At 67.8% G+C, this 99,380-nt stretch carries 89 protein-coding genes and 1 pseudogene; 35 read left to right on the top strand and 55 right to left on the bottom strand.

Annotated features, from left to right (window positions below; genetic code table 11):
* Positions 1-118: 118 nt before the first annotated feature.
* The 5 genes from NM2_RS25170 to NM2_RS25150 all read right to left on the bottom strand — a co-directional run bounded on the left by NM2_RS25170 (position 119) and on the right by NM2_RS25150 (position 3,325).
* On the bottom strand, positions 119-430 hold the full coding sequence (locus NM2_RS25170; RefSeq protein WP_157121296.1) for a DUF202 domain-containing protein: 312 nt from the start codon (positions 428-430) through the stop codon (positions 119-121).
* A 16-nt stretch (positions 431-446) separates the two neighbouring features.
* Entirely contained in the window at positions 447-794 is a 348-nt protein-coding gene (locus NM2_RS25165) for a YidH family protein (protein ID WP_067673495.1), read from the bottom strand.
* Positions 795-1,047: 253 nt separating this feature from the next.
* The gene (locus NM2_RS25160; protein WP_067673493.1) at positions 1,048-1,476 is read right to left on the bottom strand and encodes a PPOX class F420-dependent oxidoreductase; all 429 of its coding nucleotides are present in this window, start codon (positions 1,474-1,476) and stop codon (positions 1,048-1,050) included.
* Between the two features lie 62 nt (positions 1,477-1,538).
* Complete coding sequence (locus NM2_RS25155) at positions 1,539-2,177, bottom strand: LuxR C-terminal-related transcriptional regulator (protein WP_067673470.1); 639 nt, start codon at positions 2,175-2,177, stop codon at positions 1,539-1,541.
* A complete protein-coding gene (locus tag NM2_RS25150; protein WP_067673468.1) occupies positions 2,177-3,325 on the bottom strand; it encodes a sensor histidine kinase in 1,149 nt (382 codons plus the stop codon). The genes NM2_RS25155 and NM2_RS25150 overlap by 1 nt, the downstream gene beginning before the upstream one ends.
* A 130-nt stretch (positions 3,326-3,455) precedes the next feature.
* On the opposite strand from NM2_RS25150, the gene NM2_RS25145 reads away from it, so the two are divergent.
* Positions 3,456-4,502 (top strand): ABC transporter permease, encoded by a 1,047-nt coding sequence (locus NM2_RS25145; protein WP_067673466.1) that lies wholly within the window; start codon positions 3,456-3,458, stop codon positions 4,500-4,502.
* Between the two features lie 16 nt (positions 4,503-4,518).
* On the top strand, positions 4,519-5,241 hold the full coding sequence (locus NM2_RS25140) for an ABC transporter ATP-binding protein (protein ID WP_067673465.1): 723 nt from the start codon (positions 4,519-4,521) through the stop codon (positions 5,239-5,241).
* A gap of 73 nt (positions 5,242-5,314) precedes the next feature.
* On the opposite strand, the gene NM2_RS25135 is transcribed toward NM2_RS25140, so the two are convergent.
* Together NM2_RS25135 and NM2_RS25130 are read right to left on the bottom strand one after the other, a co-directional pair.
* Positions 5,315-7,255 carry an acetoacetate--CoA ligase gene (locus NM2_RS25135; protein ID WP_067673464.1) on the bottom strand — a complete coding sequence of 647 codons (1,941 nt, stop codon included), beginning with the start codon at positions 7,253-7,255 and terminating at the stop codon, positions 5,315-5,317.
* A gap of 248 nt (positions 7,256-7,503) precedes the next feature.
* A complete protein-coding gene (locus NM2_RS25130) occupies positions 7,504-7,947 on the bottom strand; it encodes an SRPBCC family protein (RefSeq protein WP_067673462.1) in 444 nt (147 codons plus the stop codon).
* Between the two features lie 482 nt (positions 7,948-8,429).
* On the opposite strand from NM2_RS25130, the gene NM2_RS25125 reads away from it, so the two are divergent.
* A complete protein-coding gene (locus NM2_RS25125) occupies positions 8,430-9,680 on the top strand; it encodes a TetR/AcrR family transcriptional regulator (RefSeq protein WP_067673460.1) in 1,251 nt (416 codons plus the stop codon).
* Between the two features lie 25 nt (positions 9,681-9,705).
* Here the strand turns inward: NM2_RS25125 and NM2_RS25120 are convergent, their stop codons facing one another.
* The 4 genes from NM2_RS25120 to NM2_RS25105 form a co-directional block, all read right to left on the bottom strand.
* On the bottom strand, positions 9,706-10,356 hold the full coding sequence (locus NM2_RS25120) for a hypothetical protein (RefSeq protein WP_067673458.1): 651 nt from the start codon (positions 10,354-10,356) through the stop codon (positions 9,706-9,708).
* Between the two features lie 563 nt (positions 10,357-10,919).
* Positions 10,920-13,178 carry an ArnT family glycosyltransferase gene (locus NM2_RS51850; RefSeq protein ID WP_084531534.1) on the bottom strand — a complete coding sequence of 753 codons (2,259 nt, stop codon included), beginning with the start codon at positions 13,176-13,178 and terminating at the stop codon, positions 10,920-10,922.
* A 133-nt stretch (positions 13,179-13,311) separates the two neighbouring features.
* On the bottom strand, positions 13,312-14,028 hold the full coding sequence (locus NM2_RS25110; protein WP_067673457.1) for an NUDIX hydrolase: 717 nt from the start codon (positions 14,026-14,028) through the stop codon (positions 13,312-13,314).
* A gap of 64 nt (positions 14,029-14,092) precedes the next feature.
* On the bottom strand, positions 14,093-14,365 hold the full coding sequence (locus tag NM2_RS25105) for a hypothetical protein (protein WP_067673456.1): 273 nt from the start codon (positions 14,363-14,365) through the stop codon (positions 14,093-14,095).
* Between the two features lie 678 nt (positions 14,366-15,043).
* Between NM2_RS25105 and NM2_RS25100 the strand changes: the two genes are divergently transcribed.
* From NM2_RS25100 to NM2_RS25090, 3 genes are all read left to right on the top strand, one after another.
* Positions 15,044-15,979, top strand: a complete 936-nt coding sequence (locus NM2_RS25100) for a lipase family alpha/beta hydrolase (RefSeq protein WP_067673454.1) — start codon at positions 15,044-15,046, stop codon at positions 15,977-15,979.
* Positions 15,980-16,309: 330 nt separating this feature from the next.
* Positions 16,310-16,750 carry a MerR family transcriptional regulator gene (locus NM2_RS25095; RefSeq protein ID WP_067673451.1) on the top strand — a complete coding sequence of 147 codons (441 nt, stop codon included), beginning with the start codon at positions 16,310-16,312 and terminating at the stop codon, positions 16,748-16,750.
* Positions 16,747-17,715, top strand: a complete 969-nt coding sequence (locus NM2_RS25090) for an SDR family oxidoreductase (protein ID WP_067673449.1) — start codon at positions 16,747-16,749, stop codon at positions 17,713-17,715. The genes NM2_RS25095 and NM2_RS25090 overlap by 4 nt, the downstream gene beginning before the upstream one ends.
* Positions 17,716-17,947: 232 nt before the next feature.
* Here NM2_RS25090 and mftF read toward each other — a convergent pair whose 3' ends face one another.
* A complete protein-coding gene (mftF, locus tag NM2_RS25085; RefSeq protein WP_067673447.1) occupies positions 17,948-19,306 on the bottom strand; it encodes a mycofactocin biosynthesis glycosyltransferase MftF in 1,359 nt (452 codons plus the stop codon).
* A gap of 456 nt (positions 19,307-19,762) precedes the next feature.
* On the opposite strand from mftF, the gene mftR2 reads away from it, so the two are divergent.
* Together mftR2 and NM2_RS25075 are read left to right on the top strand one after the other, a co-directional pair.
* Positions 19,763-20,407 (top strand): mycofactocin system transcriptional regulator MftR2, encoded by a 645-nt coding sequence (gene mftR2, locus NM2_RS25080; protein WP_084531530.1) that lies wholly within the window; start codon positions 19,763-19,765, stop codon positions 20,405-20,407.
* 58 nt (positions 20,408-20,465) lie between these two features.
* Entirely contained in the window at positions 20,466-21,539 is a 1,074-nt protein-coding gene (locus NM2_RS25075) for a ferredoxin--NADP reductase (RefSeq protein WP_067673445.1), read from the top strand.
* 195 nt (positions 21,540-21,734) lie between these two features.
* Here NM2_RS25075 and NM2_RS25070 read toward each other — a convergent pair whose 3' ends face one another.
* Positions 21,735-22,511 carry a glutamate racemase gene (locus NM2_RS25070; RefSeq protein WP_067673443.1) on the bottom strand — a complete coding sequence of 259 codons (777 nt, stop codon included), beginning with the start codon at positions 22,509-22,511 and terminating at the stop codon, positions 21,735-21,737.
* A gap of 74 nt (positions 22,512-22,585) precedes the next feature.
* Positions 22,586-23,770 carry an NAD(P)/FAD-dependent oxidoreductase gene (locus NM2_RS25065; RefSeq protein ID WP_067673440.1) on the bottom strand — a complete coding sequence of 395 codons (1,185 nt, stop codon included), beginning with the start codon at positions 23,768-23,770 and terminating at the stop codon, positions 22,586-22,588.
* A 225-nt stretch (positions 23,771-23,995) separates the two neighbouring features.
* Here NM2_RS25065 and NM2_RS25060 point away from each other — a divergent pair, with 225 nt between their 5' ends.
* From NM2_RS25060 to NM2_RS25045, 4 genes are all read left to right on the top strand, one after another.
* The gene (locus tag NM2_RS25060; RefSeq protein ID WP_067673438.1) at positions 23,996-24,343 is read left to right on the top strand and encodes an SPW repeat domain-containing protein; all 348 of its coding nucleotides are present in this window, start codon (positions 23,996-23,998) and stop codon (positions 24,341-24,343) included.
* Entirely contained in the window at positions 24,343-24,972 is a 630-nt protein-coding gene (locus NM2_RS25055; protein WP_157121295.1) for a TetR/AcrR family transcriptional regulator, read from the top strand. Before NM2_RS25060 ends, NM2_RS25055 begins: the two co-directional genes overlap by 1 nt.
* 140 nt (positions 24,973-25,112) lie before the next feature.
* On the top strand, positions 25,113-26,072 hold the full coding sequence (locus NM2_RS25050) for a type IV toxin-antitoxin system AbiEi family antitoxin domain-containing protein (protein ID WP_067673436.1): 960 nt from the start codon (positions 25,113-25,115) through the stop codon (positions 26,070-26,072).
* A gap of 109 nt (positions 26,073-26,181) precedes the next feature.
* Complete coding sequence (locus tag NM2_RS25045) at positions 26,182-27,690, top strand: hypothetical protein (RefSeq protein WP_067673434.1); 1,509 nt, start codon at positions 26,182-26,184, stop codon at positions 27,688-27,690.
* A gap of 39 nt (positions 27,691-27,729) precedes the next feature.
* Here the strand turns inward: NM2_RS25045 and NM2_RS25040 are convergent, their stop codons facing one another.
* The 9 genes from NM2_RS25040 to hppD form a co-directional block, all read right to left on the bottom strand.
* Positions 27,730-28,131 (bottom strand): DUF5615 family PIN-like protein, encoded by a 402-nt coding sequence (locus NM2_RS25040; RefSeq protein WP_281182534.1) that lies wholly within the window; start codon positions 28,129-28,131, stop codon positions 27,730-27,732.
* Positions 28,061-28,300: a DUF433 domain-containing protein gene (locus NM2_RS52640; RefSeq protein ID WP_067673431.1), complete on the bottom strand. Its 240-nt coding sequence runs from the start codon at positions 28,298-28,300 to the stop codon at positions 28,061-28,063. The genes NM2_RS25040 and NM2_RS52640 overlap by 71 nt, the downstream gene beginning before the upstream one ends.
* 133 nt (positions 28,301-28,433) lie before the next feature.
* Positions 28,434-29,624, bottom strand: a complete 1,191-nt coding sequence (gene tuf / locus NM2_RS25030; protein WP_067673430.1) for an elongation factor Tu — start codon at positions 29,622-29,624, stop codon at positions 28,434-28,436.
* Between the two features lie 133 nt (positions 29,625-29,757).
* Entirely contained in the window at positions 29,758-31,860 is a 2,103-nt protein-coding gene (gene fusA / locus NM2_RS25025) for an elongation factor G (RefSeq protein WP_067673429.1), read from the bottom strand.
* Between the two features lie 188 nt (positions 31,861-32,048).
* The gene (rpsG, locus tag NM2_RS25020; RefSeq protein ID WP_067673427.1) at positions 32,049-32,519 is read right to left on the bottom strand and encodes a 30S ribosomal protein S7; all 471 of its coding nucleotides are present in this window, start codon (positions 32,517-32,519) and stop codon (positions 32,049-32,051) included.
* A gap of 1 nt (position 32,520) precedes the next feature.
* Positions 32,521-32,895, bottom strand: a complete 375-nt coding sequence (rpsL, locus tag NM2_RS25015) for a 30S ribosomal protein S12 (protein WP_014353064.1) — start codon at positions 32,893-32,895, stop codon at positions 32,521-32,523.
* A gap of 286 nt (positions 32,896-33,181) precedes the next feature.
* Positions 33,182-33,718: a DUF3558 domain-containing protein gene (locus tag NM2_RS25010; RefSeq protein ID WP_067673426.1), complete on the bottom strand. Its 537-nt coding sequence runs from the start codon at positions 33,716-33,718 to the stop codon at positions 33,182-33,184.
* 8 nt (positions 33,719-33,726) lie between these two features.
* Positions 33,727-34,260, bottom strand: a complete 534-nt coding sequence (locus tag NM2_RS25005; RefSeq protein WP_067673424.1) for a DUF3558 domain-containing protein — start codon at positions 34,258-34,260, stop codon at positions 33,727-33,729.
* A 39-nt stretch (positions 34,261-34,299) separates the two neighbouring features.
* Positions 34,300-35,490: a 4-hydroxyphenylpyruvate dioxygenase gene (hppD, locus tag NM2_RS25000; protein ID WP_067673422.1), complete on the bottom strand. Its 1,191-nt coding sequence runs from the start codon at positions 35,488-35,490 to the stop codon at positions 34,300-34,302.
* Positions 35,491-35,627: 137 nt separating this feature from the next.
* Here hppD and NM2_RS24995 point away from each other — a divergent pair, with 137 nt between their 5' ends.
* The gene (locus tag NM2_RS24995) at positions 35,628-36,143 is read left to right on the top strand and encodes an Lrp/AsnC family transcriptional regulator (RefSeq protein WP_067673420.1); all 516 of its coding nucleotides are present in this window, start codon (positions 35,628-35,630) and stop codon (positions 36,141-36,143) included.
* A 39-nt stretch (positions 36,144-36,182) separates the two neighbouring features.
* Here NM2_RS24995 and NM2_RS24990 read toward each other — a convergent pair whose 3' ends face one another.
* Positions 36,183-37,298 carry a winged helix DNA-binding domain-containing protein gene (locus NM2_RS24990; protein WP_067673418.1) on the bottom strand — a complete coding sequence of 372 codons (1,116 nt, stop codon included), beginning with the start codon at positions 37,296-37,298 and terminating at the stop codon, positions 36,183-36,185.
* Positions 37,299-37,391: 93 nt separating this feature from the next.
* On the bottom strand, positions 37,392-38,366 hold the full coding sequence (locus NM2_RS24985; protein ID WP_067673416.1) for an NADPH:quinone oxidoreductase family protein: 975 nt from the start codon (positions 38,364-38,366) through the stop codon (positions 37,392-37,394).
* A 139-nt stretch (positions 38,367-38,505) separates the two neighbouring features.
* On the opposite strand from NM2_RS24985, the gene NM2_RS24980 reads away from it, so the two are divergent.
* Positions 38,506-38,793, top strand: a complete 288-nt coding sequence (locus NM2_RS24980; RefSeq protein ID WP_067673415.1) for a hypothetical protein — start codon at positions 38,506-38,508, stop codon at positions 38,791-38,793.
* Positions 38,790-39,941 carry a lytic transglycosylase domain-containing protein gene (locus NM2_RS24975; protein WP_067673414.1) on the top strand — a complete coding sequence of 384 codons (1,152 nt, stop codon included), beginning with the start codon at positions 38,790-38,792 and terminating at the stop codon, positions 39,939-39,941. Before NM2_RS24980 ends, NM2_RS24975 begins: the two co-directional genes overlap by 4 nt.
* Positions 39,942-39,945: 4 nt before the next feature.
* Here NM2_RS24975 and NM2_RS24970 read toward each other — a convergent pair whose 3' ends face one another.
* The 3 genes from NM2_RS24970 to NM2_RS24960 are packed head-to-tail and all read right to left on the bottom strand — an operon-like array spanning position 39,946 to position 45,001.
* A complete protein-coding gene (locus NM2_RS24970) occupies positions 39,946-41,175 on the bottom strand; it encodes a DUF7373 family lipoprotein (protein ID WP_157121294.1) in 1,230 nt (409 codons plus the stop codon).
* Positions 41,172-43,118: a serine/threonine-protein kinase gene (locus NM2_RS24965; RefSeq protein WP_067673410.1), complete on the bottom strand. Its 1,947-nt coding sequence runs from the start codon at positions 43,116-43,118 to the stop codon at positions 41,172-41,174. Before NM2_RS24965 ends, NM2_RS24970 begins: the two co-directional genes overlap by 4 nt.
* Complete coding sequence (locus tag NM2_RS24960; protein WP_084531528.1) at positions 43,118-45,001, bottom strand: serine/threonine-protein kinase; 1,884 nt, start codon at positions 44,999-45,001, stop codon at positions 43,118-43,120. The genes NM2_RS24965 and NM2_RS24960 overlap by 1 nt, the downstream gene beginning before the upstream one ends.
* A 178-nt stretch (positions 45,002-45,179) precedes the next feature.
* Here NM2_RS24960 and NM2_RS24955 point away from each other — a divergent pair, with 178 nt between their 5' ends.
* A complete protein-coding gene (locus tag NM2_RS24955) occupies positions 45,180-45,953 on the top strand; it encodes an acyl-[acyl-carrier-protein] thioesterase (protein ID WP_067673405.1) in 774 nt (257 codons plus the stop codon).
* Between the two features lie 197 nt (positions 45,954-46,150).
* Here the strand turns inward: NM2_RS24955 and NM2_RS24950 are convergent, their stop codons facing one another.
* Positions 46,151-47,818 (bottom strand): FAD-dependent oxidoreductase, encoded by a 1,668-nt coding sequence (locus NM2_RS24950; protein ID WP_067673403.1) that lies wholly within the window; start codon positions 47,816-47,818, stop codon positions 46,151-46,153.
* A gap of 234 nt (positions 47,819-48,052) precedes the next feature.
* Here NM2_RS24950 and NM2_RS24945 point away from each other — a divergent pair, with 234 nt between their 5' ends.
* A complete protein-coding gene (locus NM2_RS24945) occupies positions 48,053-48,544 on the top strand; it encodes a SixA phosphatase family protein (protein ID WP_067673401.1) in 492 nt (163 codons plus the stop codon).
* Positions 48,545-48,561: 17 nt separating this feature from the next.
* Here NM2_RS24945 and NM2_RS24940 read toward each other — a convergent pair whose 3' ends face one another.
* Positions 48,562-48,762, bottom strand: coding sequence for a hypothetical protein (locus NM2_RS24940; protein WP_067673399.1), 201 nt, complete (start codon positions 48,760-48,762; stop codon positions 48,562-48,564).
* 127 nt (positions 48,763-48,889) lie between these two features.
* Between NM2_RS24940 and NM2_RS24935 the strand changes: the two genes are divergently transcribed.
* From NM2_RS24935 to NM2_RS24925, 3 genes are all read left to right on the top strand, one after another.
* A complete protein-coding gene (locus NM2_RS24935) occupies positions 48,890-49,258 on the top strand; it encodes a VOC family protein (protein ID WP_067673397.1) in 369 nt (122 codons plus the stop codon).
* Between the two features lie 234 nt (positions 49,259-49,492).
* Positions 49,493-49,996: a MerR family transcriptional regulator gene (locus tag NM2_RS24930; RefSeq protein ID WP_084531527.1), complete on the top strand. Its 504-nt coding sequence runs from the start codon at positions 49,493-49,495 to the stop codon at positions 49,994-49,996.
* 162 nt (positions 49,997-50,158) lie between these two features.
* Complete coding sequence (locus tag NM2_RS24925; RefSeq protein ID WP_067673394.1) at positions 50,159-51,433, top strand: amidohydrolase; 1,275 nt, start codon at positions 50,159-50,161, stop codon at positions 51,431-51,433.
* A gap of 8 nt (positions 51,434-51,441) precedes the next feature.
* Here NM2_RS24925 and NM2_RS53435 read toward each other — a convergent pair whose 3' ends face one another.
* From NM2_RS53435 to NM2_RS24910, 3 genes are all read right to left on the bottom strand, one after another.
* Positions 51,442-52,695, bottom strand: coding sequence for a C40 family peptidase (locus NM2_RS53435; RefSeq protein WP_439956915.1), 1,254 nt, complete (start codon positions 52,693-52,695; stop codon positions 51,442-51,444).
* 287 nt (positions 52,696-52,982) lie between these two features.
* Positions 52,983-53,831: a hypothetical protein gene (locus NM2_RS24915; RefSeq protein WP_157121293.1), complete on the bottom strand. Its 849-nt coding sequence runs from the start codon at positions 53,829-53,831 to the stop codon at positions 52,983-52,985.
* Complete coding sequence (locus NM2_RS24910; protein ID WP_067673389.1) at positions 53,831-54,556, bottom strand: ParA family protein; 726 nt, start codon at positions 54,554-54,556, stop codon at positions 53,831-53,833. Before NM2_RS24910 ends, NM2_RS24915 begins: the two co-directional genes overlap by 1 nt.
* A 343-nt stretch (positions 54,557-54,899) precedes the next feature.
* Between NM2_RS24910 and NM2_RS24905 the strand changes: the two genes are divergently transcribed.
* Positions 54,900-55,796, top strand: a complete 897-nt coding sequence (locus NM2_RS24905) for a DMT family transporter (protein ID WP_067673387.1) — start codon at positions 54,900-54,902, stop codon at positions 55,794-55,796.
* Between the two features lie 407 nt (positions 55,797-56,203).
* Here NM2_RS24905 and NM2_RS24895 read toward each other — a convergent pair whose 3' ends face one another.
* Entirely contained in the window at positions 56,204-56,746 is a 543-nt protein-coding gene (locus NM2_RS24895; protein ID WP_067673377.1) for a DUF1097 domain-containing protein, read from the bottom strand.
* The gene (locus tag NM2_RS24890; protein WP_245718205.1) at positions 56,739-58,061 is read right to left on the bottom strand and encodes an amidohydrolase family protein; all 1,323 of its coding nucleotides are present in this window, start codon (positions 58,059-58,061) and stop codon (positions 56,739-56,741) included. The genes NM2_RS24895 and NM2_RS24890 overlap by 8 nt, the downstream gene beginning before the upstream one ends.
* 294 nt (positions 58,062-58,355) lie before the next feature.
* Between NM2_RS24890 and NM2_RS24885 the strand changes: the two genes are divergently transcribed.
* Together NM2_RS24885 and NM2_RS24880 are read left to right on the top strand one after the other, a co-directional pair.
* Positions 58,356-59,438, top strand: a complete 1,083-nt coding sequence (locus NM2_RS24885; RefSeq protein WP_174575674.1) for an acetamidase/formamidase family protein — start codon at positions 58,356-58,358, stop codon at positions 59,436-59,438.
* Entirely contained in the window at positions 59,435-60,553 is a 1,119-nt protein-coding gene (locus NM2_RS24880) for an amidase family protein (RefSeq protein WP_067673375.1), read from the top strand. Before NM2_RS24885 ends, NM2_RS24880 begins: the two co-directional genes overlap by 4 nt.
* Positions 60,554-60,836: 283 nt before the next feature.
* Here NM2_RS24880 and NM2_RS24875 read toward each other — a convergent pair whose 3' ends face one another.
* A complete protein-coding gene (locus NM2_RS24875) occupies positions 60,837-62,273 on the bottom strand; it encodes an amino acid permease (protein WP_067673373.1) in 1,437 nt (478 codons plus the stop codon).
* 154 nt (positions 62,274-62,427) lie between these two features.
* Positions 62,428-62,877: an FHA domain-containing protein gene (locus NM2_RS24870; protein WP_245718204.1), complete on the bottom strand. Its 450-nt coding sequence runs from the start codon at positions 62,875-62,877 to the stop codon at positions 62,428-62,430.
* Positions 62,878-62,902: 25 nt separating this feature from the next.
* On the opposite strand from NM2_RS24870, the gene NM2_RS51840 reads away from it, so the two are divergent.
* Positions 62,903-63,097, top strand: coding sequence for a hypothetical protein (locus NM2_RS51840; RefSeq protein ID WP_245718203.1), 195 nt, complete (start codon positions 62,903-62,905; stop codon positions 63,095-63,097).
* A 40-nt stretch (positions 63,098-63,137) separates the two neighbouring features.
* Here NM2_RS51840 and NM2_RS24865 read toward each other — a convergent pair whose 3' ends face one another.
* From NM2_RS24865 to NM2_RS24840, 6 genes are all read right to left on the bottom strand, one after another.
* The gene (locus NM2_RS24865) at positions 63,138-64,424 is read right to left on the bottom strand and encodes a vWA domain-containing protein (RefSeq protein ID WP_067673371.1); all 1,287 of its coding nucleotides are present in this window, start codon (positions 64,422-64,424) and stop codon (positions 63,138-63,140) included.
* Complete coding sequence (locus NM2_RS24860) at positions 64,421-65,458, bottom strand: PP2C family protein-serine/threonine phosphatase (protein WP_067673370.1); 1,038 nt, start codon at positions 65,456-65,458, stop codon at positions 64,421-64,423. Before NM2_RS24860 ends, NM2_RS24865 begins: the two co-directional genes overlap by 4 nt.
* A complete protein-coding gene (locus tag NM2_RS24855) occupies positions 65,455-67,761 on the bottom strand; it encodes a serine/threonine-protein kinase (RefSeq protein ID WP_245718202.1) in 2,307 nt (768 codons plus the stop codon). Before NM2_RS24855 ends, NM2_RS24860 begins: the two co-directional genes overlap by 4 nt.
* A gap of 368 nt (positions 67,762-68,129) precedes the next feature.
* Positions 68,130-69,308 (bottom strand): hypothetical protein, encoded by a 1,179-nt coding sequence (locus NM2_RS24850; protein ID WP_067673367.1) that lies wholly within the window; start codon positions 69,306-69,308, stop codon positions 68,130-68,132.
* A gap of 8 nt (positions 69,309-69,316) precedes the next feature.
* The gene (locus NM2_RS24845; RefSeq protein ID WP_084531525.1) at positions 69,317-70,285 is read right to left on the bottom strand and encodes a glutamate ABC transporter substrate-binding protein; all 969 of its coding nucleotides are present in this window, start codon (positions 70,283-70,285) and stop codon (positions 69,317-69,319) included.
* The gene (locus NM2_RS24840; protein ID WP_245718201.1) at positions 70,282-71,553 is read right to left on the bottom strand and encodes a GlnX family signal transduction membrane protein; all 1,272 of its coding nucleotides are present in this window, start codon (positions 71,551-71,553) and stop codon (positions 70,282-70,284) included. The genes NM2_RS24845 and NM2_RS24840 overlap by 4 nt, the downstream gene beginning before the upstream one ends.
* Positions 71,554-71,830: 277 nt before the next feature.
* On the opposite strand from NM2_RS24840, the gene NM2_RS24835 reads away from it, so the two are divergent.
* From NM2_RS24835 to NM2_RS24810, 6 genes are all read left to right on the top strand, one after another.
* Entirely contained in the window at positions 71,831-73,066 is a 1,236-nt protein-coding gene (locus NM2_RS24835; RefSeq protein WP_067673364.1) for a cytochrome P450, read from the top strand.
* A 169-nt stretch (positions 73,067-73,235) separates the two neighbouring features.
* Entirely contained in the window at positions 73,236-73,796 is a 561-nt protein-coding gene (locus tag NM2_RS24830; protein ID WP_084531524.1) for a TetR/AcrR family transcriptional regulator, read from the top strand.
* 249 nt (positions 73,797-74,045) lie between these two features.
* Entirely contained in the window at positions 74,046-75,839 is a 1,794-nt protein-coding gene (locus NM2_RS24825; RefSeq protein WP_067673483.1) for an acyl-CoA dehydrogenase, read from the top strand.
* Between the two features lie 104 nt (positions 75,840-75,943).
* Positions 75,944-77,293 (top strand): WS/DGAT/MGAT family O-acyltransferase, encoded by a 1,350-nt coding sequence (locus NM2_RS24820; RefSeq protein ID WP_067673362.1) that lies wholly within the window; start codon positions 75,944-75,946, stop codon positions 77,291-77,293.
* A 411-nt stretch (positions 77,294-77,704) separates the two neighbouring features.
* Positions 77,705-78,475: an RluA family pseudouridine synthase gene (locus NM2_RS24815; RefSeq protein ID WP_067673359.1), complete on the top strand. Its 771-nt coding sequence runs from the start codon at positions 77,705-77,707 to the stop codon at positions 78,473-78,475.
* 155 nt (positions 78,476-78,630) lie between these two features.
* Positions 78,631-79,407, top strand: coding sequence for a metallophosphoesterase (locus NM2_RS24810; protein WP_084531523.1), 777 nt, complete (start codon positions 78,631-78,633; stop codon positions 79,405-79,407).
* Between the two features lie 176 nt (positions 79,408-79,583).
* On the opposite strand, the gene NM2_RS24805 is transcribed toward NM2_RS24810, so the two are convergent.
* Positions 79,584-80,645, bottom strand: a complete 1,062-nt coding sequence (locus NM2_RS24805) for an AraC family transcriptional regulator (protein WP_067673357.1) — start codon at positions 80,643-80,645, stop codon at positions 79,584-79,586.
* A gap of 86 nt (positions 80,646-80,731) precedes the next feature.
* Here NM2_RS24805 and NM2_RS24800 point away from each other — a divergent pair, with 86 nt between their 5' ends.
* The 4 genes from NM2_RS24800 (at position 80,732) to NM2_RS24785 (ending at position 86,155) form a co-directional block, all read left to right on the top strand.
* A complete protein-coding gene (locus NM2_RS24800) occupies positions 80,732-82,195 on the top strand; it encodes a flavin-containing monooxygenase (protein ID WP_067673355.1) in 1,464 nt (487 codons plus the stop codon).
* A 120-nt stretch (positions 82,196-82,315) separates the two neighbouring features.
* A complete protein-coding gene (locus NM2_RS24795; RefSeq protein ID WP_084531522.1) occupies positions 82,316-84,445 on the top strand; it encodes an ATP-binding cassette domain-containing protein in 2,130 nt (709 codons plus the stop codon).
* Positions 84,446-84,494: 49 nt separating this feature from the next.
* Positions 84,495-85,232 (top strand): CbiQ family ECF transporter T component, encoded by a 738-nt coding sequence (locus NM2_RS24790; RefSeq protein WP_067673354.1) that lies wholly within the window; start codon positions 84,495-84,497, stop codon positions 85,230-85,232.
* A gap of 290 nt (positions 85,233-85,522) precedes the next feature.
* A complete protein-coding gene (locus NM2_RS24785) occupies positions 85,523-86,155 on the top strand; it encodes a DUF8020 domain-containing protein (RefSeq protein WP_067673479.1) in 633 nt (210 codons plus the stop codon).
* An 8-nt stretch (positions 86,156-86,163) separates the two neighbouring features.
* On the opposite strand, the gene NM2_RS24780 is transcribed toward NM2_RS24785, so the two are convergent.
* The 5 genes from NM2_RS24780 to NM2_RS24760 form a co-directional block, all read right to left on the bottom strand.
* Positions 86,164-87,408, bottom strand: coding sequence for a lipase family protein (locus tag NM2_RS24780; RefSeq protein WP_084531521.1), 1,245 nt, complete (start codon positions 87,406-87,408; stop codon positions 86,164-86,166).
* 182 nt (positions 87,409-87,590) lie between these two features.
* Positions 87,591-89,849: an ATP-dependent DNA ligase gene (locus tag NM2_RS24775; protein WP_067673353.1), complete on the bottom strand. Its 2,259-nt coding sequence runs from the start codon at positions 89,847-89,849 to the stop codon at positions 87,591-87,593.
* A 113-nt stretch (positions 89,850-89,962) separates the two neighbouring features.
* Positions 89,963-90,370, bottom strand: a complete 408-nt coding sequence (locus NM2_RS53430; protein ID WP_067673352.1) for an antitoxin — start codon at positions 90,368-90,370, stop codon at positions 89,963-89,965.
* A gap of 36 nt (positions 90,371-90,406) precedes the next feature.
* A complete protein-coding gene (locus NM2_RS24765; RefSeq protein WP_084531520.1) occupies positions 90,407-91,564 on the bottom strand; it encodes an MBL fold metallo-hydrolase in 1,158 nt (385 codons plus the stop codon).
* A complete protein-coding gene (locus NM2_RS24760) occupies positions 91,564-92,289 on the bottom strand; it encodes an enoyl-CoA hydratase (protein ID WP_067673350.1) in 726 nt (241 codons plus the stop codon). The genes NM2_RS24765 and NM2_RS24760 overlap by 1 nt, the downstream gene beginning before the upstream one ends.
* A gap of 124 nt (positions 92,290-92,413) precedes the next feature.
* Between NM2_RS24760 and NM2_RS51830 the strand changes: the two genes are divergently transcribed.
* Positions 92,414-93,865 carry an NAD(P)-binding protein gene (locus NM2_RS51830; RefSeq protein WP_245718200.1) on the top strand — a complete coding sequence of 484 codons (1,452 nt, stop codon included), beginning with the start codon at positions 92,414-92,416 and terminating at the stop codon, positions 93,863-93,865.
* An 18-nt stretch (positions 93,866-93,883) separates the two neighbouring features.
* Here NM2_RS51830 and NM2_RS24745 read toward each other — a convergent pair whose 3' ends face one another.
* The 6 genes and pseudogenes from NM2_RS24745 to NM2_RS50310 all read right to left on the bottom strand — a co-directional run.
* Positions 93,884-94,741, bottom strand: coding sequence for an aldo/keto reductase (locus tag NM2_RS24745; protein ID WP_067673348.1), 858 nt, complete (start codon positions 94,739-94,741; stop codon positions 93,884-93,886).
* 72 nt (positions 94,742-94,813) lie between these two features.
* Entirely contained in the window at positions 94,814-96,295 is a 1,482-nt protein-coding gene (locus NM2_RS24740) for an acetyl-coenzyme A carboxylase carboxyl transferase subunits beta/alpha (RefSeq protein WP_169816237.1), read from the bottom strand.
* Positions 96,296-96,739: 444 nt separating this feature from the next.
* Positions 96,740-97,342, bottom strand: a complete 603-nt coding sequence (locus NM2_RS24735; protein ID WP_174435003.1) for a GTP-binding protein — start codon at positions 97,340-97,342, stop codon at positions 96,740-96,742.
* Entirely contained in the window at positions 97,323-97,697 is a 375-nt protein-coding gene (locus NM2_RS24730) for a DUF742 domain-containing protein (protein ID WP_040818858.1), read from the bottom strand. Before NM2_RS24730 ends, NM2_RS24735 begins: the two co-directional genes overlap by 20 nt.
* A gap of 7 nt (positions 97,698-97,704) precedes the next feature.
* Positions 97,705-98,118 carry a roadblock/LC7 domain-containing protein gene (locus NM2_RS24725; RefSeq protein ID WP_011207200.1) on the bottom strand — a complete coding sequence of 138 codons (414 nt, stop codon included), beginning with the start codon at positions 98,116-98,118 and terminating at the stop codon, positions 97,705-97,707.
* Positions 98,115-99,380, bottom strand: a pseudogene (locus tag NM2_RS50310) (sensor histidine kinase); the annotation flags it as partial. The pseudogene NM2_RS50310 and the gene NM2_RS24725, both read right to left, overlap by 4 nt.

The following is a 99,380-nucleotide window of genomic DNA, read 5'->3' as shown; positions in this document are numbered from 1 at the left end:
AGCGGGCTGGAAGCGGTGTAGGCGAGAGTTGGCCGGGATCGCCGACTTTGCCTGTGCGACAGTGGAATAGAGCGCTTCCGCAGGAAGCCTGGGGAGATCGGCTGCGCGGCCGGACCAGTTAGCGTTGGGGATTTCCCAGGCTGATGAGCAGGGCGACGGCGCAGACCAGGACTACCACCGTCGCGGTCAGAGCGACTTCGATGCGGGAGCGGCCGAGTTCACCGCGGTGCAGAGCACGACTTCGCTGATAGCTCATGGCCGCGAGAACGACCAGCATGACGGCGGCGGCCAGGGGGGCAGCGACCGAATGCCGCCAACCGCTGACCACCGCGTGGTTGACGAACAGTGCGGCGGTGGCCATCGAAGCGATCGCGGTACGGCGCCACGACAACGCCGTCCGCTCGCGGGCCATGCCGGTGTCGGCGGTCACCGGCCCGTTGCCCACATCATTCGAACAGCACCGCGAGGGCCGCCAGTATCGACACCACCGCGATACCCACCGCCAACAGCGAGACCATGATCGTGCCGGTGAGCGGTTCGCCGCGACGCATCGCGTCCTCGACGTTGCGCCAGTGCCGGTAGGCGCCGACGGCCACGATCACGGCGAGCACGATGCAGCTGACCGCGATGAGTCGCCGCAATCCGGAATGGTGGAACGGCTGCACGAGAGTGTGCACCGCCACGCCGCCGGCCAGCAGGCCCAGCGAGGTCCGGATCCAGGCCAGGAAGGTGCGCTCGTTGGCGAGGGTGAATCGATAGTCGAGCCGGTCGCCGGGATCGGCACCGGAAGACATCAGCCCTCCCCACCGGACGACGCACCATCGACGCCCTGCCGCACACAGCCCGGGAACACTCGCCTCATCTCGGTTGCCGCCGAGCGACATCGGTCGGTCGAGTTCATAGTCACCGCCCAAGTGTCGATTCGCGGGAAATTCGCTGCCGTATCGAAGATCGGCGTTCACATGGCGCGAGTATCCCGCCGGTCATGTCCGCGAGAACAGGGTATCGGCGCGACAACAGCAACGAGGACCCGGGCGAATCTCGGCGCTACCCGGTCATATCGAAGCCGCCGAGCACCTTGGTCGGGCGCAGGCGAACCACCAGCTCACCGGGTACGCCGTTGCGCGCGCCGAATTCCGCGGCCCGGTCCGCGCCCATGTAGCGACCGGCGATGGCGGTCGCGGTGCGCAACAGCTCGCCCGGATCCTCGGACACCTCGGCCACGCCCTGCACCTGCACGTATCCGAAGGGCGGTTCCTCCAGATCGACGCACAGCGAGAGCCGGCGATCACGGGCGATCGCCCGTCCCTTGGCCGTGTCCTTGCCGGTGTTGAAGATCAGTTCCTCACCTTCGACGATGAACCACACCGGGTTGATCACCGGGCGGCCGTCGGCGGTCACGAATGCGAGCTTGCCGGTGCGTGTGCCGTGGGAGAGGAATTCACGCACCTGTGGATCGGAAAGTGTGAGGGCCATCCGCACAGCGTAGGGGCGTGCGGTGACAATCCGCGGCAACCGGGTGCGGATCGGCCCGATCGTCAGATCGCCCCGCGCTCACGGGCGCGCGCCACCGCGGAGGTGCGGGACTTCACCCCGAGCTTGGCATAGATGTGCACCAGATGGGATTTCACGGTGGTCTCACTCAGGAACAGACTGCGCCCGATCTCCCGGTTGGAATGCCCCTCCGCGACCAGCCGCAACACCTCGATCTCCCGGTGGCTCAACGTCGTATCCGGTTTGCGCACGCGGGTCATCAGCCGCGAGGCCACCGACGGCGACAGCACGCTCTCCCCCGCCGCGGCCGCGCGCACCGCGGCCAGCAGATCGCCCGGCGGTGTGTCCTTGAGAATGTAACCGCAGGCCCCAGCCTCGATGGCACCGAGGATGTCGGCATCGGTGTCGTAATTGGTGACCACCAGAACATTCGGCGGATCCGGCAGCGCGCGCAAGGCCAGCGTGGCATCCACACCGGATTTCCCCGGACCGAACCGAAGGTCCATCAGCACCAGATCCACAGGCATTGCGGCACAGGCGGATACGGCCTCCTCGGCGGTCGCCGCCTCACCGGCCACCTCGACGTCCCGCGCCGCGTCGAGCAGGGCGCGCAAGCCGGCCCGCACGATCGCGTGATCGTCGGCGAGCAGCAGCCGGATCCGTTCTTCATCAACGGAATTCATCACGCCGCCGAGGAGGGGAACGAGACGGTGACCGCGGTGTGCCCGGATTCGGACTCCACATCCATACTGCCGCCCTGCTGTTCGACGCGGCTTCGCATCGCGTTCAGGCCGAACGTCCCCTGCGCGAAAACCTCTGGAGCTATACCGATTCCGTCGTCGACCACATCCAGGTGCACACCGTCCTCGCCGTAGGTGAGGGTGATCCTCATGCGTTGCGCCCGCGCATGACGCACCACATTGGATACCGCCCCCTGCGCCACCCGCACCAGCGCCGCCTCGATGGGCATGGGCAACCGTTCCGGCTCCCCCTCCACCAGAACGTGTGCGTCTAGCCCGGGCGCGCTGGCCCGCTGGGCGATTCGCTCGAGCGCACTCGCCAGGGACTGCCCCTCCAGAGCCGCCGGGGTGAGATCGCCGATCAACTGACGCGTCTCGGCGAGATTGTCCGCGGCGGTCTCGCGGGCCAGCCGGATCTTCTGCAACGCAGGATGATCCGGCGCGACCCCCTCCGCCGCGTGCAGGAGCAGCTGGATACTGGACAGCCCCTGGGCCACCGTGTCGTGGATCTCCTGGGCCAGCCGCTGGCGCTCGGCCAGTTTTCCGGCGGTGCGCTCACGTTCCGCGAGTGTCGCACGGGTGGCCAGCAATTCGTCGATGAGACGCTGGCGATCGGCGGCCTCCTGATACAGCGCCCGATAACCGAATCCGATCGCGAGCGCGACGGCCGCGCCCAGCACCGGCCCGATCACCCCGCCCGCCGTCCAGCCCTCGTGCAGCGCGAAGCCGACGACCGAGACGACGGTCGCGGCCAGCACCGCGATCAGCCCCCAGAACCGCGGCAGCAGATGCAGATACAGGAAGAACAACCCGAAGACGAGATAGATGGCCTCGGGCGCCATCGCCACCAGCCCCAGCCACAGCACCGTCAGCGCACCGAGCCACACCCGCGCCGCGACGGGCCGCGAGCGCAGCATCGCACCGCCGAAATAGATGAGCAGGAACAGCACGGCCAGCACCACCACCGCGATCCGATGCTGCCCGCCCGGAACCAGCGCCCGCACCATCACGTAGACCGTCAGCGCCACCATCAGCACATGCAGGGCAGCCTGCAGCGCGGCGAAGACGGGAGTCAGCGGAGAGCGGTGCACCCTGCCAGCTTATGCGGGGTTACATCGACGGCATCCATCGAAAGATGGAATCGGACACCCATCCTCGGCTGGTCGCGGGTTCGTTCACACCGCCGATGAACCGGGCCCCGAATCCGGGCACGGTGAGAACATGTTCGTCGCACTGAGGGATCTGCGGGCCGCACGCGGCCGTTTCGCGCTCATCACGCTGGTCGTGGTCCTGGTCGCCCTGCTGGTCAGCTTCCTGAGCGGGCTCACTTCCGGACTCGCGCACCAGAACACCTCCGCCCTGCGGAAGATGTCCGGCGATACGGTCGTATTCGCGGACACCGGGACGTCGCCGTCCTTCGACTCCTCCGCGCTGACCGCGGATCAGGTGCGGGCCTGGCGGCAGGCCGCGCACGCGGATCCGGTCGGCATCAGCCACGCCCAAGCCGCCCGAGGCGGCGGTCCGCCCGCGCAGGTGGCGCTGTTCGGCACCGAGACCGCCACATTTGGCGAACATTCAGCAATCGAACCCGGATCGATCGTGCTGAGCGCGCCCGCGGCACGAGACCTGTCCGCCGCGACCGGTGACCGCATCACGCTCGGGAATGCGACGTTCGCCGTGACCGCGATCAGCGGCGACGACTGGTACGCGCACACCCCGGTCGTCTGGATGACGCTCCCGGACTGGCAGTCCCTCGAACCCCGCGGCGACGCCGCGACGATTCTCGTCACCTCGGATGTACACGATGCGGCCGCGGTGAACGCCGCCGCGCACACCGTCACGACCAGCGCCGCGAACTCACTGCAGGCGATCGGCTCCTACAAAGCGGAGAACGGCTCGCTCACCCTGATGACGATCCTGCTGTTCGCGATATCCGCGCTGGTCATCGGCGCTTTCTTCACTGTGTGGACGATTCAGCGCACTCCCGATATCGCGATATTGAAGGCTCTGGGCGCGACCACGAACTCCCTCATGGCCGACGCACTCGGCCAGGCACTGGTCGTATTGCTGATCGGCGTCGGCACAGGTTTGGCGATCACCTCGCTCGCCGGGTCCGCACTGGGCCCATCGGTGCCGTTCGTCCTCAGCGCCGCAACGACTCTCGTACCGGGCGCGGCACTGATCGGCCTGGGCGTGCTCGGCGCGGCTGTCGCCCTGCGCTTCGTGGCCACCGCCGACCCGCTCACCGCACTCAACCGAACACGCTGAACCACAGGAGTTCTCGATGACCACACTGACCGTCGACGATGTCACCCTCACCTATCCCGATGGCAGCGAACGCATCACGGCCCTGGATTCGGTGAATCTGCGAGTGGACGGTGGCCGGATCGCCGCCATCACCGGGCCGTCGGGTTCGGGCAAATCCAGCCTGCTGGCGGTGACCTCAACCCTGCTGCGTCCGGACTCCGGCCGCGTTCTGCTCGAAACATGCAGCGGCACAGTTGATCTGGCCGGTCTGAATCGCCGCGAGGCAGCGACACTGCGACGCGAGCGGATCGGCATGGTCTTCCAGCAACCCAACCTCATCCCCGCCCTCACCGCAGCCGAACAGCTCGAGGTGATGGCGCATCTGGGCGGCCGACGGTCCATCACGCGGCGGAGGAGTCATGAAATTCGTTCCAGAGCAAGGGATCTACTCGATGCCGTAGGTCTGTCGGCGCACGAACACAAACGCCCGTCGCAGCTGTCCGGCGGCCAGCGCCAACGCATCGATATCGCCCGCGCCCTGATGAACGACCCGGCCCTGCTCGTCATCGACGAGCCCACCAGCGCCCTGGACTCAGAACGCGGCGCCGCCGTCATGGACCTCATCCTGCGCATCGTCCGCGACCACGCCGCCCCCACCCTCCTGGTCACCCACGACCGCGCCCACCTCCACCGAATGGACGCGGTGTATCGCATGGTCGACGGGGTCCTCGGCACCGAGACCGGGGAACTCGTCGTGTAACAGCCGATTCGAGGAGATGCCCGACGAACGGTCCACGATGCCGCACCCGGCTGTGCGGCCGAACGTCTCTACTTCACGTGCCCTCGGACATCCGGACAGCCGAGTACCAGTCCAGCAGAGCCGGATCGTCCACGGCGGTGCGTTCCACGACGCGGGCGGCTTCCGCGCCCTGGAAGAGCTTCTTGATCGGCACCTCGAGTTTCTTGCCGGTGCGGGTGTGCGGGATGCCGGGGGCGAGGATGATCTCGTCGGGGACGTGGCGCGGGGAGACCTCGCTGCGGATGACGGATCCGATCCGGTCGCGCAGTTCGTCGGTGAGTTCGGCGTTCGGGGCGAGTACCACGAACAGCGGCATCCAGTAGCCGCCGTCTGGTTGTTCGACCCCGATCACCAAGGCCTCGGCGATCTCCGGAAGCGATTCCACGGCCTGGTAGATATCGGCCGAGCCCATCCGGATGCCGTGCCGGTTCAACGTCGAATCCGACCGGCCGTGCACCACGACGCTGCCGTGATCGGTGACGGTGATCCAGTCGCCGTGCCGCCAGACCCCGGGGAACATATCGAAATAGGCTGCCCGATAACGCGATCCGTCGCCATCACGCCAGAATCGGATCGGCATCGATGGCATCGGCGCGGTGATCACCAGTTCACCGACCTCGCCGCGCACCGGTCTCCCGGACTCGTCCCAGGCGTCCACCGCCGCGCCCAGGAACGGCACCGACAGCTCACCCGGCCAGACCGGAACATTCGGCGCACCGCCGATGAATGCCGAAACCACATCGGTCCCACCGCTGATCGAGGACACCTGGACGTGCTCGCCGACATTCTCCCCGAGCCACAGCGAGGAGGATTCCGGCAGCGAGGCCCCGGTGATGCCGACCGTGCGCAGCGCCGTCAGATCATGGTCCAGCCTCGGCCGCGCGCCCGCCTTGATGCAGGCCAGCACATAGCCGGGACTCGTACCCAGCACGGTGGTGTGCGTGCGAGCGGCGACGTCCCACAGCGCATCCGCCGCCGGATATCCGGGACTGCCGTCGTAGCAGACGATGGTCGCGCCGACCAGCAGCCCGGCGACCTGAAAATTCCACATCATCCAGGACGGGCTGGTGTACCAGAAGAAGACGTCGTCCGGACCGATATCCGATTGCAGCCCAGTGGCTTTCAGATGTTCGATCAAGACGCCGCCGTGGCCGTGCACGATCCCCTTGGGCAGGCCGGTGGTGCCCGAGGAGAACAGAATCCACAGCGGATGATCGAATTCGACTGCCTCCGTGGTAATTTCGGTGTCGCCGGGCGCGCTCACCTGCTCCCAGTCCAGCGAATCGGGCACCTCGCCGCCCAGGCGGGACACCACGACCGTCGCCCGTAATTCCGGCAGGCCCGCCCGCAACGCGGCGATATCCTCGCGTTTGTCGTGAACCTTGCCGCCGTATCGATAGCCGTCGGCGGTCACGAGTATCACCGGCTCGAGCTGACCGAGGCGATCCAGCGCGGCCTTGGCCGAATAGTCCTGCCCGCACGCGCTCCACACCGCGCCGATCGATGCCGTGGCCAGGAAGGCGATCACCGTCTCGGCGATATTGGGCAGATAGCCGATCACCCGATCACCGGGCGCGACACCCTTTTCCCGGAGTGTTCGCGCGAATGTCGCTGTCCGACTGAGCAATTCGGCCCAGGACATCTCGGTGAGCTCGCCGCCCTCGGCGGCCGAGACGATGGCCGGGCGATCGGCGCGCGCCTGCCGCACGATCTGATCGACGTAGTTCACCCGCGTCCACGGAAACCACTGCGCCCCAGGCATATCCGCACTCGTGAGCACCTGTTCCGGCGCCGGGCCCAGGCCGAAGTACTCCCACACCGCACCCCAGAAACCGGCGAGGTCGCGAACCGACCACTCCCACAGCGCGCGGTAATCCGCGAATTCGACTCCGGTGCGGCCGGTCACGAACCGCGCGAAATCGGTGATCCGCGCCTTCGCGACATCATTCTCCTCAGGCACCCACTGCGGCTGCATCGCCCTCACCTTCCTGCACCGAAGAATTCCTCATCCGCCGGCCCGCGCTTCTGCCTCGCGCACCAGCCACGTCCGCTCGCCGACCCGCACCCGACTGCGCTCGACATGCCGAATCACCGGCTCGTCCACCATACGACCACCGAACCGAACACCGGACAATTCTTCGTCGCGCGCCGAATCCGGACAGCTTCCCGCAGGTCAGGGCCGGATCCCCCGCCCCGGCGGAATGGATCGGGTTTCATCCGCGCTCAGTGCCGACGCAACTCCCGCTCGGCGGTACTCAGCACACTGCGAATCCCGCCGACGACCATCGGCGCCATGCCCGCGGTCCACAGATCGGCGAAAAGCGGTGCGCCGACCTCGAAGTGGGCCGTCCAGCGAATCCACGCGCCGTCCTCGGTCTCCTTGAACTCCAGGCAGCCGTCCTGGGCCCGCATCGGCGGGTAGGAGCCGAGCAGTTTGTAGCGGATCAGGCGCGGCGGTTCGTATTCGACGATCTCCTCGGTGACCCGGACCAGCGGCGTAACCAGCAATCGCACCGCGCCGACGCCGTGCTCGACGACATTGCCGGGCCGCACCAGCGTCACCCGCCGGATGATCGGCACACGCTGGAAATTCGTGGCGTCGGTGAGCCATTCGAACACATCGGCCAGGGGTGCCCGGATGGTGCGCTCCAGCTTCACCGTGCGCATCGATCAGGACTCCGTTCATCAGGGGTGGACGACTCGCAGCGCAGCCTACGATGCGTCCCCCGGCGAGCCAGGGCAGCGAGCCGAATCGATGCGGTTTCGAGACCGGCCCGCGACCCGTGCGATCACGTAACAGATTGTGACAGCAGGCTTTTCAGATCATAGCGCGATGCTGGCGCATGCGCTCGCGCACGTAGCCTCGAACGAAGTCGGACGATCCGCCGCCGTCGCCGCACCCGCGTCCGCGCAAGCCATCGTGGTCCTCGGACGGTCCATCACCCGCCTCGCCGCGCCACCGGGCTCGTAATGTTGGTGCGACCGCCGATAGCACGAGAAGGCTGCGTACCTCCTGCTGGCTACCATGGCGATCATGAACATTCCGGGAATGCCACGGCGGTGAACCAACTGCGACGGCGACCCGCCAGCCGCGTGCGCACACCGAAATCCGGCGCGCGCACACCGTCACCGAAAGACAGGCCAGCACTGTGAGCCGAGGTCAGCGCGGTACTGCGCACTCAGCAGAGGTATCGACGACCGGAAAACCCGAGCGGGTGATCCGCCGCCGCCCGAAGGACCGCCGGGCGCAGATCGCCGCGACCTCGGCGGCGGCCTTCGGCTCCCTCGGCTATCACGGCGTGAGCATGGAGGACATCGCCTCCCGGCTAGGCATCTCCTCCGCGGCCCTGTACCGGCACTATCCGAGCAAATACGCGCTGTTCCGCGAGGAACTGCTGCGGCTGGGCGCGGCCACCGTCATGACGGTCACCCTGCCCGAGGAGGCGGTGGACTGGCCCCCGGAACAGCGGCTCGGTCACGTGATCGACGCGATGATCGCCGATGCCATCGCCAATCGCCCGACGGTCGCGCTGACCCGTTGGGAGCGCCGTTATCTGGACGACACCGACGGCGAAACCCTCGACGAACAGTTCCGCACCTCCATCGCCGCGGTGCGCCGGTTGATCGACGACCTGCGCCCGGAACTGACCAGCCGGGACAGTCTGGTGCGGTCGGTGACGTTGTTCAGCGTGATCAGCAGTATCGGCGACCATCACGCCGCACTCCCGGTGAAGCCCCTGACGGCCGTGCTGAATTCGGTCGCGTGGGCGGTGGTCCGCGCGGATCTGCCCGAGCCCCAAGCGGATCCGCGCACACCTCGCGCCGTGGAGATCCCGCAGTCGTTCAAACACGAACTGCTGCTGAAGAAAGCGGTGGAGCTGTTCCACGAGCGCGGCTATCCGAACGTCAGCGTCGAGGAGATCGCGACGGCCGCGGAACTGTCGGCGGCCTCGGCGGTGTACCGCTACTACCGCAGTAAGAGCGATCTGCTGGCCGCCGCCTTCCGGCGTGCCGCCGATCGGATGGCGGGCGCGATCGGACCGGCCACCGCGTCGTCGAGCACTCCGGCCGAGGCGTTGTCGAAACTGATCGATCTGTACGTCGCGGGCTGTTTCGCGGAGCGGGAACTGACCTTCGTGTACTACGCGGAATTCGGCCACATCCCCGCCGAGGAGCGCACGATGCTGCGCAACGTCCAGCGGCTGGTCGTGGCCGAATGGGTGAAACTGCTGGTCCAGGTGCGCCCGGAACTTTCTCAGGCCCAGGCGCGCATCCTGGTCCAGGCCGCCTTCAGCCTCGTGGTCGACCTGGGCCGCGTCTTCGGCGAGGGTGATCGGATCTGTCCCCAGGACCGGGTGATCAGCCTGCTCGAGGTCACCCTCTTCGGCGAACCGCAGTAGGTCGCACCGATTCCCCTGTGCCACTTCAGGATCCGTAGCGTGGCCAGGGGTAGAACGCCAGGTGCAGCAGCAGGATCACCAGTAGGGCGAGGATGATCGCGGCGACCGGGTGCGCGCGACGCTCCAGATAGCCGATCGTGCGGAACAGCGTGGGGAACGGGACTTCTCGCGCGAAGAACATCGCCAGCACGCTGGGCACGATCACCCACAGCACCGCGATGAGCCCGTAGAGCACGTACGCGCCGACGTAGGTGCCCGGATGCATGGCCCGGGCGCCGGGCGCGACAGCCAGTCCGGCCACGAGTCCGGCGATCGCCGCCACCAGATACCAGCCCATGCCCCCGGATCGCACGGCCTCCGCATCGCGGGTGGCCCGGCCGTTGACCGTGGTCTGCTGCCCCGCCACGATCCGCGGCCGCGTCGGATGCGCGAGCAACTGCGGCACCGCGTAGTACCCGAGTACTGCGATCACGAACACAACCACCAGACGCACCCAGGAATGCGCCGCCTCGAGATGCCCGATCGTCGCCGAGATCGTCGGCCAATCCCCCAGCCCGAACACCGAAGCCAGTTCGGGCCCCGCCACGGCCAGCGCGGCCAGCCCCCACATCAGATATCCCCAGTACTCCGCCGACCATCCGCGAGTCTCCTGCGCATCGGCCACTACCTCGGTCATAACCCGGTGTACCACCCTCGACCGGCGAGTACTCCGCCCTACCCGAACCAGATGCCACACCGACACCGCATCGCAACCCCGAGGGCCGACTCTTCCCCCGCGTCGCTCAGTTCAGAATCGACCCGGGCCACGGCCTTGTAGCTGGCATTGTCAGGAGTGAGCGGAACTCGGGTGATCTGGGGTCGGCGTTGAAAGGAGTAGCCGAACCGGGTGACCTCCAGTGCATCTCCCCTTTTCCCGGCGGGCTACGGCCGAGATCCGATCCCCGAATCCCGGCCGCGACACATCCAGCGTCCAAATCCACTCCGCAACCGTGACGTCGCGAATCGCATGCCGCCGATTCCGTTCAATGAATCTCGGCCACAACCCAATCCGGAATCCAGGCCCGCACCGGGGCCATCGGCCAGCACCTGCACTCCCGCGACGGTGACCGGATGCGATGCGCCGCATCGACACACGAGGATCCGCTGTTCGGAAATCCGGTCCACGGCGAGAGTCCGGGCCGCGTACCCGCATACGACCGACAACAGTGGATCTGCTTCGGCCGCAACATGATCCGGCGTTCAGCTCCGAGGCGGAATCGTCAGGTCGTACACCTGCACACCGTCGACGGTGACCGGGATGTAGCGCGCTTGCACCCAGGCGGTGATCCGGCCGCCGCTGGTACTGGTATTCGAACTGACACTCGGCGATCCGGACGAGTTCGCGGGGTGGTTCGCCGAAGGCGCGACCCTGCTGTTCGGATGCGTTGTCGCACTGTCCCGATGGGCGCTCATCGTGTGTGCATCGGCGTCCTCCGACGCGGTGGCTCTTCCGGTGCCGCGCGCTTGCGAGCGGGCGTCCATCAGGAAGTAGTGCACTTCCCCGGCGGTGACGTACTGCTGGAACTGCGCCAAGGTCGGCGAATCGTCCCGGCCGCTGAATCCTCCGATGGCCAAAAGTGATGCGCCCGTGCGTAATTCGATGGCACTGACCTGTTGCGATCCGACGGCCGCTGCGGCCCAGCGGTTATCGGCATCGGACAGCATCGCATCCAAGCGCGGCGCGCTCTTCGTCGCCGGATCGTGCCCGAATCCGTTGCCGCGCACTCGAACCGGGCCGCTGTACGGACTCCCGCCGCCGTGCGGCAACGCCACCGTCTCGACCGCGTAGGCGGCCGGACCGGCCAGTCCGGCGATCACCGCGACGGCCGCGGTCACGACCCCGAACCGCCGCAAGCGGGTAGCGCCGAGGATCAGCACCGCGGCCACCGCGAATCCGGCGATCACCAACGTCCACCGCAGCCAGGGCAACCACGTCGGTGTCTCGTCGAGCAGGTGGTACACCCACAAGCCCGTCGCCGCCGACATCGCGCCCAGACCCACCCGGGCCGAGGGATGTTCGCGCCGCTTCCACAGCAACGTCCCGCCGATCGCGCCCAGCGCCGCCAGCGCTGGAGCCAGCTCGACCGTGTAGTACGTGTGGAACGAACTGCTCATATAGCTGAGCACCAGCCAGGTCCCGACCAGCCAGCCGCCCCACAGAATCAACGCGGCGCGGGCCGGATCGGTGCGCGGCGCGCGGCGGGTCAGCCACAGCCCGGCCAGCAGCCCGATCACCGCCGCCGGAACCAGCCAGGCGAATTCGGTCGCCAGCGAATTCTGAAGCAGCCGCAGCACGCCGGTCCCACCGTGCGCCATCCCGCCGAAATGCGGCGAATTCGCCGCCGCATGTGCGGCCGCGCCGTGCGCGTCCGCAGCGGTCGTGGCATGTGTGGCAGCGGTCGCGCCATCCGCCGCGGCAGCCGTGCCGTGTGTCCCAGCGGTCGAACCCTGCGTCGCAGCGGTCGTACCGTGTGCCGCCACGGCATGCGTCCCGGCGGTTGCGCCATCTGTTCCAGCGGTCGGGCCGGGCGAGGCGGAAGGGTGCGCGGGCGCGGGGTGATGCTTGTTCTCGTTACCCAGCACCCGGCCCAGGCCGTTGTACCCCACGGCCAGATCCCACAGGCTGTTGTCGGTGGACCCGCCGATGTAGGGCCGCGAATTCGCGGGCCACACCTGAACCAGCGCCACGTACCAGCCCGCGGAGACCAGCACCGTCAGACCCGCGGTCGCCAATTTGCCGATCCGGGACCAGAATCCGCCCGGCATCGCCACCACGACGACCAGCGCCAACCCCGGTAGCACCAGGAACGCCTGCATCATCTTCGCCAGGAATCCGAAGCCGATCGCCACACCCGCCAGTGCCAGCCAGCCGGTACCCGCCGACCACCACCGCGTCCCCGGCGACCGCAACGCGCGCACCACACAGTAGGCCGCCGCGACGACCAGCAACATCATCAGCGCATCCGGATTGTCGTAGCGGAACATCAACGCCGCCACCGGAGTCAGCGCCAGCGCCGCACCCGCGATCAGCCCGGCGGCATATCCCGCGCAACGCCGCACCGCGCCGTACAGCAACGCCACCGTCGCGACCCCGATCAGCGCCTCCGGCATCAGCATCGACCACGCGGAGAAGCCGAATATCCGCCCCGACAAGGCCATCACCCACATCGCGGCCGGCGGTTTGTCGACGGTGATGCCGTTACCCGGGTCGAGCGAGGCGAACAGCAGCGCCTTCCAATCCTGGGTACCCGCCTGCACGGACGCCGCGTAGAAGGGGTTGGCCCAGCCCGCCGAGCTCAACCCCCACAGATACAGCACGGCCGTCGCGATCAGCAGTCCGGCCAGACCCGGGCGCACCCAGCGCGGCCGAGCGGTCCGGGGATCTCGCCCCGGCCGCGTTCCGGATGCACCCACGTACTCCTCGGATACGTTGTGCGCACCCTCGTCGACGCCGGACATCGACACCATGTTCCCGCCTTCCTCCACGAATTCCCCCGCTGTCCGCCAGAGCGTAGAAATGCCGTCTGGCAGGCTCACTGTGCCTCGACTGGGAACATGCTGTGCGAGACATATGCCCACGGGAGGGTACGGGTCAGGCGGCCTGCGGCCGCATCATCGGCGGGCGCAGCGCCAGAGCCGGACCGGCCCGGTACAACTGGGCGGGACGCCCGCCGTCGCGGGTGCTGGTCCGCCCGGTCGCCTCGACGAATCCGGCGGTACTGGTGACCTTGCGGTGGAAGTTGCGCGGATCGATCGCGGTACCCCACACCACTTCGTACACCCGCCGCAACTCGGCCACGGTGAACTCGCGGCCGCAGAACGCGGTGGCCAGCGGGGTGTACTCGAATTTGGCCCGAGCGCGCTCGACGCCGTCGGCCAGGATTCGATGATGGTCGAAGGCCAGCCGCCCGGGATCGGCCAGAATCTGCTCGGCCGACCAGATCGCGGCGGCCGTGGCATCCCCACCCGCGGTGGGCGCGGGCAGATTCGGCACCAGCGCGAGATAGGTGGTGCTGATCACCCGGCCGCGAGGATCGCGCCCCGGTTCGCCGTAGGTGGCGAGTTGCTCGAGATGCATCCGGTCCGCGCGGATGCCGGTCTCTTCGCGAAGCAGCCGCACGGCCGCCGCCGAGAGGCTCTCATCGGTCTGCACGAATCCGCCCGGCAACGCCCACCTGCCTCGATACGGCGCGTACAACCGCTGTACGAGCAGGGCACACAGGGTGTCGTTGGGCGCGTTTCGAGCGCCGAGGGTGAGCACGACGAGATCGACGGCGACCGCCGCGTTGAGGCGAAAAGCATTGCCCATGATCGAGATTGTAATCGTCACCCTGACGATAACATCGGGTGCGGCAACGCTTCCGGTCGAATGATCAGTTCATCGCGACGGGCATGAACGGTGCGTAGTCACGCACATGCCCTTCCACCCAATCCCACAGCGACACCGGATCCACGGCGACGCCACGCTGCAGGATCAACCGCCAGCCCTGCGCCTCCTTCTCCCACACATCTCCGTCACGGTCCAGGTAATATCCCGCCGCACTCGGTTCGGCGGATCCACTGTCGCTAAACACCAGCACATCTCCTGACTGTTGTTCCACCAGGATCTCCGCGGCGTCTCGCCGCCGGTTCCAGCTCTGGCTCATACAGCGCACCCCTTCGTACGAAAATCTCGGAACGTATTCCGAGACACCCTTCCGAACAACTTCGGATCGAATTAATGCCAACCTTCAACTCAGGACCAACAGCGTATGCCGACATTAACAAAACCTGCCCGCACCTTGGGTTACGTTCGAGATACAGCCCTCCATCGAGTCCAATCGGAAGGTTTGCCGACGGGAAATTAGTAATGCTCTGAGCCTGCCGATTTGCCCGAATGCACTCATGACCGGCCGGGGTGACACGGCAACAAGTCTCCGGCGATGTTTCCGCCACTTGATTACATGCACGACTCACAGAGATGTAAGTAGATTGAAGAATTACGTTTTCATAAATATTCAGCAACTATACGGCATGCACCGCGCGTATATTTTCCGACCGAATCGGCCGCCGCGCGGCCGCAGGCGCCGCACCCGGACGCGCGCGACCGCGCGGGCCCGCGATCTCCGAACGCACCCCTTCCAGCGGCGCGTTTGCGTCACCACGCCGTATGCCCATTGACATGGGCGGATGACGCTGGTGCGATAAGGGGCAGTTTCGGGGGGTGGCCCGATGCACGGGTGTCAGGGGGCCCATCCCGCACGGAGTCCGATGTCGGCGTCACGGTGCGCCGGTCTCACACCGGGCCGGGATGGTTCGGACAGTATCGAAAGGCTGTGCCGTAGATGAGGACAACAACATCGCGCGCTGGAATCGCGCTGCTGGGCACCGTCCTGGCGGGGGTGGTGGCGATCGCGGCCACACCGGCCGCCGCGGCGCCGAGCGGCCCGCCGACAGCGCCCGCTATCCAATCGCCGGTCCGGATCGACACCTCGACCATTCCGGCGGGCACCGTGATCGACCCCCCGGTGAACTGCACGCCGGGTCCGCATCGGCCGCATCCGGTGGTCGTCCTGCCCGGGGCCGACGGCACCACCGATCAGACCGCGGCGCAATGGAATCCGATGCTGACCGCGTTGCGCGCCGACGGCGGCTGCGCGTTCGTGTTCCAGGGCGGCATCATCAAGGGCCAGCGCTGGGCCGGTGACGTGCCCAGCGAGGCGCGGCAGGTCGCCGATTTCATCACGAAGGTCCGCACCGCCACCCGCGCGGACAAGGTCGACATCGTCGCGCATTCGGCGGGAACCTTCGTCGCCCAGTACTACCTCAAGGTGCTCCGCGGGGCATCCTCGGTCCGCGACGCGGTACTGCTCGCGCCCGAATCACGCGGCTGCGACGGCGCGGGCCTGCTCGCCCAGTACGGCATCACGAACCCGCCGATGACGCCGGTCCAGGCGGCGGAGGTCGCACCATATCTGGTGTCCGCGTTGACGATCATGTTCCCCGGTATGGCGCCCGCCATGCAGATGTCCCCCACCTCCGAGGTGTACAAGGCGGTCTTCGACGGCACGGTCACCCAGCCCGGGGTGCGCTATTCGATCCTGGCCACCCGCCACGATCGCATCGCCACCCCCGCGGTGAGCTGCTCGCGGATCGATGAGCCGGGGGTGGTGAACGTCGTGTACGAGGACCGCTTCCCCACCGCACCCGCAGTCGATCACTCCACCCTGCGCTCGAGCCCCGAGAGCACCGCATGGGTGGTCGAGCAACTGCGGTCGTGACACGCGAGCCGGAACGCCGAATCGATCAATCCGCGGTGCGATCCCCCCATGAACCTCCGCCGGTGCCGCACCTTCCCCGGGACCGGCACCGGCGAAGCATTCGGTGACCCCGCCCACACCCGTGGACGCACCCCTGCCACCTCACAATCCAGACTACGCGCCCATCCCGGCCCGCGACCCTCGCACAGCACCGCCACTCAGCTGCCGAAATACCGAACCAGGCATGCCCTTTCCCGCGAGAGTCCGTCGAGCCGACCCATCGGGCGCCCGACCCGGATCTCGTTGGCGAACCCTTGACTTCAAGCGCTTGAAGTCTGTTTTCCTGCATATATGTCATTCACCATCCAGGACGCCGCCCGGCGCAGCGGGCTGAGCGAACCGACACTGCGCTATTACGAACAGGTCGGGCTGATCGGCCCGGTCGACCGCGATCCCAGCAGCGGACACCGCCGGTATCGCGAGGAGGACCTCGACACCCTGCAGGTTCTGGCCTGCCTGCGGGCCGTGGGCCTGGGCATCGCGGAGATGCGCACCTATCAGGCGAACCGCACTCGAGGCCACGCCGCGGCCGGTGAACAGCGCGATCTGCTGTTGCGTCATGCCGAGCGGATCGAGGCCGAGATCGCCACGCTGCACGTCCATCTCGACTACCTGCGCGCGAAGGCCGCGCTGTGGGATGCCCGCGATCACCGCGACGCCGCCGCCGAAGCCGAGGCGAACGAGCGAGTGCAGGGCATGTACCCCCGACTGGAAGCGATGGTGCTGCAATGAACCGCGTACTCGTGACCGGCGGAACCGGTTATCTGGGCACCCAACTGATCGCCGCACTGCTGCGCGAGGGTCGCCCGGTCCGCACGACGGTGCGTTCACTCGAATACGAGGCGCAGGTACGCGCGGCGGTTCGTCGCGGCGGCGCGGACGACGGCGACCTCGAGATCGTCGCCGCCGGGCTGACCGCCGACGACGGCTGGGCCGATGCCACCGCCGGCTGCGAGGAGATACACCACACCGCCTCCCCGATGATCCAGCCCCAGGATCCGGACGAGGTGATCGTCCCCGCGCGCGACGGTGCCTTGCGCGTACTGCGGGCCGCACGGGACTCGGGCGCGCGACGGGTCGTGCTGACCTCGTCGTTCGCGGCGATCGGCTATTCGCCCAAACCCGGCGCGGAGTACACCGAAGAGGATTGGACCGATCCCGATACGCCCGGTCTGGCCCCCTACCCGCGGTCCAAGGCGATCGCCGAACTCGCCGCGTGGGATTTCGCCGAACGTGAGGGCGGCGAGACCGAACTGGTCACGGTCAACCCCACATTCATCCTCGGTCCCACCCTGATCGCGCAGGTGCGTTCGTCATTGGGACTGACCAAATCGATGCTCGACGGAACGATGTCCGCCGCACCGCGTCAACGTTTCGGCGTGGCCGACGTCCGCGACGTCGCCGATCTGCACATCCGCGCGATGGCCGCACCCCAGGCCGCGGGCAAACGCTATCTGGCCCTGGCCGACGGCCCGACGATCAGCTTCCTGGAAATGGCTCGAATCCTGCGCGACCGACTCGGCCCGCTGGCCACCCGGGTCCCGACCGAGGAGGTCCCCGGCGCCGAGCCGCCCCGCCTGATCATCCACAACGACCGCGCCCAGGCCGAACTCGGCTGGTCCCCCCGCCCGGCCGAAACCACGATCGTGCAAACCGCCGAAAGCCTGCGCGACCTCGGCCTACTCGACCACCGATAACCAGCAGCGACACGTCCCATCAAAGCGCGACATGCGCTCCCGCCGAGCCCCGCCCGGAGCGAGCCTTCGAGCGACGAGCCTCGGGGGCCGCGAACACGCCGGAGCGAAGCGGACGAATGTCGAACAGCGTCCATCAAAGCGCGACATGTGCTCCCCCCGAGCCCCGCCCGGAGCGAGCCTTCGAGCGACGAGCCTCAGGGGCCGCGAACACGCCGGAGCGAAGCGGAGGCCATCAAACACGGCACCAGCCCATCCACAGGCCCGTGCCGTAGGCGAGGTCGTCGAGACGTTTGCAGATCAGATAGCGCACGGGGTCCAGGCCGCCGGAGTCGCGGTGGGTGAACCAGTCGGCGAGACCGTCGGCGGCGGCCATGGTGAAGGCGAATCGGCGCAGCCGGGCGGAGAAGATCATGGCCACCAGGGTGATCGGCCAGTAGTCGCGGCACATCGCCGAGACGATGCGCCACACACCACCGGAGTAGCCGCGCGCCAGAGCAAGCGCGGCCACTCTGGTCGGATGGTCGAGTTCGGCGAAGACCCGGCGCAGGCGGACCAGTGCGGCGGCGAGGGTCACCACCGCGCCCAGCACACTCACGCGAGAGGCGATCCCCAGTAGGACCGTCGCGACGACCGCCCACAGCGGCACCGATCGCGGGGCCGCGGTCCCGGGATGCCGACGCGCCAGCGGAGCGACCCCCGCACCGTGGGATACCTTGCGCCCGAACCACTTTCCGAACGACACCGGATGATCGCAGGCGACGTGCGCGGCCGGCTCGTAGCGCAACCGCCACCCGGCCTGCTCCAACCTGCGGCACAGGTCGATCTCGACCGCGGAGAACATCTCCTCGTCGAATCCGCCCTCGGTCAGCACCGCGCGACGCCGCACCAGCAACGCCGCCCCCGGCACATAGGACACCGCACCGCGCGAGCTCACCTCGGCCTCGCGCCGACCCCGGTCCAGCGAGGAACGGGTCTGCTCGTATCGGCCCAGCACGGTGGCGGCCGGTTCCCGCGCGACGATGCGCGGCGCGACCAGTGCCACCTCGGGATCGCTGAAATGCCCGAGCATCACCTCGAGCCATCCGGCCCGGGGCACCACGTTCGAATCCAGGAAGGCCACGAATTCGGTTGTGGCCGCGCGTAATCCGGAATTGCGCGCGGCCGCCTGGCCCTGACGGTGATCGTGCCGCAGCACGGTCACCCGGCATCGGCCGCCGGTGCGCGGGATGGCCACCGGCTTGTCCGATCCGTCGTCCACGATCACCACGCTGTGCCCACGCAGGGTGCGCAGCAGGCGTCCCAGACCGTCGGTGTCGTTGTGCAGCGGCACCACCACGGTCACCTCCTCCGGACGCGGCAGCAGACGTGGGCGCGGGTTGCCGATCCCGGCATCGAGCAGCCGTCTGGCAACCACGGCGGACTTGGGATCGGTCACCTCGAGGTACCCGTCGCCGATCAGGGCGGCGGCATCCGGCGCGAGTCGCAGCAACCTCGTCGGCGAATCACCGACGAGGAACCGTCCACCGGAATACGCGCGCACCCTGGGATCGATCCGCACCCCGAACCCGTCGGGCAGTCGCTGATGGCGCATTCCGGAAATGTTATGCGCTGTCAGTCGTTCCGGTGCACGGTGTCCGGAAAACGGATCGCATTCGGCACGAATACCCCCGGTAGCAACCCTGCCGCCCGGCGACCCGCCGTGACGCATCGGATGGACATCAATAGCTATTGTGCCGCAAACAAACTCTCCGGCGTGTCGGATCACATTGTGGCATCGAACAGTTCACAACTGGCTAATGCAATCGTGCACCCGCACGAATGTGCGCGACCGGTGAGTGGCACACAATCGAACCTCGGCCGGGCCACGCGCTCTAGACTTCGGAGAGAAAGCACGGTGAACAGCTACAGGACGGGTACGCCGCCGAATGAGCGGGCAGAGCCGGAGGCGGCAGCGGAGTGTAACCACGCAGGCCCCCGCTCATTCCGGAAAGGACCCAGCATGAGCGGACCACCGGCACAGTCTCGAGGCGCTATGGGAGTCGGACGGATGCAGACCAGTGGGGGCCGTAATGCCGCAGGCGCAGCCAATCAGACGCTGTCGGAATCGGAGATCGTAGAGGCCGCGCTGCGCGTCGTGCGACAGGACGGCGTGGAGAAGTTGTCGATGCGGCGGTTGTCGCGCGAACTCGGCGTCTCTCCGATGGCCCCGTACTACTACGTCGCCGATAAACGCGAACTGCTCGATCTGGTGGCCACCGCCGCATTGACCGGAGTGCGCAAACCGCTCCGGGAATCTGGTCCGTGGCAGCAGCGCCTGCGCGAACTGGTCGATCAGATCGACGAGAAACTGCGGAAACATCCGGGGCTCGGCGATGTGCTCATCGAACAGATGCTGGGCAAACAGCTGGATCTGATCGGCGCTGTGATGGAAATCCTGTCCGATGCCGGATTCGACGATCGCGCCGTGCTCTCCGCCTATGCGACGATTCATACGTATCTGTTCGGCCGCAGGCGAGTCAATCCGCGTGACCGTGGCGCGCTGGCCGATGCGACATTGCCCGATGCCATGGCTCGCGCCTTCAAGCACATCGGCGACCTACGCGAACGTTATTCCTACGACTTCGGCATGGACGTGCTGATCTCCGGACTGGAGGCCCAGCTTGTCCGCCGGCAACAGGGCTGCGTATCATGAAACTAGAACACGTTCTAGTTTGCTGTTTTCGCATGAACGCCCGGCCCGAGAGGACGTTATGACCACCGCCGACCCTCGACCCGACCCCGATGCACCGCACAGCTCGCGCTCGGTGGTGCTGCGTGTATCCGAGGTCATCACCGAGACGGCCGATGCCTGTTCGCTGGTCTTCGAGGTGCCCGCGGAGCTGCGTGAGCGATTCGAGTACCAGCCCGGTCAGTTCCTCACCCTGCGCATCCCCAGCGAGCTGACCGGCTCGGTGGCGCGGTGCTACTCCCTGGCCAGCTCGCCGCACACCGACGACGCCCCGAAGGTCACCGTCAAGCGCACGCCCGACGGATACGCCTCGAATTGGATCTGCGACAACATCCGCGCCGGGGACAGCATCGAGGTGCTGCCGCCCTCGGGCGTGTTCACCCCGAAGGATCTGGACGAGGATCTGCTGCTGTTCGGCGCGGGCAGCGGAATCACGCCGGTCATGTCGATCCTGAAATCTGCGCTGGCCGGTGGCAGCGGCCGCATCACGCTGATCTACGCGAACCGCGACGCCGAATCGGTCATCTTCGCCGAGGAACTGCGCGAACTCGCCGACAAACATCCGCAGCGGCTGGTGATCGTGCACTGGCTCGAAACCCTGCAGGGCCTGCCGACCGTGGAGAAGCTGGCCGCGCTCGCCCGGCCCTTCGCCGAGCACCGGGCGTTCATGTGCGGGCCCAAACCGTTCATGGACGGTGTGCACGACGCCCTGGCCCAGCTCGGCGTACCGCGCAACCGCACCCATGCCGAGGTCTTCAATTCCCTTGCCGGAGACCCGTTCGCGGACGCGGAGCCCGAGGAGGTCAGCGAGGCGGAGGCCGCCGAAGCCGCCACGGTCGACGTGGAACTCGACGGCGAGGTGCACAACCTACAGTGGCCGCGCAGCAAGACCCTGGTCGACATCATGCTGAGCAAGGGCCTGGACGTGCCCTACTCCTGCCAGGAGGGCGAATGCGGCTCCTGCGCCTGCACCGTGCTCGAGGGCAAGGTGGAGATGGACAACTCCGAGATCCTCGACCCGGAGGACATCGAGGCCGGATACATCCTGGGCTGCCAGGCGCACCCCGTCACCGACCACCTCAAAATACAGTTCTAATCGGCCTCCGCTCCGCTCGGCGTGTTCGCGGCCCCCAAGGCTCGCCGTTCAGAGAGCGCACGTCACCTATTTGTTGGGGACGCACGGTCACGTCACGTATTTGTCGGAACCTGAGGTTGGGATTCGAGCCTGGTCGTGAGCCGCCAGAGGCATCACTTCGACGGCTGACCCGACTCCGAGTTCGCGTTGTTGCGGTCAGGCGGTGATGACGTCGGCCGGTGCACCAAGAACGCGCCCCGCTTCGAAAGCCGATGCGCTGGTGGGTAGTTCGCCGGGGCGGCCGCTGTTGAAGACGGTGACCGCTCCCGAACCGGCGGTGGGCCGGCCGAGGGCGTCCGTGCGGCGGAGGGCCTGCGCGGCGACGGCCTCGGCGCTGTCGAACAGTCGCACGCCGGGCGGCAGCGCGGCCAGGATTGCATCCATGACCAGCGGGTAGTGGGTGCAGCCCAGGACGACGCCCTCGGTACCGGGCGGGGTCATCGCGGCGGCCTTCGCGATGGCCTCCTCGATGCCGGTGAGGTCGCCGCGATCGATGGAGTCGGCGAGCCCGTGGCAGGCCACGCCGGTCACCTCGGCGTCGCCGCCGAAGCGGGCGATCAGCTCGGCCTGATAGCGGCTCGCGGTCGTCGCGGCGGTCGCCCACACCGCCACCGTCGTGCAGACGGCGGCCGCGGGTTTGATCGCCGGAACGGTGCCGATCACCGGAACCCCCGGTCCGACCTCGGCGCGCACTTGTTCCAGGGCCGTCACGCTGGCGGTGTTGCACGGCAGCACGATGACCTCCGCACCCTGCTCGATCGACCGCCGGGTGGCGTTCAGCACCCGATCCACGACCCAGGATTCGGCCTTCGGACCCCACGGCGCGCCGTCGGGATCCAGTTGCAGCAGCAGGTCGAGATCGGGCCGCAGCCTGCGCAACCACGCTCCGGTGGTCAACAGTCCGAGGCCCGAATCGATCAGCGCGACAATCACACCCGTCACTGTATTAGTGACCGGAGTGCTCCCGTGCGCCGCACCCTGCTCATCAGCGGGACGAGCTGGGTCGTTCAGCCGACCCGCTCACCGGGACGGGTGTTGGCGACGAGTTCGGCGCGCATCTTCATCACCTTGCCCGCCTTGCCCGCGCCGACGACGGCCGTGAGCACACCGTCGGTGAGGTAGTGGGCGAGGAATTTGCGCCCGTCGTCCTCGACGATCCGGATCTCGTCCGCCCCGCGCGTCGAACCCAGGACCTGGATCTTCACCTCGTACTGGTCGCTCCACACATACGGCACACCGGCCGCGGGCCCCTCGGACCCCAGCAGCGCGGCGGCCAGCAGCTGAGCCTGTTCGCCCGCACTGGTCCAGTGCTCCACGCGACGATGCGCACCGCCGTGGCGCCAGGCCGCGACATCGCCGAGCGCCCAGACGTTCTCCACCGAGGTCCGGCCCGTCTCGTCGGCCAGGACGCCGCCACCCGCGGACCGATCGGCCAGCGGGATACCGGATTCGGCGAGCCAATCGGTCGCCGGAGCCGAGCCGACGCCGATGACCACGAGATCCGCATCGACGGTCGAGCCGTCCGACAGCCGCGCACCGCGCACCGCGTCATCCTCGACGACCAGCGACTCCAGACCCACGCCGCAGCGCAGATCGACGCCCTCGGCCCGATGCAGCCGCCCGACCAGCGCACCGACCTGCTCGCCCAGCGAGGCGGCCAGCGGTGTCGGCTGCGGTTCCACCAGTACGACCTCGACGCCGCGGGAGCGGAAACTGGCCGCCAGCTCGCAGCCGATGAAACCAGCGCCGACGACCAGCGCGCGGGACGCGCCGCTCAGCCCGTCGCGCAGACCGGCCGCGTCGTCGTGGCTGCGCAGCACGTGCACCCCGGATGCGTCGGGCAGGCCGGGAATCCGCTTGGGGCGCAGGCCCGTCGCGATGATCAGCCGGTCGTAGTCCAGGGCTTGTCCGTCGGTGAGCAGCAGCCGCCGCGCGACGATGTCCACGCCCGTGGCCGCGACGCCCAGGCGCAGCTCGATATCGTTCTCGGCGAAGAATTCGGCCGGGCGCAGTGTGGTGTCGTCGGTTTCCCCGCGCACGAACTGCTTGGACAGCGGCGGCCGATCGTAGGGCAGTCGTGCCTCGTCACCGACCAGAACCAGCCCGCCCTCGTATCCGGCGCGCCGGAGCTCCTCCGCGGCGCGCAGGCCGGACAGCCCCGCGCCGACGATCACGATCGGGTGGCCGGTCATCGGGTCACCCCGGACGTGGCACGGGCAATGGCGATCTCAGGTATCGAAAGGTGCACGATATCCAACTTATTCTAGAACGTGTTCTAATTTTGTCACTGTGATGACCAACACGTCCATACGCGTCGAATATTGCCACCCGATCGTGCCGGGACAGGTATTGATCGGGCGGTCAATCAGAGTTATACCGGAAATTGAACACAAATCACCGCCCTGAGGAGGCAAAACATGTTGACCGAATCCCGTGCGCAGGACTTCGTAGCAGTCGTGCTCGGTGTCTACACTGCACTGTCGCCGATATGGGTCGATCACAACGATCGGGCCATGTGGACGTTGATCGTGCTCGGTGTGCTCATCGCCCTGACCGGTCTGGCCCAGATGGCGCGTCCGGCGCTGTCCGGTTTGGACTACGCCATGGGCGTGCTGGGCGTGTTGCTGTTCATCGCCCCGTGGGTCATGGACTACAGCTCCTTCAACGGCGCGTCCTGGACGTCCTGGATCGTGGGCGTACTGACCGTCGTGGTCGCCGTCGCCGCACTTCCGCAAGTATCGGCGCGGATGCATACTGCTCACTGATGCAGATGCCCAAACCCCATCGAGCGGGGCGTCGCCGGAGCAAGAAGGTCGACGGCGACGCCCGCCAGCTCATCCTGGATGCCGCCGAAAGCCTGTTCGCGACACACGGATTCGACGCCACCGCGACCGCGGCGATCGCCACGACCGCGGGTGTGCCCAAGGGTCTGGTCTTCTATTACTTCCCGACCAAGGATTCGATCCTGTCGGCGCTGATGGCCGAGCGGATTCCGGCCAACCCGCTCGACGACATCGACGCCGTCGTCTCCCCGGGTGACCCGGCCAAGAGCCTGATCGCCCTGGACGCCGCGCTGAATCTGCGCGACCACCATTCCTCGGTACTGCGCGTCATCATGTGGCGCGAGGCCGACACCCATCCCGACGTCCGTAAACAGTTGCGGCGCATGCGCGATCAGCTGCTCGACATCACCGCGCGGGTGCTGCAGGCCAGTGCGCCGGGTCCGGTGCAGCCCGGCACGTTGCGCGCGTGCGCGGGCGCGTGGGTCTCGGCGATGCTGGCCATCGCCACCACCGACCGGCTGCACACCCTGGACGGCCTGAGCCTGCCGACCGCCGACGAGATCCTGAACATCTCACAGGTCGTCGCCGCGGGCATGACACATCTGGGCTGAGCTCTCGCCCACCGCTCGCAAGGCCGCCTTCCGGCGTGGCGAAACAGACCGCGAGACGGTGAATTATCCACACCCCCCGAGTTATCCACATTCGTCCCGAGGCGAGCCCGAAAGGGCCTGCGCGCACTGATGATCGACGTATGGGAACCCCGCAACCGATCTCTCGCCGCGACGCCCTCGCCGCCGGGCTGTCGGATTCCGATCTGCGCAGACTGTGTCGGCACGGCCTGTGGCATCGCGTCCGGACCGGGCACTATCTCGACGCGCCGGCCGAGATGCTCAGTGCGGTGGACCGGCATCGAGCACTGATCCGGGCGACGATCGCCGCAACCGCCGATGTCGCGGTGGTGAGCCATGTTTCGGCGCTGATCGGGCACGATCTGCCCACCTGGCGGATTCGGCTGGATCGCGTCCATCTGACCCGCACCCGCCGCAACGGCGCGCGGATCGGCCGCCTGCTCGTAGTGCACGCCGGGCAACTCGCGGCCGACGACGTCGTCGCGGTGGAGGGCATCCGCTACACCACCGCGGCGCGCACGATCGTCGACATCGCCCGCACCGAGGAGTTCGAGCAGGCGGTCGCGGCGGGTGACGCTGCCCTGCATCGCGGTGCGACGAGTGCGGCGCAGCTGCGCGAACAACTGCACCGGGCGCGGGCCCGCCCCGGCTACAAGCAAGCCGCGCAGGTCCTGACCTTCCTCGACGGCCGCAGCTCGGGTGTCGGCGAATCCCGGCTGCGGGTGGCGATGGCCGCGGCCCGGCTGCCCGCGCCCGAGGTGAAGGCCCGGATACTCAGTCCCGACAACAGTTTCGTCGCCCGCGTCGACTGCCTGTTTCCGGAGCTCGGCGTCGCCGCCGACTTCGATCCGAGCCCGGAGACGAGCCACGATCCGGACCGCACCGAGGCCGCCGGACGCGCCGCGTTCGCCACCGAACTGCGCGAAGACCGGCTGCGCGCGCTCGGCTGGATCCCGGTCCGATGGACCTGGGACGAGCTCGATGATCCCGAGGAGATCGAGCGTCGGATCACCGCCGCCGCCGAAGCCGCCGCCAGCCTCACCCGCCGAGGGAGGTGGGTTCCGGCACCCCGGCTCCGATGAATTCACACTGCTCGTATCTTCCCAGCTACCACGTGAATCGAGTGCGCCTGTGGATAATTCAGCGCCCCGCGGGGTCGCATACCACGGATGTGACGGTAAGAATGGCGATATGACCGACCCCGATTTCGCCAGTTTCGGAGAACCCAATCGTTCTCGCCCGGAGGGTTATCGCCTCACCCATCCTCGCAACGAGCAGGCGGCGGGATCGACCAATGGGCTCACCGGATTCGATCCGGGCAGGGGCAGCCTGGGCCGGCCGGAGGTCGCCGTGGGGTGGACTCCGGCCGATCCGGCTCCGGAATGGTCCACCGGCGCAACACCTTCGGTCGCCCCCGCACCGCCGCCACCCGGGAGCACCGGCGAGCGGGCGTACGGCCGGTCGGAATCGCTGATGTCCGCACCCGACTCGGTGGCCATCCGGCCCGATATCGGCACGGCCATAGCCGATTCGGGGACCATCGGGCGGCCACCCGAGAATTCTGCCGGTACGAACGGCCACCAATTCCCCACGGGGCCGACCGGTTCCACATTCTCCGCTTTCGACGCACCCACCGGTGAGAATGCGCGCAGCGCGAACCCCGCGCCGGCGCCCCCGCCTGCCGAATCGGCGCCCGCCGCACCGACTCCACCGCCTCCCGCAACCGAATTCAGTGCACCACCAGCACCGAAACCATCGAACCCGGCCCTCGATTCGGCCTTCCGCATCGATTCCGAACCGTCGGGAGAATCTTCCGGACTACCTCGGCGAACTCCCGGACTGCCGCACCGATTCACCGATTCCGAGGAGTCGGACTACGTGTACAGCCAGCCCATGGTGAATTTGCTGGACTCACAATTCGATTCACCACCGCCTGCCCGCCGCAAGTCCGGCGGATCCGGCAATCTGACCAATGGTTCGTCGTACACGTCGGCCGAATCCGATCAGTTCATCAATAATTCAGTGCTGGCAACCGTCGAACGCGAATCCACCGCGCCGAACGGCATCCCCGTGAATTCCGCCGAATTGGGCAGCCGCACAGGCGGTCCGACCCGCGCACCACTTCCCGAACGCACCGCACCGACGCCCGCCCCGGACGCGAATTCCACAGCACCCGCCCCGGCGTCGAACTCCACAGCCGCCGAACCCGCACCTCGCAACCGCACCGCCACCGGACTCACCGCCCCCGACCCCACCGCCGCGGTCGAAGCCCCCACCCCGCCGACCCCCGCCCCGCCGCGCAGCAGAATGAGCCGAAAGGCCGCCGAACGCGCCGCTGCCGAGGCCGCGGCGGCAACCGCATCGGATGATGAAACCCTCAGCAGCACATCCGGTTCCACAACGACGCGCCGCACGAGCACCCCGCTACGCACCGCCACCGAACCGCGCCGCACCCCACCGCAGGACGACGCCACCAAGAGCGTCGACGTCCACCTGATCATGCACTTGCTCCTGGCCAGCCGCACCCTGGAGAACATCGCCGACAAGGCCGAAGCGGGCGACGTCTCCCTCGAGGAGTTCATCCGCGCCGCCCGCCGCACCCGCAGCGCTGCAGTTGACCTCGTCTCCACCTGGTTCGGCGGCGCCGACCAGATGCGCCAATTCGCCGAGGCCCTCCTGGCCGCCTCCGACTCGGCGTGACCACGATCCATGCGGGCCTGCAATCGGCGTCAAGGTGCCTCAGCGCACCTCGATGAGCTTCTCGCCAGCCTCAACCATCGCAACAACGGTCGGCAGGATCGGAAGAATCGCTTCGAGCAGAGCCTTCCTCGAGCAGTTTCGAATTCTGATCCACACCACCGTAGGCGTCGATATCTCATCGCGCGCACGCCCGATCAGCACGAAATCCTCATCCTTCGTGATGATCACGGCACCACGACGCAATGCCTCGCCCCACACGGTGTGGTCCGATGCAGAAGTCAGGTCAATATCGCGAACATGGGTGGCGTCGTTCCCCTCGCTGGTTATCGCCCGCGCCAACGCCGGAGGCAGCTGTCGTCGACAAGGAACTTCACGAGGCTGTGCGCAGGATTGGATGATCTGATTCGGCCGCCGCGAAGGACAGGCAAGCACGAATGTCATCCCGCTCGAGGTACGGGTAGTCCTCGAGAATCGAATCCTCGCTCTCACCGGCGACCAAGAGCTCGAGCACGTCCTTCACCCTGATCCGCAAACCACGAATGCAGGGTCTACCCCCGAGTTGGTTCGGATCGAACGTAATCCTGGTCACCAAGCAAGCATACCGGTCCATGGCTAGCTGATTACCGGCGAAATCGTCGTCATGCAGCTGTCGCGGTTGTGAGACGGCTACCCGCCTACAGATGCGTGAAGGGCCGCTCCCCAAGGGGAACGGCCCTTCACGCGTAGTTCTGCCGAGGCAGGTCCTACTTGATGACCTTGGTGACGCGACCGGCGCCGACGGTGCGGCCACCCTCACGGATCGCGAAACGCAGGCCCTCTTCCATGGCGACCGGCTGGATCAGCTTGACGCTCATCTCGGTGTTGTCACCGGGCATGACCATCTCGGTGCCCTCGGGCAGGGTCACAACGCCCGTCACGTCAGTGGTACGGAAGTAGAACTGCGGACGGTAGTTGTTGAAGAACGGGGTGTGGCGGCCACCCTCGTCCTTCGACAGGATGTAGGCCTGACCCTCGAACTCGGTGTGCGGGGTGGTGGTGCCCGGCTTGATGACGACCTGGCCGCGCTCCACGTCCTCGCGCTTGATACCACGGATCAGCAGACCGACGTTGTCGCCCGCCTGGCCCTGGTCCAGCAGCTTGCGGAACATCTCGACACCGGTGACGGTGGTCTTGGTGGTGGTCGGGCGGATGCCGACGATCTCGACGTCCTCGTTCACGTTGACCACGCCGCGCTCGATACGGCCGGTGACGACGGTGCCACGACCGGTGATGGTGAACACGTCCTCGATCGGCATCAGGAACGGCTTGTCGGTCTCACGAACCGGGTCCGGGATCGACTCGTCGACCGCGTTCATCAGCTCGATGATCGACTCGCCCCACTTCTCGTCGCCCTCCAGCGCCTTCAGGCCGGAAACGCGGACGACCGGAGCGTCCTCGTCGAACTCCTGCGAGGCCAGCAGCTCGCGGACCTCCATCTCGACGAGCTCGAGGATCTCCTCGTCGTCGACCATGTCCGACTTGTTCAGCGCGACCAGGATGTAGGGCACGCCGACCTGACGGGCGAGCAGCACGTGCTCGCGAGTCTGCGGCATCGGGCCGTCGGTGGCCGCCACGACCAGGATCGCGCCGTCCATCTGCGCCGCACCGGTGATCATGTTCTTGATGTAGTCGGCGTGACCAGGGGCATCCACGTGGGCGTAGTGCCGCTTCTCGGTCTGGTACTCGACGTGGGAGATGTTGATCGTGATACCACGAGCCTTCTCCTCAGGCGCCTTGTCGATCTGATCGAACGCAAAGCTCTGGTTCAGGTCCGGGTACTTGTCGTGCAGAACCTTGGTGATAGCCGCCGTCAGCGTGGTCTTGCCGTGGTCGACGTGACCGATGGTGCCGATGTTGACGTGCGGCTTCGTCCGCTCGAACTTCGCCTTCGCCACTGTGGTGTCCTCCTGGACTTGTTGGTGCGTGCAGTTGCAGCAGTGCGGTGGAACATCCCCGCGAACACGGGGACTGGGGGTCTAGCTGACTCCCGGCTGATGGGGGCAAGTGTGCCACCTGCCCCCGATCGGACTATTCGCCGGTCGCCTTGGCGATGATCTCCTTCGACACGTTGGCCGGAACCTCCGCGTACGAGTTGAACACCATCGAGAAGTTCGCCCGGCCCTGCGTCTTGGAGCGCAGGTCACCGATGTAACCGAACATCTCGGAGAGCGGAACCAGCGCCTTGACGACACGGGCACCACTGCGTTCCTCCATGGCCTGAATCTGGCCACGGCGGGAGTTGAGGTCGCCGATCACATCGCCCATGTACTCCTCGGGCGTGGTGACCTCGACGGCCATCAGCGGCTCGAGGATCACCGGACCGGCCTTGCGCGCGGCCTCTTTCAGCGCCTGCGCACCCGCGATCTTGAACGCCATTTCCGAGGAGTCGACCTCGTGGTAGGCGCCGTCGAGCAGGCTCGCCTTCACGTTGACCAGCGGGTAACCAGCGAGGACACCGTACTGCATGGCGTCCTGGATACCGGCGTCCACCGAAGGGATGTACTCCTTCGGCACGCGGCCACCGGTGACCTTGTTCTGGAACTCGTAGGTCGCGCCGTCCTCGCCGCTGAACGGCTCGAGGGCGATGATCACACGAGCGAACTGACCCGAGCCACCCGTCTGCTTCTTGTGGGTGTACTCGTGCTTCTCGACCGGCTTGGTGATGGTCTCACGGTAGGCCACCTGCGGCTTACCGATATTGGCCTCGACCTTGAACTCGCGTTTCATCCGGTCGACGTAGATGTCGAGCTGCAGCTCGCCCATGCCGCCGATGACGGTCTGGCCGGTCTCCTGATCCAGCTCGACGTTGAAGGTGGGGTCCTCCTCCGCGAACTTCTGGATGGCGGTGCCCAGCTTCTCCTGGTCGGCCTTGGTCTTCGGCTCGATGGCCACCTTGATGACCGGGTCCGGGAACGTCATCGACTCGAGCACGATCTGGTTCTGCGGATCGCACAGGGTGTCACCGGTGGTGGTGTCCTTCAGGCCGATGACCGCGTAGATGTGGCCCGCCTGGGCCTCATCGATCGGCTGCTCCTTGTTGGAGTGCATCTGGAACAGCTTGCCCAGACGCTCCTTCTTGCCCTTGGTCGAGTTGATGACCTGAGCGCCGGAGGCGACCTTGCCCGAGTAGACGCGCACGTAGGTCAGCTTGCCGAAGAACGGGTGCGTCGCAACCTTGAACGCCAGCGCCGCGAACGGCTCGGTGACGTCGGCATTGCGGTGCAGGACCTCGTCTTCCTTGCCCGGGACGATGCCGTCGGTGCCACCGTCGTCCAGCGGGGTCGGCAGGTAGTCGATGACGGCGTCGAGCATGGGCTGCACGCCCTTGTTCTTGAACGCCGAACCGCACAGCACGGGGTAGAGCTCGGAGTTGACGGTCATCTTGCGGATGGCGCCCTTGATCTCCTCGACCGAGAGCTCCTCGCCGCCGAAGAACTTCTCCAGCAGCGCCTCGTCGGACTCCGCGACGGTCTCGAGCAGCTCCTGGCGGTACTGCTCGGCGCGCTCGGCCAGGTCGGCCGGGATCTCGATGGTCTCGTAGGACTCACCGAGCTTGGTCTCGCCCTTCCAGACCTTCGCGTTCATCTCGACCAGGTCGACGATGCCCTCGAAGTCGTTCTCCGCGCCGATCGGCAGCTGGATGACCAGCGGCTTGGCGCCGAGGCGGTCCTTGATCGTCTGCACGGTGAAGTAGAAGTCCGCGCCCAGCTTGTCCATCTTGTTGACGAAGCAGATACGCGGAACGTCGTACTTGTCCGCCTGCCGCCAGACCTGTTCGGACTGCGGCTCAACGCCCTCTTTACCGTCGAAGACGGCGACCGCACCGTCGAGCACACGCAGCGAGCGCTCCACCTCGACCGTGAAGTCGACGTGTCCGGGCGTGTCGATGATGTTGATCTGGTTGTCTTTCCAGAAGCAGGTCGTCGCGGCCGACGTGATCGTGATGCCGCGCTCCTGTTCCTGAGCCATCCAGTCCATCGTGGCCGCGCCGTCGTGGACCTCACCGATCTTGTAGGTGATACCGGTGTAGAAGAGAATGCGTTCGGTTGTCGTGGTCTTACCGGCATCGATGTGGGCCATGATGCCGATGTTGCGGACCTTGTGGAGGTCGGTGAGCACGTCCTGTGCCACGGAAATCTTCCCCGCTCTGCTTGTAGCGATCAGCTAGTTGGGATTTTCGGGAACAACCCGGCGGTGAGCCGGGAAATTCGACTCTGTCGGGGGTTCTGTCTGTACTACGCCGGACGCGGCCCGTAAGTGCCGCGTCCGGCTGCGACCAACCCTCCCGGCACCGTTTCAGCGGCGGGCCGGGTGGGCGATCACCAGCGGTAGTGCGCGAAGGCCCGGTTGGACTCGGCCATCTTGTGGGTGTCCTCGCGACGCTTCACCGAAGCGCCCAGGCCGTTGCTGGCATCGAGGAGCTCGTTCGCCAGACGCTCGACCATGGTCTTCTCACGACGCGCGCGGGAGTAGTTCACCAGCCAGCGCAGCGCCAGGGTGTTGGCGCGGCCCGGACGAACCTCGACCGGCACCTGGTAGGTGGCGCCACCGACACGACGAGGCTTGACCTCGAGGGCCGGCTTGACGTTGTCGAGCGCGCGCTTGAGGGTGACGACCGGGTCGGTGCCGGTCTTCTCGCGCGCCTGCTCCATGGCGCCGTAGACGATGCGCTCGGCGGTGGACTTCTTGCCGTCCAGCAGGATCTTGTTGACCAGCTGGGTGACCAGCGGCGACCCGTAGACCGGGTCGTTGATCAGCGGACGCTTGGGTGCGGGGCCCTTGCGCGGCATATCAGCTCTTCTCCTTCTTGGCGCCGTAGCGGCTGCGGGCCTGCTTGCGGTTCTTCACGCCCTGGGTGTCGAGCGAACCGCGGATGATCTTGTAGCGCACACCGGGAAGGTCCTTCACACGACCGCCGCGGACGAGCACCATCGAGTGCTCCTGCAGGTTGTGGCCCTCGCCGGGGATGTAGGCCGTGACCTCGACCGCGCTGGTCAGGCGAACACGCGCGACCTTGCGCAGCGCGGAGTTCGGCTTCTTCGGGGTCGTGGTGTACACGCGGGTGCACACGCCACGACGCTGCGGGCTCCCCTTCAGGGCCGCAGTCTTGGTCTTGGCGACCTTGTCGCGGCGACCCTTGCGGACCAGCTGGTTGATGGTTGGCATAGACCGGCTTTCCTCGTTAGTTACCAGGTGTCTGGAACTTCATGTGTCTGTTGTCGAGCCTTCACCCGTTCGCCCGGATCGCGTCACTCGCGTCCCGAGGTCGGGCGTGTCGCGCGCAGATCAGGGCCCGATTTTCGGGCATGTCTGAACGGTCGGCCGCTTTCGCTGGCTTACGTCCTGCACACAAACTTGCCCGCACGCTCCGGGCACAGCGATCCACGATACCCGTCGGCGCGCCGCGGAGCAAAAAGGGGTCCCGTCGGGGACACGTCGAACCAGGTCGCGATCACCGCGCCAGGTTCACCGTCAGCTCGACCAGTTTCTGCGCCGCGGCGCACGGATCGGTGTGGCCGCCCGGGTGGTAGTTGACCCACCATCCGACGATCCCGGTATCGGCGGCCGGGGTCATCACCCCGCACGCATCGGCGTCGTTGGGGCGGCGGATCTGCAGCGAGCGTCGGCCCTGCACGTTCACATTGGTCGAGGTGTAGCCGAGTTTGTCGTTCGTCGTCTTCTCGTTGGTCAGCGAGCCCATCTCGTACCAGTTCAGCGTGACCATGCCGTCGCCGCTGGGCGTCCCGCCCAGATTCCACATGCACACCGCGCCGTTGAACGAGCCCGTCGCTTGCTGCGCGCCGGTCGTCTTCACGATGTCGTCGTTCTTCACCACATCGCATTCGCGCAGCAGCTTGTCGAAGTTCGTACTGACGCCGCCACCGCCACCGGCCGGTTGAGCCGTGCCGGAAATGGTCTTTCCGCATCCACCGACCGACACACCGACGACCACCGCGAGCGCGGCGACGACAACGGACCGAGCCTTCATGGAGCTCCTCATTTCAATCGCTGCACGGTCAGCTCGGCGAGCTTGCGATTCTTGTCACACGGGGTGGCGTTGGCCGTGCCGAAAAGGCCGCTGGAGGTGGACCATTCGAAGAAGTCGTCACCGAGCTGCACCGCCAGATCGCAGATACTGCCGTCCGGGGTGGCGTCCTGGAAGCCCGTGTGCCCGCCCACATCGATGGTCTCGGGGTTGCGGCCCTGCGCGGTCACCCACGCCTTCTCCCGGCCCAGCGGACTGCCCCGGTAGGAGGCGAATGTGACGCTGGCGCCGTCCAATCCGGTCGCCTGCCAGTTGCAGCCGACCGAATTCTTGTACTCCGCCGAGATCTGGCCGAGCCCGCCGATATCGCGCACCTCGTCGTCGGTGACGCTGCCGCACTCACCGACGAAGGGCCCGAGTGCGGCCACCTTCATCGGCGGCCGCATCGACGAGGTGCTGCTGTTGGAGTCGCCCCCCGATCCACACGCCGTCAACAGCGCCATGATGGCCGCCCCCGTGACGAGCGCCGACGTCATCCTCCGCATGCGCCGAAGTGTAGTAGTTGATCCTGTCCGGCTGCCGGGTCAGAGGTTTCCGCGGGCGTCCTGTTCGCGTTCGATGGCCTCGAACAGCGCTTTGAAGTTGCCTTTACCGAAGCCGAGCGACCCGTGACGTTCGATGAGTTCGAAGAAGACGGTGGGGCGATCGGTGAGGGGGCGGCAGAAGATCTGCAGAAGATAGCCGTCCTCGTCGCGGTCGACCAGGATGCCGCGCGATCGCAATTCCTCGACGGGAACCCGGACGTGCCCGATGCGGGCGCGCAGTTCGGGATCGGAGTAGTAGGCGTCGGGGGTGTCGAGGAATTCCACGCCCTCGCGACGCAGGATGTCGACCGTGCGCAGGATGTCGGAGGTGGCCAGCGCGATGTGCTGGACGCCGGGGCCGCGGTAGAACTCGAGGTATTCATCGATCTGGGATCGCTTGCGGCCCAACGCCGGTTCGTTCAGCGGGAATTTGACCCGGTGGTTGCCGTTGGCGACGACCTTGCTCATCAGCGCCGAATAGTTCGTGGCGATGTCGTCGCCGACGAATTCCGCCATGTTCGCGAAGCCCATGACGCGGCGGTAGTAGTCGACCCACTGATCCATCTGGCCGAGTTCGACATTGCCGACCACGTGATCCACCGCCTGGAACAACCGGCGCGGGGCGTCCGGGCGGGGCACGAACGCGGATTCGCGGGCGATGTATCCGGGCAGGTACGGGCCCGCGTAGCGGGAGCGGTCGACCAGAGTGTGCCGGGTCTCGCCGTACGCGGCGAGCGTCGCCGAACGGACCGTGCCGAAATCGTCGGTGTCGTCGTGCGGCTCGACCAGGACATTCGCGCCCTGCGATCGCGCCCACTCGACGCATCGGTCCACATCGGGCACCTCGAGCGCGATATCGATGATCCCGTCGCCGTGCCGGTCGTGGTGCGCGACCAGCGGACTGTCCGGATCCACCGCACCGGTCACCACGAAACGCGCACTGCCGCTGCGCAGCACGAAGCCCTTGTGATCGCGCACGCCGGTCTCGGGACCGCAGTACGCCTCGAGCCGCATCCCGAACGCGGACTGCAGATAGTGGGCGAACTGGGTGGCGTTGCCGACCACCCACACCAGTGCGTCCCAGCCGGTCACCGGGAACGGATCGTGTGCGGAGTCGTGTTCGACCAGGCCGATCAGCTGGGTGTCCGGCGATTCCTCGCGGGTGATCATCGGGACGATTTCGGTTGTCATATTCCTAGGTAATCGCCCGTCGCCGACTCTAGGCAATATCATGAAAATTCGATAGACATGATGGCGAATTACGCCACCGAAACCCCGTTCATGCTGGACAATTTGCCTAGAACAACGGATCGAAGTGGAGACTACCGATGAGCCGCAGCGAGACCAGGCTGGACGAGCTGGACCTGGCGATCCTGACCGCGATGCATGAATACCAGAAGGCCGGAATCCTGGAGTTGTCGCGCCGCACCCGCGTCGCGCGCGCCACGGTCCAGTCCCGGATCGCGCGGATGGAGGAGGCGGGCGTCATCGCCTCCTACGATCCCCACATCGATGTCGCCGCGGCGGGTTTCGACGTACTGGCCTTCGTCACCCTGGAGATCGCCCAGGGTGCGCTCGACGCCGTCGCCGCCGATCTCGAGGCGATCGCCGGGGTGCTCGAGGCGTACGCGACCACCGGCTCGCAGGATGTGCTGTGCCGTATCGGGGCCGATTCGCATGCCGGGCTGCAATCGGTGCTGCTGAGTATCGACCGCAGTGCGGCGGTGGTGCGGTCGCACAGCGTGATCGTGCTGTCCACGGTCGTGCCTAGCCGGACCCTGCCGTTGCTGCGCACCCTGACCCCGGCCGGCACCAGTAAAGCGCCCGCGTATCGGCACAGCTGAGCGGTCGCCCGCGCCGGCGGTGCTGCCGGGCACGGCCGATCAGATCTTCAGATCGGCTTCCGGGGCGAGGATTTCGATGCTCGGACGCAGCTCCGGCTCCAGAAAGCGGAGCAGCGCAGCGCCTTCCGCTTCGACCGCGGATCGCTCGGCGGCGGACCAGGTGCGGGCGGGCACGATTCGCAGCCGGGCGCGTCCGCATGCGGCGAAGACCTTGTAGATCGCGGCGACTCGGCCGTCGACCAGGATCGGGGAGACCTGCGTCCCGCGATACCGCGCGGGCGGTGCGGTGACGCCTTCCGGGACTATGCGGACCCGATCCCGGTGTGACAGAAAGACGTTGTCATACCAGCCGAGATACCGGACCGGGGCGGGCAGATCCGGATCGGCGAGTTCGGCGTCGGCGGGATCGTACAGCGTGCGGCCATGCTCGTCGGTGTAGCTGCGGACCCGAGCACCCAGTGCCGCAATGGTTTCGGCGATCCCGGTCAGTTTCGACCAAGTCTGGATATCCGCCGTTGTCGCCGGGCCGAAGGCGGACAGATATCGAATGATCAGCTCCGGCAACGGGTATCGATCGTCCAGTGGCGCACCGAGCCAGGGCTCGATACGGGACCACACCGGGCGGGCGTTGTTGCGCCAGAGCCCGCGCGGCGGGGTCTGCAATACGGGGAGCTGATAAAGCCAGGTCTGCAGTACCGCGGACGGATTGCGGTCCGGGAATTCCCGCGCGGCCAGCGCGCGCAGTTCGGCTCCGGGGATCGGCTGGTCACCGAGGGCCGTCTCGCCGCGCCGACGCACCTCCTGCGGATCCAGGCCGACCATCGCGCCGGACTGGAATCCCTTGCGAAACGGGATCTTCTCCAGCTCCGGCTGGATGTGCGGCGCGATCCGCAACGCATCGGCGGCGGTGACGAGATGAATCGTCGCGCGCATCACCGTGATTCGCGCCAACGACCGATCCCGCAACCCCGCCGACACCGCCTCCGGATCGAAATCGACCGTGCGACTCCATAATCCGATGAACGGCGGCGGAACATCCTGCGCCTGCAACCCCACCAGGTGCGCACACATATCCGCCACCGACAGCGCCGAGCGGGCCAGCAGATGCTGCCGCGCCAGCAGGGTCCGGTTCAGGACTCGATCGGAGAGCTTCATGGTCCGCTCACCATAAACATCGGCACCGACAGGATCCGGCGACGGACATCGTGAGGCGATGTCCGGACCGGACGCTTTGTGACGGTCGGCCGCTCAGCGGATGGTGACGACGACCTTGCCCGTGGCGGTCCGGTTGTCCAGGGACGCAACCGCATCCGCGGCCCGGTCCAGCGGGTACAACACCGGCTCGGGCGGGGCGATCTTCCCCGCGGCCAGCAGCGGTCCGACCTCGGCCCACTGTTCCTGCAGGTAGTTCGGGTGCGAGCCGACCCACTCACCCCACGCCGCGCCGACCACCTCGACGTTCTTGAGCAGCAGCCGGTTCACCTTCACCGTCGGGATCTCGCCCGCGGTGAAACCGACCACCAGCAGGCGGCCGCCGGCGGCCAGCGAGCGGACGCTGTCGGTGAAGCGGTCACCGCCCACAGGGTCCAGCACGATGTCGACCCCGCGACCGCCGGTCAACTCCTTCACCGCGGCCAGCCAGCCGTCGGCGAGGACCACGTCGGTGGCCCCGCTGGCCCGCGCCACCTCGGCCTTCTCCGGCGTACTGACCACCGCGATCACCCGGCCCGCGCCCAGCGCCGCGGCCATCCGCAACGTCGAGGTGCCGACGCCACCGGCCGCACCGTGCACCAGCACCGACTCCCCCTCGGCCAGGCGGCCGCGGTTGCGCAGGCAGAAGTGCACGGTCAGATCGTTGAACACCAGGCCGGCGCCGGCCTCGAGGCTGATGTTGTCCGGCAGCGCGAACACCGTCCGCGGGGACACCACCGCGACCTCCGCCAGGGCGTTGCCGAGCATGGTCAGCGCCACCACCCGATCCCCCGCCCGCACGTGCGCGTCCTCGGGCGCGGACCGCACCACACCCGCGACCTCACCGCCCACCACATACGGCATCTCGGGCTTGAGCTGGTACAACCCCCGCGTCATCAGCACGTCCGGAAAGGCCACACCCGCCGCGTGGACATCGATCACCACCCCGCCGGGAAACGCCTGGGGCTCCGGAATATCGACGACCTCGATGGCTTCGGGCCCCTCGAGCTTGCTCACCTGGGCTGCACGCATGTATCGACTCCTGTCGTCCGGCACCTGTCCCAACAAGTTAACCGGTCTTCGCCGCGGGCTGTCCGCGGGTGCTGATTTTGCTACGCTTATGCGCGCTGAACAGTGAGTAAGGGGGATCATCTTGGCACCGGAACCATCGATGAACATCGACGCCGGAGCGCTGGCCGGCTTCGCCAAGGCGCTCACGGACGAGGCTGCCGCGATCGGCAAGCTGAATCCCGGCCTCGGCGACGCCCTGACAGCTCTGCCCGGCACCGACTGGCAGAGCACCTGCCAGTCGGCCAAGACATCGGTCGACAATGCCCTGCAACGCATTTCGGACCGGGTGACCACACTCGCGGACTCGGTCGATCACGCGGGCAAGGTCATCACGATGACCGATGACCAGTTCGCCGCCGATCTGGACAAGGTCGGGATGCACGCATGACACTCACGATCTCGAACGTCGAGGCCTGGAACCCCGCCGCGATCACCACCGCGGGCACGGCCGTCGGGACCACCAGCACGAGCCTCGACAAGGCCCTCGGCGATGCCGACCACACGATCAACAATCTGACGTGGGACGGCAACGCCGCCAAGGCCGCCCGCACCCGCATGGGTACCGAGAAGACCCGGGCATCGGCGGTGAGCGGAGCTCTGCTGGAACTGCAGAAGGCATTGAGCACGCACGTCGAGAATCTGACGAATACCCGAAAAGCCGTCCTGGACGCCCGCGAACCGGCACTGCACCCGACCGGCAAGGAGGCCACGCCCCCGGATCCGTTCGAAGTCGCCGACAACGGCGTGGTCACCGCGACGAAGCGGAAGGACTACATCGACAAACTGCAGGGCCTGAACGACGGCGAGAAGACGTGGCAGAAATGCTTCCAGGATCTGCTCGCCGCCAATCATCAGTCCAAGATCACGGGCGCGCTAGCGCAGGCGGAGTCGGCCGCCACCGACCTCATCACCGCCGTGAACACCGCCAAGGGGAAGGTCGACGCGGCCTACGGCGGACTCGGCGACCCGAAGCTGGGCACCACCGCGCCCGCTCCCGCCGCCCCGACGGCCACCAGCCCGGCCGCGGTCACCTCGAATACCTCGACGCCGCACTATCAGACGACGAGTCACAGCTCCCACAGCGGCAACGGGACCTCGTCGCACAACGGCACCAGCCACTACAGCAACGCCGCATTCAGCGACCGCGGCGGTAGCGACGCCAACCTCTCGAAGCCGTCGGGCAATGTCGCCGAGTGGATCAAACAGGCACGAGAGATCCTCATCCAGGAGGGCGTTCCGGCCGATCAGATCGACGACAACGCCATCGCGACGATCATCGAGCACGAATCGGGCGGCAACCCGTCGATCGTCAACGACTGGGACAGCAACGCCGCGGCCGGGCATCCGTCGAAGGGGCTCATGCAGACCATCGACAGCACGTTCAATTCCTATGCGGTGCCGGGACATACGGACATCCTGAATCCGGTCGACAACATCGTGGCGGCCAGCAGGTACGCGATCCACAGATACGGTTCGCTGAGCGATGTCCCCGGTGTCGTCGCCGTTCGTCACGGTGGTTCGTACGTCGGCTACTGAAAGCTCAATTCGGTAGCGCGACTTGGGCATTGGCCAGCAGCGCATACTGCGACGCCGCTCGCTCCTGGGTGCGCCAGAGCTGCTGTCCCAGGACCAGTGCCGCATAGCGCCGATATGCGACGAAGCAGCGGAACCGGGCCGCCGCCGGCGCGGTGTAGTTCTCGACGCACATCGCGTTCGGCACCCTCTCGGGCGGATCGACATCCCGCCGGGACGCGGCATCGCCCAAATGAGCCGACTCGACCACGAACTGCTCCGCCGCGGCGGCATCGCGGGTCCGGAACACATAGGCCGACGGCGCGACCGCGACCCGGTCGATCCCCGCCCGGCGCATCACCGGATATCTCGTGCCCTGGTCCTGCACGTAATTCAGATAGGCGCGCAGGGTGTACACGATCTCGCTGCCGTCGGCGGGCCCGCCCACCACCTCGCCGTCGTGCAGGGTTCGCACCAGGATGTGGTCCGGATCCTGTTGCAGCGCAGCGATTTTCTCGTCCGGCGTCGGAACGAACTTGTCGAGTACGGGCAGTTCCGCGGCGAGATACTTCTGGGTCATCTCGGTGAGCCGGGTCAGGTCCGTCGTCCGGGCGTCGGCGAGGATGTTCACGACGAATGCGCCGTGGGCCAGGGTGCTGCCCAATGTGGGCACGGTAGGGCGCCAATGCGCGAAGGCGTCGGCGTATTTCGGCAGTTCGACCCGGGTGTTCTGCGAGTTCAGCGCCATATCCACGGCATCCGCCTGCTGCGCCGCGGAACGGGCCGACGCGGCGTCGGGGAAGCGAAGTACCGTTACCCGGATGCCCTCATGGTCGTGGGTTCCGTACACAGCCTTGGTCAGCGGTGTCACCGAATCCGCCGCACCGGTCGAGAACCCCACGATGAATCCGTTGTCGTACAGCACCTTCACCACGGGATCGGCGAGATATTCGGTGACCGACTCCGGCGCGACCTGTGCACCGGCGGCGGCGCCCCAGAAATATCTCGGCTCCACCTCGTAGGGACTCAGCACGGCGTCCGCCAGTCTGGCGGCCTCCAGATACGCGTAGCCGAAAGCAGCCAGGTGATTCAGCAGGGCGGGAGGTTTCGTCGAGGAATACGAATCGGTGTCGAGGGTGCGCACATCCACTTCGCCCGCAACCGCATTCGGGTGGAGCACCGAGGAACACCCGGCCACCAGCGCCACCATGACCAACGCGCCCAGTCCTCGGACCAGTCGACCCGAATACGAGCTCATCCCATCACCTCGGGAAGGTCGCCGAGAACATGGTTCAGGATCGTCTGCGCACTCAGGCATTTGCCCGCCGGCACGGTACCGGTACCGACCGTCGGGGTCGTGACCCGGACGGTCACCGCTTCGACGTCGTCGCCGGTGACCGTTCGATAGACGCCACGCCGGACACATCCGTTGCTGTTCATTTCCGCGGCGTCGACATCGATCACGTTGCCACCACCGAAATCGATGTGAATCGGATGGGCGGGCGAGGCGAACGCCTTCGTACGTTCGAAGGTGACCGTCAGCGTGTTCGTGCCGATCCAGTCGCAGGAATGCAGCAGATCCGGGGTTCCGCGGACTTTGTCTCCGATCGATAGATGGGTGTCGTCCGGATCGACGAGCGCACAGGGGTCGTGGTGTGCCAGCGAATTTCGAATATCCGCCAGCCGCGGCCCGCGCTCGACATCGGGCGCCAACCGGCCCAGAGCATCATCGGCCACCGTGCACCGCTGATCCACGGAGGGACCGTTCTTCACGGTGAGCGTGATCCCGAACTGCGGATCCATCGTCGCCGGAATCAGCGCCCGGCCGCACCCTCCGTCCACCGGCCGGTCGGTCTCGAGAACCGGAACACCATTCACCGTGCGACCGCCGTTCCGGTAGGCGGTGGTGCGTTGGATATCCAGATCGAACTCGTATCCCCCGGCCTGTGCGCTGCATCTACCCCACCGCTCCGAGACCGGCGACCGCGTCCACCGCCCCAGCGAGGGGATCAGCGGATCTCGCATGACCGCGCACATATCCATCGATCGCAGTGCGGTGAGGTTGAGTCCGGCCAGGGGATTGGGCCCGGCCGATGCCCGACCATCGCTGCCGCCGAACGCGAATACGCCGCCGACCACCGCGCCCACCAGGATGACGACGCCCACCAGAGCTCCCGTGAGCAGACGCCGGCGACGACGCGTCTCGGCCACCTGGGCCGCGAGGAGAAATTGGCCGACTCGCCGGTCGAAGTCGGCTCCGGGCGGCTCGGGGACGGTCGAGGTGTCGATGCCGGTGATCTGAGTCGCCTCGGGATCGGAGACCAGCGCCGAGAGTTCCCGGGACTGATCGTAGATCGCTCGATGCACGCCCAGCGGCCACGGTTGCTGTTGCGGCGGAAGCGATCCCAGGAAGTCCAGGATCTGCGCGGGAGTGGGGCGCGCGGCCGGATCCCGGTTCAGGCAGGGCCCGACCAATTCGCGGACCTCCGGCGAGAGTACGGACAGGTCCGGATCGGTGTTGACGATCTTGTACAGCACATGCGGCATCGAGTTGCCCGCGAACGGGCTCGCGCCGGTGGCCGCCATCACCAGGACAGAGCCCAGCGAGAACACATCGCCGGCCGGTGTGAGCGGTTCGGACTGGGCCTGTTCGGGGGACATGAACGCGGGTGAGCCGATGATGGATCCGGTATGGGTCAGATCGGAAAGCTCGTCGGCGACGCGAGCTATGCCGAAGTCGATCACCCGGGGACCGTCCTGCGCGAGAATGACGTTGCCCGGCTTGAGATCTCGATGTATGAGCCCGACGCCGTGAATGGACCGCAAGGCCGAGGCCAGGCCGACCGCGAGCGTGCGGATCTGCCCGGGGCCGAGGGTGCCGTACTGCTGGACCGCCCGATCCAATGGCATGCCGGGGACGAAAACCGAAGCGAGCCAGGGAGATTCGGATTCGACGTCGAAGTCCACCACCGCCGCGGTGTAGGCGCCGGACACCCGCGCCGAAGTCTGTGCCTCACGCCGGAATCGGGGCAGGAAGTCCTGCTCGCCCACCAGGTGCGCATGGACCTGTTTGATGGCTACCAGGCGTCCGTCGGGGCCGACGCCGAGCAGCACCCGTCCCATCCCTCCGGCGCCGAGCTGCCCCAGCAACCGGTATCGCCCGATCCGTGCCGGGTCACCGGCTTCCAATCGTGTGACCATCAGGTGTAACCCAATCGCTCGAGAACCGAACCGATCACCGATTCGGTTGCACCACAGGCTTTTCCGGAGGATGCGGGCGTGACGGGGTGGGCGATCGCCGCGATCGTCTCCCCTCGATCGCCGGTGGTCGGTTGCACCATCAGATAGGTCGAGCAGGTGCCGTCGGCGTCGACCAGGCGGGCGGCCTGATGCGGTGCGAGCTGGATCTCGCCGCCGATGCCGACCTGCTGATACTTCGGATTGTTGTCCAGCCGTGCGGTTTCGGTCGTCTGCAATTTCATGCCGAGGCCCGTGCCCTGCCACTGGCAGGTGTGCACATCGATCGCCGACGCGGAGACGCCCGAACCGACGGCCGCGCCGATCACCGAGGAATCCACCGACGCGCACGGATCCACCCGCACCACGGACTGTCTCGACAGCGATGCGGTGGGCGAATTCGTCACCAGACGCGTGAGTGCGGACTTCAACCCGGCCATCGCCGGCGCGCACGAGTCACCGTCGGCATCGGCGACCGTGAACTCGATCGCCACCTTCGACTGCGCGCCCGCCCGGACGGCGCGACCGCAGGCGCGGTTGCCCGCCCTGGTGTCCAGAACGGGCTGGTCCGCCAGTGAGTCCGCGGTCCGCACGACATCGGGCGCCGCGACGCCCACGCCGACCGTCATCGTCGGCTGCCGACCGCCGGACAGCGTCACCTTCGCCGAACACACCGAGGAGTTCGTCAGCACCGGCTGCGCGGGCTGTCCCAGGGAACCGATCACATCGGCGCCCAGCAGTCGGCAGGTGTCGACCGTGCGCAACTGATCGTCGGATATCGCCAGGGTCCGGTGCGCCAGTGGATCCGGTGCGGCGGACCGGCCGTGCGTCAGCGCGAAGACTCCCGCGCCGACGACCCCGACGACGGTCACGATCGCCGCCGCGATCACCCACCACCGACGCCCACCCGCGGGTTCGGACGGCTGCCCGTCCGACTCGTCCCACCGCTGGGCCTCGGCCGCATCCCGGGCGATGGCCCGCTGCACCTCGGACGGCCACGCGGCCCGCGCCGACACCGCCTCCACCGCACCCAGCAACTGTTCCGCGGTCGGCCGGTGCGCCGGGTTCTTCGCCAGGCACGCGTCCACGACGGTACGCAGGGCCGCGGGCACCGCGCCGGTATCGGCGCGCGCGTGCACGACGTTGTACAGCGTCTGCGGCGCGGACGCGCCGGTGAACGGGTTCTGCCCCGACGCGGCCAGGACCAGCATCCCGCCCACGGAGAACACATCGCTGGCCGTGGTCAGTTCGTCTCCCCCGGCCTGTTCGGGGGACATGAAGGCCGGGGAGCCGATCGGGGATCCGGTCGAGGTCAGCTGGGTCCGGGTCTCGAGGGCTCGGGCGATGCCGAAGTCGATGACCCGGGGGCCTTCCGCGCCGAGCAGGACGTTGGCGGGCTTGAGATCGCGGTGGATCATGCCCGCGCGGTGGATCTCCAGCAGCGCGGCGGCCAGACCCGCGGTGAGCAGCCGCAGACCGCCCAGCGGTAACGGCCCGGACTGTTCGACGGCCTCGCGCAGCGACGGTCCGGGGACGTACGTCGAGGCCAGCCACGGCTCGGGAGCATCCGGATCGGCATCCATGACCGCGGCGGTGTACGCGCCGGTAACCCGTTGCGACGCTTGCACTTCCATTCGGAAACGTTCCCGGAACTCCGGGCTCCGCGCGAGATGCCGGTGCACCATCTTGACCGCGACCAGCCGCCCGTCCGGCGCACGCCCCAGCAACACCCGCCCCATGGCTCCCTGCCCGATCACCGCCAGCAGCCGATGCCGCCCCGCACTCCGCGGATCATTCGCCCCCAACTGCTTCATCGCGGTGGCCTCCCCTCCCGTGCCTGTCGGCATAGTACCGAGCGAACCGCCGCCCCGCCCGTCCGTTGGCCCGCGGTTCCCGGGCGAAACGGACGAATGCTACGCACTGGTACCGCCCTCTCCGCGTAACGCTGCACCGCCCGCACCGTAAAGTCATTCACAAGAAGCACCGCACGAGAACGCGGCACAACGTGCAGCGCGAGGAGCACCAGTGTCACTCGATCAGCCACTCGCCCCGCTTCCGCAGGAGGGCATCGGCTTCACCACGTCGTGGCCTGTCCGCACCGGTGATGTGGATCCGTACAACCGCGTGCGGCTCGATACCGTTGCCCGTTATCTGCAGGATGTCGCCTGGGAGGAACTGGAGGCCGGCTTCTTCCATCGCACCGATCCGGTGTGGATCGTGCGACGCACCGTCATCGACGTGGTGCGGCCGATCCTGTGGCCGGATCGGGTGGAGTTGCGGCGGTGGTGTTCGGCGATGTCGACTCGCTGGGCGAATATGCGGGTCCGGATCACCAGTGACAACGGCGGCCTGATCGAGACCGAGGCTTTCTGGATCAACCTCAACGAGTCGACCAATATGCCGACCCGGATCAGCGATCAGGGCCTGGCCCACCTGGCCCGCACCACCACCGAGACCCGGCTGCGCTGGCGGCAGTGGCTGACCGATCTGGCGCCCGCGGAATCGGACACCGATCTGCCGTTCCCGTTGCGCGCCACCGACATCGATCTCTACAACCACATCAACACCAGCGTGTACTGGCAGGCCGTGGAGCACTACCTGATCGACATCCCCAAACTCGTCGCGGGCCCGCACCGGGCGGTCATCGAGTACATCGAACCGGTGCTCGCGCGGCAACACCTCAGCGTGCGCAGCCGCTTCGAATCCGGCGACCGCACCGGGGAGGCCGCCTTACGCCTGTGGTTCGTGGTCGGCGGCACCACCACCACGACCGTGCGGATCGGCCCGCTGCCGGAGTGAAGGACGGCCTCCGAGCAGCGTCGGCCGACGGATCGAACCCCACCGTGGCGACGGCCGCATCACGGCAACGAGTGCCGCCGCGAAATCCGATATCGCCCCCGGCGACGTACCGCGTATCCGCACCGGGAACGAACGGAACGCCGGAGAACCGATGCGAGTTCTCCGGCGTTCTCGATTCTGTTGTCCCCGAACGGGTTCTACCCCCGGGCGGCCTTGAGCAGGTCCTCGCGGGTGGTGAGCTTGACGCGGGGGCGGCCGCCGGATTTGCCCGCGGTGCGTTCGGCGGTGTCGATCGCCTTCCAGCCCTCACGGTCCACCAGATCCGGCTGACGCTCGGCCAGCAGGGCCTTCAGCGCGGCCCGATCAGCTTGCGGCGCTTGGAGTTTGCCCGCGGTGAAGTCGGCGAGCAGCTGCTCCACGGTCTCGGTGGCGTCGACCCGGTTGGAGCCGATGACACCGCGCGGGCCGCGCTTGATCCAGCCCGAAACGTAGATGCCCGGCAGATGCGAGCCGTCCGCGACGACCCGGCCGTGCTCATTCGGGATGGTGCCGCTGCGCTCGTCGAAGGGCAGCTCACCCACCGGCTGGCCGCGGTAGCCGATCGAACGCAGCACCATCGAGGCCGTCAGGACCTCGGTGCGATCCGACGCCCGCGCCACCACGCGCCCGTTCTCGGCGACCAGCTCGTTGTGCACGATCTGCACCGCCTCGACGTGCCCCTCACCGGTCACCGCGGTGGGTGAGGTCAGGTAGCGGAAGACGATGCGCTTGTTGTCCGGATTCGGCGTCTTGGCCGCATACTCCTGCGCCAGTTCGTATTTCAGCTTCTGCGAGGGCTCGATGTCCGGATCATCCAGCAGCGCTTGGCTTTCCGGATCCAATTCGAGATCCGCCGGATCGATGACGACGTCGATCCCCTTCAGGTGGCCCAGGGCCAGGAACTCCGAGGAGGTGTACGCGGCCTGCAGCGGACCGCGCCGGCCCAGCACCACGACCTCGCGGATGTTGCTCTGCCGCAAGGCGTCCAGGGCGTGGTCGGCGATATCGGTCTTGGCCAGCTCGTCCGCGTCCAGGGTCAGCACGCGGGCCACGTCCAGCGCGACGTTCCCGTTGCCGACGATGACCGCGCGCTCACCCGACAGGTCGAAGGTGCGCTCGGCGTAGTCCGGGTGGCCGTTGTACCAGGCGACGAACTCGGTGGCGGAGTGGCTACCGGGCAGATCCTCGCCGGGAACGTCCAGGTGGCGGTCGGTGGACGCGCCGACCGCGTAGATCACCGCGTGGTGGTGATTCACCAGTTCCTCGTGCGAGATGTGTTTACCCACCTCGACGTTCAGGTGGTACTGCAGCGTTTCGCGACGGAAGGCGCTCTCGAACATGCTCGACACGCCCTTGGTGCCCGGATGGTCGGGGGCGACGCCGGCGCGCACCAGCCCCCACGGGGTGGGCAGGCGGTCGAACATCTCCACCTCGACGTCCGCGCGGCGCAGCAGTTCCTCGGCGGCGTAGCAGGCCGCGGGCCCGGCCCCGACGATCGCGACCCGCAGCGTACCGAGATCCTTCGGCGGACGCGCCGGAGTCACCAGCGGATCGAAATTCGATTCCAGCGGATGACGCTGGAAGTACGCGGCGTTGATGTCGGCGAATCGCGCCAGGGACGCGCTCAGATCGTCCTCGGAGAAGATGGCCTCCACCGGGCAGGCATCAACACAGGCACCGCAGTCGATACAGGTGTCGGGGTCGATGTACAGCTGCTCGGTCGTCGCGAACTCGGGTTGCTCCGGAGTCGGACGAATGCAATCGACCGGGCACTCGGGTACGCAGCTGGCATCGTCGCAACAGCGCTGCGTGATCACATAGGCCATATCTCGCAGATCCTCGAAAACAATCATGGGGCCGTACCCGCGCCGGGCTCGGAGCGGGACGGGCATCACACCCGATGCCCGCGAGCAATGGTTGTGACGCCACCTTCAGTGTGCCTCGAGAGTGAGACGTCTCTCTCATCAGGATGCGCCGAAACAGGGTTTCGGTAACCCGAATACCGCCTCGCACGGCATGCCCGAGCCCCGGTTCGGCCCGGTCGGCCTACCGTATCGGCTATGGTGCGGACCCTGATTCTGATGCGGCACGGAAAATCCGAATACCCCGAACGTGTCGTCGATCACGATCGGCCGCTCGCGCCGCGCGGACGGCGCGAGGCGGCGCTCGCCGGTGACTGGCTGCGCGAGACGCAACCGGCGATCGACGCGGTGTGCTGTTCCACCGCGGTGCGCACCCGCGAGACGCTCGCCGCGACCGCCGTCACCGCCCCCGTGCAGTTCGAATCCGCGATCTACGAGGCGTCACCGCGCACGCTGATCGAGCTGATCCAGCTCACCGAACCGGATGTGCGGACCCTGCTGGTGGTCGGGCACGCCCCCGGAATGCCTTGGACGGCTTGGGAACTGGCCGCCAACCGCGATTCCGAACCGGCCGCGGAACTCAGCCGCAAATTCCCGACCTCCGCGCTGGCGATCCTGGAATTCGACCGGACCTGGGCCGAGTTGGACGCCGGCACGGGTGATCTGGTGCGCTTCCACGTCCCGCGGTAGCTCCCGCGGGGACGCGGCTAGCTGATGATCCTCCCGCGGACCACGACGACCACACCGAACACGATCAGCAGCACCAGGGCCACGAACCAGTTGGTCAGCCACCACACGACGCCCAGGACCACGAGCACCGGCAACAGTGCGATCGCGGCGATGAGCGGACTCTCTCTGATCGTCTCGAGCGCCGATTTGGCGCGGATCCGATCGATCTCTTTGGCCATGAATCCAGCGTAGGCCGACTCTTCCCGCTCGTCCGGTCCTTTTCACGCGGTCCTGATGGAAGGGGTGCGGATTCGGCCCGCCGCGCGACGAACGAAACCTGTCGGTGCCCGGTGCGATCCTGTGCGCATGGACTGGAGAATCGAGTTAGTCGCCATCCCCGTCACCGACGTCGATCGCGCCAAGGAGTTCTACACCGGTATCGGCTTCAATGCCGACTACGACGAGAGTCCCACCGAGGACATCCGCTTCGTCCAGCTCACTCCGCCCGGTTCCGGATGTTCGATCGCCATCGGCAGGGGCATCACCGATGCCGCACCCGGCAGCGTGGTCGGCATGCAGGTCGTCGTCGCCAGCGCCGAGCAGGCGTATCAGGAGCTGACGGCCGCGGGCGTGGCGGCCACGCCCGTGAAGGACGAAGGCTGGGGCCTGTTCACCTATTTCGCGGACCCCGACGGGAACAAGTGGGCGGTGCAGGAGATCCCGAAGCGCTCCTGACCGGCTGCCCCGGCCACGTCGCGGTGAATTCCGGCAGAATGGATCGGGAGTTCGGCGCACAACCGGCGGGCGACTGCCATACAGCTGGAGTCGAGCGGAAGCAGTCGAACAGCCACACGGAGCGCAGGCCGAGGATCCAGCACGAGTGCCCGACACCGGGCCCGGCGACGGGCTCAGGGGGCCGCGAACTCGCCGGAGCGGAGCGAAGGCCGAAGACAGAGAAGGACGACGTTTATGGGCACGGTCGCATGGGATCGGATCACCGACAAGGACGACCCCGATTACGAGCGCGCGCACTATTCGATCGGCGAGGTGTCCGAACTGTCCGGCCTGACTCGCGACACCCTGCGCTGGTACGAGCGGATCGGGCTGCTGGATTCGGTGGGCCGCGATCACGCCGGGAAACGCCGGTTCAGCGAGCGGGACGTGGACTGGCTCGCGCTGATCAGCAAGTTGCGCTGCACCGGCATGTCCGTGGCGGACATGATCCGCTACGCGGAACTCGTGCGCGCCGGCGAGTCGACGTACCCGGAGCGCCTGGCGATGTTCCAGCGCACCCGCGCCGACGTCCTGGCCCAGATCGAGGAGCTGCAACAGACCGTCGCGGTGCTGGACCGCAAGATCTCGCTGTACGAGGGCAATCCGGCCGCAGCCGATCCGCGCGCCGTCGGCATTCCGCGCCAGAGCGAGGACGAGGCGGTCGAGCGCGAGCGCATCGGTGAGGGCGCGCCGGTCTGATCGCCGAGCGTTCACCTCGCCTCGGTGCCGCGAGGGTCACCGCTGCTCATATGCTCGATGATGCGCACGGTGCCCCGCCGCGCGGATCCGGTCCGGAGATGAGTGAGTTCGGGTGCGCGGGACGCGAACCTGCCTGATCTCCCCTGGAGAAGGAGCTGCCCGATGACCTCCCCCGCCGATATCGAGAGCGCGGTGCGCGCCGGTCTGGCCGCCGTCACGGCGATGCCCGCGGTCGACGAGCACTGGCTGGAGGTCTACCGGCACCTGCACGCGAATCCCGAACTCTCCGGCGCGGAGGTCGCCACGGCCCGTCTGGTCGCGGACGAGTTGCGGGCCATGCCGGGCTGGGAGGTCACCGAGGGCGTCGGCGGTACGGGTGTGGTCGGTGTGCTCGATGGCGGCCCGGGGCCGGTGATCTGGTTGCGCGCGGATATGGACGCGCTGCCGGTGCAGGAGGAGACCGGACTCGACTACGCCTCCCGCAAGCCGGGGGTGATGCACGCGTGCGGGCACGATGTGCACGTCACGGCGTTGCTGGCCGCGTGCGCGCGCCTGGCCGCGTGGTCCGATCCGCCGGGCACGATCGTGGCGATCTTCCAGCCCGCGGAGGAGACCGGTTTCGGCGCGCGCGCCATGCTCGACGACGGTCTGCTGGATCGTTTCCCGCATCCGCGCATCGTGCTGGGTCAGCACGTCGGCCCGATTCCCGCCGGACTGATCCTGTCCCGCGGCGGGGCGCTGATGGCCGCGTCGGATTCGATCCGGATCGAGCTGACCGGTTCGGGCGGGCACGCCTCCATGCCGCATGCCGCGGTGAATCCGCTGACCATGGCCGCCGCCCTGGTGCAGCGGCTGCAGGGCCTGGCCGCCCAGCATTCCTCGCTGCCGTCCGCGCCGGTGCTCACGCCCGCCGCACTGCACGTCGGCGATCGCCCGAACGTGATCGCCGAGAATGCCGAAATGCTGTTGAGTCTGCGGACATTCACCTCCGGCTCGCGCGAGACGATGTTGCAGGGCGTGCGCCGGATGACTTTCGCCGAGGCGGAATCGGCTGGGGCGCACAAGGATCCGGTGATCGAAGTGTTCGACAGCTTCCCGATGACGGTCAACAGCGTCGCCGATACCGACCGCCTGCTGACTACATTCGCCGCCAACGGATTTCCCGCCTTCCCATTGCCCGGACCAATCACCGGCAGTGAGGATTTCGGCGCCTTCGCCACCGCGGCGAACTGCGCATCGGTGTTCTGGTACATCGGCGGATTCTCCGCGGATCGCTACACCGCCGAGGATTGGATCGGCCTGCATCGGGAGATGGCGCTGCCCGCCGGGACCGCCTCCAACCACTCCCCCCGCTTCGCGCCCGACCCGGAGCAGACCCTGCCGCCGGCGATCAACGCGATGGTCGTCGCGGCGCGCGGCGAACTCGGGGCCGCCTGATCGCCGATTCATCGGAATCGACGTGCCCCGGCGACGGGCATCTGTGAGAGGGCGGATTCGATCACCCCGGTGCGCTCGGTCGAGGCGTGGATGACCCGTCCGTTGCCCTCGTAGATCCCCGAATGCTCGCCACCGTAGAAGGACACCAGATCGCCGGGCTGCAATTGGTTCAGCGAGACGGGGGTTCCGGAGTCGAGCTGGTCGTAGCTGGTGCGCGGCACCGCGACACCGGCCTGGCGGTACGACCACTGCACCAACCCGGAGCAGTCGAAGGCATCGGGACCTGCCGACCCGTATCGGTAGGAGGCTCCCAGTTTCGAGCGGGCGGCATGGAGGGCACGCTCTCCGGTGGTCTCGCGCGGTGTGAGCGAAGCCTGCGGCGACGGCTGCGGTACGACCCCGGGGAGAGACAGTGCGCGGAACGGCGGTGTGGACAGCAGTTGCCGCACGGACGGGATGTCGAGGACGGACCGCAGAATCGACCCACCCGGTCGCGCGGCGCCGGATTCCGGAGCGGGAGCCGTGGCCGCCCCGGGTCCGAATGTGAACGCGTGGCCGGGTGCGGGCGCAGGGCCGATCGGGATGACAGCGTGCCCCGTGCTGAATCCGGGTGCGGAGCCCGCGGTCTCAGGATGCAGGGCAGGCGCGGGACCGGCGTGCACGGTTTGCGGGAACAGCGCCGACGCGATCGCGGAGCGCACGATTTCGGGGATCAGCGTGGGCTCGGGCATGTCGGCCGGGGTTCCCGGCGCGGGCGCGACAGCGGAATGCACTATTGCGGGAATCTGCACAGCCGCAACGGCGGGGTGTGCGCTTCGAGGAATCTCTACGGCCCCAACGGCGAGGTATGCGCTTCGGGGAATCTCTACGGCCCCAACGGCCGGGTGCACGCTCCGGGGAATCTCTACGGCCCCAACGGCAGGGTCCACGCTCCGGGGAATCTGCACGGCTGCAGCGGCAGGGCACGCGCTTCGGGGAATCTCTACAGTCCCAACGGCGGGTTGCGCGCTTCGGGGAATCTCTACGGTCGCGACGGCGGGACGCACGATCGCGAGGGCGGGTGTGGAGGCCGGGGCCGAGATCTGATACGGCACATCGACCACACCGATGCCGGGAACACTTATGGTCCGAGCCGACGCCTGACCGGTGGTCAGCATCGTCGCCCCGATCATGCCGATGGTGGCGATACCGACTCCCAGGGCGAACCAGAGCACCCGGCGCAGCAGCCGGGTATATCGGACCTCGTCGTTTCCTGCACTCATGATGCGATCCTCCGATCCTGTCACCGAGGGTCGATCGGGGCCGTGCGACGCCGCGTCCCTTTGACGCGGGTGACTCCGTCGAGCTCCTCGAAATAGATTCGAAAAACATCACGGGATACGTACGGTCGAGCGGATCCGAGGCGCAATCATTCGCCGGCAAATGCGGAATTTCAATGCCAACCACACCGAATTGCCATAACGAGACGATAAATAATCGAAAAACTTCGGATATCAAGAGAATGCCCCGCAGTGCATTGTTCGGCACTGCGGGGCATTGCGGGAGCGGCTCAAGCGCTGATCTGCTGCTCGATCTGTTCGGCCAGTCCGCGCAATTTCGCGGCGAATTCGCGGGCCGCGGCCGGATCGCCGCCGGACCCCTTGACGACGCGGCGGGTCAGTGCGGCCAGCCTGGTTTCGACCGTACTGAACAGATTCACGGGCTGCTCGTCCGGATTCTCGGACACCTCACCACGCAGCCACGCCTGCAGGTGCTGCACCACCCGGTCGTGATCGAATTCACCGGGCAGCACCGCCACCGCCTCGCGCAATTTACCGGCGGTGATCTTCACATCACCCGCCGCGAGAGTGGCATAGACGGTAACCGCGGCATCCTCCCCGTGTTCGGCGGCCACCGGCAGCAATTCCCGGATCTGGCCCTCGTTTATGCCCGATGCCACCGGATATAATTTCGCGGCCAGCGGCCAGGCCCGAATCAGCTTGTGCGCATAGGAGCGCTGCATATCCCAGCGCTGTTCGACGTAGTCGTCGAAACTCGTGTAGGAATTTCGGTACAAACGACCGTCGCGCACGATCTGCAGGGCCCGCCCGGCAGCCCAGAACGCCAGGCGCAACGTGCCGATGGAGGATTCACACGCCGCGAGCTGCGTCTGTTCACCGTCACTGAGCGGCCCCTCACCGGCTTCGGGCAGCGGAACGGTGAGGACGTCCACTGCCGGAGCCGGTCGCGGTTCACCGGATTGCACCGCCGCCAGCGCACGCCCGCCCTGCTCCGGACGGTCCCACTCGGCATCGCGCAGCGGCGACACCGCCGGGGTGTGTTCGGCCGAATCGGCCAGCGGATTGACCGCGGACGCGTGCGCACCGCCGATCATGGATTTTCTGCGTTGCGGAGGCATCAGGCCGACACCTCCAACGTGGCCCGGTAGGGCTCGACGAGTTCATCGCCCACCTGCCGATATTCTCCGAGATCCTGCAGCGGGTTCTCCGCGCCTTCGCCGACTTCCCCATCGGCGGCTTCGCGGTACCATTTCCAGGCGCTGACGCACGAAGCGAACACCTCGTAATCGGCGTCCTCCAGATACGCCCGCTGCGTGCGGTATTCGGTGGATATGTTGACACCGTTCTTCATCGTCACCGGAACTTTTGTCATCAGGACCCGGACCCGGATTTCGCGGTCCGCGCCCGCGGCCGCCTCCTCGGCGGCCCGATAGGTGCTCGGCACTCGTTTCACCTCCGAGGGACTCACGCTCGTCAGCAGGACGAGCTCATCGGTCGAGGGAATAGCCGCCTTGAAGATATCCGCCGATTCACCTCCGGCGTCCACGATCACGACGTCGTAATCGGCGGCATTGTCGGCGATGCAATCGCCGACGTGTCTGGATGGAAATGCGATCAGCGTGAACGGGATGTCCACCTCCGCCCGAACCAGCCTGCGATGCCAGGAATATCCGGTCTGGCTGAGCGGATCGGCATCGATCACGAGTACGCGCAACTCGTGCATCTGGGCGAAATAGGAAGCGAGAAAGAACGCGGAGGTGGTCTTCCCCACCCCGCCTTTGAGATTCCCGAGTGTGATCACCAGGGGACGGGGCAGATCCAGTGATGCAACAGAATTCGTCATGGACGGTCCTCCCGTAGTAAGGAGTAAAACTGTGCGATGGCCAGTCTTACACGGGTGTAAGCCCGGAACCGTTCGATGGGCGCGGCGTGTCCAATTGGACACAGCCGAATTTCCGGACGAACTGCCGGGCGCCGAACGAGGCGAGCCCGCTACGATGTCCCGCATGCACCGAATCTTCACTGTCACTCCGCCGCCCGCCTCCTGAGCGAGGTGGTTTCACGGGCAGGGTGGCGTCAGCCGCTCGGCCAGCGTTCGGGTACCCGTCTCCCGGTGCGAACATCGTGGGTAACTGCCTCGCGTCGTCGTCCTTTCCTTCCTCTTCGACGCAGGAGTACCAACACCCATGTCCGTCGACGTCGTCGCGCCCGCGCGCGACCGATCCGCACTGACTCTCATCACGGCCGGAATCCTCTGGGGCACAGGAGGTTTGTCCGGTTCGATCCTGGCCCGCGAGGCACATCTGTCACCGCTGGCCGTCGCTGCGTACCGGCTGCTCATCGGCGGCGGTCTCGCGATCGCGCTGCTGGCCGTCTCCGGCGGGTTGCGCGGCCTGCCGCGCACCCGGGCCGCGATCGGCCGGATACTGCTCACCGGCGGCCTGCTGGGATTTTTCCAGGGCAGCTATTTCCTTGCAGTGCAATATATTTCGGTGAGCATTGCGACGATGGCGACGATCGGGACGCTGCCCGTCTTCGTCGCGCTCGGCGCCATGCTGCGCACCCGGCGCCGACCCGATACCGCGACGCTCACCGCGATCGCCGCGGCGGTCACCGGACTGATTCTGCTCACCTGGTCGCCGGACGGCGTGCGGACCGGATGGCGGCTCGTCGCGGGCATCTGCTTCGCCCTGCTGGCCGCCGCGGGATTCGCAACCCTCACCCTGCTCACCACCCGGCAGATCGAGGGCCTCGACCCCCTGCGCACCACCGCCTTCGGGATGCTCACCGGCGGTCTGCTGCTCACACCGATCGCCCTGACCGGCGGCATGACCCTGCCCCTGCGGCCGGCGACCCTGGCCACGGCCGCCTATCTGGGCAGCGTGCCCACCGCCGTCGCCTACACCGCGTACTTCCGCGGACTGCGCACAGCCGCACCGATTTTCGCGGCGATCGCAGCGCTCCTGGAACCACTCACCGCCGCCCTGCTGTCGGTATTCGTCCTAGGCGAACATCTTTCGGTTTCCGGGTGGTGCGGTGCGGCGCTACTGATCGTCGCGCTGGGGGTGAGCAACCGGCGATAGCAGCTCTGTACCCCCCCGGGCGGCCGGAGCGGTGGCGGGTAGTTCGTCCGGTCCGGTGGAGTCGAGAACGAATCCGGTCGCCGCGTCCACCGGAACCGGCAGCTCATGGTTCGCGATGCCTGCGACGATGGCGACCGACCGCGACCGACCGTCGAGCGGAGTTCGGCCGCAGTCCCCTCACGACGGCGGCCGAACTCCGCTGATCGACGATCGGCACCATCCGATCGGTGACACGGTCACGAGCAACTCGAGCCGGTTCACGATGTGTCACTCGGGTCGGGGCGATCACCGTGCCGACCACATACCGCCGCGGTCGACAGCAGGCTATATCGCATCGCCGACAGCCTCGGAAAGTGTTTGTATCTTGTTGTTGCACAACAATTTACAGTGATCGGAATTCTCATTACTCAGGCTGCCTCGGGTACCGCGGCAGGTGCCGGTGCGGCCGCCGGACGCGGGAAGGCAAGTCTGCGTGAGAGATACGCGAAGACCGGGCCGAGGGCGTTCATCACGACCACCGATACCCATGCGGCGAACACGTTGCCCGCGTGGAAGCCGAATCCGCCGAAATAGGTGGCGAAGTACGAGGCGAAGCCGAAGAACATGCCCGGGATCAGCGAGAAGTAGCCGATCCGGCCGGTGTACATCAGGGCGGTGTTGACCACCAGGATGATCAGGGCCAGCACGGCGTCCTGCGCCAGCCGGGACTGTCCGAAGGCGGTACCGATGTGCTGGTCGATCAGCACGATCACCATGGCGAAGGTCGACCCGGCGGGCATCGCGGCCCAGAGTTTGCGGGCGACCGCCAGGGACGGGCCACCGGCCAGGAAGGTACCGGCCCAGCCGATGAAGATGGCCCAGGGCGGCAGATTCAACGCGGTGCCGCCGATGAAGGCGGTCAGCCCGGCGAGAACGGAGGCGACTACTTCGTGGGGAACGAGTTCACGCATGGGACAGGACTCCGATTTCGGCAGGAGGCTGGGAAGTGTCGATGTGCAGCAGTTCTCGTGTTCGAGTGGTGCGGGCCACCACTCGGCCGCGCTTGAGGACGTAGCAGCGGTCCGGCCGGTCCAGCAGCACGTCGGCGACCCGGTGGGTGGACAGCACCACCAGATCGGCCGCGGCTCCCGGACGAAGCCCGTAGCGGTCGGCGATCCCGACGATCCGCGCCGGAGCGTCGGTGAGCATGGTCAGCACCCGCGCGAGATCCCGCTCACCCGAGAGATGACCGGTCTGCGCGAGGAACAGGCCGATATCGAGCAGATCGGCATTCCCGTAGGGGGTGAACGCATTTCGCACATTGTTGGAGGACACCGCGGCCTGCACCCCGGCCTCCCACAGCTCACGGACCGGCGCGACGCCGCGTCGCACGGCCACCGGATCGGCGCGGCCGCCCAGGTGCATATCCGTCGCGGGCAGCGGCACCACGGCCACGCCAGCGGCGGCCAGCCGTCGCATCGTGGCCCGGCGTTCGGCGACGGGCCGTCCCGCCAGGGAGGTCACATGCCCGAGGGTGACCCGCCCGCTCATCCCGGTTGCGGCGGTGACCTCGGCGATCCGGTCGGCCAGGGCGAAGCGCGGATCGGTCGCGTCGTCCGCGAAATCGGCGTGGATGTCGACCGGGACGCCGAATTCGGTGGCCAGCTCGAAGACCAGATCGATGTGCCGGTGACAGCCGGCCAGATCGGCCTCGTTGTAGGAACAGCCGCCGATGACGTCCGCGCCCAGACGCAATGCCTCGCGCAGCAGCTCCAGGGTGCCCGGGGCTTTCAGAATGCCCTCCTGCGGGAACGCGACGATCTGCAGGTCGAGCCGGTCGCGGTATTCCTCGCGCAGCTCGAGCAGGACCTGCACGCCGAGCAGTCCGACGATCGGATCGACGTCCGGGTGGGCTCGAATCATGGTGGTGCCGTTGAGGATTGCCAGATCCAGCACCTGCCGGGCGCGGGCCCGGACCGATTCGGCGGTGAAACCGCGCTTGAGTTCGCCGGTTACCGCGATCGCACCGCCCAGGGTGCCGTCGGGGTTCGGGCGTTCGCGATCGAGCATCGCCTTGTCCACGTGCACATGGGCCTCGACGAGGCCCGGGATGACCACGCGGCCATCGCATTCGATTTCGTCGATACCCGAAACCGGTAGTGCCGCAGCGATTTCGGTGATGCATCCGGCCGCGACGGCGATATCGACCGGATCGGCGTCATCGGAGATCCGGGCGTTGCGGAGAACCAGATCCGCCATGAGTACCTCCAGGAAGAGCAGGGGCACGATCTGTATAGGAATGCCGTGTTGCGCCTGCTCGCAGGAAATCTTTCCGGGGCGTTACCAAATCCTCGCAGGACACGCTGAGCATTTGCCCAAACCTGCCAAACACAGTCCCCAACTGGCGAGTTATCAAGGCAGCGAGACTTTTTCGACAAATAGCAACACATCAGCTAACGTCCGATTTCCGCTATTCAGGCGTCCCGTGGCATTTCCCACAGGTTCGCGCGATGCCCTGGCGGCGCGCCTCGCACGATGGTTGTATACGGAACCATTCCCGTCGCACTCGAAGGATGGTCGATGACCCTGCTGCAGCCCCATTCCGGCCCGCTCTCGGGCGAGGTGTACCTCCCGGCGGATCCGGCCCGGATCTCCTGGGGCCTGCTGCCCAACGCGGCGAGCGAGCCGGTGCTGACCGTCGGCTCGGGCGCCGCCGTATGCCTGGACACGATCAGTCACGAGGGCATCCTCGAAGATCAGGGCCGCGATCCGGCGGCGTTCTTCGCTCCCGCTGGGATCAGCGAAATCCTTTCCGACACAGCACTTGTCGCGGCATCGGGCAGTCACGATCCGAGCGTCCAGGGACCGCATGTGCTCACCGGGCCGATCGCGGTCACCGGAGCGCGTCCCGGTGACGTGCTCGAGGTCGAGGTGCTCGAACTGCGTCGCCGCACCGGCTACGGGGCGATCAGCAACCGGCACGGCAAGGGTGCGCTGCCGGGCGAGTATCCGGCCCCGCCGGCGGGCCATCCACCGGGTGACCCGGTGCCGCCGGTCTGCACGATCGCCACCGTCGACGCGGCCGGACGCGGTGTCATCCCGGTCGGCGACGGACGCTCGCTGCGCTTCCCGCTCAATCCGTTCCTGGGCATCATGGGCGTGGCCGCCGCGACCGAGGAGCCGGTGCATTCGGTGCCGCCGGGCCCGCACGGCGGGAATCTCGACATCCGCATGCTCGGGGTCGGCGCGCGCCTGTATCTGCCGGTCCAGGTGCCCGGCGCGATGTTCTACGCCGGCGATCCGCATTTCGCGATGGGCGACGGCGAGGTGGCGCTGACCGCGTTCGAGGCGCCGCTGCGGGCCACGCTCCGGTTGCGCCTGCACACCGATCCGGAGATGCGCCGCCTCGCCGAGGTCCTCGCGATGCCCTTCGCCGAGACCCGGGAGGACCATCTGCTGATCGGCCTGGACCACGACCTGGATGCGGCGGTCGCGCAGGCGACGCGCAACGCGATCGCGTATCTCGGTGCGCGGCACCGGATTCCGGCTCCGATCGCGCTGGCCTACCTGTCCGCGACCGCGGATTTCCGCATCTCCCAGGTCGTCGACATCGTCAAGGGTGTGCACTGCTGTATCCGCAAGAGCGATCTGGAGGGGCTGTGAACGGCTTCGTATCCTGGCTGCCGGTGCTGGACGCGCCGGCCGGACTTCGGCTTGCGGTGAAGGACGTCATCGACGTCGCCGGTATGCCGACCGGCGCGGGAAATCCGCGGTGGCTGGCCACACATTCGATACCCCAGCAGGACGCGGCGGTCGTGCGCGCGCTGCGGGCGGAGTTCACCGTCGTCGGCAAGACCCACACCGACGAACTGGCCTTCAGCCTCAGCGGCACCAACGCCCACTACGGGACGCCGGTGAATCCCGTTGCGCCGGAACGGATTCCGGGCGGCTCGTCCAGCGGGACCGCCGCGGTGATCGCCGCCGGTCTCGCCGATCTCGGCTTGGGCACCGATACCGCCGGATCGATCCGCGTCCCGGCTTCCTATACCGGAATCTTCGGGTTGCGTCCCACGCATTCTCGCGCACCGCACGCAGGAATCGTCCCGCTGGCACCGTCTTTCGACGTCCCCGCGCTACTGGCCCGCGATCTGGCCACACTGCGCGCCGGGGCGCGGCTGATGCTCGACGGCACCGGAACCGATGCGCGCCCGCGCACGGTCTGGTGGCCCGCCGACATTCCGGTCGCCGAACCGGTGCGACAGGTGCTGCGCAGCACACTCACCCGCCTGGTCGGGGCGGGTTTCGAACTCACCACCGCACCGCTTTTCGAGGCCGGGGGCTGGGATCGGGTGCGCGCCGCGTTCAGCACCGCCCAGGCCGCGCAGGTCTGGGAACAGCACGGCGAGTGGGTGCGCCGGGAACGGCCCATCTTCGGCCGCAACGTCTCCGCACGTCTGGAACTCGCGGCCGAGGTCACCCCGCGGATGGCCGCCGAGGCGCGGTCGGTGCTGCGCACGGCATCGGATCGCATCCTGCGCGCACTCGCGGACGACCGCGTACTCGCCCTGCCCGCCACCCCGTATCCCGCTCCGCTACTGGATGATTCGGGTGCCGGACGCGCCGCGGTGGTCCGGCTCACCTGTCTCGCACCGATACTGGGCGCACCCGCGCTGAGCCTGCCGGTCGCCCGCATCGACGGTCTGCCCCTGGGGCTCTCGCTCATCGCCTCACCCGGATGCGACGAATCCCTGTTGGCCACAGCCGAGCTACTGCGCTGAACCAGCGACCCCAGGCATCCGGCGAACCCGCACCTACAGTGGTGGTCCAGCGGGGCTCCCGCCCACATGGGACTGTGCTGTCTCGCACGATCCTGGGCACACCCGCATCGAGACCGCTGGCCCGCATCGTCGCTCTGCCCCTGCGACTTTCTGCTCGGCATCGGCGAATTATCGCTCGCCACAGCAGGACCCGCGCTGGATTCAACTGGCCGCACCCGGTTGAGCATCGGAATGCGAGCGGTCCGCCGGCCGAAAGAGATGTGCCGGCGGGCCGCTCGCGGAATCAGGCGTTGGCGGTCTCGCTCGCATCCGGTCGCGGCCCCGTCGCCAGGACCGAATGCCTTCGGCTGTAACCGAAGTAGATGACCATGCCGATCACGAACCAGATCGCGAAACGCAACCAGGTGACCGGCTGTAGGAAGGTGATCAACCAGATCGAGAAGCCGATCCCGACCAGCGGCACCACCGGCATCAGCGGGGTCCGGAACGAGCGCGGCAGCTCGGGTGAGCGGTAGCGTAAGACGATCACCGCCGCGCACACCACGACGAAGGCCAGCAGAATGCCGATATTGGTCAGCTCGGCCGCCGAGCCGATCGGCATGAATCCGGCGATCGCCGCGGACACCGCGCCCGCGATCCAGGTGATCCGGGTCGGCACGTGCCGGGTCGGATGGGTTTTGGCGAACCACCTGGGCAGCAACCCGTCCCGGCTCATCGAGAACCAGATCCTGGTGACGCCCAGCATGAAGGTGAACAGCACCGTCGTGATGCCGATGATCGCGCCCGCCGCGATCAGACTACCCAGCCCCGGCAGCCCCACGGACTTGAACGCCGTGGACAACCCGCTCTTGGGATTGATCTCGGTGTAGTGCTGCATACCGGTCAGCACCAGGCAGACCAGCACGTACAGCACCATCGCGATGGCCAGCGAGTACAGGATCGCCTTGGGCAGATGACGTTTCGCGTCGACGGACTCCTCCGCCGCGGTGGACATCGCGTCGTAGCCGAACACCGCGAAGAACACCGTCGAGGCCCCGGTCACCGCGCCGCCGAAACCGAACGGGAAGTACGGGTGATAGTTGCCCGACTTGATGTAGAAGAAGCCGACCACGATGACGATCAGCACGACCACGATCTTGATGGCGACCACGGCGGTCTCGAATCGCGCCGCCGCCTTCATCCCCAGATTCAGCAGCAGCGCGATGAGCAGGCACAGCAGCGCGGCGAACAAATCCACCCTGTGGCCCGCACCGGTTCCCGGTGCGCCGAGCATCCACACCGGCAGATGCAGATTCAGCTGCTCGAGCAGATATTCGATATAGCCGGAGATGCCGATCGCGACTACCGCGACGATCGCGGTGTACTCCAGCAGCAGATCCCAGCCGATGAACCACCCGACGGGTTCGCCCAGCACCGCGTACCCGTACGTGTACGCCGAACCGGCCTTCGGGATCAGACCCGCGAACTCGGCGTAGGACAGTGCCGCGGCGGCACTGGCGACACCGGCGATGAGGAACGAAACCAGCACCGCCGGTCCGGCGTTCTTGTTCGCGACCTCGCCCGCGAGACTGAAGATCCCCGCGCCGATGATGCCGCCGATGCCGATCGTGGTCAGCTGCCACAGACCCAGCACCCGTTTCAGGCCGCCGGAATCGTGCTCCTCGATCTGGTCGATGGGCTTGCGCCGGAAGAACTCCCGGAGAAGTGGACTAGCTGGCATGTGCTGCTCCTTGTACTACCTGATCGGGGCAGTGTAAATGTGAGCGGTAACACCCAGATTGTCCGCTTTCATGAATGAATTCGGGCGATTTCGTCGGATCGGACAAGCAGATCCTCGGCCGCATCTGCATGCCGCCGACCGTGCGGGGAGTGATTCAGGCCGATTCGAAGGTCACGGTGATGGTGGTCCATCCACCGACGTGGATCCGGTCGCCACTGTGCAGCGGGACAGGCGTGCCGGGCGGGATCAGATCGTCGACCCCGTTGAGACTGGTGCCGTTCGTGGAGCCCAGGTCGGTGACGGTCAGGACGTCCCGGTCGATGTGGATGCGCGCGTGCGACCGGGACACACCGATGTCCGCCGGAGCGATGCCCAGATCGATATCGGGCAGCACACCCTGCGACACACTTCGTTTGCCGATCAGAAAATCGTTGCCCCGCAATGTGATCCGGCGCTCCGGATAATAGCCGGGAAATTCCACCCGTTCGGCGTCCGGCCCCTTGCGAGCCAGCATCCGCTCGTAGAGATCGCGGTCCGCCACGACCGTCGCCACCCATACCGATCGTCCCGCAGTGCCGCTCGACTCGGCGTTACCGAATTCCACTGTCGGATCCGATGATTCCGACAAAATGGCCGCGAGATCGGCCCGTCCGGCGATCGGCTCGGCCGTGCCGCCGGGCGCGGGCAATGCCGAATCATGGCCGCACACTTCGCAGAACCGCCCCGATGTCGGCGCACCACACGCCGGGCACGGCAGCGCGGGCGCCGCGGGCGGAACAGGGGCGGCACCGCTGCTCATAGCCGCGCCGCAGACGTCGCAGTAATCGGTGGAGCCGGATACGTGACCGTCGGGACAGGTGCGCACTAGGACTCCTTCCGCACCCGCGCGGTCTTCGTCGAACGCGCGTCCAGGGCCATCTCGTCGAAGGCGTCGACATCGCGCCGCAGCCGGACCGTGCCGGTGCGATCGTCCACCTCCACGACATTGCGCAGCAGCTTGGCGGTGCCCTCGTTTCCGGACTCGGCGGCCAGTTCCACCGCGCGCTGCAATTTGGCCGTCGCGGTGGTCTCGTCGCCCTGCTTGCGGGCGGTCAGCCCCTCCTGCACCGCCTCGGCGAGTTCGGCCTGACCGGTGTAATGCGCGACGCGGCGGCTGATCCGGGCCGACAATCCGCTGTCGGTGGTCCACACCGCCTTCACCAGGCCCTGGCCCACCACCTCGTCCGCGGCCACCACGCTGATCCGGGCGGCCAGCTTCTCCCGGCCCGGCGCGGCCGGGTCGAGGCGGACCTGCACGTGATAGTCGCGTTCCTCGGCGCCCCAGGAGCCCAGCGGATATTCACCCACCTGCGCGGCGGTCTCGTGACGTCGATCGGACAGATCCTGGATGGTCGGCGCGACCTGCTTGACGAATCGCACCTCAGCGCCCGCGGGCGTCCAGACCCGCAGGGTCAGTTCGGGAATCGTGCGGCCCATCGACGCCTGGGTCAGCGCCTGGAAGTCGGCGGTGAGCTCCGAGCCCTGTTTGACCACGTCGACCGAGCCGAGCAGCCCCGAGGCGACGGTACGCAGTTCCGCCACGACGTAATCGGTGCCGACACCGCGGCAGTCGCAGGTGAACAGGCCCTGTGACAGCCGGATCTCCTCGGCCAGGTGCAGGGGTTCCTCGTGTTCGTTCTTGCCGTCGGTGAGCAGGATGGCGTGCGCCATCGCTTCCGGGTGCTGCCCGGCGACCTGTCGCGCCACCCCCAGCCACATTCCCATCGCGGTGCCGCCGTAAGGGCGCAGCTTGTCCAGGGCATGCCTTGCGGCGGTGCGTGATTCGCGATCGGCGCGCCGCAGCGGCCCGTGGCTGGGGAAGACCACCTCACCCACGTGGGTGCCCTTCACGATCGCGAACAGGGTGCCGTCGGGCATCTCGTCCAGTGCGGCGAGGGTGGCCGCGCGGGCCCCGGCGAACCGGTCACCGGCCGCCATCGATCCCGAACAGTCGATGATGATGATCTCCACGCGCTCCCGCGCCGGCGCGGCCACCGCGAACTGCGCACCCGTCTCCACCGTGACCACCGCGTCCACGGTGTCCGCGCCCTCGGCCAGATATTGATTCTGGTCGACGTCGACCGAAATACCCTCCAGCGCTGGTGAACTCATTGCCCGCCTCCTCGTCCCCAGGACATGCCCACCGGCGCCAGAGCGACGGTGATGTTGTCGCCGCCCCCGGCGGCCAGGGCAAATTCGACCAGCTCGCGGGCTGCCTCGGCCGGAGTCGCGGCGACGGTGGCGATCGAGGCGATGCCCACCGGATCTGGCAGATAGTTCCACAGCCCGTCGCTGCACAGCAGCAGCACACCGGGACCGCGCACCCGCACCGATCGCACCCGCGTATCGGCGGCCTTGTGCTCGGAATCCGCGCCCAGCCAGCGCACCAGCGCGTGTGCGCGCGGATCCTGCATGGCCGCCTGCTCGTCCATCACCTTCGCATCGACCAACGCCTGCGCCCAGGAGTCGTCGATGGTCAGCCGCTGGGACGGCGGCGTACCCTTCGCCTCCTCCGGGCACAGCCAATAGGCCCGGCTGTCACCGACATTCGCGACGGTGATCTCGAATTCGCCGTCCGCGCAGGCACGCAGGACCGCGGCCACATAGGTGCAGGACGGGGAGTGCCCGACACCGGTGGACACATCCCGCACGGCCTGGAACGCGGCCTCGAGGCCGGCCCGGACCGCGTCGGTGGTGGTGCGATCGGCGGCCAGGGCCGACAGGCAGGCATCCACTCCGCCGCGCGCCCCGGCCCGCGCCGCCAGCTGCGGATCCTCGGAGGTGGACACACCGTCGCAGACGGCGATGACGATCGTGGACCCGGACGTCTCGTCCAGCAGCGCCGCGGCCGCCGCGTCCTCGTTGCGGGCGTGCGCCAGTCCGCGATCGGTGATCAGTTGCACCGCACCGAGATCGGCCGCACTGCGGTCGGGCGGACGGCGCAACCCGCCGCAGGCCGCGCAGTAGCCGTCGGCGTCGAAATCCGCCGCGCCGCAGTCGTCGCAGACCGCCGCCGGATCGATAGTGGTATCGGGCAGCACCGCGCGGGTGATGGCCAGCTCACGCCCGCACTGCTCGCAGAAGCGGTCCGCGGCGCCGACGGCGGCCCGGCATCCGGGACAGTGCAGACCCACCGCGGCGCTCACAGCACCGTCCTCGGGCGGATCCGGTTGGCGTGATCGACCAATTCGATACGGCCCCAGAGGTCTCCGGCGTCGCGGGCCAGGTCGCGATAGCAATTCTCCAGACCCGAACGCACTCCGGCGAGATCCAGGTCGCGGCCCAGGAGCGGTTCGGCCGAGGCGGCGGTGCGGCCGATGGCCAGCCAGTCCAGGGCGGCATCGAGCACACCCCGGCGGACCTGTGCCGCACGATATTTCGATTCGATGACGAGCCTTTCGATCCGGCTGCCGCCCTCGCGCAGCAGCTCCTCGCTGATATCGGCCGGATTGCGGCCCGCCAACAGGATCTCCACCGCGGTGATCGCGGCATCGGTGTGCCGGGCCGAGCCCGGATCGACCTGATCCAGGACCGCGACCGCACCAGCGCGGTCTCCGGCGGTGCGACGCAGCCTGGCCAGGCCGAAGGCCGCGCTCACGAAGCTCCGATCGGTACGCCAGACCATGTCGTAATATCTTGCGGCCCTCGCTGATTCGACCTCCGGATCGGCGCCCGGGAGGCCGCCGGACAGTTCCGCGGCCACCGCGAGTGCCAGCTGCGGTGCGGCCTCGCCCGGCAGCGCGGCATACACGACCTCGAATTCCACTGCGGCCGAGTCGAATTCACCGACGAGCAGCCGGGCCAGGCCGCGATACCAGGTCAGCCGCCAGTCCTCGCCGAGGGTTGCGGCCAATTCCTCGATGCGGCGCTGGGCATCGGCGGCATCGCCGGTCTCCAGGGCCGCGCGGATCAGCCGCAGCGGGATCTCCACCGATTCGGCCGCGCCGGTGACCACCGCGCGCAGTCCCGCCGCGAACGCCGGTTCGAGTTCGGCCGGACTGGTTCCGCTGGTCGTGGCCAGCAGTGCCGCGCCGGTGTCGGCGGGATCGACCAGCGGCACCGGCAGGGCGGCGACGATATCGCGCGGGTCGAGCCGGACCGAGGCGTCGGCCGCCGATGGTTTCGCCGGCGCCGGATTTCCCGCGCCGAACACCCCGCGCGGCGGACCGAAATTCACCGACAGACCCGGATGCGGTACGTCGTCCTGGACCGAGAGCACCGTGCGCAGCACGCCGGTCAGCTGATCGGCCATCTCCTCCATCGAGGCGAAGCGTGCGCCCGGATCGGCATCGGTGGCGCGCAGCAGGAATCGATACAGCGAATCATGCTGTGCCAGAACAGGTTCGGATGCCGAATCCGGCAGTTCGGCGAAATGTCCGTCGCGCTCGGGCACCGCCAGCATCAGTACCGCCAGCGTGCGGCCCACGGTGTACACCTCGCTCGCCACGGTGGGCCCGGTCTCGGCGATCTCAGGGGCCTGATATCCGGCGGTCCCGTAGATGGGGCTGTCCTGGTCGTCCATCGCGATGACCGCGCCGAGATCGATCAGTTCGAGTTGCTCGTCGGACTGCATCACGTTGTCCGGCTTGAAATCACAGTAGGCCAGGCCCAGCGAATGCAGATAGCCCAGCGCGGGCAGCATCTCCAGGACGTAGGCGATGGCCTGCGCGGGCGGCAGATACGCGCCGGCGCTCTCGCGATGGCGGCGCAGCACCTGCTTGAGCGAGGTGCCGCCGACATACTCCATCACGATGTAGCCGACCGGAATCCCGTCCGCACCGGCATGTTCGACGAAGTTGAAGATCTTGACGATATTGGGGTGTTCGACCTGGGCCAGGAACCGGCGCTCGGCCACCGCCGCGGCCATCGCGTCGGGATCCGCGGTGTTCAGCAGGCCCTTGAGCACCACCCAGCGATCGTTGACGTTGCGGTCCACGGCCAGATACAGCCAGCCCAGCCCGCCGTGCGCGATCGGCCCGAGGACCTCGTACTGCCCGCCGACCAGCTCACCGCGCACCAGCTTCGGCGTGAAGGAGAACCGGCTGCCGCAGCGCGGACAGAACCCCTCGGTCCGCCCCGGGGTATCGCCGCGCGAACGCCCGACCGGCCGTTCACAATTGGCACAGAATCGCTTGGTCTCCGGAACGCTCGGATCGGTCAGCACGGCACTCGCCGGGTCCACCCGCGCCACCCTGGGGACCTCGACCATACCCGCCCCGAGAGTTCCGCGCCGGGCTCTCGAGGAAGTGGATCGCGTACGCACCGAACGGGTTCCGGCCCGAGCGGTCCCGACCAGCCCGAGCGGCTGCGTCCCGGGAAGCGAACCCTCTCCCGCCGCAGTACCGGACCCACTCGGTTTCACCGGCGCCGGGGCGGTCCCGCAAGTATCACAATATCCACCGGAAATCGTTCCGACGCAACCAGGTTCACCACATCGCGTGCCCTCCATCGACGCGGTCGCAGTACTTCCGGCCGATGCCGGGGCAGTCCCGCAGGTAGCACAGAACCCACCGGCTATTGTTCCGCCGCAACCGAACTCACGACACCGCGTGTCTTCCGCCGACGCAGACCCAGGGTCTCCCGCCGATACCGGGGCAGTGCCACAGATATCGCAGAACCCGCCGGAAATCGTTCCACCGCAACCCGGTTCACCACATCGTCCGCCGACCTGCGGCGCGGCTTCGGGCGATGTCGGCGACGCGGCACCGGAAGGTACGGAAGCCTCCGGCGCCGTACCGCAGGTATCGCAGTAGCCTTCGACGATCGTCCCGGTGCATCCGGGTTCGGCGCACTGTCCGCCCGGTCCCGCCATACCACTCATCCCCGCCTCCCCGACACTTCCGCGACGATCTGCTGATAGTCCGTGATCGCCCGGGTGACCGCCCCCAGATCGCACGGGACGCGGCCGAGCAGGCCCGTGGCGATTCGGTTGGCGGACAATACTTCCTGTTCCTCGCTCACACCGAGACGAGCCGCCTTGGCCTGGTATGCCGACAGTCGGCCGCGCAGTTCGGCGCGCCGATCCAGCAGGCCCTGGGCCAGTTCGAGCGCCTGTTCGGCGCGGGCGTGCGCCGCGGCGATCCGGCGGCGCAACTCGCGCAGGGCGAAGGCGGCGCGCGCGTCCGGGGTTCCGTCGGCCAGGGCGTCGAGTTCGCCGCGCAGCGGACCGGTCTCGTCCCGATGAGCGGGCAGGGGTGCGGTGCGGATCTTCTCCTGCACCTGCTCGCGTGCCAGCGTGGCCCGGTCGACGATCCTGCCGATCGTCGCGAGCAGGTCGCGGGTCTGCGCGATCGCCGCCGGCCAATCGGCGCTCAGCACCCGTAGTTCGGCCAGATCGTGCGATTCGCGTTCCAGTCGGCGAACCAATTCCGCTACGCGAGAATCGGTTTCAGCCGCACTCGCGGCCAGCGGGTCGGTCGCCGAGCTGCCCAGCATATCGGTGACGGCCTCGGCGATCTCCCGCAGTTCCGGGGTGACGCCGCCGAGCCGGGTCAATTCGGCCTGGACCGGATTCAATGCCTCCAGCACCCGCGTGTTGGCCGCATCGACCGCGTCGAGGAACCGGGCGATCTGCGGAAACGCGGTGCGCATCCGATCCAGGGTGTCCGCGATGCCCACGAACAGCACCTGCTCACCGGGCCCGGTCAGCGAGCGCTGAGCCATCGGGATCGCGGTCCGCGCCGCCTCGTGCGGACGATCGCGCAGCAGTCTGGTGAGTTCGACGCGATCGGCCTCGGTGGGCTTGGCGCGCCGCGCCCGCACGACCCGCGCCTGATCCAGAATCGCCTGGACCCGGCCGAAATCCTCCCACATCAGATCCAGCAGCTGCTCGATCGGACGCCACTGCCGCGCGGTGACGCCGGTGGGCGGGAATCCGCGCAGCAGCACCAATCCGGGATGCCGATCCAGTTCCAGCAGCGTCGCGGTGACCGCGTCGATCTCGCGGCCGCGCGAGGCCAGTTCGCTGTCGATCTCGAGGGCGGTGAGCGCGTGCATCGGCGGTCTCACCCGCTGTAGTGCGCGGCCGGCGGTCCGGTCGAGGGACCGAGCGAACTCAGGCCGGCGTTGTAGAGCCGTTGCCAGGTGCCGTCGGCGCGGATGCGGTCGAGTACGCCGTTGACGAACCGGACCATATCGTCCTGGCCCTGCGGCAGCCCGACCGCGTAGTACTCGTACCCCAGGGGGCTGCCGACCACCTGGAGATTGGCGTCCTGCGCGGCCAGACCGGCAAGAATGGGCTCATCGGTGCTGACCGCGTCCACCTGCCCCTGCTGCAACGCCACCAGGCAGTCGGTCCAGTTCGTGACCCCGAGCACCGTCGGCGGATGCGGCAGGTTCAGGGCGAACAGCCGGTCGGCCGAATCCGCGCCCACCGTGACGCACACCCGTTTGCCGTCCAGATCGGACGCGGCTCGGACACCGGAAGTCTTGGCGGCCAGAATACGTTGCGCCGCAGTGAAATACGCGCTGGAGAAGGCGATGTCCCGGCGACGCTCGCAGGTCACCGAGAAGGTGCGCACCACCATGTCCACGCGGTGGTCGGTCAGCACGGGCACCCGCTCGGCGGTCGAGACCGAGCGCAGTTCGATCCGGTTCGGGTCGCCGAACAGGTCCCGGGCGATCTCGCGCGCGAGATCGATGTCGAAACCCTCGAGCTGTCCGGTGGACGGATCGCGGAAGCCGAACAGGTAGGTGTTCTGGTCGACCCCGACCGTCAGACGGCCCTTGGCCTTGATCCGCGCCATCGTCGAATCCGGCGCGAACGCACCGGAACTCGGCGTCAGGCTGGCGGTGAGGTCGCCGCATTGAGCGGCGGGCGTCGCGCCGGGCTTTATCGTCTGCGAATCGGGTGGCAGCGGCCGGACCGGCGAGACTGGTGTGGACACCGGCACGGCCGCATCGGCCCCGCAGCCCGCCAGCAGGGCGGTCGTCGCCAGGACGACCAGCGATCGCAACAACGGGATGCGCCTCACTGGAACTCCTTCAGCCGCGGCCAGAGTCCGATGACCGCGGCACCGGCCGCGAACACCAGTAGGACCAGTGTGCCCGCGGCGCCGCCGATCCAGCTGTCACCGGCCGAGGCGATCTGCTCGCGCACCTGCACCCGGGTCTGCGCGAGGTCCGCGCGCACCGAATCGTCCAGGGCGGTGAAGGTCGCGGACGAGTCGGCGGGCGCGGTGCCGATCGCCTGTTCCACCGCCGCGGGATAATTCGCGGCGCCGTAGTAACCGACCTGTTTGCGATGGCCCTCCAGCCACTGTGAGAACTGCCGCAGCACGGGCGAATCGGCCTGCGCCACCCCGGACAACCGGTCGTGCAACTGACCGGTCTTCGCCGAGAAATCGGCCTCGGTACCGGCGGTATCGCCGCGGGTGATCAATTCGAGCATCTCGTCGGTACGGGCCTGCTGCCCGAGAATTCGCGCCTGCGCGAGATTCTCCGAACGCGTGGTCGGCCCGCCCGCGCCGGTGTCGATCGCACCGGCCGAGGTGATCGCCGCGATCACGATCCACGCCAGCGCCACCAGCGCCGCGCCCGCGGCGGCGACGATGCCGAGATTGAACAGCCGGTTCGTGCGCCGCAACAGAATTCGCGAGGCCGCGCCCGCACCGGCCAGCACCACCAGCAGCAGCACGATCGCCAGCCATGGCGGTCCGGTGATCGCGCGCTGATCCGCACGCAGGGCGGCGGCGCGTTCGGTGGCGAGCCGAGCGGCGCTGGGCAGCAACGATTTCTGCATCAGGCCCGATGCCTCGCGCAGATAGGCGGAGCCGACCGGGAAGCCCTGCCGGTTGTTGGCCCGCGCGGACTCCACGAGTCCGGTGTAGGCGGGCAGGTCCGCGGAGATGTTCGCGACGATGCGGCGGCTCTGCGGATCGTTCGCCCCGGCCGTCGCGGTGGCCAGTGCGGTGGCCGCGTCGGCGAGCGCCTGCTGATACTGCGACCTGATCTGCGGCGATTCGATGCCGCCGGACAGGAATGCGGTGGCCGCGCTCGCGTCGGCCTGGGACAGCGCGACGTACAGGCTCTGCGCCGCGTTGTTCAGCGGCTCGGAGCGGGTCAGCGCGTTGTCGCGGCGAGCGGTCTTGTCGCTCAATTCATTTGCGCAGACCAGGCCGCAGGCCAGGCACAGCACCACCGCCGCGACGGCCACCGTGGCGATCACCCCGGGTGTGGTGGCGGCCAGACGCCGCAACCAGTCCGCGCCCTGACGGGCGGTCGCCGGTAGACGAAGTCTCAACTCCCTCCCCCTCCTGCACGCCGTTCGGGACTCCGGCGCGCCGAGGTCCCGAACGCGATCGTACGGGAGCCGTAATGGGTTCGCCGAACGATTGGATTTCCGGCCGCCGCGGCCCGGACGCACGGCGAAATCGAGACCGTCCGGCGAGCGGATCGTGATCGTCGCGCCGCCGCAGGCGTTCTCGGCAACCGATGGGCATGCGACGACCGCCGTGGCGGATCGATCGTGGGCGATATCGCCTATAGACATATTCCGACATCTGCCTTACTGTTGAGACATGAGCGATACTTTGTCTCGCGAGGCTCGATTCGAACTGCGATCCGGGGACAGCTGGCGCGATCCGTGGGGGATGTACGCCGCGCTGCGGGAGCAGGATCCGGTGCATCACGTCGTGCCCGAGGGGCGCGAGGATCAGGACTATTACGTGCTGTCCCGGTATCGCGACGTCTACGAGTCCGTGCGCGATCCCGAAACCTTCTCCTCCGCACAGGGTTTGACGGTCGACTACACCGACCTGAGCGCGATCGGGCTGGGTGAGAACCGGCCGTTCGTGTTCACCGATCCGCCGGATCACACGATCTTCCGGCGGCGGGTGGCGAAGGGGTTCACCCCGCGGCAGGTGCAGGAGATCAGTCCTGCGGTAAGGGAATTCGTCGTCGAGCGGATCGAGCGGTTGCGCGCGGCGGGCGGCGGCGACATCACCGCGGAGCTGTTCAAACCGCTGCCGACCATGGTCGTCGCGCACTATCTCGGCGTGCCCGAGGAGGATCGGGCCGCCTTCGACGGCTGGAGCGAGGCGATCGTCGCGGCCTCGGCCACCGGCACCGAGGGCGTCATGCAGGCGCAGGCCGCGGTGACCGAGCTGATGCAGTACTTCACCGGACTGATCGAAAAGCGCCGTGCCGCACCGGGTGAGGACACCGTCTCCCATCTGGTGGCCTCCGGGCTGGGCGCGGACGGGGACTTCGGGGAGATCCTGCAGATCCTCGGCTTCGCCTTCACCATGATCACCGGCGGCAACGACACCACCACCGGAAATCTCGGCGGCGCGGTGCAATTGCTGGCTCAGAATCCGCGGCAGCGGCGGCGGCTGATCGAGGACCCGGACCTGATCCCCGGCTCGATAGACGAATTCCTGCGGCTCACCTCGCCGGTACAAGGCTTGGCGCGCACCACGACTCGCGATGTCGAACTCGACGGTGGCGCCATTCCCGCGGGCCGTCGGGTGCTGATGCTGTACGCCTCGGCCAATCGCGACGAGCGCGAATTCGGCCCCGACGCAGCCGAACTCGACGTCACTCGCGGGCCGCGCAACATCATGACGTTCGGCAACGGCAGTCACCACTGCCTCGGCGCGGCCGCGGCGCGCATGCAGGCGACCATCGCACTGCAGGAGTTGCTCGCCCGCTGTCCGGAGTTCACCATCGACATCGACGCCGTGCGATATACCGACGGCAGCTATGTGCGGTGGCCGGTGAGCGTGCCGTTCAGCACCGAGGGCACGGCTTTGTGAGTGAGCCGGAGCGGCGGCCCGGGCGGAATTCGTGAGTGAGCCAGCCGACAAACCGTCGGCACGGCATGCCCGGTGACGGCAGGGTGGAGTCGAGAGCGAAGCGCGACGGAGTGAACGCTCGGCACGGCGCGCGCGGCGTATACCGGAGACGATCGACGACAGGAAAGTTGTGAGTGACTGGCTGGGTGAGGAGCGTTCGCTGAGCGCCGCCGAACGGATCCTGGACGCCGCGGCGCGGTTGTTCGCCGAGCGCGGGGTGGGAGCCACGCAGATGGGCGATATCGCCAAGGCCGCGGGGTGTTCCCGGGCCACGCTGTACCGCTATTTCGACAGTCGGCAGGCGGTGCAGCTGGCCTTCGTGCATCGTGCTGCCCGGCGGATCGGGGCGCGGGTCACCGCCGAGATCGCCGGAATCGCCGATCCGGGCGAGCGTGCGGTCGCCGGTGTGCTGGCCAGCCTGCGGGCGGTGCGCGCCGATCCGCTGCTGATCGCCTGGTTCCGTCCGGGGGATGCGGGGCTGGCCATCGAGATCGCGCAGACTTCGCAGGTCATCGAGGCCATCGCCGGATCGGTGACCGGCGATGCGCCGGACGGGGACGCGACCCTGCTGGCCCGCTGGCTGACCCGCGCGATCGTCTCGCTGCTGACCGTTCCGGGGCGCGACGAGGCCGAGGAGTCGCAGATGCTGCACCGCTTCATCGCCCCGCTGTTCGCCTCCACGCGAAACTGATTCAGGGCTCGTAGCGGTGCCGATCCGGGCTCGGCTCGACACCGATCCGGACTCGTCCCAACGCTGATTCAGGACCTCGCCTCGATGACGATCCAGGCTCGTTTGGACGCTGATTCGGGCTCGGCTCGACGCACCCCGTGCGCAGATCCGCACCCCTTGCGGGCCCTGCTCCGGGTGCGTATTCGGGCAATGGGTGCGGGTATCGGCGAAGAGTTGCGCGCGGGCTCGCGGATCGCAAGGGTGGAGTCCATGAATTCGCTCATCATGTCGGCGCGGGACCTCGAGTTCCTGCTGTACGAGTGGCTGGACACCGCGCGGCTGACCGAGCGCGAGTACTACCGGGAACACTCCCGGGAGACCTTCGATCAGGTCCTCGAACTGGCGCAGGAGCTGGCGACCAAGTACTTCGCCCCGCACAACCGGGCCGGTGATCTGCACGAGCCCACTTTCGACGGGGAGAAGGTACACGTCCTGCCGGAGGTCGAGCGGGCGCTGAAGGCGTTCGCCGAGGCCGGGATGATCGGCGCGGCCATGAGCGAGCGCGTCGGCGGTTCGCAACTGCCGCACACCGTGTTCACCGCGTGCATGTCCTGGTTCTACGCCGCGAATGTCGCCACCACCAGCTATCCCATGCTCACCATGGGCAATGCGAATCTGCTCGCCGCGCACGCCTCGCCGGAGCAGATCGAGCGGTTCGTCGCGCCGATGATCGAGGGCCGTTATTTCGGCACGATGGCACTGTCCGAACCGCAGGCCGGGTCCAATCTGGCCGATATCACCACCCGCGCCGAACCCCAGGACGACGGCACATACCGGATATTCGGCCGCAAGATGTGGATTTCCGGCGGCGATCACGAGCTGTCGGAGAACATCGTCCACCTGGTGCTGGCCAAAATTCCGGGCGGGCCCGCGGGCACCCGTGGCATCTCACTATTCATCGTCCCCAAATTCCTTCCGGCAGAGGATGGTTCGGAGACTCAGCGCAACGATGTGGTGCTGGCCGGAATCAATCACAAGATGGGCTGGCGCGGCACGGTCAACACCGCGCCGGTCTTCGGCGACGGCGCGTTCACCCCCGGCGGGCGGCCCGGCGCGGTGGGCTATCTGGTCGGCGAGCCGCATCGCGGGCTGTCCTACATGTTCCACATGATGAACGAGGCCCGGCTCGGCATCGGGCTCGCGGCGACCTCGCTCGGTTACACCGGATATCTCAAGGCCCTGGACTACGCCCGCAATCGCCCGCAGGGCCGCCCGACCGGCGCCAAGGACGGTCCGCAGGTGCCGATCGTCGACCATCCCGACGTACGTCGCATGCTGCTGGCCCAGAAGTCCTATGTCGAGGGCGCCCTCGCCCTGCAATTGTTCTGCGCGTCCCTGATCGACGATCTGCGGAGTGCCACAACCGATTCCGAGCGCACCCGCGCGGAGACGCTGCTGCGCGTGCTCACCCCGATCGCCAAGAGCTGGCCCAGCCAGTGGTGCCTGGCCGCCAACGATCTGGCGATCCAGGTGCACGGCGGCGCCGGATACACCCGCGATTACGACGTCGAACAGCACTACCGGGACAACCGGCTCAATCCGATTCACGAAGGCACACACGGCATTCAGAGCCTGGACCTGCTCGGTCGCGCGGTCACCGCCGACAACGGTGCGGCGCTGTCGCTGCTGCTGGACACCATCGGCGAGACCATCGCCGCGGCCGGAGCCACCGGCGACGCCGAACTCGGCCATTTCGGCGACGATCTGGCTCTCGCCGGTCAGCGCATCGCCACCAGTACCGCACTGCTGTGGAAGTCCGGGGATCCGGAGGTCGCGCTGGCCAATTCGGCGGCCTATCTCGAGGCGTTCGGACATGTGGTGCTGGCCTGGATCTGGCTCGAACAGGCGGTCGCCGCGCGCGGACACGCCAGTGCGTTCCACGAGGGCAAACGCGCCGCGGCGCGCTATTTCTATCGTTGGGAACTACCGCGCACCACACCGCTGTTCGATCTGCTCGACTCGCTCGATCGCACCACCCTGGACCTGGATCCGGCGTCGCTGTAGGCCCGCCGAGAGCTGTACCAGGATCAGGTCGCATTCGTCCAGACGGGGGCAACGACGCCGCACCGTACTCGCAGGGCTACACCCACCCGGTATAGGCGGATCCGATGGAACTCCTCAACCCGATCGACGCTCTCTTCCTCACAGCCGAATCGCGTGAACATCCCATGCATGTGGGCAGCCTGCAGATCTTCGAGCGGCCCGCCGAACAGGGGACCGATTTCGTGCGCTCGCTGTACTCGGAGCTGATGTCCGCCACGCCCGTGCGGCCACGTTTCCGGCGACGGCAGCGGCGCGTCCTCGGCAGCTTCTCCAGCGTGGTCTGGGCGCACGGCGAGATCGATCTCGAATACCACCTGCGCCGCTGCGCGCTGCCCCAGCCGGGCGGCACGGCCGAACTGCTCGATCTGGTCGAGCATCTGCACGGCACCCTGCTGGATCGGCATCGCCCGCTGTGGGAGGGCCGGATCATCGAGGGGATGGCGCAGGATCGACTGGCTCTCTACGTCAAGATGCATCACGCCCTCATCGACGGGGTCTCCGCGCAGCGGCTGCTACAGCGCAGCCTGACCGACGATCCGTTCGCCACCCGGATCCGCGCGCCGTGGACGGTGAGCCGGACCGAACCCGACCCCGATGTCCCCGAGAGCCTGTGGCAGCAGGTGCGGCATGCATTGCCGCGCTTGATCACCGAGGTCGGCGGTGTGCGCGGCACGGTGCGCGCGCTGACCGAGGGCAAGCTGGCGTTGCCGCTGTCCGCACCCCCGACGATGTTCAACGTCCCGATCGGCGGCGCGCGCAGTATCGCCGTCGGATCCTGGCCGATGGAACGCGTCAACGCCGTGCGCCGGGCCACCGGCGCGACTGTCAACGATGTTGTCCTGGCCCTGTCCGCCGCCGCCGTGCGCGAATACCTGCTGAAGCGAAACGCGTTGCCGGACAAGCCTCTCATCGCCATGGTCCCGGTGAATCTGCGCCGCACCGGCGATGCCGAACTCGAGGGCAATCTGATCGCAGCCCTGCTGTGCGATCTGGGCACCGATATCGCGGACCCGGCCCAGCGGCTGGCCGCGATCAGCACCTCGATGCGCGAATCCAAGCGCGTGTTCACCGAACTGCCGCGCTTGCAGGCGCTCGCCCTGTCCGCATTGCTGATGTCCCCGCTCGGGCTGACCTTCCTGCCCGGCTTCCAGGCCCTGCCCCGGGTTCCGTTCAACCTCGTCATCTCCAATGTGCCCGGCCCACGCAAACCGGTCTATCTGCAAGGCGCCCGGCTCGAGCACAACTACCCGCTGTCCATCCCGTTCGACGGCCAGGCCATGAACATCACCGTCACCAGCACCGCCGACAGTTTCGACGTCGGCATAGTCGGCTGCCGCCGCGCGGTCCCCCAACTGCCCACCCTCATCGACCACCTCGACAATGCCCTCACCGAACTCGAACACGCGACGTCCTAGGCTCTTGCTGATTCGGCTGTTCCGGTCGGCCATCGAGTTGGGCGCGTACCTGTGGGCGACCAGCCGAACTCACGGCCCGAGTGGCCGAGACACCACAGCCCACACGAGAACAGCCGACGGCGCTCATGAACGCGACGCCCCCGAGCGTGATCACGGCAGTTCCCGGAGCAACCGCAGCACACGGATACACAGTTCACACGCACCCGTGCGCTGGACCCGCAGTGCTGTTCAACTCGAGCCGATGCTCAGCGCGGCCGGTGCGGCGACGGCGCTCTCCGCTCTCCGGCGCTGGTATCTCCGCTGCGGTCGGCACCTCGCCGACACGCGGGGAATGTACCGGCGTAGGCACGGTAGGCGAAGCACCGGGGGCCGCGCACCCGACGTGACGCACCGGACGCCACTATTGCAGGTATGCACTGGCCGGAACTGCGCGCGCGATGTCGCCTCGAGGAGGATGCGGCGATACTGGCGCTGAACAAGCCCGCGGGAATCTCGGTGACCGGGGAGCGGCACGATACCGATATCGTGCGGCTCGCGCAGGAGGACGGCGAAACGCTGTATCCGGTACACCGGATCGACAAGGTGACCTCCGGACTGGTGCTGCTGGCCAAGGACCTCACCGCGCACGGTCAGCTGACCAGGCAGTTCAACAAACGTACGGCGGACAAGTGCTATCTGGCCGTCACCGCGTCGACCGGGCTGCCGCAGCACGGCGTCATCGATCTGCCGCTGAGCGTGGGCCGCAAGAACCGGGTGCGGATCGCGGCTCCGCGGGAGACCATCGCGCGCGCCGACGACGGTCCGGCGAGTGCCACCTGGTCGGTCGCGCGGCGAGATGTGCTGGCGGGCAAGAACTATCCGTCCCGCACCGAATTCACCACGGTGCTGCGCGGCGAGGCGCACACGGTGCTCGCGGTGCGCCCGATCACCGGACGGCGCCACCAGATCCGGGTGCATCTGGCCTGGATCGGACATCCGATCGCCGGTGATCCGCTGTTCGATCGATCCGGCGCGTACCCGCGCACGCACCTGCATTCGTGGCGGTTGCGCCTGGACGCGCCGTGGCGCGACTCCGCCGAACTGGTGCTGGTCGCACCGCCGGGCCCGGACTTCTGGACCGCGGGCACGACCCGGCTCACCGACGATCCCGACGCCCTGCTCGCACGCGCCGCGCACGCATGACCCGCCGTCCGACAGAGAACGATTGTCATGCATGTTCGCTATATTCGGTGGCGCGTCTCATGAAGACGCGACCGCAAGCGGCAATCTAGCCTGATGGTGTGCCGTCCAGGCACGCTCGGGCGCAACGGCGCGATCTCACGAGAAGGCACCCGCCGATGATTTTGTTGGCTCAGCTCAGCGACACACATTTCGACCTGAAAACCCGAAACGCCGAACGAGTCGAACGGGTGCTGGCCTATCTGGCCGCGCTGCCGCGGCAACCCGATGCGATCCTGCTCACCGGCGACATCACCGATGCGGGCAGGCCCGAGGAGTACGAACAGGCGCTGGTCACCCTGGGTTCCACCACGATCCCGCTGTGGGTACTGCCCGGAAATCACGACGACCGCAACGCGCTGCGCCGAGTGCTGCTCGGCGAGGATGCCTCGGCCGAGCCGCTCGACCGGGCGATGCGTCTGGACGGGCTGACGGTGGCCCTGCTCGATTCCACGGTGCCCGGCACCGGCGGCGGCGAACTCGGCGACGACACCTTCGCCTGGCTCACCGATCTGCTGCGCGCGACACCGCCCGGCGATGCGGTGCTGATCGCACTGCATCATCCGCCGATGGCGATGTACAGCACGGTCGTGGACCCCATCCGCCTGGCCAACCCGCAGTGGCTCGAACAGATCGTCGCCGCCGACGATCGCATCCTCGGCGTCTTCACCGGCCACGCGCACACCATGGGCACCACGCTGTTCGGCGGCAAACCGCTGGTCGTCGCCCCCAGCGTGGCCTCGACCATCGGCGGCGCCTGGGAGGTCACCGCCCCCGGCGAGGTTCCCATCGACTACGCCCCCGACCCCGCTCTGCTCCTGCACGTCGTCGACGAGGGCCGCCTCACCACTCTGCTGCGCCCGGTTCCGATGGGCGGTCGGATAGCCGCGGTGTAGTCGCGGCTCGGTCCGACGGCCCCACTTCACTCCCGGTTCCGGCTTCGGCGTCGGCACCACATCCGTCGGCACCACATCGATGAGCGGACGAGCCGGTCCAGAGGAATGGTGCGATTCGGATCGGCGAGTGATACAGGCATTTCGCGGCGACGGGCGTGGTCGTACGAGCCGTGCCGCTACTTGCGCACCCGCTCGCGGCGGTAGGAAGCCGGAGTGGTTCCGGTCCAGCGTTTGAAGGCGTAGATGAAGGTGGAGGCTTCGGCGTAGCCGAGTCGGATGGCGACGTCGCTGACGGACAACGGTGTGGCGGTGAGCATTTCCTCGGCCAGGGTGCGGCGAACCTCGTCCAGCAGGGCGCGATAGCTGGTGCCGACGGCGTCGAGGTGGCGGCGCAGGGTGCGGGTGCTCATATTGAGATCGCGGGCAACCGCGTCGATGCCCAGGGGCGCGGCATAGCCGTCGACGCCGCCGCGCGGCACCAGACGTTCGCGGACCTCCGCGGCGATGCCGGTGCGGGCGCGACGGCGATGCACCAGTTCCCGGCACTGGGCCAGGCACATCGCCCAGGTGTACTCGTTGGCCTGCGGCAGCGGCTGTTCGAGCACCGCGGGATCGAGTGCGAACAGGTTCTGCGGCTGCCCGAAATACGGTCGCACACCGACGATTTCGGCGAGACGATCGGCGTATTCCGGTTCCGGGTAATCGAATTCGGCGCGCAGCAGCGTCAGCGGACGGCCCAGCAGATCGCTCATCACCTGATGCATCGCCAGCACATCACGTTCCACCAGGAAGCGCCGCACATCCGGGGGGACCAGCTCGTCGTGGATATCGGCGACGAATTGTCCTGACTCCCAACGCGTTACCGGCAGACAGAAGGTGAAACTCAGCTCCAGATAGCGCAGCGCGAACGCGATCGTCTCGCCCAGGGTCGGACTGCTGACGCACGCGAAACCGAAGATGCCGAAGGTGGTGATGTGGTAGCGGCGCCCCACCTCCACACCGAGCGCCGGACGTTCCGCGCCGAGCGCGCGCACCAGATTGCGGATCACCGCCAACTCGGTCCGCGCATCAATCTGCGCGTCCGGATCGGCGAGGGTGCGCTCGGTCAGCGTGGTACCGCGCAGCATGACCTCGGCGGCCACCCCGTATTCGCGGGCGTAGCCGACCATCAGGGCGACACTCGCCATCCCTCGCGGGAAATCCCAATTGCGAATCGCGGGATGCTGCTCCGTTGCCATACTCCGATTATGGCCGAATATCTCGATCAACAGCGCCCCAGCTCTTTAGAGTGGAGGCTACACCCACAGCTGTGAGGAGCGCCACAATGTCAGCGACGATACCGTCCGTCATAATCATCGGCGCCGGATTCGGCGGCCTCGGCATGGCTATGGAGCTGCGGCGCAACGGTTTCGACGAATTCACCATCCTGGAGCGGGCCGCCGAACCGGGCGGGGTCTGGCGGGAGAACACCTATCCGGGCGCGGCCTGCGACGTGCCCTCACCGCTGTACTCGTACTCCTACGCACCCAAACCGGACTGGCCGCACCGCTACTCGGGCGCGGCCGACATCCTGAACTACCTGCGACGCCTCGCCGCCGACAACGGCCTGCTCGAGCGGATCCGATTCGGCGCGGACGTCACCGAGGCGGCCTTCGACGAATCCGCCGGAACCTGGACCGTGCATACCGCCGACGGCACCGAGTACACCGCTGACGTGCTGATCTCCGCGGTCGGCCAACTCTCGCGCCCGCAACTGCCCGCCATACCCGGCCGCGAGAAGTTCCGTGGCCCGTCCTTCCACTCCGCGCAGTGGGACCATTCGGTCGACCTGGCCGGTAAGCGCGTAGCCGTGATAGGCACGGGCGCGAGCGCGATCCAGTTCGTCCCGGCGATCCAGCCGCGGGTCGCGCACCTGACGGTGTTCCAGCGCACCGCGGCGTGGGTGGTGAAGCGCAGCGACCGCGAGTATCTGCCGATCCATCACGCACTGTTCCGCCACGTGCCGGGATTGCGTCTGGCACAACGTCTCTGGATATGGTGCTTCCTGGAGTTCTTCGCGCTGGGATTGGCGGATCTGCCGCCGCTGCGACGCCTGGTCGCCGCCCTGTGCCGCGCCAGCCTGCACCACGAGGTCACCGATCCGGCGCTGCGCGCGAAACTCACCCCGGACTACCCGGTGCTGTGCAAACGGGTGCTGTTCTCCAACGACTACTACCCCGCACTCGTACAGCCCAACGTCGACGTGGTGACCACAACGATCACCGAAATCGTCCCCGAAGGCGTGCGCACGGCCGACGGCGTCGTGCACCCCGCCGACGTGATCGTCTACGGCACCGGCTTCAAGGGCAGCGAATTCCTCTGGCCCATGCGGATTCTCGGCCGCGACGGCCTGGACCTGGCCGATGCCTGGACCGACGGCGCCCGCGCCTACCTCGGCATGACGGTGCCGCGCTTCCCGAACCTGTTCCTGCTGTACGGCCCCAACACCAATCTGGGTATCGGCTCGATCGTGTACATGATCGAATGCCAGGCCCGCTACATCCGCCAGGCTCTGACCCAGCTGGCCGGCCACCCCGGCCACACGCTCGAGGTCACCCCCCAGGCCGCTCGAGATTTCGACACCCACGTCCAGCACAGACTCCGCCGCACCCCCTGGTCCAGCTGCTCGAGCTGGTACCGCAACGCCGCGGGCCGCATCACCAACAACTGGCCCGGCACGGTCACCGCCTACCGCCTGCGCACCCGAACCCTCCACCTCACCGACTACGACCTCACCCCCACCCCATAACTCTCGGCACGGTCATCCCCAGGCGTCCACAGGCGCGATCGGCTCCGCACACAGCGGCCGCACCCGTTTCACACCGCGCGCACCCAGACGGAGCTCAGACGAGCCTGGCAGACTTGACCCGTGACCGCTCTTTCCACAGGCAGCGAACGGCCCCGGGTGGGGCAGGGGCCGTTGCGCCCGATCGAATTGGCCACGGGGGCGGTCCTGGCCGGTGTGACGGTGGGCTTGGTGACGGTCGGCACGGTCCTACCGATCGCCACCGCGCTGATGCTGATCGCGGCGGTCCCGATGGGCCTGCTCGCGCACCGGCACCGGTTGCGCGCGGTGTTCACCGCCGGTGCGGCGGCGACCCTGGTGACCTTCGTGGTGGCGGGCATGTTTCCCGCGTTCACCACGGTGGCGATGGCGATCATCGGCGGGATCGTCGGCATCGTCAAACGTCGCGGCGGGGGTCTGCCCGCGGTCATCGGCCTGTCGCTCCTGGCCGGCGCGGCGTCCTCGCTGTTCTCGGTCGGAATGCTGCTGGTGTTCACGGCCTCGCGGAAACTGCTGTTCGAGACCATCCGCAACCTCTCCAAGGGCGTGCAGCGACTCGCCGAACAGCAACCCCAGCTCGCGGCGTTCGGCCGGGCGCTCGGTTCGATCACCGACGCGGTCCTGCACTGGTGGTGGGCCTATATCGCCGGCGGGATCCTCATCGGCCTGGTCGCCACGGCGGTGTTCTCCTGGTTCGCCCTGGGTTCGGTGCTGGACAGGCTGACCTGGCTGCCCGGCCGCGATCTGCTGGACGCCCCGCCCGACAACCGCCCGATCGCACCGTTGCCGGTCACCCTGCACCGAGCGTCGTTCCGCTATCCGGGCGCGCGCGCCGATGCGCTCACCGAGGTCTCGCTCACCGTGGACGTCGGGGAGTTCGTGGCCGTCGTCGGACACAACGGTTCGGGTAAATCCACGCTGACCAGGCTGCTGGCCGGACGGCCACCCAGCGCGGGCGCGGTCGAACGTCCCGGCTCGGCGGGTCTGGGCCGACTCGGCGGCACCGCGCTGGTACTGCAACGTCCGGAGAGCCAGACCCTGGGCGTTCAGGTCGCCGACGACGTGGTGTGGGGCCTGCCGCCGGAACTGGCCGAGCAGGTCGATGTCGAATCCCTGCTGACCGAGGTCGGGCTCGGCGGGATGGGCAAGTCCGAGACCGCCACGCTGTCGGGCGGTCAGCAGCAGCGTCTGGCGGTGGCCGCGGCGCTGGCCCGCCGACCGGCACTGCTGATCGCCGACGAGGCCACCTCGATGATCGATCCCGACGGCCGCCGCGATCTGGTCGCCCTGCTGGCCGAACTGCCCCGGCGGCACCCGATGGCGGTCGTCCTGGTCACCCATCACGAGGCCGATGCCGCGGCCGCGAACCGCGTGGTGCACCTGTCCGACGGGCGGCAGGTGGACCGGCTGCCCGCCTGGCCGCGTCCCGCCCGCGACGAACGCCGCCGCCCGATGGGCGAGCCGATCCTGGAACTGCGCGACGTCCGCCACACCTACAATCGCGGAACCCCTTGGGCCGCAACGGCTCTGCACGGCATCGACCTCACCGTGCGACGCGGCGAGGCACTGCTGATCGTGGGCGGCAACGGATCCGGGAAATCCACGCTGGCCTGGATCATGGCCGGCCTGGTCGAACCGAGTCACGGCCGTTGCGAACTGCACGAGGGCACCGGAACCCGCCGGGTCTCCACGCGAATCGGCGCGGTGGGGCTGGCCTTCCAGCATTCCCGGCTGCAATTGCAACGACAGACCATGGCCGCCGAGATCGAGGACTGGGGCGGCAGCGGCACCGGCTCGGCCGCGGTCGGAAAGGCGCTGGACGCGGTCGGCCTGGATCGCGCACTGGCCTCACACTCGATCGAGGAACTCTCCGGCGGTCAGGCCAAACGCGTGGTGCTCGCGGCGATCGTGGCCAGTCATCCGCAGGTGGTGGTGCTCGACGAGCCGCTGGCCGGACTCGATCCGCAGGGCCGCGCCGAGGTGGTGGAACTTCTTGCCCGCCTGCGGGATTCGGGCCTGACGCTGATCGTCATCTCGCACGACGTGGCGGATATGACGGGCGTCTGCGACCGGACCGTGCACCTGCGCAACGGCCTGATACCGGAGACCGCGGTGCAGCCGACGCCCGCCCCCGCCCCCGCCCCCGGCCTCGCGGCGCGCAGCCTCACCCGGCTGACCCAGAAGCGCCCCGGCACGACCGGAGGCGACCGATGAGACCCGTTCCCGCACAATACATTCCGTTCGACATTCCGGGAGCCCCGCGATGACCATGGTGCTGCTGCGCGAGGTTCCGGTACAGAGCCCGGTACACCGGCTGTGGGCCGGGACGAAGATGATCGCGGTCTTCCTGATCAGCCTGATCGTCCTGTTCCAGCCCTCCTGGCCGGTACTCGGCCTGATGACCGCCTTCCTGATCGCCGTCGGCGCGGTGGCGCATCTGCCGCCGGGCACCCTGCCGCGACCGCCCTGGCAGTTCTGGGCACTGCTGAGCGTCGGATTCTTCACCTCGCTCCCCGCCGGTTGGCCGGCGGTGGCGCACTACGCGCAGACGATGACGTTCGCGCTGCTGCTGGTCGTCTCCTCCTTCCTGATCGCGTGGACCACCCCGATGGGCGAGATCGCCCCCGCGCTCGCGAAACTCGGCGCGCCGCTGCGCCTGCTGCGCATACCCGTGGACGAGTGGGCCGTGGTGGTGGCGTTGACGTTGCGCGGACTTCCGCTACTGCTGGACGAGATGCGCATCCTGCGCGCCGCGCGCAGACTGCGCCCGAACGACGGTCTGCTGCAACGCGCCACCGACAACGCGCTCATGGACGTCCTGACCGCGGCCATGGCGGTGTCCACGCGCCGCGCGGGTGAACTCGGCGAGGCGATCACCGCGCGCGGCGGCACCGGACAGCTCACCGCGTATCCGAGCGCACCGGGGCTTCGCGATGCGCTCGCGCTGCTCGTCGTGATCGCGATAGGCGTTGCGGCAGTGGCGATCAACACCGCGCTCTAGACCGAATCCCAACCGATCGGTAGGAATCCTCCGATTCGCACGGATCCGGGCGGGCAACAACCGACCCGGCGTCTTTTTCGCCCCCCGGAATCATCCAATCCCGCTCGAATCGCAAGGGATAACCCAGAATTCGCGGATTGTGCTGCCCGGATATCTCTAGGATTGCGCGAACGTGCAGCAGTTACCACCTCGCTACACGGATCCGCGCGCAACCCATATCGAGTAGCGGGAGTCTGTGCCTGCGCGCGCCGATGTTCTCCGACGAAACCGTTGAAGATTGGAACAGCAGAATGCTCCTGCGCAAGTTCACCGCTACCGTCGTACCGGTCGCGATCGCCCTGGGCCTCGGGGCCGGTACCGCGCACGCCGATCCCGCCATGCCCGTGGTGCACTACGTCACCAAACTGGTGGGCAATACCGTGCAGACCACACTGACCGGCGGGTCCTTCCGCCTGGCGGCCGACCAGCGCACCGTCGACATCCGCGACGCCGACGGCAACACCGTCGTCACGCTGCCGCTGTCGATCCGGCAGAACGGCACGGAATATCCACTGCCGCACCGGATCAGCGCGGATTCGCACGAACTGGACCTGACCGCGGTGAAGAATGCGGCCGCGGCCCGTCCGGCACGGGCGATTCCGGTGGCCTCGGTGACGGAGAACCAGCGTGCGCTGGAGTCCTTCTCGAGCCAGTTCGGCATCGCCACCGCGATCGGCGGCTTCCTCGGCACGGCCCTGGGCGCGCTGATCGGGCTGACCGGCATCGTCAGCGGCCCCGGCGTGGTGGCGAGCGTACTGGCCGGCGCCTCGCTCGGCGCCATCATCGGCACGATCGTGGTCGGCGGCCCGGCACTGGTTCTCGCGGGAATCGACCTGGTCGACACGCTCGGCGCCGCACCCGGCACCACCAAGTGGAATCAGTGATCACGCGGTCATCGAATGGTGCAGCCCGGTTTCACGGGCTGCCCGGCGAAGCGGTCGCCGAGGAAGTTCATGCCGCCCAGGGCCTCACCGGCCGCCGCGCCGTTGTGTGTGGGGAAGGGTGAGTGGACCGCCGTGAGAGTCGTCCCCATCGCACAGTACCGGTCGACCGCGGCGCTGAATCCGGCCACGGGGATCACGTCGTCGGAGTTGCTGTGATACATGTACAGCGGAGTGTCGATCGCGGCGTAGCCCAGTTCGTTCGCCGCGGCCGTACCGCGAAATTGCTTGCTACCCAGTAGATTCGGGGCAATCGTGTAATCGTCGACATGTGCGTTGACGTACTGGGGCACCAGATTCGATCCGCAGGCGGCGGCATTCGCGGCCATCAGCGCGCGACCGCGATCGTTGAGCATGCCGGACAGGCCGGATTCGGGGTGATTGCGGGTCAGCGCCATGACGATCAGCAGGGCCAGCCCGGCCTGGCCGCCGCCGTCGACGCGCCGGGCGATCGCGGGGATGTCGGCCGGAACACCACCGGTACTCATCCCCGCGAACCGCAGCTGTGGTGCGTAGGTCGCGCGCATCTGCGCCGCCCACAGCGTGGCGAACGCGCCGCCCGAATATCCCCATGCCCCAACCGGACTCGCCGCACCCACCCCGCCCGGCGCGAAGGACAACGTCGCCCGCACACCGTCCAGCACCGCGCGGCCCGCACCCGGGCCATCGAGGAACCGTGAGTAGGGGCCCTCGTAATCGCTGATCACCAGGGCCCAGCCGCGCAGCAGTGCGGCGGTCATGAACGGCACGTCCAGCAGGGTGTTCACCACGCCCGGATCGTGCCCGCCGGAGAACGCGAAGGACGGCGCGCATCGCGTGCCGAGGCTGTCCTCGGCCACCTGATAACTCAGCAACGGCCGCTGCCCCTTGTCCCACGACGTGGTCGGCACCACCACCGTGGCCACGTCCAATATCGGCCGATTCACCGAATCCGTTGTGCGGTACTGCAATTGCCACGCCGAGACCGGAAGCGGCAGACCGAACACGTTGATCGGACGAGTACCGAGCACCGCACCGTCCGGATGTGCGGCCAGATCCGCGGGCGCGGCGTAGAACGGGTCCTCGTCGGGGACGGGCACATGGGCGCTGACCGTCCGCATCGACAGCAGGCCCAGCACCATCGCGATCGCCACGGCCAGGACCACGCCCGTCCGCCGACGCGAGGCGTGTGCACCCGCGAGCCACCCGAAACCCATCCGATTACCTCCCACGTCGCCGCACGAGGCACCGCGAGCACCGATCACCCCGACCGCACCTCACCACCGAACGTGCACGCTAGCGGTCCCGAATCCCCAGGTCAACGATGTCCGCGGCCGGTCGGACAACGTTTCCGCGACACGCCGGGCCCGGTACGACGGGTGGAGACCGCATGCGGCGCTCAGGCGCTCGATCCGAGCCAGCCCGGGTGCCAGAGGCGGCCGGACTCGGTCCAGTTCATATAGCGCACCGTGCCGGTGAGTTTCGGCGTCACCCAGACCGCGTCCTCGCGTTCGGCGCGAGTGAGGTCGTTGTCGAACGGGCTGGTCTTGCGTCGCAGTCGGCGCATGCGGGCGGCCAGATCCGCCATTTCCCGCTCGTCGAATCCGGTGCCGACCCGCCCGGCGTAGATCAGCTTGTCCTCGTGCGGCACCCCGACCAGCAGGGAGGCGAACGGTCGCGCGGCACTGCGTCGCCAGCCGCCGATCACCACCTGCTGCGTGCGCCAGTTGCGGGTCTTGATCCAGGACTGCCCGCGCCGCCCCGGCAGATAGACCGAGTCCAGCCGTTTGGCGACCACGCCCTCCAGCCCGTGCTCGCGGCTGTGGTCCAGCGCCTGCGCACCGGAACCGTCCAGCAGAGGCGGCACCAGCAGGGTAGGCGAGCGCGCGGCCAGCGCCTCGAGCACCCGGCGACGATCCGAATAGCGTTTGCGGACCAGGGATGTGCCGTCCAGATACAGCACGTCGAAGGCGACGAATTCCGCGCGAACCGAATCCGCCTGGAGCAGAGCGAGATTCGCGACGCCGTCGGCGTCGAAGACGACCGCCTCCCCGTCGAGCACCACGCGGTGCTCGCCCAGTTCCGCGCCGAGCGCGGCCAGGCGCGGATACCTTTCTGTCACAACGTTTCCCGCGCGGCTGCGCGCGGTGACCACGCCGTCGGCGATCTCGACGATCAATCGGAAGCCGTCCCACTTGGTCTCGAACGCCCAGTCCGACGCGTCCAGGGACGCCACATCGCCGGGGGTGGCCAGCATCGGACTCAGATCGTGCGGCATCGTCACCTGGCGACGCGGCTCGCCATCCGGAATTTGTTGCACCGCATCTTGTTTCGGCTTCATCAGATGCATGAGCCACTGATCGCCCCTGGTCCGGATCAGCGCGTAGCGACCGTTCAGGCGGGTACCGCGCAAGCGCACGATCACCTCGTCCTCGCGCCACTTCTCGGTCTCGTAGGTGCCCGAGTCCCAGATCGTCATCTCACCCGCCCCGTACTCTCCGCGCGGGATGGCGCCGTGAAAGTCGAGGTATTCCAGCGGATGATCCTCGGTCCGCACGGCGAGCCGATTCTGCGTGTTGGATGTCGGCGGCCCCTTCGGCACGGCCCAGGACGCGAGGACTCCCTCGCGCTCGAGCCGGACGTCCCAGTGCAGGCGGCGGGCGTGATGTTCCTGCACGACGAAGCGATTACCTTCGCCCGGCGTAGGCGGTTGCGCCGGAACGGGTTCCGGGGTTCGTCCGGGATCGCGCTTCGAGCGGTAGGCGGTCAGCGCGTCCGGCGTGGCACTGCGGTGCGATGAGTCCAGTCCCGCGAGGAGATCACCGTGCTCGCGCCAGCGAGTCAGTACCTCTTCGAAGCTCGAGTGCCGCAGGTTCTCCCGGTCCTCGAGCTCGTCCCAGGTGCGTGGCGCGGCAACCGTCGGCGAGGTGCGTCCGCGTAACGAGTACGGGGCGATGGTGGTCTTGGACGGGTTGTTCTGACTCCAGTCCAGGAAGACCTTGCCCGGGCGAGCCGCCTTGGCCATCGTCGCGGTCACCAGGTCCGGGTACAGCTTCTCCAGTCCCACCGCCACCTGCTTGGCGACCGTGGAGGCCCCGGACGGATCGAGCACGCGCGCCAGCGGCACGTAGACGTGAATCCCCTTGCTACCGCTGGTCACCGGATAGGCATCCAGCCCGACGTCGCGCACGGTATCGCGGATCCGGATCGCGACCAGCGCGCATTCGGCCAGTCCCACTCCCGGGCCAGGATCCAGATCGAAGACCAGCCGGGTGATCGGACCGCGCTGGTCCCCGTCGAAAATCCATTGCGGCACATGGATTTCCAGCGCCGCCTGCTGTCCGAGCCAGGCCAGGCCCGCGACCGAATCGATCAGCGGGTACACCACCCGGCGATCCGAATGCTGCTGCGCTCGACGGTCCAGCCACTTCGGCGCGTGCGCGGCGAGATTCTTCTCGAAGAAGGAGGGTTCGGCGACACCGTTGGGCCAGCGCTTACGGGTCACCGCCCGACCGGCGATATGCGGCAGCAGTGCGGGCGCGATCGTGGTGAAATACTCGATGACCTGGCCCTTGGTGGTTCCGGTCGACGGATACAGCACCTTGTCGAGGTTGCTCAGCCCAACCTCGATACCCCCGAAATCCCGGCGGGTGGCCATGGTCGAAGTTTACGGGGAGATAGCTGCGGACCGGATTCGCACACACGGTCCAGACGGACGGGCCGACGAACATGCCCTGCAACACAGCCCGTCCGACAACAGATGACCGGGGATCAGCCCTGGCCGGGCTCGGGCTTGGTTTCGCTCGGCGGCGCGGCATCGGGCGCCGACTCGGTCTCCGCGGCCTTCTCCGACTCAGCCTTCTCCGACTCGGCCTGGGCCGGTGCTGGCGGCGTGGGCTCGGCAACCGGCTCCGCCTGCGGTTCCGCAGCGGGTGCCGCCGGCTCGGGAGCGGGTGCGGCCTGCGCGGCAGGCTCGGATTCGGCCGAACCGGCCTGCTCCGGTATGGCGTTCTTCAACGCCGCGGCGCCCTTGCCGATCTTCTCGGAGTACTTACCGCCGGTCTTCTCATCGATGAAACCGCCCGCCTTGTCCACGGCGCCGGAAATCTTGTCGGCGTTCTCGGCGGCAACCTCCCTCCCCTTGCCGACCAAGCCCTTGAGGGTATCCATCAGACTCATGCGTCCCGCTCCTTCACCCATCGGATTTATCGCTGGTCAGACCACATCTTCCCACCAGTGCACCTGTGGTGATAGCGCATTGGCATCGATACGTTGCCCCGGCAACGGAACCGATACCGAAGTCCCGGCCGCACGCGCGGAGGCGACCAGCCGCCGCACCGGCTCCGACCAGCCATGGAACGCCAGATTGAAAGTCGCCCAGTGAATCGGGACGATCACGCCGTGTCCGGAATCTCCGCGGCACACATCGGCGTGTGCGCGCACCGCCTCCTCCGGATTCATGTGCACATCGGGCCAATGCACGTCGTACGCGCCGATCGGCAACAGCGTCAGATCGAACGGCCCCAGGCTCTCGCCGATCTCCGCGAATGCCTTGGTGTAACCGGTATCTCCGCCGAAATAGACGCGCCGGGTGGGTCCGGCGATCGCCCACGAGGCCCACAGCGTCGTATTGCGCACCAGTCCGCGACCGGAGAAGTGCCGCGCCTCGGCACACGTCACGACCAGCTCGCCCGGCCGCCCGCCGCCGATCGGTTCGGACAGGGAAAATGAAGCGCCCCAATCTAATTCGACGATGCGATGTTCGGGAACGTCCCACATGCGCAGATGCGCGCCGATGCCGATCGGCACCACGAAGGGCGCATCCTGACTCGCGACCAGACCGGTGACCGTATCGCGGTCCAGATGGTCGTAGTGATCGTGCGAGATGACGATCGCATCCACCGGCGGCAGCTCCGACAGCGGCACCGGCACCGGATGCAGCCGCGCCGGCCCGACGATCGCGGACGGCGAAACCCGTTCGCTCCACACCGGATCGGTGAGAATCCGGTACCCGTCGACCTCGAGCAGCGTCGAGGCGTGCCCGTACCAGGTGACCGCCAGTTCACCGGCCTGCTCGGGCACTTCCGGTGTGGCCAGCGGGATCCGGCCCGCCGGACGTCCGACTCCGCGCCGGGTCAGCGCCGAGAACATCAGCGACACACCGGATCCCGAAACCATCGTGGAACTGGGCTCGGTGTTGTAGAACTGCCGGTTGCGGTAGCGCGCGGACCGCGCCGCCACCGGCGCGATCGCCGACACCGAGGCGCCCATTGCCCCGGGCATCTCCCAGACCGCCCGCGCGACCCAGCTCAGTCCGACCGCGCCCGCCACGCCCAGGGTGGTCCGGCGCAGGATCGTGGTGAATGTGCTCATCAGCGCCCCTCGAATTTCGCCGGGCGCTTCTCCTGCCGGGCCAATCGCGCCTCCTGCGCATCCGCGCTGGTCCAGGCCGCCTCGAGCGCGTCGCGCTGCGCCGCCGACTGCGGATCGCGGGTGCCGTCGTCGTTGAGCACCAGCTTGAGATGACGCAGCGAGAGCGGAGCCAGCTCGGCGATCGACTTGGCCCATGCCTGCGCGTCGGCCAGCGTCCCGATCCGGTTCGCGAAACCGAAAGTGTATGCGTCGGAGGCCGATACGGTGTCCAGGCCCAGCAGGATGCTGCGCGCGGGACCGCCGCCGATGATCGAGGCCAGCCGGCGCACGGTCCAACGATCCACGGAGACACCGATTTTCGCGGCGGGGATACCGATGTAGGCCTCGGGCGCCATCACTCGCAGATCCGCGGCCAGCGACAGCTGCACGCCGCCACCGAGTGCCGGACCGTTGAGCGCGGCGATGACCGGGACCGGTACGGACTCGATCACGGACAACATGTCCATCAGGGCATCCAGGAAGGTCTGCGAGTACACCCCGTTCAGGTCCGCACCGGCACTGAAGACCGTCCCCTGACCGGTCAGGACGATCACCCGGGCATCCGCCGCGGCGGTGACCACGGCCTCTCGCAGCCGCCCCACCAATTCCTCGTTGAGCGCGTTGCGGCGCTCCGGACGCTGTAATTCGATGGTGACCACGTCACCATCGCGACTCACTGCGAGCAAAGGGGGCCTCCCCGGATCGTGCGGTAGTGGACTGGACGCGCGGTCTCGCCTCGGACAACCTTCACTGTATTAGGCTCGCGGTTGCCCGGCCGCACCCGACGCACTGCGCGGTACTGTGGCGGCCGTGACCGCACCCGATGTCGAGATCCTGGTGATCGGCGCCGGACAGGCCGGACTGTCCGCCGGATACCATCTGCGACGCCTCGGATTGCGCCCCGAACAGGACTTTCTCATCGTCGATCACGCGCCGGGCCCCGGCGGGGCATGGCAGTTCCGCTGGCCCTCGCTCACCCTCACCACCGTGAACGGTGTGCACGACCTCCCGGGAATGGCATTTGCCGAGGTGCTGCGGCCCGGATCCGAACAGGCCCGCGCCGCCACCGCCGTCCCCGAGTACTACGCCCGCTACGAGGAACGCTTCGACCTGCGAGTCCACCGCCCCACCACCGTCCGCGTGGTCTGCGACCGCGCCACCCCCACCACCTGCCCCACCGAATCCGTCGACGGACTGTTGCACGCGGAGACCGTCCCGGGGCCGCCCGGCGGCACAGCACCCTCCGGCAGGGCGGCCGATCACGCATCCGCCGATACACCGACGTCGGCGAGTGAACACGGCGCCCACGCCCCAGCGCTCCGCCCGTCCGGCGCGGACGGGTCCGGCAGCACCGCACCATATTCCGGCGAGTCGGCCGACGGAGCGCGTCGCATGCCCGGCAACGCACCGGACACACCTGGATCAGGCAGCACTGCAACACATCCGGGCACCACGACGGATCGAGCGCATCACGCTGCCGGTGCCGAGTCCGACGATGGTTTCGAAACGTCCGGCGAATCTTCGGGTGCGCCAACGACTTCCGATTCCGATGTAGCCACGCTGCGGGTGCGTGGGCTGATCAACGCGACCGGGACCTGGGAGAAGCCGTTCATCCCCTACTATCCGGGGGCGCAGACCTTCGGTGGGCGGCAGTTGCATGCGCACGACTATCGGACCGCCGGGGAATTCGCGGGGCGGCACGTGGTGGTCGTGGGCGCCGGGATCTCGGCGGTGCAGTTGCTCGACGAGATATCGCAGGTGACCACGACGACCTGGACGTCGCGGACCGAACCACGGTGGCGCACCGAGGAATTCACCCGCGAGGCCGGTCGCCGCGCGGTGGCGATGGTCGAGGATCGGGTGCGGCGCGGATTGCCGCCCCGTTCGGTGGTCTCGGTGACCGGGCTGCCGGTGGACGATCGGATTCGCGCCGCCCGCGCTCGCGGTGCACTGGACTGGCATCCGATGTTCACCCGAATCGAACCGGGCGGCGTGCGCTGGCCGGACGGCACATTCCAGCCCGCCGAGGTGATCCTGTGGGCCACCGGATTCCGCAGTGCGCTCGATCATCTCGCGCCGCTGCGACTGCGCGGACCGGGCGGCGGCATCACGATGACCGGCCGGCTGGCGACGCGGGTCGCCGCGGACCCGCGCATCCACCTGCTCGGCTACGGCCCGTCGGCCAGCACCATCGGCGCGAATCGCGCGGGCCGGGCGGCGGCGGTGGAACTCACCGAACTCCTCGGCCTGCGCCGCGCGTAACCGCACGACAGCGGGTGATCAGGACTCCAGACCCTCACGGTAGGTGTCCGGATCCGGGCCGAGGCGAGAGCCGGTGTCCAGGGCGGAGATGAGTTGCATCTGCTCGAAGCTCAGCTCGAAGGAGAACACGTCGAAGTTCTCCTTGATCCGCGTCGGCGTCACCGATTTGGGAATCACCACATTGCCCAGTTGCAGATGCCAGCGAATGAGCACCTGAGCGGGGGTGCGGCCGACCTCGGCGGCGATCGAGCCGATCGTCGGATCCTTCAGCTCCGCACCCTGTCCCAGCGGGGCCCACGCCTCGGTCGCGATGCCGTGTTCGGCGTGGAAGGCACGCAGTTCCGGCTGCGCCAGACCGGGGTGCAGCTCGACCTGATTCAGCACCGGCGTCTCACCCGTTTCGGCGATGAGCCGCTCCAGATGCTCGCTGGTGAAATTGGACACACCGATCGATCCGACCCGGCCCTGCGCCTTGATCTCCTGCATCGCCCGGAACGTATCGATGTATCGATCCGCCGCGGCCACCGGCCAGTGGATGAGGTACAGATCCAGATAATCCATCTTCAGCTCGGCCATGGTGGCGTCGAAGGCGCGCAGCGTGGAGTCGTAGCCCTGTTCGGAATTCCACAGCTTGCTGGTGAGGTAGACCTCGTCGCGACCCAGACCGGATCTGCGCACCGCCTCGCCGACGCCGGCCTCGTTGCCGTAGACGGCCGCGGTGTCGATGCTGCGGTAACCGACGGCGAGCGCCGTCGCGACCGCCGCGGCCGCCTCGTCCGGTGGGACCTGGAAGACGCCGAAGCCGAGTCTCGGTATCACTGACCCGTCGTTCAGGACGATCGAGGGGACGGCGCTGGTCTCGCTGCGATAGGTCACAATTCGACGGTAGAAGCGGTTCGTCCAACCGTCAACGAACGTCCCGGAGCGTGTTGACACGACATCCGGCGCTCATCGCAGGCCCAACCGACGGTACCGCCGATTGCGGGCCGGAACGAGTTCGTCCGCCGATCGGCCGCCCAGCCCGGTCAGTTCGTCGGCGATCGCGCTCACCATGCGGCGGGCGAATTCGACCGATTCGTCCGCGGCGTCCGGATATTCGGGCACGATGCGATCCACCACACCGTCGGCCAGCAGATCGCCCGCGCGGATGCGTTGCGCGTCGGCGAGGGCGGGCGCGTGCTCGGTATCGCGGAAGACGATGGCACTGGCGCCTTCCGGCGGCAGCGGCGCGAGCCAGGCGTGCGTGGCGGCGAGCACCCGGTCGGCCGGGAGCAGGGCCAGTGCGCCGCCACCACTGCCCTGTCCCAGCAGCACCGAGACGGTCGGCGTGCCGAGGGTGATGAGATCGGCCAGGCAAAGGGCGATTTCGGGCGCGAGCCCACGTTCCTCGGCCTCGCGCGAGAGCGCCGCACCGACGGTATCGATCACCAGCACCAACGGCAGGCGGAGTTCCGCGGCCAGATGCATACTGCGCCGGGCTTCCCGCAATGCGGCCGGGCCCATGGTGTTCTCGGCGGTCTGCCCCGCGCGATCGTGGCCGAACACCACGCACGCTCTGCCGCGCAGGCGTGCCAGGGCCAGCACGACGGTCCGGTCCGACTCTCCTTGACCGGTGCCGCTCAACGGAACTCGATCCGTCGCATGACGCAACAGCTCACGAATACCGGGACGATCCGGGCGGCGGGAGATCAGCACGGAGTCCCATGCCGACTGGTCTGTACTCGAACCCGCATGTCCCGCAGGGTATTCCACGGCACCGGACACCGGAGGTTCGGCGGCCGCAGGTCGGCCGGACTCCTGCGAGTCCGAAATCGCCTGGCTGTGCACGACATTCAACACCCGGTGCACGATCCGCCGGAACACCCGCACCGGCACCACACCGTCGATGACCCCGTTGCGATACAGATTCTCGGCGGTCTGCACCCCTTCGGGAAACGGCCGTCCGTACAGCGCCCGGTACACCCTGGGGCCGAGGAAGCCGATCAGCGCGCCCGGCTCGGCGAATGTCATGTGCCCCAACGAACCCCAGGACGCGAACACTCCGCCCATCGTCGGATCGCGCAGATACACCAGATACGGATACCCGGCCGCCTTGTGCATCGTCACGGCCCCGGCGATCTTGACCATCTGCACGAAAGCGACTGTGCCCTCCTGCATCCGGGTGCCGCCCGAGGTCGGCGAGGCCACCAGGGGCAGCCCGAGCTCGGTCGCGCGCTCCACCGCCAGCACGACCCGCTCGGCCGCCGCCACCCCGATCGACCCCGCGAGAAACCCGAATTCACAAGCGATCACGGCGATCCGCCGGCCGCGCAACCGGCCCTCGCCGGTCACCACCGATTCATCGGACCCCGACCGTTCCGAGGCCGCCCGCAACTCCTCGCGGTACTCCGCCCCCGCCGCAACCCGCACCGGCGGCCGGTCCCAGCTCATGAAGGAACCGGGATCGAGCAACTCCTCCAACAACTCTCGCGCACGGATCACTGTGTCTTCTGCCTCCGCTCCACTCAGTCCAGGACCGGGGCGGGCCCCGGCCAGGAGTCGGCGTTGTCCAGGGTGAACGGAACTCAGGTGTCTGAGATGTTCGCCTCTGCTCCCTTGTTCGGGGGCGGCAGGTCGAGTTAAGAATATGTTCGCGGGAGCGTAGACGGTCCGCTACACGGCGTTCGTGATAGCGAGAGCTAATCGATGGCAGCACTCATCGCGTCATGACAGTCGCACCCCTGCCCGAGATGCGCGACGTGTCCGATCCACCCGGACCGGACCGAACGCATCCCCGGCAGGAATGCGACTGTGACCACCCCGTAGCGCCGGAACACGCCGCGGAGCGCCGAACGGCCCAACCACCGAACAGGGCTCGCGACCCTGCCGCCGGTCTCAGTAACCCTGGACGACCTTGCGCAGCGCGTACTCGGTGACCGAGACCAGCGCCTGCTTCACCGGCTCGCGCCGACGCGCGTCGATCGACATGATCGGCACGTCGGCCGGGACGGCCAGCGCCTGGCGGATGTCCTCGGTCGGATACCTGGGCGCGTCGTCGAATTCGTTGATGGCGACCAGGAACGGCAGGCTCCGCGCCTCGAAATAATCGACCGCGGCGAAGCTGTCCTCCAGCCGGCGGGTGTCGACCAGCACCACGGCGCCGATGGCGCCGCGGATCAGGTCGTCCCACATGAACCAGAAGCGGTACTGGCCCGGTGTACCGAACAGGTAGAGCACCAGGTCGTCGGCGAGGCTGATCCTGCCGAAGTCCATGGCCACCGTTGTGGTGTTCTTGGTCGGCACGGCGGCCAGGCTGTCGACCCCGACACTGGCATTGGTCACCAATGCCTCGGTGCGCAGCGGAACGATCTCCGAGACCGCACCGACCAGGGTCGTCTTGCCCACACCGAAACCACCCGCGACCACGATCTTCGCCGAGGTAGGTTTACTGGTGCGGGTATCGACCTGGGCCGTCGAATCAAATACGCCGGAGTCCACTAAGAACCCTTTCGATCAGCTCGCGACGTTCATCGTCGCTCGAGTCGTCCTTCAATGTCGCCGAGACTCGTACATGTCCGGCCTCGATGAGATCGGCAACGAGAACACGTGCCACCCCGATCGGGATACCCAGCCGGGCAGCCAATTCGGCAACCGATGGCGACTCCCTGCACAACTCCACGATTGACGTCTCGATATTGGTGAGTTCGAACTGCCGCTCGAAGGCGACCGCTTGCGCTGCGACGAGCGCCTCCAACGCCAACTCGACCGTCGGCCGCGTGCGGCCGGCGGTCAGTGAGTACGGGCGTACGAGGCTCGGCTCGGCGCTCCCCACGCGCTGGTTGTCTATGTCCATCCCACCATCAGGAACCCATCGTGACGCGAGGCGTCGCCTGAACCGTCTGGCCCACTCGCTCAACCAGCAGCGCCATCTCGTAGCCGACCTGGCCGATATCGCACGACGTGTTGGTCAGCACGGCCAGGTAGGACCCGTCGCCGACGGCCATCAGCAATAGGTAGCCGTGTTCCATCTCGACCACCGACTGCAGAACGGTGCCGCCTTCGAAGAGGTTCGACACACCCACCGAGAGGCTGGCCAGCCCGGCGGTCACTGCGGATAGCTGTTCGGCACGGTCCACGGGCAACTGGGCACTCGCGGCCATCAACAGACCGTCCGCCGAAACCAGCACGGCATGAGCGACGCCAGGAACCTCGTTGGCGAAGTTCGAAACCAGCCAGTCCAGCTGACGGTTCGTACCACCTAGATCGGGGTTCATCGGTCTCCTTTATCTCCGGTAAGGTTCATTGCCTTCATTGCGCGGCCATCCCGGACGCCCTGCTGGTGACGACTCAGACTTGACCTGATCGAATCGGGGTCCCGGTTACTCGGTACCCGGTCGACCTTGCCACCGACGCCACCGGGAACGAGCCGGTTACCCGGATCGCGCTGCGGCAGTCCGGACGCGGTGCGCTTCTCCGAGGACACCTCGACCGCCCGGCGGGCGGCCTCCCAGCCCTCGTCGCCCGGCGACTCGAAGGCGGCAGCCACCTGCGAACGATCCGAATTCGGATCCGCCAGCCAGGCCGACATCATCTCCGCGAAGATCGGACTGTCGGCCATCGACGAGCGATTGTCCTCGGTGGGCTGCAACCGCGTCTGGAAGAACGCGGCCGTCTTCTGCGGGTTGGACTTGAAACTGTGGCGACCGCGTTCGCGGCCCTCGCCCAGGTCCTCCCCCTTGTCTGTGTTCTGCGCGGACCGATCCGCCGGCGGCAGGCTCAGGCCGGGCGTCGGCAGCGGCCGCGGCGGCAGCCCTGCGCCGGGCTTACGCTGCGGCAGACCGGTTATACCCGAATCCCGCCGTGGCGGCTCGGTTTCCGCGGAATCCCGCTGCGGCAATCCGGGCGAAGCCGGGCCGCGCTGCGGCAGACCGGTTCCGGCGGCGTCGCGCTGCGGCAGGCCGCTGGCGCTCGAATCACGTCGCGGCAGATCGCCGGTCAGCGCATCACGCTTGGGCAGGTCACCGGTGAGCGGATCGCGCTTGGGCAGATCACCCGTCAGCGCATCGCGTTTGGGCAGACCGTTGCCGATACTCTCGCGCTTGGACAGGCCGTTGCCGTCCCGCTGCGGCAGACCGTTCTCCCGCTGCGGCAGACCGTTGCCCTCACGTTCGGGCACTGCGTTACCGGCCGGACCGCGTTGCGGCAGACCGTTACCCGCGGCATCACGCTGCGGCAGACCACCCGGACCGCGCTGCGGCAGGCCGTTCGCGCCGGGCTGACGCCGCGGCAGACCATTGGCGCCCGCCTCACGCTGCGGCAGACCGCCCTCACGCGGCGGGAGACCACCTGCGGCCGAATCCCGCTGCGGCAGACCGCCTTCACGCGGCGGCAGGGCATTGCTCGCGGCGTCACGCTGCGGCAGGTCCCCGCTCAGCGGATCCCGCTTCGGCAGGCCGGTGCCCGGCGCATCGCGCTGCGGCAGACCGTTGCCCGCCGTATCGCGCTGGGGCAGACCGTCGCTCGCGGCATCACGCTG

This window comes from Nocardia miyunensis NBRC 108239 (assembly GCF_001613065.1).
GTDB classification, from domain to species: Bacteria; Actinomycetota; Actinomycetes; order Mycobacteriales; family Mycobacteriaceae; genus Nocardia; species Nocardia miyunensis.
Note: the sequence above shows the minus strand (reverse complement) of the source record. Positions and strands in the feature narration are given on the sequence as shown.

What these genes read in the sequence shown, in the direction of transcription:
- NM2_RS25165 (WP_067673495.1), bottom strand. Translation starts at nt 794, where the DNA reads ATGTCTTCCGGTGCCGATCCCGGCGACCGGCTCGACTATCGATTCACC.
- NM2_RS25160 (WP_067673493.1), bottom strand. Translation starts at nt 1,476, where the DNA reads ATGGCCCTCACACTTTCCGATCCACAGGTGCGTGAATTCCTCTCCCAC.
- NM2_RS25155 (WP_067673470.1), bottom strand. Translation starts at nt 2,177, where the DNA reads ATGAATTCCGTTGATGAAGAACGGATCCGGCTGCTGCTCGCCGACGAT.
- NM2_RS25145 (WP_067673466.1), top strand. Translation starts at nt 3,456, where the DNA reads ATGTTCGTCGCACTGAGGGATCTGCGGGCCGCACGCGGCCGTTTCGCG.
- NM2_RS25140 (WP_067673465.1), top strand. Translation starts at nt 4,519, where the DNA reads ATGACCACACTGACCGTCGACGATGTCACCCTCACCTATCCCGATGGC.
- NM2_RS25135 (WP_067673464.1), bottom strand. Translation starts at nt 7,255, where the DNA reads ATGCAGCCGCAGTGGGTGCCTGAGGAGAATGATGTCGCGAAGGCGCGG.
- NM2_RS25130 (WP_067673462.1), bottom strand. Translation starts at nt 7,947, where the DNA reads ATGCGCACGGTGAAGCTGGAGCGCACCATCCGGGCACCCCTGGCCGAT.
- NM2_RS25120 (WP_067673458.1), bottom strand. Translation starts at nt 10,356, where the DNA reads ATGACCGAGGTAGTGGCCGATGCGCAGGAGACTCGCGGATGGTCGGCG.
- NM2_RS51850 (WP_084531534.1), bottom strand. Translation starts at nt 13,178, where the DNA reads ATGTCCGGCGTCGACGAGGGTGCGCACAACGTATCCGAGGAGTACGTG.
- NM2_RS25110 (WP_067673457.1), bottom strand. Translation starts at nt 14,028, where the DNA reads ATGGGCAATGCTTTTCGCCTCAACGCGGCGGTCGCCGTCGATCTCGTC.
- NM2_RS25105 (WP_067673456.1), bottom strand. Translation starts at nt 14,365, where the DNA reads ATGAGCCAGAGCTGGAACCGGCGGCGAGACGCCGCGGAGATCCTGGTG.
- NM2_RS25100 (WP_067673454.1), top strand. Translation starts at nt 15,044, where the DNA reads ATGAGGACAACAACATCGCGCGCTGGAATCGCGCTGCTGGGCACCGTC.
- NM2_RS25095 (WP_067673451.1), top strand. Translation starts at nt 16,310, where the DNA reads ATGTCATTCACCATCCAGGACGCCGCCCGGCGCAGCGGGCTGAGCGAA.
- NM2_RS25090 (WP_067673449.1), top strand. Translation starts at nt 16,747, where the DNA reads ATGAACCGCGTACTCGTGACCGGCGGAACCGGTTATCTGGGCACCCAA.
- mftF (WP_067673447.1), bottom strand. Translation starts at nt 19,306, where the DNA reads ATGCGCCATCAGCGACTGCCCGACGGGTTCGGGGTGCGGATCGATCCC.
- mftR2 (WP_084531530.1), top strand. Translation starts at nt 19,763, where the DNA reads ATGCAGACCAGTGGGGGCCGTAATGCCGCAGGCGCAGCCAATCAGACG.
- NM2_RS25075 (WP_067673445.1), top strand. Translation starts at nt 20,466, where the DNA reads ATGACCACCGCCGACCCTCGACCCGACCCCGATGCACCGCACAGCTCG.
- NM2_RS25065 (WP_067673440.1), bottom strand. Translation starts at nt 23,770, where the DNA reads ATGACCGGCCACCCGATCGTGATCGTCGGCGCGGGGCTGTCCGGCCTG.
- NM2_RS25060 (WP_067673438.1), top strand. Translation starts at nt 23,996, where the DNA reads ATGTTGACCGAATCCCGTGCGCAGGACTTCGTAGCAGTCGTGCTCGGT.
- NM2_RS25055 (WP_157121295.1), top strand. Translation starts at nt 24,343, where the DNA reads ATGCAGATGCCCAAACCCCATCGAGCGGGGCGTCGCCGGAGCAAGAAG.
- NM2_RS25050 (WP_067673436.1), top strand. Translation starts at nt 25,113, where the DNA reads ATGGGAACCCCGCAACCGATCTCTCGCCGCGACGCCCTCGCCGCCGGG.
- NM2_RS25045 (WP_067673434.1), top strand. Translation starts at nt 26,182, where the DNA reads ATGACCGACCCCGATTTCGCCAGTTTCGGAGAACCCAATCGTTCTCGC.
- NM2_RS25040 (WP_281182534.1), bottom strand. Translation starts at nt 28,131, where the DNA reads ATGACATTCGTGCTTGCCTGTCCTTCGCGGCGGCCGAATCAGATCATC.
- NM2_RS52640 (WP_067673431.1), bottom strand. Translation starts at nt 28,300, where the DNA reads ATGGACCGGTATGCTTGCTTGGTGACCAGGATTACGTTCGATCCGAAC.
- rpsG (WP_067673427.1), bottom strand. Translation starts at nt 32,519, where the DNA reads ATGCCGCGCAAGGGCCCCGCACCCAAGCGTCCGCTGATCAACGACCCG.
- rpsL (WP_014353064.1), bottom strand. Translation starts at nt 32,895, where the DNA reads ATGCCAACCATCAACCAGCTGGTCCGCAAGGGTCGCCGCGACAAGGTC.
- NM2_RS25010 (WP_067673426.1), bottom strand. Translation starts at nt 33,718, where the DNA reads ATGAAGGCTCGGTCCGTTGTCGTCGCCGCGCTCGCGGTGGTCGTCGGT.
- NM2_RS25005 (WP_067673424.1), bottom strand. Translation starts at nt 34,260, where the DNA reads ATGCGGAGGATGACGTCGGCGCTCGTCACGGGGGCGGCCATCATGGCG.
- hppD (WP_067673422.1), bottom strand. Translation starts at nt 35,490, where the DNA reads ATGACAACCGAAATCGTCCCGATGATCACCCGCGAGGAATCGCCGGAC.
- NM2_RS24995 (WP_067673420.1), top strand. Translation starts at nt 35,628, where the DNA reads ATGAGCCGCAGCGAGACCAGGCTGGACGAGCTGGACCTGGCGATCCTG.
- NM2_RS24990 (WP_067673418.1), bottom strand. Translation starts at nt 37,298, where the DNA reads ATGAAGCTCTCCGATCGAGTCCTGAACCGGACCCTGCTGGCGCGGCAG.
- NM2_RS24985 (WP_067673416.1), bottom strand. Translation starts at nt 38,366, where the DNA reads ATGCGTGCAGCCCAGGTGAGCAAGCTCGAGGGGCCCGAAGCCATCGAG.
- NM2_RS24980 (WP_067673415.1), top strand. Translation starts at nt 38,506, where the DNA reads ATGAACATCGACGCCGGAGCGCTGGCCGGCTTCGCCAAGGCGCTCACG.
- NM2_RS24975 (WP_067673414.1), top strand. Translation starts at nt 38,790, where the DNA reads ATGACACTCACGATCTCGAACGTCGAGGCCTGGAACCCCGCCGCGATC.
- NM2_RS24970 (WP_157121294.1), bottom strand. Translation starts at nt 41,175, where the DNA reads ATGAGCTCGTATTCGGGTCGACTGGTCCGAGGACTGGGCGCGTTGGTC.
- NM2_RS24965 (WP_067673410.1), bottom strand. Translation starts at nt 43,118, where the DNA reads ATGGTCACACGATTGGAAGCCGGTGACCCGGCACGGATCGGGCGATAC.
- NM2_RS24960 (WP_084531528.1), bottom strand. Translation starts at nt 45,001, where the DNA reads ATGCCGACAGGCACGGGAGGGGAGGCCACCGCGATGAAGCAGTTGGGG.
- NM2_RS24950 (WP_067673403.1), bottom strand. Translation starts at nt 47,818, where the DNA reads ATGGCCTATGTGATCACGCAGCGCTGTTGCGACGATGCCAGCTGCGTA.
- NM2_RS24945 (WP_067673401.1), top strand. Translation starts at nt 48,053, where the DNA reads ATGGTGCGGACCCTGATTCTGATGCGGCACGGAAAATCCGAATACCCC.
- NM2_RS24940 (WP_067673399.1), bottom strand. Translation starts at nt 48,762, where the DNA reads ATGGCCAAAGAGATCGATCGGATCCGCGCCAAATCGGCGCTCGAGACG.
- NM2_RS24935 (WP_067673397.1), top strand. Translation starts at nt 48,890, where the DNA reads ATGGACTGGAGAATCGAGTTAGTCGCCATCCCCGTCACCGACGTCGAT.
- NM2_RS24930 (WP_084531527.1), top strand. Translation starts at nt 49,493, where the DNA reads ATGGGCACGGTCGCATGGGATCGGATCACCGACAAGGACGACCCCGAT.
- NM2_RS24925 (WP_067673394.1), top strand. Translation starts at nt 50,159, where the DNA reads ATGACCTCCCCCGCCGATATCGAGAGCGCGGTGCGCGCCGGTCTGGCC.
- NM2_RS53435 (WP_439956915.1), bottom strand. Translation starts at nt 52,695, where the DNA reads ATGAGTGCAGGAAACGACGAGGTCCGATATACCCGGCTGCTGCGCCGG.
- NM2_RS24915 (WP_157121293.1), bottom strand. Translation starts at nt 53,831, where the DNA reads ATGCCTCCGCAACGCAGAAAATCCATGATCGGCGGTGCGCACGCGTCC.
- NM2_RS24910 (WP_067673389.1), bottom strand. Translation starts at nt 54,556, where the DNA reads ATGACGAATTCTGTTGCATCACTGGATCTGCCCCGTCCCCTGGTGATC.
- NM2_RS24905 (WP_067673387.1), top strand. Translation starts at nt 54,900, where the DNA reads ATGTCCGTCGACGTCGTCGCGCCCGCGCGCGACCGATCCGCACTGACT.
- NM2_RS24895 (WP_067673377.1), bottom strand. Translation starts at nt 56,746, where the DNA reads ATGCGTGAACTCGTTCCCCACGAAGTAGTCGCCTCCGTTCTCGCCGGG.
- NM2_RS24885 (WP_174575674.1), top strand. Translation starts at nt 58,356, where the DNA reads ATGACCCTGCTGCAGCCCCATTCCGGCCCGCTCTCGGGCGAGGTGTAC.
- NM2_RS24875 (WP_067673373.1), bottom strand. Translation starts at nt 62,273, where the DNA reads ATGCCAGCTAGTCCACTTCTCCGGGAGTTCTTCCGGCGCAAGCCCATC.
- NM2_RS51840 (WP_245718203.1), top strand. Translation starts at nt 62,903, where the DNA reads ATGGCCGCGAGATCGGCCCGTCCGGCGATCGGCTCGGCCGTGCCGCCG.
- NM2_RS24865 (WP_067673371.1), bottom strand. Translation starts at nt 64,424, where the DNA reads ATGAGTTCACCAGCGCTGGAGGGTATTTCGGTCGACGTCGACCAGAAT.
- NM2_RS24855 (WP_245718202.1), bottom strand. Translation starts at nt 67,761, where the DNA reads ATGGAGGGCACGCGATGTGGTGAACCTGGTTGCGTCGGAACGATTTCC.
- NM2_RS24850 (WP_067673367.1), bottom strand. Translation starts at nt 69,308, where the DNA reads ATGCACGCGCTCACCGCCCTCGAGATCGACAGCGAACTGGCCTCGCGC.
- NM2_RS24835 (WP_067673364.1), top strand. Translation starts at nt 71,831, where the DNA reads ATGAGCGATACTTTGTCTCGCGAGGCTCGATTCGAACTGCGATCCGGG.
- NM2_RS24825 (WP_067673483.1), top strand. Translation starts at nt 74,046, where the DNA reads ATGAATTCGCTCATCATGTCGGCGCGGGACCTCGAGTTCCTGCTGTAC.
- NM2_RS24820 (WP_067673362.1), top strand. Translation starts at nt 75,944, where the DNA reads ATGGAACTCCTCAACCCGATCGACGCTCTCTTCCTCACAGCCGAATCG.
- NM2_RS24815 (WP_067673359.1), top strand. Translation starts at nt 77,705, where the DNA reads ATGCACTGGCCGGAACTGCGCGCGCGATGTCGCCTCGAGGAGGATGCG.
- NM2_RS24810 (WP_084531523.1), top strand. Translation starts at nt 78,631, where the DNA reads ATGATTTTGTTGGCTCAGCTCAGCGACACACATTTCGACCTGAAAACC.
- NM2_RS24805 (WP_067673357.1), bottom strand. Translation starts at nt 80,645, where the DNA reads ATGGCAACGGAGCAGCATCCCGCGATTCGCAATTGGGATTTCCCGCGA.
- NM2_RS24800 (WP_067673355.1), top strand. Translation starts at nt 80,732, where the DNA reads ATGTCAGCGACGATACCGTCCGTCATAATCATCGGCGCCGGATTCGGC.
- NM2_RS24790 (WP_067673354.1), top strand. Translation starts at nt 84,495, where the DNA reads ATGACCATGGTGCTGCTGCGCGAGGTTCCGGTACAGAGCCCGGTACAC.
- NM2_RS24785 (WP_067673479.1), top strand. Translation starts at nt 85,523, where the DNA reads ATGCTCCTGCGCAAGTTCACCGCTACCGTCGTACCGGTCGCGATCGCC.
- NM2_RS24780 (WP_084531521.1), bottom strand. Translation starts at nt 87,408, where the DNA reads ATGGGTTTCGGGTGGCTCGCGGGTGCACACGCCTCGCGTCGGCGGACG.
- NM2_RS24775 (WP_067673353.1), bottom strand. Translation starts at nt 89,849, where the DNA reads ATGGCCACCCGCCGGGATTTCGGGGGTATCGAGGTTGGGCTGAGCAAC.
- NM2_RS53430 (WP_067673352.1), bottom strand. Translation starts at nt 90,370, where the DNA reads ATGAGTCTGATGGATACCCTCAAGGGCTTGGTCGGCAAGGGGAGGGAG.
- NM2_RS24765 (WP_084531520.1), bottom strand. Translation starts at nt 91,564, where the DNA reads ATGAGCACATTCACCACGATCCTGCGCCGGACCACCCTGGGCGTGGCG.
- NM2_RS24740 (WP_169816237.1), bottom strand. Translation starts at nt 96,295, where the DNA reads ATGAGCTGGGACCGGCCGCCGGTGCGGGTTGCGGCGGGGGCGGAGTAC.
- NM2_RS24730 (WP_040818858.1), bottom strand. Translation starts at nt 97,697, where the DNA reads ATGGACATAGACAACCAGCGCGTGGGGAGCGCCGAGCCGAGCCTCGTA.
- NM2_RS24725 (WP_011207200.1), bottom strand. Translation starts at nt 98,118, where the DNA reads ATGAACCCCGATCTAGGTGGTACGAACCGTCAGCTGGACTGGCTGGTT.